Genomic DNA, 111,679 nt, shown 5'->3' on the forward strand with positions numbered 1-111,679 from the left:
TCCCGTAATGTTTGGCGATCAGGTCGGAATAGACGAACTCGTCACCCTTCTCGCCATTGGCCTCTTCGAAACCGACCGAGAAGGTCATCAGGTCCTTTTGACCCAGTTCGGCCAGCAGACCGACGATCAGACTGGAGTCCACTCCGCCCGACAGCAGTACGCCCACCGGCACGTCGGCGACCATGCGGCGCTTCACGGCTTCGCGCAGACTGTCCAGGACCCGGTCGCGCCAATCCTCGGCCGTCAGGACCGCGTCCTCAGCATGGCGGGTCATGTCGGGCTGCCAGTAGAGCCGGTCCTTGGCCCGCCCATCCGCCTCGATCACGCGGATGGTGGCCGGCGGGAACTTCTTGACGCCCGTCAGGATGGTGTGCGGCGGCGGCACCACCGCATGGAAGGTCATGTAGTGGTGCAGGCCGACGGGATCGATGGTCTTGTCCACGTCGCCCGCCGCCAGCAGGGCCGGCAGGGTCGAGGCGAAGCGCAGACGCTTGCTCTGTTCGGCCAAATACAGCGGCTTGATGCCGAAGCGGTCGCGGGCGATCACGGTGCGGCCGGTGTCGCGCTCATGCAGCACGAAGGCGAACATGCCCTTGAACCGCTCGACGCAGGCTTCCCCCCACGCCTTCCAGGCCTTGATGATGACCTCGGTGTCGCCGTGCGAGAAGAAGCGGAACCCCATCCCCTGCAGCTCTTCGCGCAGTTCGGGATAGTTGTAGATGCAGCCGTTGAACGCCAGGGTCACGCCCAGGTCGGGGTCCACCATCGGCTGCTGAGCTTTCTCACTCAGGTCGATGATCTTTAATCGGCGGTGACCCAGCCCCACCGAGCCGCGCATAACAATGCCGGAGCCATCCGGTCCACGGGGCGAGAGCGCATCGGTCATGCGTTGAACGGCGCCGGCATCGGCCGGTCGTCCGTCGAAATTGATCTCGCCGCTAAGACCGCACATGGGTCCTCCTTGAATTGTGGAAGCAGCGGGTACAAATGGTTAGGGCACGAAAGAGTTCAACCCGAATGGCCGATATTTCCCTTGAGCCAAGCCCTGAAGCGGCGGTTGACGCCACCGCATCCCTTGTCCGATCGGTCCGTCGCATCGCCCAGGCGATCGATGTTCGGTCTCGAGAGGTTTCACGACTGACCGGTCTGACGCTGCCGCAGCTCCTTGTGCTGCAATCCATCCGCGCATTGGGTGAAGTCAGCACCAGCGCGATATCGCGGGACGTTTCCATGTCGGCGCCGACCGTCGTCGCCGTGCTGGACAAGCTCGAAGCCAAGGGCATGGCCGCCCGCTATCGCTCCACCGTGGATCGCCGCGTCGTCCATGTGCGTTTGACCGACGCGGGGCGGCAGGCATTGCAGACGTCCCCGGGCCTGCTTGGCGACGGCTTTCTCGCCGCCTTGGCTGAACTTCCACACAGCGAACGACTGGCGATGGCTGAAGCTGTCGAACGCCTCGCAGTTTTGATGCAGCCTCGCGACACTTCGGCCTCTTCGAAGCCGCGCTATGAGGCTGGCAGGCCCTCATGAGCGGCTCGGGATATCGAGCCGGCGAACAGCCGGAAGCTATAATCCTGACCTATCTGTTCAACGCTATCTCATGGCCTCGAGCCAATCAAAGAGGCCAAAACAGCAAGATGAGCGAGGGCCCCGTGACCAGAACGAGCGCGCTCAAAGGCGCGCCCAGTCTGGGATAATCAGAAAACTTATAGCCGCCAGGTCCCATAACCAGCGTGTTGCACTGGTGACCGATGGGCGTCAGGAAGTCGCACGCGGCGCCCACCGCGACCGCCATCAGGAACGGGTCTGGATTGTAGCCAAGCTGCTTGGCCAGCGTCGCACCGATCGGGGCGACGATCAGAACGGTCGCCGCATTGTTCAGGAAGGGCGTAACCGCCATTGAGGCGAGCATCACTCCGGTGATCGCGACAACGCCCGGCAAGCCTGTGAACACGTGGCGAAGCAGTCCCGCGATCAGGTCGGACCCTCCCGTGGATTGGATCGCGTCCGAGACGGGAATGAGGGCTGCGATCAGAACAAGCAGGGGTCCATCGAGGGCGGCATAGGCCTCACGCATCTTCAGGCCGCCCAATGCGACGATGACGACGGCGGCGCCGAAGAAGGCGACGGCGACTGGAACCAAGCCAAGGCCAACGAGGGTCATGGCGCACGCAAGAACAACAGCCGGCATGAACCGCCTGCGCACGCTTCCGAGTTGAACCTGACGCTCCGCCAGTGGCAGTAAATCCAGCGCCCTCAGCGCGACCGGCAGCGCCTGTTCGGCGCCTTGGAGCAGGATGATATCGCCGGGCGCCAGTTTTGCCGTCCGCAGATGCTGGGTGAGTTGAAAGCCGCTTCGCGACACGCCCAGCAGATTGATCCCGTGCTGGCCGTATAGATCCGAGCTTCGAACAGACTGCCCTTGTAGCGGGGAGTTTCGGCCTATGACCGCCTCTACGATCGCAATCTCCTCCGATGCGGTCGCTATGGGAACCGGGCGGTCATCGCGGATGAGATTCATCTGAGCCCGACTGACGAAGCCCTCCAGCGCCTGCTGCTCGCCCTCGATCAGCAGCGCGTCACCCGCTTTGACGACGACATTGCCTCTGGGACTCAGCCGCCGTTTCCCTGAACGGATCAGCGCCATGATCTTGACCTCGCCGTCGCCGAGGGCGCCGAGAGCGGACACGGTCATAGATCCCGGAGCCCAGCCTTCAGGCGCCCTGACTTCCGTGGCATAGGCATTGGCGGCCAAGGCCGCGCTCATCGACGTTGCGCCCTGTCGATCGCGGGGCAACAGGCGATAGCCGAACGCCAAAAACGCCAAGGCGATCAGTGTGAGCGCTAAGCCCACTGGTGCGTAGTCAAACATGGCGAAGGGTTCGCCAACGATGCCTTGGCGCACTTCGGCGACGATGATGTTCGGAGCGGTCCCGACCAGGGTGACCATGCCGCCCGCCATGGCGCCGAAAGCCATCGGCATCAGGAGCCGTGAGGGAGACGACTTCGTCTGGCGCGCCACCTGAAGCGCCACCGGCATCATGATCGCCAGTGCGCCGACATTCTTCGTCGCCATGGAAAGCAACGTCACAGCGCCGGTCAGAACCGGGACCTGAGAGCGCTCAGTCTTTAGCAGCGGTATCACCCGCCGCATCGCGAGTTCAATGACCCCCGATCGGGCGAACGCCGCCGACACGATCAGCGCGCAAGCGATGATGACTGTGACGTCGTTCTTGAAACCGTCAAACGCAGCCTCGGCGGGGATGATGCCGATCACCAATCCCGCAACCAGCGCCACGACCGCGACCAGGTCATACCGAAACCGACCCCAGATGAAGGCGCCGATTGTCAGCCCGACAAGGCCGAAGGCCAGTCCCTGTTGAAGCGTCACTCGCCTAGCGCCCTTGCATTATGAGCAGAGAGCGTAGGCTCAATGTTGATAGGCAGCCAGCTCTTCGTAATGGCGAACGATGGACCATAGCGAGCCGTAATCTTCCCCTCGCCTGCCGTCAGGCTGAGGTCGAAACGATACTCGGGCGCCGGGAAGGCCGACATCTAAGCTCGCCAACGTCGTACATTTTCGCGCATGGTGCATGGCACTGTCATTAGTCGTGTTGGCGGCAGCGCGCCATGTATAGGGCCCTGTCGCCATCGGTGTCCTTGGTCTGGTCGTGCACAAGCATGACGGACGTTGGGACGGGAGATAAAGAGCGTGGGCCTTGGCTTGTCTTGTACAAGGCGATGATCACGCTGGGGCGCACATGGACCATTTGCGCCCGTAGGGATTGGATCCATCAACGCACCCTCAGGCTGACGTAACTGTCATCCAGCAACTACGGCAACACCTCAGGCGCCGGGTGTCACTGAACTCCAGCGAGCGACGGTTTTCCCAAGCCGGCGGCGCTGATCCGCCGCAGTGAGGCATCAGGATCGACGTCGTCCAATCCCCCGGCGTAAGACCAATCCCGATCGTCTTCTGATAAGGCGCTGATAAGCAAGCAATCTATTGGCTACACCACTTTGATTATACAACGGCCGCCCAAGTCGTCCATCTTCGAAGTCAGGTCGCTGAATCTTAGCTCAGATTAGTCCTCAGCTTGATTTCACGAGGACGCCGTCCGTGGGCTGAAGCACGCCGTTGGCGGCTTGTGTTTCACGTCCGGTCAAGTGGGCAACGGCTCCATCTGGCGCGGTGACCAGGATTTTGTCTCCATCGCGGCTGAAGGTCAGCAGAGTGTCCGCCATCGTGCGCATCTGGATGCCATCGTCGCCGCCGCGCTGAATCGCTGCAAGGATATCTGCGCGCGTCAGTGCCCCAGGCACAATGTGGGCGCGCAGAAGCGCCGCGCTTTGCGCCTTTTGCGCGTCACCAGTCAGGGACCCGCTCAATCCACTGAGTGACGCGTTCGAGGGCGCGAAGACGGTGTATGGGCCTTTGCTCGCGAGCACCTCTGGCAGACCCGCAGCCTTGATCACGCCATCCAGCGTGTCCAAGTCGGCGTTATCACGGATTTCCGCGTCCAGCGTCTTCGTTGAGGGCGCAGCCGCAAGCACGGCCCCGGACTTCGAGGTCGCCGAACCTTCGTTGTCACCGCAAGCAGCCAGGGCGAGCGCCATCATCGGCGCCAACGCCCACACATTGGTGTTACGCATTAGGCCCTCGCTCACGTCAGCAGCTGAATGATGGCCTGCACCACCTGAGTGGTGGGGTCGACCTGATACACATAGCCGTCATTGTAGCGATACAGGCTCTGTGGGCTGTCGACGTACCGGTCGCGATAGGCGTAGGGCACATTGTAGACGTCGTAACCCGCCGGCATGCGCTGGCCGACGTTGAACTGTTGCCCGGTCAGGAGCGCCGCGATCTGGCCGATCCCTTGGGTCTGTGGATCCACACCGTAGAGCACGCCATCAGCATAGCGGTACTGGTACCGGTCATTCAGCCCGTAATAGTCAGAGAAGTACTGAGGGGCCGGCTGATATTCGTATCGCGTCGGCCAGACATTGCCCTGTGAAAGAACGCCGCCGAGAACTGGCAGGTAACCGAGCAGGCCGCCTTGGGTGTTGTATCGATACATGTATCCGTCGCGGTACATGTAGTTCGCTTCATCTGCGCGAGTGCGCCACAAATAGTTGTAGCGGGCATAATCCTCTCTCGCGTCGACAATCTTGCGCGCTTGGCCGGGCGGGAGACAGCCGTTGTTCTTTCGGGCAAGCCCGGGAGGGCAACCGTCGATCACGGCGCGATCAAAACCCCGTCCATAGACTAGGCGATCACGCTCACGGTCGATGCGGCGATCCAACTCTCGCCGAGCATCCCTTGGGCTGCCTGCCATGACATCCGCACGACGCTCGATCTCGCGACGGAGGTCGCGCTCGGACATCCGGTTCTTTCCGTTCGTGCGCTCACCAACAAATGCTGGCTGACGAACATCGACGTGGGCTGCCGGCCCGCCCCTTCCACCTGGCCCATCATCACGACCTTCACGCGCCTCCTGATCGCCGCGCCCAGGACCATCCCGGCCAGGTCCGCCTTCGCGATGGTCGCCCCTGCCCTTCCCGTTGCCGTGCCCGCCGCCCTGTCCGGGCTGAGCTAGGGCGATGCTGGAGGAACCAAGAACGAGAGCTAAGGCCGCGGCAAGTGGGATGGATCGCTTCATCGTGAACTCCTTGTCGGCAGCCAAAACGTGTGCAGAGTACCGATGTTCCATCGTCGGCATGCCCTCCGCTCAGCCCACCCGTCAGGGGCTGGCTACCTTCAACTCTGTCTTGGCTTTGCTGGGCAGCCGCTTCGCAGATGGTCGTGTTAGTCCAGCGCCGAACTCCGCATCTCTGATAAAACCCTGGGCAAACAGTCCGGCAGGTCATCCGAAGTCAGTCCGGGACCGAACGTGTGCGCCGCATCCGAATGAAGCCACACGGCGGCGCAGGCCGCGTCGAAGCTCTCCATCCGCTGGGCCGCCAATCCGCCGATCATGCCGGCGAGCACATCCCCGGTTCCCGCTGTCGCCAGCCACGGCGAGCCGTTTTCGTTTCGGCGTACTCGCCCGTCCGGGGACGCGATCAGGGTCTGCGCGCCTTTCAGAACGATCGTCGCCTGAGCCAATCGCGCGGCCTCCTGAACGGCGACTTCGCGGCCCTGAGTGAGCAAACCTGGGAAAAGCCTCTCGAACTCGCCTTCATGTGGCGTCAGGATATCGTCGCGATCTAAAACCGCGAACAGTTCGGCTGTTCGCCCCTTGAAGACCGACAGGCCATCGGCGTCGATCACCAGAACGGCGCCGGTCGAGCCCAGCGCCTGAATGTTCGCGATCGTCGCATCGTCCAGGCCTGCGGCCGGCCCGATCACCACGGCGTCGCTGCCGGCGGCTTCTCGGCCTAAGTTCTCGGGTGAAGAAAAGGGCGTCAACATCACCGCCCGCACAGCCGGTGCGATCACTGACGCCGCATCTGGCGGACAAAGGATTCGCACGACCCCAGCGCCCATCCTGAGACCGGCATGGGCTGCAAGCCGCGCAGCGCCTGTCTGATGCGCCTTTCCTGAAACGACGGCCAAACGTCCACGCGCATGCTTGTGCGTTTCCGCGCTCGGCCAAGGCAGAAAATTGCGCCAGATCGCCGGGTCGTTGGTTTCTATCATCCGCGTTCCGATTATCCTTCGCCAGTCTGCGAAAATCGCTTGCTTTGAGCGGTCCTGCTGTGTCCCATTCGCGCCCGAGCGCCGCTGCATTCCGTGCGCCGCTCCGGGGTCGCCATGAAGAAAATCGAAGCCATCATCAAGCCCTTCAAGCTGGATGACGTCAAAGAGGCGCTCCAGGACGTGGGCGTGCAAGGCATGACCGTGCTGGAGGCCAAGGGATATGGCCGCCAGAAGGGTCATTCCGAACTGTATCGCGGCGCGGAATACGTCATCGACTTCCTGCCCAAGATTAAGATCGAGGTGGTTGTCGCCGACGACCTCGCGCCCGCAGTTGTCGAGGCCATTCAGACCTCGGCTCGCACAGGCAAGATCGGCGACGGCAAGATCTTCGTGTCCGACGTCGCCGAGGTGATCCGCATCCGCACCGGCGAAACCGGAGCCCAAGCCGTCTGACCTGACTACCCTCCCCGGCCCTCGGCCCTCGGGTCGCTGTCCGGTCTCCTCCCCAAACGACAAGAACAGGACTTTTCGAGAATGAGCGCCAGCAAGATCCTTAAAGAGATCAAGGATGAGGAGGTCCAATATGTGGACGTCCGCTTCACCGACACGCGCGGCCGTCTGCAGCACGTCACCTTCGACGTCGATCTGGTCGACGAGGACTTCCTGAACGAAGGCACGATGTTCGACGGCTCGTCGATCGCCGGCTGGAAGGCCATCAACGAGTCCGACATGCTGCTGAAGCCGGACCTGACCACGGCCTATATCGATCCCTTCTATCAACAGAAGACGATGTTCCTGTTCTGCGACGTGCTGAACCCGGACACCGGCGAGCCCTACAACCGCGACAGCCGCTCGATGGCCAAGAAGGCGCTGTCCTACGTCCAGTCGTCGGGCGTGGGCGACCAGGTCTTCTTCGGACCGGAGGCCGAGTTCTTCATCTTCGACGACGTACGCTGGTCCACCCAGCCGCACGACACCGGCTACAGCTACGATTCGACCGAGTTGCCCGCCAACACCGGCGCTGAGTATTCCGAAGGCAACATGGGCCATCGCCCTGGGCCCAAGGGCGGCTATTTCCCCGTCAATCCGGTCGATTCCGGACAGGACCTGCGCGGCGAAATGCTGGGCGTCATGCGCGATCTGGGCCTTCAGCCCGAGAAGCACCACCACGAGGTGGCTCCGGCTCAGCACGAACTGGGCCTGAAGTTCTCGGACCTGCTGACCATGGCCGACCGCCTGCAACTCTATAAGTACGTGATCCACAATGTGGCCCACGCATACGGCAAGTCGGCGACCTTCATGGCCAAGCCGATGTTTGCGGACAACGGTTCGGGCATGCACGTTCACATGTCGATCTGGAAGGACGGCAAGCCCCAGTTCGCCGGCGACCAGTACGCTGGTCTGTCGCAGGAATGTCTGTGGTACATCGGCGGCATCATCAAACACGCCAAGGCCATCAACGCCTTCGCTAACTCGACCACCAACAGTTACAAGCGTCTGGTCCCCGGCTATGAAGCCCCGGTGAAGCTGGCTTATTCGGCCCGTAACCGTTCGGCCTCGATCCGTATCCCGCACGTCTCCTCGCCCAAGGCCAAGCGTCTGGAAGCCCGCTTCCCCGATCCGATGGGCAACCCCTATCTGACCTTCGTCGCCCTGCTGATGGCCGGTCTGGACGGGATCGAGAACCGTATTGATCCGGGCGCGCCCGCCGACAAGAACCTCTACGACCTGCCGCCGGAAGAGCGCGGCTCGATCCCCGAGGTCTGCGGCTCGCTGCGTGAAGCGCTGGAGAACCTGGACAAGGACCGCGCCTTCCTCAAGAAGGGCGGCGTCATGGATGACGACTTCATCGACAGCTACATCGAACTGAAGATGGAAGAGGTGATGCGTCTGCAACTGCACCCGCATCCGGTCGAGTTCGACATGTACTACAGCTGCTGATCACCTGATCGCAGTCAAGACAAAGGGCCGGGGATCGCTCCCCGGCCCTTTTTTTGCGTGGCTTGACTGCTTCGAGCAGCGATCGACACGCCGCCGTGGCGCTAAGCCATCTCGGCTTCCAGATCGTCCGCCTTCTTGCGGCGCAGCTCGATCAGCCGCACGCACCAGATTGAAATTTCGTAGAGAATGACCAGCGGCACAGCCAGCATCAGTTGGCTGATCGGATCGGGCGGCGTGACGACCGCCGCGACCACGACGACCGCCACGATGGCGTAGCGACGACCGGCCGCCATGACCTTGGAGCTAATCAGACCGGCGAGGCCCAGCAGAGTCGTCACCACAGGAAGCTGGAAGCAAAGACCGAAGGCGAGCAGCAGGGAGGTGACCAAGCTGAGGTAGTCGGAAATCTTTGTGGTTTGCGCCACGGATATGCCGTCGGTCGCCACCTGCTGGCTCAACGAGAACAGCATCACGAACGGCAGCATGACGTAATAGACCAACGCCCCGCCGAGGCAGAACATCACGGGCGCGGCGATCAGGAACGGCAGAAACGCCCCGCGCTCGTTGCGATAGAGGCCCGGCGCCACGAACCGGTACATCTGCCACGCCATGACCGGGAAGGTCAGGACCGCCGCACCAAAGGCTGCGATTTTCATCTTGGTGAAGAGCTGTTCCAGCGGCGCCGTGGCGATCAGTTGGACAACGGCGGCGCTCCCTGGCGGATAGGGTCTGATTCCCGTCATCACCGCGATCAGTTCGATGGGATTGGCGTGCCCGCCCGTCGCCAAAGCTGCGGCATGGATCGCCACGGCGGCCTGATACGGCTTGATCAGCGCAATCTGGATCTGATTGGCGAAGGCGAAGCAAAGGACGAAAGCCAGGAAGAAAGCCACCACACAGATGAGCAGCCGCCCGCGCAGCTCGATCAGGTGATCCATCAGGGGCGCGCGCGACGCCTCGATCTCGGCCTCGTCACGATCGGAAGGCGTCACAGGTCAACGGCTTTCTTGCGCGAGGTCTTGGACTTGGTGGCTGCAGGCTTGGTCTTGGCGGCAGGCGCGGCGGTCTTCGGTTTGGCGACTGTGCGAGGTTTGTCCGTCGCCGATCCCGAAACACCCGTCCCCGCCTTGGCCCTTGGGGGCGTTCGCTTCGGTTTCGTCGTCGTGACCGGCTCAAAAGCCGCCGGCGTATCCGGCCATTCGTCAACCGCAGGCGTCATGATCGGCGCCTCCGGCTCGGGCGCAGGCAGAACAGCCGCCGCAGTCGGCCCGGTCAATCCGGCGTTGATGTCCTTGAACGCGGCGTCCGCCTCGGCGCCCAGGGGATACATCGCCCCCTGCCCCGTCCGCAGCGCCTCGACCTCCTTGCGCAGGTCGTCCAGTTCGGACTGACGCGCCATCTCGTCGAAACTGGATCGGAACTCGTTGGCCATGGCGCGCGCCTTGGCCACCATCTGACCGACGCGACGCATCAGGACAGGCAGGTCCTTTGGCCCCACGACAAGCAGGGCCACCAGACCGATCACCACTAATTCGAAACCCCCGATACCGGGGCCAAGCCCGCCCATGCGTCAGCCCTTACAGACGACGACTAGCGCTTCAGCTCTTCCTTTTCCGCCTCGGTGCGCGGCAGCGAGCTGACGCCCTCGTGTGGGCCGTCCTTCTTGTCTTCGTCTTTCAGGCCGTCCTTGAAGGCGCGGATGCCTTTGGCGGCGTCGCCCATGATGCCCGACAGCTTGCCCCGGCCGCCAAACAGCAGCGCGATGACGACGATGACGATGGCCCAATGCCAGATGCTCATGGAGCCCATGGCTAATCTCCTCGCGGGGATCGGTCATCCGATCCCATCCACTCTTATTCGACCCGCATATAGGCGCAGTGATGGCCCCGCGCCAAGGGAGGCTGTAGGTCTGCGCGACCATGAGTCCCTCCGATCACGTCATCATCCACACCGACGGCGCCTGCAAGGGCAATCCGGGCCCCGGAGGCTGGGGCGCCGTGCTTCAAGCCGGCGGCGGTCACGAAAAGGAGTTGTGGGGCGGCGAGCCCAACACGACCAACAACCGGATGGAGCTGATGGCCGCCATCATGGCGCTGGAAGCCCTGAAACGGCCCTGCAAGGTCGAACTGCATACCGACAGCAAATACGTCATGCAGGGGATCACCGAATGGATGCGCGGCTGGAAGGCGCGCGGTTGGCTGACCTCGGATAAAAAACCGGTCAAGAACGCCGACCTGTGGCAGCGGCTGGATGCAGCGCGCCTGCGTCACGACGTGAAATGGCGATGGGTGAAGGGGCATGCCGGGCATGAACTGAACGAGCGCGCCGACCAGCTGGCGAATCGCGGCGTCGCGGAACTGCCTCGGCGCTGAGACGCGACATTTGGCTAAAGGCGCCGCGACAACCGTTGCGGCTCAGACCGGCGACTGGACCGTCAACAAAGAGCCGTTCACCCGCATCACGACCACGTCTTGGCCCTCAAGCGGCGCCTCGCCCACGATCTCGGCCGGCCATTCGGCGCCGGAGATGAAGACGCGACCGCGGCCCGAGACGAACGTCTCGACCACCCGTGCCCGCTGGCCAACCAGACGGCTGTCGCGGTCATTGATGTCGGGGCCGTCGGGATTGGCTTTGGAGATCAGGCGGCGGGACAGCAATGTGGCGATGACGGTCAGAACCGCGAAGACGGCCACCTCGCCCGGCAGCCCCAACCGCACGCCCGCCGCCGTCATGACCGCGACAACGCCGGCCGAAACAGCGGGCCAAAGCAGCCATTCGGTCGAGAACATCGCCTCGACCGCCAGCAGCAGAACCCCGATCGCCAACCAGATCCAGAACGGCTGGGCGACATAGAGATCAGCAAGCGACATCATCGGTCAGCCTCCTTCGATCAGGCCGAGGGTGGAACGGAGCCCCCGGCGGGGCGGCGGGGCGGCGCCGGCCGCACGGGCGGCGTCGCAGCCGAGTTCTGATCCTTGGCCAGGCTGACCATCTCGCCGATGCCGGCGATCGTGCCGACCAGGGCGCCCATTTCGGCGGGCACGATGACGGTGCGCTGCTGCGGGCTGCGCGCCAGTTCGGCGAAGGCCTCGACGTATTTCTGGGCCACGAAATAGTTGATGGCGTTGACGTCCCCGCGGGCGATGGCTTCCGACACCATAGCCGTGGCGCGAGCCTCGGCCTCGGCCTCACGTTCCCGCGCCTCGGCGTCGCGGAAGGCGGCTTCCTTGCGACCCTCGGCCTGAAGGATGGCGGCCTGTTTGGCGCCCTCGGCGCGGGCGATGGCGGCGGATTTCTCGCCGTCGGCCTCTGTGATGACGGCGCGACGTTCGCGCTCGGCCTTCATCTGACGGGCCATGGCGTTGGTGATGTCTGTCGGCGGGGTCAGATCCTTGATCTCGATCCGATTGACCTTGACGCCCCACGGTTCGGTCGCTGCGTCAATGACATGCAGCAGGCGCGTATTGATGCTGTCGCGCTGGCTCAGCACCTCATCCAGTTCCATCGAACCGACCACGGTCCGCAGGTTGGTCATGCACAGCTGCGAAATCGCATAAGGCAGATCATCAACGCGATAGGCGGCGCGGGCGGAGTCCATTACCTGGATGAAGACGATGCCGTCCACCTTCACCATGGCGTTGTCCTTGGTGATGACTTCCTGGGTCGGCACGTCCAACACCTGTTCCATCATGTTCATGCGGCGGCCGACGCGTTCCACGAACGGCGTCAAAAAGCCGATGCCCGGGCTCAGCGTCTTCGTGTATTTGCCGAAGCGTTCGACTGTAAATTCACGGCCTTGCGGCACGATCTTGATCACGCTGATCAACAGCACGATGGCCAGCAGCAGCACGACGCCGGCGAAGATGGTGGTCACGTCCATTCAGATCCCTCCCTGACGCGGCAAGCCTACCCGCTGTGCGCGAGCGGCGCCAGACAAACCGAGAGGATGGCCGCCTTAAAGGTCGTGCTTGGCCCGCCAGGCTGCGAGACGCACGCTGACGTCACGTTCAATGTCGCCGTAAAACAGGTTGTAGGGGACGATCTTGCGCCGATCCGCCCAACTTCCGCCAGCAGTCAAAAAGTCGGCGTCCGGCGCGCTATGCCACAATAGGCCGCCACGGCATTCCGTGGAGATCAACCGACCAGTGAGAGCCGGTCGGGCGCCCCATTCCAAGCCGGTCGCATTGGTCGCGCCGCTGTGCTGACGCGCCGCGGCGCGCGGCTGGCTCGCAGCGCCCGTGACCGGATTCACGCAGATTGGGTCAGTGGACAGGTTCACCAGATCGCCGCGATCATCCCATTCCAGAGCGCGTCTCAGCTTGCGCCGCGCGCCCGTTTCGTCGCCGTCCTGCACCGACGCCCAGGCCACGATACATCCCGTTTGATCGGCGGCATCGCAGGGCGAGATCGCCTGCCGGAACATCTCGCGCCCGACCAAGGTCTCAATCAGATAGGCGGCGACAAGCCTGTCCTTCAGCGCCGGATTGGCGCGGAGTTGGTCGCGAACCAGACGCGCCGTCAGCTCTCCGCCCTGTTCCACGCCGGCGATAACAACGGGGCCGGCGGGATGCTGTTGCAGCCACAGTTCGAAGGCGGCCTTCACGTCCCCATAGGCGAAGGCGCGCGCCTCGCGCGCGTCATCACGCAAGGTCAGCCGGGTATAAAGGCTGGCTTGGCGATAGAGGGGCACGCTGACCCTGCCTTCTCGGGCGAAGGGCGACGCATAGTTCGGCAGCACGACGCGCCGCATATAGGCGTTGGCCCGCGCATCGTCGATCGGCCCATTCCACTCGGCGCCACCATCGAAGGTGGTCGGCATGACGAAGAAGATCGCCGCCTGGTTGGGCGCGCCCTGGTCGATCAGCGCCCAGGAGGATGTCTTTCGATAGTCGGGCGCGGGCGGTGGCTTGTAGGTCTGGAAGGGCACCTGAGGGTCCAACCCTGCCCTCAGAATGTCGCCGCTCCACACCGCAACGGCGGCCGTCAGCACGAAGACGGCGACGAAGCCTGCATATCCGACCCATTGCCTGAAGGTCAGCCGACGCATCAGCGGTACGGATCGGCCGTGGCGAGGAAGTCCTGCACGTAGCGCCGCACGCCCTCTTCCAACGGCGTGGACTGCCCCTCGAAGCCTGCGGCGCGTATGCGATCCATGCGGGCTTCGGTGAAATATTGGTAGCGGTCGCGGATCGACAGGGGCGTATCGACATAGTCGATGGACGGCGTCTTGCCGGCGGCCTCGAAGGTGGCGCGCGCAAGATCGGCGAACGACCGCGCCTGACCCGATCCTGCATTGAAGATGCCCGAGACCTGCGGCGACTGGAGCAGAAACTCGATGATATCAACCACATCGTCGACATAAACGAAGTCGCGCATCTGGCCGCCGTCCGCATAGTTCGGATTGTGCGACCGAAACAGGGTCACGGTCTCGCCCGCCGCGACCTTGGGCCAGATTTGCGCCACGACCGATTTCATTCCGCCCTTGTGACCTTCGTTCGGGCCATAGACGTTGAAGAACTTCAGTCCCGCCCACTGGCGCGGCGCCTGACCCCGATCCGCCTGCCGAACTGCATGCTGATCGAACAGCATTTTCGAGTAGCCGTAGGCGTTTAGCGGACGAAGCTGAGATAATGAATCTGCATCGTCATCATCGTTGAAGCCCGTCTCGCCGTCGCCATAGGTCGCAGCGGAAGACGCGTAGATCATCCGCGAGCCTCGAATTGCGCACCAGTCCCATAGGTCGCGCGACAGGGTGAAGTTGGTCCGCAGAATCAGGTCGGCGTCAGGCTCGGTCGTCGAAGAGATCGCGCCCATATGCACCACGGCCTCAATCCGCTCGGCGTGGCGCTCCAACTGCTCGAACAGTTCTTCGGGCGACCAGAAGTCAGCGATCGCGTGCTTGGCCAGGTTCTTCCACTTGGCCAGGTCGGCCGTCTCCAACCGATCGCAGACGACCACATCATAGGCGGTCTCGGCTGTCAGCCGCGCAACGACGTTTGAACCGATGAAACCGGCGCCGCCGGTCACGACGATCATTCTCGGCGTCACAGCGCGCTCCCTGTCATCTTCTCGATCGTTCGCGTGGTCGAATAACCATCCTTGAAATCCGCCAGCTTGACCTCCCCGCCCCAGCTTTCGACCAGATCGCCGCCCACGACGCCCTCGCGCGTATAGTCTGAGCCCTTGATCAAAACATCAGGACGCAACCGTTCGATCAGGGCGATCGGCGTCGGCTCATCGAAGCTGGTGACGCGGTCGACGCTGGCCAGCCCGCCAATAACGACGGCGCGACTGTCCAGATCATTTACTGGTCGCCCCTCGCCCTTCAGTCGCTTGACCGATGCGTCGGTATTCAGCGCCACGACCAGACGGTCGCACCAGCTGCGCGCCTGCGCCAGATAGGCCACATGGCCGCGGTGCAGAATGTCAAAACAGCCGTTGGTGAAACCGACCTTCAGGCCCTGACGTCGCCAGCCCTCGACCTCAACCGCCAGCTCGTCGAACGGCGTCACCTTGGATACCGCAGCGGTGGCGTGCTGGCTCAGTTCGGCTTCGATCAGCTCAGCGGGTGTAACCACGGCTGTGCCGGCCTTCCCGACGACCACGCCCGAGGCCAGGATAGCGAACTCGACCGCCATCTCCAGCGACGCGCCGGCGCCCAGCGCCAACCCGATCGCGGCCAAGCCTGTATCGCCCGCGCCAGACACGTCGAAGACCTCGCGCGCCCGGCCGGGGAAGTGCTTCACGGGTTCGCCGCGCTGCGCCAGGGTCATGCCCTTGCCCGCACGGGTGACGATGATCGCCTTGGCGGTCGTGGCGGCCAGCAAGGCGGCCAGCGCCGTTTCGACCTCGGCGTCCGTCCCGACTGGCAGGCCGGTAGCGCCGGCCAGTTCCGAAGCATTGGGCTTTATGACATCGACGGCGCCGTAGCGAGCGAAATCCCTCCCCTTTGGATCGACGACAACTGGCGCCCCGGATGTCTGCGCCGCGTTCAGCGCGGAAGCCACAAGCGCGTCGCTGACGACACCCTTGGCGTAATCTGAGAGCAAATAGACCGAGGCATCTGTAAACGCGTCCGAATCCTGAATCCCGGTCGGCGCAGCCTCGTCATCCAACCGCAAGAGCTGTTGGCCGCCCGAAACGAAGCGTGTCTTTACGATTGTGGACGCGCCTGCCGGCCTCGCCACGACGTCCTCGATGTGCGGCTCGGCGGCGATCAGAGCGGTCAGTTCCACCCCAGCCGCGTCGCCGCCGATCACGGCGCCCAGCCGCGCCACCCCACCCAGGGCCGCGATATTGCGCGCGACGTTGCCGACGCCGCCCGGCATGGCGACGGTGCGGCTGGTGCGGAGCACAGGGATCGGCGCCTCGGGCGAGATTCGGCTGACCTCGCCATAGACGTAGCGATCCAGCATCAGGTCGCCGACGCAGGCGACCTTCAGGCCGCGCACGCGCTCCAACAGGCTTTGCAGGGCGCCCAGGTCAAAGGTGTCAGACATGGGCCCGACCTAGAGGATTCAGGCGGCCTGCGCCACCGGCGCCTTGGCCCCGATCTTGATGGCCAGGTCGTCGAAGGCGATCAGTTCGGCGGCCAGAGCCTCGAACTGGCTCAGCGGCACCATGTTGGGCCCGTCCGAAGGTGCATTATCCGGGTCCTGGTGCGTTTCCATGAAGACCGCATCAACGCCGACGGCCACCGCCGCCCGCCCTAGCACCGGCACGAACTCGCGCTGGCCGCCCGACGACGCGCCCTGCCCGCCCGGCTGCTGAACGCTGTGTGTCGCATCGAACACGACAGGGCAGCCGATCTCGCGCAGCACCGGAAGCGCCCGCATATCGCTGACCAGAGTATTGTAGCCAAAGCTGGCGCCGCGTTCACAGGCCATGACGTTGGGATTGCCGGCGCCGACCACCTTGGCGATGACGTTCTTCATGTCCCAGGGGGCCAGGAACTGACCCTTCTTGATGTTTATCGCCTTGCCGGTGGCGGCGGCCGCCAGCAGCAGGTCGGTCTGACGGCTGAGGAAGGCCGGAATCTGCAGCACATCGACGACCTCGCCGACCGGACCACACTGAACCTCGGAGTGAACGTCTGTCAGGGTCGGCAGGCCGGTCGCCTCGCGAATCTCGGCGAAGATCGGCATGGCGTCGTTCAGACCGATTCCCCGCGCGGCGCTGGCGCTGGTCCGGTTCGCCTTGTCGAAACTGGTCTTGTAGATGATGCCGACGTTCAACCGCTCGCCGATTTCCTTCAGGGCATGGGCCGTCTCCAGCGCGTGCTGGCGGCTCTCCATCTGGCAAGGACCGGCGATGAAAGCGATTCTTGCGCCGCCGCCGATGACGACAGGCGTCCGAAGACCTTCGGACAACGTAATGACAGCGTTGGGTCGGCTCACGAGGCGGCTCTTTCGACGTTCGGTGTTGTGGAGGCGGCTGTTGCCGCAGCTATTGGGCCATCAGGTGGCGCTCTGAAGGGATGAGCGCAAGTTATCACGGAGTTCGCCCGCGTGGCCACCAAACCTGTCATCCTGTGGTTCCGCCGCGATCTGCGACTGCATGACAATCCCGCCCTGAACCACGCGGCGGAGACCGGGCGACCAATCCTGCCCGTCTATATTCTGGACGAGCATGGCGAACGGCCGATGGGCGCCGCGTCGCGCTGGTGGCTCGACAAGTCTTTAAGGGCGCTGGATGCGGCGCTTCAAGAGCGCGGTTCGCGCCTGATCCTGCGCAAGGGCAATGCTCCGACCCAGCTCCAGGCGCTGATCGCCGAAACCGGCGCCGACGTCGTCTTCATGAACCGCCTGTTCGAACCCGAGACGTTTGAGTACGACGCTGAGATCGCCCATACGCTCAAGGCGGACGGCGTCGAATGCCGGGGCTTCAATGGCGCCCTCCTCTGCCGCCCTGGCGAGGTGCTGAACGGTTCGGGCCAACCGTACAAGGTCTTCACTCCGTTCTTGAGGGCCCTGCTGGCCACGGCCGAGGCGCCGGCTCACACAACCGGACCCCGCCAGATACAGACGCCCAAAACGGTTCAATCCCACGACCTCGACAGTTGGAAGCTGCACCCCCGCCGACCGGATTGGTCCAAGGGCTTCGACTGGACGCCGGGGGAGGATGGGGCCTCGCAGGCCTTATCCAGGTTCATACCTTCCGGCCTGAAGACCTATGCCAAGGATCGCGACTTTCCCGACCGGCAAGGCGCCAACAGCCGCCTGTCGCCGCATCTTCACTGGGGCGAGATCAGCCCTTGGCGTGCGATAGACCGAGCCCGACAGGCAGCCAAAGATGGCAAGGTGTCGTCGGCGGAGTCCGACAAATTTATTGCTGAGATCGGCTGGCGCGAGTTCTCCGCGCACCTGCTGCACCATTTTCCCTACATCGCCGAGCGCGCGTTCCGTCCCGAATATGACGCCATGCCCTGGCGTAAGGACGACGCGAGCCTTAAGGCGTGGCGACAGGGGCGGACCGGATACCCGTTGGTGGACGCCGGGATGCGTCAGCTCTGGACGACGGGGTGGATGCACAATCGGGTGCGAATGGTCGTCGCCTCCTTCCTGATCAAACATCTGCTGATCGACTGGCGCGAAGGCGAAGCCTGGTTCTGGGACACGCTGGTGGACGCCGACCGGGCCAGCAATGTGCAGAACTGGCAGTGGGTCGCAGGGTCGGGCGCAGACGCCTCCCCCTTCTTCCGCATTTTCAATCCCATCACGCAGGGCGAAAAGTTTGATCCCGACGGCGGCTATGTCCGTCGGTGGGTGCCGGAACTTCGCCACCTGCCGGACCGCTGGCTACAGTCGCCCTGGACCGCACCCGCTGAAGTGCTGCGTGACGCCGGGATCGTTTTAGGGCGCGATTACCCCAAGCCGATCGTCGAACACGAGAAGGGCCGCGCCCGGGCGCTTGCTGCCCTGAAGACCGTTTCCGGTCGCGGCGACGACCACAGCGACCGTGATTGACCCCCCTTGTATTCCGCGTTGAAAGTCAAAAAATGAGCGTCGCACACGCCGATATCGAAGCTGTCGCCAGCCGAACACCGCGCGTGTTCGCTATGATGCTGCGGCTTCTAGCCGCAAACTGGACCTTCGGCCGCTTGACGGTGAAACTGCCCAATGGCGAGACCCATGTGCTTCAAGGCAAGCAGCCGGGCCCCAGCGGCATAATGACCGTGCGCGACTATCGGTTCGCACGCCGCGTCCTTGCGGCCGGCGATATCGGGTTCGCCGAAGGCTATATCGCGGGCGAGTGGGACAGTCCGCACCTGGCCGGTCTGCTCGAAACCCTGGTGGACAACTACGATCACATCCGGCGCCTGTTCGACGGCAACCTGATCATGTGGGTGGTCAACTGGCTGAGCCACCGCACCAATCGTAACAGCAAGACCGGATCGAAGAAAAACATCCACGCCCATTACGATCTGGGCAATGCCTTCTATTCCCAGTGGCTGGACGGCACGATGACCTATTCATCGGCCCGCTTCAGCCGCGATGGCGAAGCGCTGGAGGCGGCGCAACGTGAGAAATACGCCGCCTTGGCCCGAATGATGGATCTTCGGCCGGGCATGTCGGTGCTGGAAATCGGCTGCGGCTGGGGCGGCTTCGCCGAGTTTGCGGCGCGCGAGATCGGCGCCAACGTCCTTGGGATTACGATTTCCAAAGAGCAGCACGATTTCGCTCGCCAGCGCATGTTCAACGCGGGGCTGAGCGATCGCGCCGATATTCAGCTCATCGACTACCGCGATGTGCAGGGTCGATTTGATCGGGTGGCGTCCATCGAGATGTTCGAGGCTGTGGGCATGGAGTATTGGCCCGCTTACTTCGGTAAGGTCCACGACGTCCTTCAACCTGGCGGCAAGGCCGGACTGCAGATCATCACGATCCAGGACGACCTGTTCGACGAATACAATGCCCGGACGGATTTTATCCAGAAGTACGTCTTCCCCGGCGGAATGCTGCCCTCCGAAGAACGGCTGGCGCCGGTCGTGTCGAAAGCTGGTCTGTCCTGGCAGTCGGTGGAACGGTTCGGCCTTGACTACGCTGCGACGCTCAAGCTTTGGGATGAGCGTTTCCAGGCCTCCTGGGGCGAGATCAGCAAGCTTTCCGGCTTTGACGAAAGATTCCGCCGGCTCTGGCACTTCTATCTGGCCTATTGCGAGGCTGGTTTCCGCTCTCGCCGCACCGACGTCATCCAACTGAGCCTGTCTCGCCCATGAGCCCGCTGATTTCGACGACAGACCTTGCCGCGCGATTGGGCGCGCCTGATTTGCGAATCGTTGACGGCAGTTGGCATCTGGACGGCCGCGACGCGCGCGCCGACTTCGAACAGACCCATATCCCTGGCGCAGTCTTCTTCGATCTGGACGCGATATCGGATCGCGACAGCGCTTTGCCCCACATGATGCCGACGCCAGAGGCCTTTGGGGCGGCGGTCGGGACCCTGGGCCTCTCCGTCGATGACCAGATCGTCGTCTATGATACAGCCGGATTGTTCTCGGCGGCGCGCGTCTGGTGGATGCTGAAGACGATGGGCGCGACGAGGGTTCAGGTGCTCGACGGCGGCCTGCCGCGCTGGCGTGACGACGGCCTGCCAACCGTCTCCGGGCCTTCAGTCGCAGATGCCAAAGACTTCCATGCCAAGATGGCGCCCGATGCTGTCGCCTCGTTGGATAACGTGCGCGCGGCCTTGGCCCAGGACGCCCAGGTCGTGGATGCGCGAGGCGCACCACGATTCAACGGCGCGGCGCCCGAACCTCGCGCCGGTGTTCGGAGCGGCCACATGCCCGGCGCGCTCAACCTCCCCTACGGCCGATTGCTAAACGACGACGGCACGATGAAGCGTGGCTCAGCTTTGGTGCAGGCCTTTGCGGACGCCGGTGTGGATATCAGCCGACCCGTGATCACGACCTGCGGATCCGGAGTGACCGCAGCAATACTGACCCTGGGCTTAGCCGAACTCGGTCGTCCGTCGCGGCTTTATGACGGTTCCTGGGCTGAATGGGGCGCCCGAACGGACACCCCCGTGGAAACCGGCTGAGATCAGGCCGGCGGCGCCACGGGGACGACATCGTCGGCGTCGATCGGTTCGTCTTCCTCGCCGCGCGAAACGACAGTCGCCAGAACCAGGTCGCCCGTGACGTTCAGCGTCGTGCGGCACATGTCCAGGAAGCGGTCGACGCCCAGGATCAGGCCGATGCCCTCCGGCGGCACCTTCACCATCACCAGGATCATCGCCACGACCGGCAGCGAACCGGCCGGCACGCCCGCCGTACCGATGCCCCCAAGGATGCAGACCAGCATGACGATGATCTGCTGCGTGATCGTCAGGTCGATGCCGAAGAACTGGGCCAGAAACAGCACCGTCACGCCTTCAAACAGGGCCGTGCCGTTCTGATTGGCGGTGGCGCCGACCGTAAGGACGAAGCGGGCGATCTTGCGCGGCAGCTTCAGCTCCTGCTCGGCCGCCTTCAGCGACACCGGCAGAGACGCGTTGGATGAAGCGGTCGAGAAGGCCACGACCATCGGCTCGCGCACGCCTTTGAAGAAGGCGATCGGCGACCGGCCGCCAAGAAGCCAGATCACCAGCGGATAGACGACGAACATGTGGATCGCCATCGCGCCCACCGCGACGCCGACATAGGCTGCCAGACGCACCAAAAGGTCCCAGCCGAACAGGGCGGCCAGATTGAACATCAGGCAGGCGATGGCGATGGGGGCCAGTTTGATGAAGAGGTTGATCAGCTTCATCGTGACTTCGAACATGCCCTCGATGACCTGCTGCAAGCGGTCGGTCGCAGGCGACTTGGCCATCACCAGGCCGATGCCGAAGAACAGAGCGAACACCATCACCGGCAGGATCTGGTTCTCTGATGCAGCGGTGAAGACGTTCGATGGGATCAGATCCAGGAAGAAATCACCCAACTGGATGGTTTCGGGCGCGCCGCTGACGATGCCGGCGGCGCCGTCACGTCCCTGGTCCAGCAGTTGCTGCGCGAGGACCGGATCCACGCCTCGCCCAGGCTGGAACACATTGACCATCACCAGGCCGATCACCACGGCGATGCTGGACACAAGGATCGTCAGCAGCAGGGTCTTGATACCCGCGCGACCCAGCGAGCTGAGATCGCCCATCTCGGCCACCCCGACCACCAGGGCCGAGAACAGCAGCGGGATCACCATCATGAACAGCAGGCGCAGGAAGATCTGGCCCAGTGGGCCGGTGACGTTGTCCGTCAGCCAGACCACCCAGGCCGTATCCGCTCCCAGCGTCAGATTGACCAGCAATCCCCCGATCAGACCGACCGCGAAACCGATCAACATCAGCCAGTGCAGCGCAAGGCCGCCGCGTTTCGTCTCGGTCATCTGTCCCCCAGGAAGCGATGCAAGCGTCGGCGCTTATCGGATCGGCAGGCCATAGATCAAGCCGGCCGGGCGCGCGTTCCATTGTGCGTTCAAACCGCGCGCCAGGTCGAGCGCCGATTGCGATCCCAGATTTCGTTCGAAGATCTCGCCATAGTTCCCTGCGGCTTCGACCGCGTCCTTGGCCCAATCGTCGGACAGCCCAAGCATGGGGCCGAACTCGCCCTCGGCGCCCAAAAGACGTCGCACGCGTGGGTCCGTCGTGGTCTTGAACTGATCTTCGGCATTGGCCTTGGTGACCCCGAGTTCTTCGGCCAGCATCAGGGCGTTCAGGGTCCAGCGGACGGTCGAGGCCCAGCGTTCGTCGCCCGACTTGACCACCGGTCCCAGCGGCTCCTTGGACGCGACATCGGACAGGATCACATGTTCGTTGGGATTGGTCAGCACAGTCCGCGCGGCGGCTAGCGCAGAGATGTCGGCGCTGAACGCGTCGCAATCTTCACGGCCATAGGCGTCGCGCGCCGCTTCCTCCGTTTCGAACACGACGGGCCTATAGTCGATGCCGCGAGACCGGAAATAGTCGGCGGCGTTGGCCTGGGATGTCGAACCCGACTGAACGCAAACCCGCGCGCCCGTCAGTTCTGTAGCGCTGTTCAGATTCAGCGAACGCCGGACCAGAAAGCCCTGGCCGTCGTAGTAGTTGATTCCGGCGAAAACGAACCCCTCGCCCGCGTCGCGGCTCATGGTCCAGGACGAGTTGCGCCAAAGCACATCGATGCGGCCGTCGTTCAGCGCCCTGAATCGATCAGACGCCGACAGAGGCACGAACCGCACCGCATCGGCATCGCCCAGCACCGCCGCCGCCGTCGCGCGACAGAAGTCCACGTCGAAGCCGCGCCACTGGCCGCGATTGTCGGTGTAGGCGAAGCCGACCAATCCCTGATGCACGCCGCAGTTCAGGCGACCGCGGCGTTTGATGGCGGCCAGCGTCGGACTTTTTGCGACCGCAGTCGAGGACGCTTGCGCGGGCGTGGCAGGGCTGGTTTCCGGCGCAGGGCTGGCGTCCTTGCGCCCGCAAGCCGTCGTCATCAGCACGACGGTCATCGCTCCGATCGTCCAGCACCGCATCGCGTTCCTATCCCTCGCCGCTTGCGCCCCGCTGGCTTTAGAGGCCTTTAGGGACCAATCCGCAACCCATCGGAGGGGCCATGTCGCCGCTTTCGGACCGCACCCGCCTGATCGCCGCCGCCACGCGACGCGGCCAGGGTCGGCGCGGCGTCAATCCCCCGATCGAACGCGCCTCGACGATGTTGAGCGATAGCGCGGCCGTCATGGGCGACGAGACCGACGGGCCGACCTATGGGCTCAGCGGCGCCAGCGCAGCACGCGATCTTCGCCGCGCCCTGGCCGATCTGGAGGGGGCAAAGGACGCCTTTCTCGTTCCGTCGGGTCTTGCGGCCGTCACGGTTCCGCTGCTGGCGCTTTTGAGGCCTGGCGACGAGGTGATCACGACGGACGCCGTCTATGGTCCGACGCGCCGGTTCCTGAGTCGGTATCAATCGGCCCGCGGCGTCACGACCCGCTTTTTGCCCGCAGACGCAGACGCGCAGGCTGTTCTGGCCGCCATCGGCGAACGCACGCGGTTGGTGCTGATGGAGTCGCCGGTCTCTCTCACATTCGAAATGGTCGATGTTGCCGCCGTGGCACGGGCCTGCCGCGCGCGAGGCGTCCTGACGGTGGTCGATAATACCTGGGCCGCCGGCCTGGCCTATCGTCCGCTGGCCCATGGCGTGGATGTCAGTGTTCAGGCCGTCACCAAATATGTCGGCGGTCATTCGGACGTGCTGATGGGCAGTATCGCTTCGAACAATCCCGCCTGCCTGCGCGCCATCGGCGACGCCATCGAAGATCTCGGCTGGCATGTGTCGCCCGACGACGCCTGGCTGGCGCTGCGCGGCCTGCGGACTTTGCCGCTGCGGTATGCCGAACAGGCGCGGTCGGCCTTGATCGTCGCGGAGTGGCTGCACGCTCGACCCGAGGTGTCCCGCGTCCTCTACCCGCCCCTGCCCGGCTCGATCGGTCATGATCTGTGGCGGCGAGATTTCACCGGCGCGGCGTCTCTGATGGGCATAGTCATGAAGGGCGGCGACAAGGCGGCGGGCGAGGCCTTCCTGAACGCCCTGACCTTGTTCGGCCTGGGTTATTCTTGGGGCGGGTTCGAAAGCCTGATCACCCACGAGACGCATCAGATGGCCTACCGCCATCATCCGCCTGTGCTTGAGGGCGAACTGATCCGACTGCATGTCGGTCTTGAAGATCCTGCGGACCTTGTCGCCGATCTAGAGCAGGGCCTCGCCGCCTTCACCGCCGCGCTCACGGTTCCTTAAGCGCCGCAAAGGACTGTGCGCCCGTGCGCGAACCGCCCGTTCAGACCCCGGATGATTCGCCGCCGCTGTGGGAACAGTGGGCGGCCGGCTTCGTCGTCTTCATGCTGACCGGCGCCCTGATCGCGCCCGTGATCGCGCCGACCCAGGTCGAAACGCCGATCCTGCGGTTCATCTGGTTGCCGGTCTATGCCGTCATCGTCGGCCTGATCGTCTTTCGCTTCGACAAGGTCATCCGCGCCTGGCCGGCATGGCTGATGATGTTCGCCCTGGTCGCCCTGTGTTTCGCCTCGAAATACTGGTCCATCGACCCCGAGGTCACTGAGCGCCGCGTCATCGCCATGGCGATCAACAGCGCCTTCGCCATCTATCTGGGCACCCGCTTCCGTGACGACGCCCTGCCGCGCGTCCTGATGTACACCTGTCTGGTGATGGCGGTCGGCAGCCTGATCATGGTGTTCGGCTACCCGAAGGTCGGGGTGCACCAGTTCGACAACGCCGGCCTTTGGCGCGGCCTCTGGTACGAAAAAAACCAGATGGGGCTGGTCATGGTGGTGGGCGCCGTCTCCGCCGCAGCGACCCTGGCCGCCGATCATATCGCGGGCCGCAGCCACCGGTTCTGGATCTGCCTTCTGACATTGGGCCTGACCACGCTCCTGGTGCTCGCCACCCAATCCAAGACATCGCTGCTATGCTGGGGCCTGGGCTTGGGCATGATCGGCGGATGGTGGGCGTTGAAACAGGGCGGCGCCGTCATCACCGTCATCGGCATTTGGCTTGCCGTCATCCTTGCGGCGGGCGCGACCTGGCTCTGGAACTCCGACTCCGCCGCAATCCTCGAGGCGCTGGGCAAGGACCCGTCGCTGACCGGCCGCACTCTGATCTGGGAAGCCTTGATGCGAAAGGTCGCCGAGCGCCCCTGGACGGGATACGGCTTCAGCGCCTTCTGGGGCGTGGACTCGATCCCCGCGCGCGAAATCCGCATCGAGACCCAATGGCCCGTCCCCTCCGCTCACAACGGCTGGATCGACCTTCTCGTGCAGCTGGGCTGGCCCGGTGCGGTGGCTGTGGGCGCCATCATGGCGATCTCTGCGATCTTCGTCATCGCGCGCACGAACGGGCTCGGTGCGCGCGAAGGCTATTGGAGCATCGCCTATCTGTCCGCCTTCACCGCCTTGAGCCTTTCAGAGAGCGTTCTGCTGACCCACGCGAACCTGCCGTGGATACTGATGCTCGCGATTATGGCCCGCGCCGTGACCTTCGATCCGGCCCCGTTTCGCGCGCCGCTTGCCCGACCGGCCTCACGGGCCTACCAGACCCGGTCCCGAATCGCCTCAGACTATGTGAATGGCCGCCGACCTCTTCGCTTTTGACGACGAACCCGAAGCTCGCAAGCCCGAGCCGCCCAAGCCTGTTGTGGTGACCCCAGCTGCGGCTGCGCCCATTGCTATCTCAACGCCTGCGCCGCCGCCTGTTCAGGCTACGGCCACGACGGCGGCCGCAAGCGGCTATTCGGCCTCCTCCATCGAGGTGCTGGAAGGCCTGGAGCCCGTTCGCAAACGCCCCGGCATGTATATCGGCGGCACCGACGAGCGCGCCCTGCACCACCTGTTCGCCGAAGTCCTGGACAACGCCATGGACGAGGCGGTGGCCAAACACGCCAAGCTGATCACCGTCGATCTGGACGCCGACGGCTATCTTTCGGTGCGCGACGACGGACGCGGCATTCCGGTGGACCCCCACCCCAAACACCCCGGCAAGTCGGCGCTGGAAGTCGTCATGACCGTGCTGCACTCTGGCGGCAAGTTTTCCGGTAAAGCCTATGAAACCTCAGGCGGTTTGCACGGCGTCGGCGTCTCGGTCGTCAACGCCCTCAGCGAAAGCGTGGAGGTCACGGTCTGGCGCGACGGATTTGAGTGGAAACAAGCCTTCAGTCGCGGTCACGTCCTCGCTCCGATCCAGCAGATCGGCCCGTCCAAGAAGCGCGGCACGCTGATCCGCTTCAAGCCGGATGAAGAGATCTTCGGCATGGGCGCGGCCTTCAAGCCCGCCCGCCTGTTCCGCATGGCGCGGTCAAAGGCCTACCTGTTCCGCGGCGTTGAGATCCGCTGGACCTGCGCGCCGGAGCGGATCACCGACGCCACGCCCGCCCAAGCCAGTCTGCATTTCCCCGGCGGCCTGGCCGACGCTCTGATCGACCGTATCGGTCAGCTCGAGACCGTCACCCCGACTTTCGCCGGCCGCGCCGAGCGTCAAGGCGAAGCGGGCGCTTTCGAATGGGCCGTCACCTGGTCGCCGATCGGCTTCGGCGAGTCGGACGGCTTCATCCAGTCCTACTGCAACACCGTCTCCACCCCCGACGGCGGCACCCACGAGGCCGGCTTCCGCGCCGCCCTGGTCAAGGGGCTGAAATCCTACGGCGAACTGACCAACGAGAAGCGCGCCGCGATCATCACGGCCGAGGACGTCATCGCCAATGCCGGCGCCCTGATCAGCGTCTTCATCCGCAATCCCGAATTCCAGGGCCAAACCAAGGACCGTCTGTCCTCGCCCGAGGGCGCGCGCATTGTGGAGCAACTGCTCCGCGACCCGCTGGATCACTGGCTGACCGAGAGCCCCAAACAGGCCAACGCCCTGTTGGGCTTCGTCATCGATCGCGCCGAGGACCGTCTGCGCCGCCGTAAAGACAAAGAGGTTCAGCGCGCCGCCGCCACCCGCAAGCTGCGTCTGCCGGGCAAGCTGTCGGACTGCAGCCGTCAGTCGGCCCAGGGCACCGAACTCTTCATCGTCGAAGGCGATTCGGCGGGCGGCTCGGCCAAACAGGCGCGCGACCGCACGACCCAGGCCATCCTGCCCCTGCGCGGCAAGATTCTGAACGTCGCGTCCGCCACCGCCGATAAGCTGCGCGCCAACGTCGAGCTGTCCGACTTGGCCCTGGCCTTGGGCGTCCAGCCCGGCAACCGGTTCAACATCGACGACCTGCGCTACGAGCGCATCGTCATCATGACCGACGCCGACGTGGACGGCGCCCACATTGCGGCGCTGCTGATCACCTTCTTCTACCGCGTCATGCCCGAGACGATCCGTCAAGGCCGGGTCTTCATGGCCCTGCCGCCGCTCTATCGCATCAGCGCCGGACCCTTGAGCGAATATGCCCGTGACGACGCCCATCGCGACGAGTTGCTGGCGACCGTCTTCAAAGGCAAGAAGACCGAGATCGGCCGGTTCAAGGGTCTGGGCGAAATGATGGCCTCCCAGCTCAAGGAGACCACCATGGATCCCAAGAAGCGCACCCTGGCGCGCATTACGGTGCCCGACGCCGAGGCCAGCATCGAAGACCTGGTCGAGCGCCTGATGGGCAAGCGCGCCGACGCCCGCTTCCAGTTCATTCAGGAAAACGCCCAGTTCGTGAAAGAAGAACTCGACGTCTAAGGGCCTAGCGGCCCTTCCAACGCACGGCGACGCCTGACAAAAGGGAGGCATGCAGACGCCCGCCCCCTCCGCCGCCGTGCTTGACCAACTGAAAGCCGCGCTCGGTTCGGGCGGCTGGACCCAGGATCCCGAGGTCATCGCGCCGTCGCTGACCGAATGGCGCAATCGCTGGACGGGCGACACGCCGATTCTGCTGACCCCACGTTCGACGGAAGAGGTCGCGCGCGCCGTGACGATCTGCGCGCGCGAGGGCGTCGCAATTACGCCTCAAGGCGGCGGCACGGGACTGGTCGGCGGCCAAATCCCCTTTGGCGAGGTCCTGCTGTCGACCCGCAAGCTGCGCGCCGTACGCGATGTGACACCGCTTGACGACGCCATGACGCTCGAGACCGGCCTGACCCTGCTGGAAGCACAGCAGGCGGCGACGGCGGCCGGCCGCTACTTTCCGCTCAGCCTGGCGGCTGAAGGCTCGGCCACCATCGGCGGCGTCATCTCCACCAACGCTGGCGGCACCCAGGTCCTGCGTTACGGCATGATGCGCGACCTGGTGCTGGGCCTTGAGGCGGTCATGCCCAACGGCGAAATCTACCGGGGGCTGAAGCGGCTGCGTAAGGACAACACCGGCTACGATCTGAAACAGCTGCTGATCGGCGCCGAGGGGACACTGGGCGTCGTGACCGCCGCCACGCTGAAGCTGTTCCCCATCATGCGTTCGCGCGCCGTCGCGGTGGTCGGGCTGGAAACCGCCGCCGCCTCCGTCAAACTGCTCGCCCGCGCCAAGGCCGAGACGGGCGGCGGGGTGGAGGCCTTCGAACTGATGAAGCGCCTCGGGATGGAACTGGTCCTCAAGAACATCCCCGACACCCGCGAGCCGCTGGACTCGACGCCCGAGTGGTATGTCCTGATCGAGATCGCCTCCGGTACGCCCGGCGGCGCCGAGGCCCAGATGGAGGCATTGCTGGAGGTCGCTTTCGAGCAAGGCCTTATCACTGACGCCGCCATCGCTCAGAACGACGCCCAGCGCGCCGCCTTCTGGCGTCTGCGCGAAGAACATTCGGCGGCGCTCAAGCCCGAGGGCGGCGGCTGGAAACACGACGTCTCCGTCCCGATCAGCCGCATCGCCGATTTCATCGACGAGGCCTCGGCCGCCGTGGAACGCTTCCATCCCGGCGCCCGCATCTCGGTCTTCGGCCATGTCGGCGACGGCAATCTGCACTACGACATCCTGCCGGGCGTCGGTCAGGACATCCCCGCCTTCATCGCCCGCTGGAAGGAAGGCTCGCAAGTGGTTCACGACGTTGTCGGAACCTACGACGGCTCCATCTCCGCCGAACACGGTCTGGGCCGGCTGAAAACCGAAGAGGTCAAGCGCTACAAGTCTCGGCTCGAGATCGAAACCATGGCCGCCATCCGCAGAGCCATCGATCCCAAGCGGATCATGAACCCGTCGGTCCTGTTCTAGAACCGACGGGCGGGCCGCCTATCTGAACTTCCGCAGGCCTCTTGGTCCCTGGCGACCGGCGCCGGCGCGTTTGCCAAGCCAGTCTTTCCAATCGGGCCAGTTGCGACGACGTCCGCCGCCATCGGCCCATTCCGGCCCGTTCTCGGCGTTGAAGACGGTGATGTCGGCGAGGCCGCCCTGTTTGAAGCTTTGCAGCTTTACGCCCTTGCCACGTCCCATTTCTGGCAATTCGGCGAGAGGGAAGATCAGCGTCTTGATGTTCTCGCCGATCGTCGCGACGTGATCACCGGTCACTCGCAGCACCGCCAGCATTTCGCCGTTCAGCACCTGTTTGCCGCCGCGCTTTTGCGCCAGGGTGTCGTCTTCTGGCGCGATGAAGCCGTATCCGGCCTTGGATGCGATCAGCAGCTTGCCGCCCGGCTGATGCGCCAGGACGTTGATGATCTCTGCTTTCTCGTCCAGATCGATCATCAGGCGCAGCGGCTCGCCATGGCCGCGTCCGGACGCCAGCTTGTCCGCGCCGATGGTGAAGATGCGTCCGTCCGACGCCGCCACCAGCAGCTTGTCGGTCGTATAAGCCGGGACGAGGTAGGCGAGTTGATCGCCTTCCTTGAACTTCAGCTCCGACGGATCCTCGACCTTGCCCTTGGCGGCGCGGATCCAGCCGCGTTCCGACAGTATGGCGGTGATCGCCTCGCGCGGAATGAAGGCCTCGGGTGCGACGAAGGCGGACGTATCCACCGCCTCGGCGATCGTGGTCCGTCGCGGAGAGATCAGCGCCTTGCGCACGGCCTCCAGTTCTTTGGAGATCGCCTTCCACTGCTTGCCTTCAGACGACGTCAGCGCCTTCAGGTTGGCAAGTTCTTCGGACAGGGCGTTGAATTCCTTCTCGATCGTCATCTCTTCCAGACGCGCCAACTGACGCAGTCGGGTGTCGAGGATGAAGTCGGCCTGAACCTCCGTCAGGCCGAAGCGCGCGATCAGGACAGCCTTGGGCTGCTCCTCTTCACGGACGATGCGGATCACTTCGTCCAGGTTGAGGAAGACGATGCGCAGGCCTTCCAGCAGATGCAGACGCTTCTCGACCCGCTCGATCCGCCATTGGGAACGGCGGTTCAGCACCTCGCGCCGATGATCCAGGAAGGCGCGCAGGCAGTCTTTCAGACCCATGACGCGCGGCGTGCCGCTGGCGTCCAGCACATTCATGTTGATCGGGAAGCGGACCTCCAGGTCGGACAGTTTAAACAGGCTTTCCATCAGCATTTCAGGCTCGATGGTGCGGTTCTTGGGCTCCAGGATCAGGCGGATGTCCTCGGCCGACTCGTCGCGTACATCGCCCAGCAGAGGCGCCTTCTTGTGCTCGATCAGGTCTGCCAGCGCCTCGATCAGTCGCGACTTCTGCACCTGATAGGGCATTTCGGTGACGATGATCCGCCACACGCCGCGCCCCAGATCCTCGGTTTCCCAGCGCGCGCGCAGGCGCACCCCGCCCCGCCCCGTTTCATATGCGTCCAGGATGGAGGCATGGCCTTCAACCGCAACGCCCCCGGTCGGGAAGTCGGGACCCGGCACATGCTGGACCAGGTCTTCGGTCGTCGTGTCCGGCCGTTCCAGCAGCAGCTGGCAGGCGTCGATCAGTTCGCCGACATTGTGCGGCGGGATCGAGGTGGCCATGCCGACTGCGATGCCGGACGAACCATTGGCCAGCAGATTCGGGAAGCCGGCGGGCAGGACGATCGGCTCTTCGTCCTGATCATCGTAGGTGGGCCGGAAATCAACAGCGTCCTGATCGATGCCGTCCAGCAGCAGAACCGCGGCCGGCGTCAGCTTGCACTCGGTATAGCGCATGGCCGCCGCGCTATCGCCGTCGATATTGCCGAAATTCCCCTGACCATCGACCAGCGGATAACGCTGGGCGAAATCCTGGGCCAGGCGCACCAGGGCCTCATAGATCGAGGCATCGCCGTGAGGGTGATATCCGCCCATCACCTCGCCGACAACCTTGGCGCATTTGCGCGCCGCAGCCTGCGGGTTCAGCCGCATCTGATGCATGGCGTAGAGGATGCGCCGGTGCACGGGCTTGAACCCGTCACGCACGTCCGGCAGCGCGCGGTTGGTGATGGTCGACAGGGCGTAGGCCAGATAGCGGCGGCTGAGCGCCGTCTCCATCGGCTCGTCGATGATGCGGCCGCCTTCCGGCGGCGGGGCGTGGATCGTCATGGCTCTGCGAATCGGGGATCGGAAGCGGGAAGTCTAGCCCGTGCCGCCGCAGATTGGGGGATAAGCGTGTTGCGGAGTCACCAAACCGCTCTGCCGTGCGTATGTGAGAGACACATCCTCGTCAGGCCGCGCCATGATCCTGTTCCTGCTGTCCTATCTCGCCGGCGTTCTGACTATCGTCAGTCCCTGCATCCTGCCGGTTCTGCCCTTCGTCTTCGCGCGGGCGGATCGGCCTTTCATCCGCAACGGTCTGCCGTTGTTGGTCGGGATGGCCGTGACCTTCGCGGGCGTGGCGACGCTGGCGGCGCTGGGCGGCGGCTGGGCGGTTCGAGCCAATGAGGTCGGGCGCTGGATCGCCCTGGCTGTGATGGCGGTGCTGGGCGTCAGCCTGCTGTTTCCGGCCATGGGCGATCGCCTGATGCGGCCTTTCGTGGCGGCGGGGTCTTGGCTGACCGATCGCGCCGAGCGTCAAGGGGGAGATCAGGGCGACGTGCGCTCATCCCTGCTGCTCGGCGTCGCGACAGGGCTGCTTTGGGCCCCGTGCGCCGGACCCATTCTGGGCGTGATCCTGACGGGCGCAGCGCTTCAGGGCGCAGGCGTCGGAACGACGGTTTTGCTGCTGGCTTATGCAGCGGGCGCAGCGACATCGCTGGGTCTGGCCCTGTTGGTCGGCGGTCGCGTGTTCAAGGCTATGAAGGGCGCGCTAGGCGTCGGCGAATGGGTAAGGCGCGGCCTGGGCGTTCTGGTGCTGATCGGCGTGGTCATCATCGGCCTGGGGGCGGATACAGGACTGCTGACCCGGATTTCGGCCGCCAGCACGGGCCGGATCGAACAGGCGCTGCTGGGCGGGATCGGGCGCGGCATGCCGACGAACCAGGCCCCGGCCGATCTGGCCAATCTGCCGGTCGAAGGGATGATGCCGCCGCTGATGGGCGCGACGACCTGGATCAACACCCCACCGCTCACGACCGAGCAGCTGAAGGGCAAGGTTGTGGTGGTCGATTTCTGGACCTACTCCTGCATCAACTGCATCCGCTCCATCCCCTACGTCCGCGCTTGGGCCGAGAAGTACAAGGACCAGGGTCTGGTGGTGATCGGCGTGCATACGCCCGAGTTCGCCTTCGAGAAATCCGAGGCCAACGTCCGCCAGAACGTCCAGCGCCTTGGCATCACCTATCCGGTCGCCATGGACAATGAGTTCGCCATCTGGCGGGCGTTCAAGAACCAGTACTGGCCCGCCCATTACTTCATCGACGCCAAGGGCCAGATCCGTCACCACCACTTCGGCGAAGGGGACTATGCGGGCTCCGAACGCGTGATCCAGCAACTTCTGAAGGAAGCGGGCGCCGCGAACGTCGCCAGCAGCGTCGTTACGGTCCAGGCGCAGGGCGCAGAGGCCGCCGCCGACATGGCCCAGGTCGCATCGCCGGAGACCTACGTCGGCTATGGCCGCGCCGAGAACTTCCGCTCGCCCGGCGGCTTGGCCAACGACGTAATCAAGGACTATGTCGCCGCGCCGCTGAAACTGAACGATTGGAGCCTGTCGGGCCGCTGGCGTGTGACGCGTGAGCATGCCGACCTGCAGACGGCCGGCGGCCGTATCGCCTTCCGCTTCAAGGCGCGCGATCTCCATCTGGTCATAGGCCCCAGTAAGCCGGGCGTCTCGGTTCGCTTCCGCGTCCGGATCGATGGCGCGGCGCCGGGCGCGAACGCCGGCAGCGACATCAACGCCCAGGGCCTCGGCCGGGTCGACGGCGAGCGACTGTACCAATTGGTGCGTCAGACGGGCGCGGTGCGCGAACGGACGTTCGAGATCGAGTTCCTGGATCCCGGCATTCAGGTCTTCGCCTTCACTTTCGGCTAGAGCCGACCGGCGTCGCCCAGCTTGTCCAGCATCCACACGCGTGCAGGCGGCAGGGGCTTGTTCTGCGGGTGGAAGACGAACTGCTCCAGGAAATGCCCCGTCAGGTCGAACCCGGCCCGGACGTCGCCCTCGATCAGACCGGATTGGGCGCCCAGCATGAAGGGCGGAAGGGGCAGCATCTTGTCTGCATAAGGAGCGCCGGCGTCACGACTGACCGCCCGGCCGGTGCGCGGGCTGACGTAGATCAAGTCGTCGGCCGTGCCAGTGGCGGCGCATTTCGACAGGTCCAGTCCAAAGCCCAGATCTTCCAAGAGGCCCGCCTCAAACCGCACGAAGATCGCAGGCCAGACCGCAGGCATTTCGAATGCCGCCATCAGCGCCTCGAACGCCAGAAAGACGCCAGGATGCGGTTCACGCTCCGGCAACGCGCCTTGGGTCACGCCTGCCGCCGCCGCCAGCCCTGTCAGCGCCAGTGCGTCGTCGAACAGGGCGCTGGGCCCCTCGCCTACCGGCTCCAGCCGCACCGCGCCGAGGTGATCCGAGGTGCGGGCGCGGTAATCGGCCACGACTCGCGCGCCCGCCTGCAGGAACGGCTTCATCTTGCGTGACGCTCCGCCCGCCACATAGGCAGAGCGCCTGCCGTGGTTCTCGGTCAGCAGATCAACCACGGCGCCCGTGTCGCCGTGGCTCCGCGCCGACAGGACGAACGCCTCTTCGTGGAAATCCATGGCCACGGCTTAGCGCGGCCCCACGAGGTTGGCCATACGTTCCGCCTCAATGCGCGGGCACCGCCTCACCTTTGATCAGGGCGACGACCGCATCGGCCTTCTCGTTCGGCACCGCGAGGCTCAGCACATACTGCTCGATTTTCCAGCCGTCATCGGTCAGGCGCATGACGCCCGAGCCGCGCGTCTCGCCGTAGGACGGGCTGGCTAGCTTCTCTTCGAACCAGGCGATGCAGCGGCAGTCGATCGGGGCGATGGTGATGGTTCGGGACGTCGCGGGAAACGACCAGGCGCTGTCGTGTTTGAACCACGGCTCGGCGAAGGCGCGGAACTGGGCCATCGTCCAGTGCTCGTTTGCGTCCGTACCGACGAAGCGCGCATCGGGGGCGAACAGGCTGAAATAGGCCGCTTCGTCGGCGGTGGATGAGGCCTGATTGAGGCGATCCAACACCGACGCCACCTGCGCCTCAGCGGTCGGGGCCGGCGTCGCGGCTTGCGACAGTGCCAGGGCGGCTATCAAGGCGGTGAACATGGCGATCTCCCTTCATCAGTCAGGAAGGTGCAGCTCCCACCGTCCCGCCGCAAGCGGCAATCGGGCGCCTAGTCTCCGCCTTTTAGAACGGCATAGGTTTCCGGCTTCAGCGGTCCCGGCCCGAGTTCCCAATAGACCCAGCTTTGCGCCGGCATGATAAGGGCTTCCATCGGCGGACCTTTTCGCAGGCTTCCCGCTGACAGATGCTCGCATCCTGCGTTCCCGCCTTGATCAAGATCATGGACGGCGTGCATGGCCTCGACCAAGGTCGAATGGATCACCGTCGTCGCCCGGCCTAGCCCGGACCGGAAGTCGCGTCGCCCGAAGGCCCTCCCCGGCCGCAGCCCACAGTCACCATGTCATCGCGCATTCGCAGCCAAGCCCTGAAATCCAAGGTCATGTCGGCCCACGACGCCGCCGCTTTGATCCCCCCCGGCTCGACCGTCGGCATGAGCGGCTTCACTGGATCGGGCTATCCCAAGGCTGTGCCGCCCCAGCTGGCCCAGCGGATCGAGGACGCCCACGCCGCCGGGGACGCCTTTCGCCTAAATCTGTGGACCGGCGCCTCGACAGGGCCGGAGCTGGACGGCGCCTTGGCCAAGGCCGACGGAATCGAACTGCGTCTGCCCTACAACTCCGACCCCATCGCGCGCGACAAGATCAACTCGGGCCAGATGGACTACCTCGACATGCACCTCAGCCAGCTGGCGCCCGCTGTCTGGCAGGGCGTGCTGGGGCCGCTGGATACGGCGGTGATCGAAGTGTCGGCGGTCAATGACGACGGTTCGCTGGTGCCATCATCGTCCATCGGCAACAACAAGACTTGGCTCGACCGCGCCGACCGCGTGATCTTGGAGGTCAACCGCTGGCAGAACGCTGCGCTGGAGGGCATGCACGACATCTACTATGGCACCGCCCTGCCGCCCGATCGCGTGCCCATTCCTCTGACCCGGCCCGACCAGCTGATCGGCCAGCCCAGCCTGCGTTGCGACCCCGACAAGATCGTCGCCATCGTCGAGACGGATGCACCGGACCGCAACCTGCCCTTCGCCGCGCCGGACGCCACCGCGCGCGCCATCGCCGCCCATCTGATCGAATTCCTGAAGCACGAGGTGAAGGTCGAACGCCTGCCCGCCGCCCTGTTGCCGCTGCAATCCGGTGTCGGCAATGTCGCCAATGCCGTGCTGGCCGGCCTGATGGACAGTCCGTTCGAACGGATGGCCGCCTACACCGAAGTCATCCAGGACGGGATGTTGGACCTGCTGGACGCGGGCAAACTGACGGTCGCCTCGGCCACCGCCTTTTCACTCAGCCCCGAGGCGGCGGCGGATCTCAATGGGCGAATGGCCGAGTTCCAGGGCAAGATCATCCTGCGCCCGCAGGAAATCTCGAACCACCCGGAGCTGATCCGTCGCCTGGGCTGCATCGCCATGAACGGACTGATCGAGGCCGACATCTATGGCAACGTCAACTCGACCCAGGTCATGGGATCGCGCATCCAGAACGGCATCGGAGGATCGGGCGACTTCGCGCGCAACGCCTTCATTTCCTGCTTCGTTACGCCCTCGACGGCCAAGGGCGGCAAGATTTCCGCGATCGTGCCCATGGCCAGCCATGTCGATCACATCACACAGGACGTGCAGGTGCTGGTCACCGAACAGGGTCTGGCCGATCTGCGCGGCCTTTCGCCCAAGCAGCGCGCCAGGGTCATCATCGCCAACTGCGCCCATCCCGACTATCGCGATGCCCTAGTCGATTACTATGCACGGGCGCTGAAGGGATCGTACGGCTTGCAGTCCCCGCACCTGCTGGACGAGGCCCTGTCCTGGCACCAACGCTTCATCGAGACGGGCTCGATGAAGCCGATCTAGCGCGCCAGCGTCGTCGGAAACTCGTGGCCCAAGGCCTCGGCCATCGCCTGCTGACTGATCAGGAAGACCTGATCACGCAGGTGATAGTTGTTGGACAGGACGATAACCGTCACGTCGGCGTCCGGCTGATAGAGCATCAGATTGCGGAACCCGCCCCAACTGCCCGTATGATAGATCTGGCGGTCCTGGAAGCTGGGTCGCACCTGATCGCCCAGGCGATTGGCGAAGATGCCGAAACCCCAATCCCGACGCGGATGGCTGCGCTCGTTCGGCTTGGTGTCGGCCGGCGCGTGGTCAGCCAGCATCTGCTGATAGCTGGCGGGGGTCAGCAGGCCGCCGCGGTGCAGCGCCCTTTGCCAGACCAGCAGATCGTCCAGTGTCGAATAGACCGCGCCGGCGCCCGCCACGATAGAGGTGTTGGCGTTCGGCTGGGCCGCCAGACCGCCGGGGAAGTTGGCGTAGCCCATGATGACGCCGTGATCGCCGCCATCGAGATCAAGACCGCTATCCTTCATGCCGAGAGGCTTGAAGAAGGTCTCGCGCATATAGGTCTGGAAGGGCTTGCCGCTGGCCTTTTCGACGATGGCGGCGGCCAGATTGAAACCGGCGTTGTCGTACCGGACTTTGGCGCCCGGCTCGAACTGAAGACCGAAGCGCTTTGAATCTTCGGTCAGTTCGTCCAGCGTCGCCGGGGTCGTGCGGCGCATGCCCCAGCCGGGCCGCGCCATCAGGTCGGGAATGCCCGAGGTGTGCGAGAGCAGATGGCTGATGCGCATCGGCGCCCAGGCCTGCGGACAGGGCTGTATCCATTTGCAGACCGGATCGGAGACGTTCAGCTTGCCCTCGTCCTGAAGCTTCAGGATCGCCGTCGCCGTGAACTGTTTGGAGATCGAGGCCAGGCGAAAGCGCGAGCCCAGCGCCAGCGGCTGATTCTGCTCGTAGTTGGCCTTGCCATAGACCTGGCGGAACAGGACCTTGTCGCCCTTGGCCACCAAAACCGCGCCCATGAAACGTCCTGACGCGGCTTCGCGATCCAGGCGCGCGGCCAGTTGCGGCAGGTCCTGAACCACGACCACGGGTGGTCGCGGCGGCGCATCTGCGCGCTCGGTCGCCAGTTCCACATCGGTCTTGGGCGCCACGGCCGTGGCGATCCCGCCCCAGACCGCGCCGCCGAGGATCAGCGCCCCAAGGACGCCCAGAACGAGCCGGGGATGCCCCCCGGCGGTACGCGGCACATCAAACACAGGAACTCAGACGTCGAAATCCAGACCGAACTGGGCATAGAGGGCGCGGCTGTCCTGCCACTTCGGATCGACCTTGACGGTCAGGAAGAGGTGGACCTGGCGGCCCAGGATTTCGTTCAGCTCCTCGCGCGCCTTCTGGCCGATCCATTTCAGGGTCTGGCCGCCCTTCCCGAGAACGATGGGCCGCTGGCTCTCGCGCTCGACATAGATGGTCTGTTCGATCCGGGCCGAGCCGTCGGGGCGATCCTCGAAACTGGTGGTCTCCACCGCCGCCGAATAGGGCAACTCCTCGTGGACGCGCAGATAGACCTTCTCGCGCGTGATTTCGGCGGCCAGAACCCGGACCGGCACGTCGGCCGCCTGGTCCTCGGGATACAGCCACGGCCCCTTGGGCATGGACAGGGCCAGACGCTGCTTCAAGTCCTCGACGCCGTCGCCATTGGCCGCCGAGATCATATAGACCTCGGAATAGACGCCGCTTTCGAACAGCGTCTGCGACAGCGCCAGCAGGGTATCGCGGCGCATGCCGTCGATCTTGTTCAGCGCCAGAACAACCTTGGTCCCGGTGGCCTGCAGGTTGGCGATGATGGTCTCGGTGTCCTCGGCCGAGCGACGATCGGCCGCCGTGCCCTCCCGGCCATCGGCGTTGATGTGGGACTGGGCGTCGATCAGGTGAACGACGATGTCCGCATCTTCCGCGCCGCCCCAGGCTGAGGCGACCATGGCCCGGTCCAGACGACGGCGCGGGGTGAAGATGCCGGGCGTGTCGACCAGCACGATCTGGGCGTCGCCTTCCATAGCGATGCCGCGCACGGGGAAGCGCGTCGTCTGCACCTTTTGCGTAACGATCGAGACCTTGGACCCGGTCAGCCGGTTCACCAGCGTGGACTTGCCGGCGTTGGGTGCGCCGATGATGGCGGCAAAGCCTGCGCGCTGGTTTTCGATATCGGTCAAATGACGCCTTCACGTTTGAGGAGAGCCGTTGCGGCCGCCTTCTCCGCCTCCTGACGCGAACGCCCTTGTGCGGTCAAGGGCTGCACGTCCTGCACTGACACTTCGACGGTGAATGTCGGCGCATGATCCGAACCCGTTCGATCGGCGATGCGATAGGTCGGCAGCGGCCTGCCCTGGCCCTGCGCCCATTCCTGAAGCGCCGATTTGGGATTGGTCACTGTGCGGGACGGCGGCGCCGACAGTTCGTCGGACCAGGCCCGTTCGAACAGGGCCTTGGCGGCATCCAGCCCGCCGTCCAGATAGACGGCCGCCAATATGGCCTCGACCGCATCGGCGATGACGCCGGCCTTGCGGCGCCCGCCAGTCTTGGTCTCGCCGGGCGAGAGCCGCAGCGCAGGACCCACGCCAAGCGCCTCACCGACGCGGGCGCAGGCCCCCTTGTCAACCAGGGCATGCAGCCTCGACGACAGCTGGCCCTCGTCCGCCGTCGGAAACTGAGCCGACAGGCGCTCGGCGACCAGCAGACCCAGCACCCGGTCGCCCAGAAACTCCAGCCGCTCATTGTCGCGTGGACCGTGGATGCCGACCGGCGCCCCCTCGCCCACGCTGGCATGTGTCAGGGCGCGCTCCAGCAGGGCCTTGTCGTTGAACCTGTGTCCCAGGCGCGTTTCCAGCGCCACGACCGCTTCGGCTCTCAGATTGGCCATCAGTGCAGAACGTTGAAGAACCGGTCGAGCCGCACGTTGAACCAGCTGACCGGGTTCCACAGCGACGAACCGGGCTTCCACGAGAACAGGATGATCTGCGCCTTGCCGACCAGGTTCTCGGCCGGGACCATGCCCACGCCGCTGGACTGTTCGACGCGGCTGTCGATCGAGTTGTCGCGGTTGTCGCCCATCATGAAGTAGTGGCCGGCCGGGACTTCATAGACCGGGGTGTCGTCCAGGTCGTTTCCGGGACCGAAGTCCTGGGTCATGAAGCTCTTGCCTTCCGGCAGGGTCTCGCGGACCTCGGTCACCGGGCGTGGGCCGAAGATGTCGTTGATCTCCTGCTCGCTGACCACGACGTCCTGCACGGGCTTGTCGTTGATATACAGTTTGTTGGCGATCATCTGGATGCGGTCGCCGGGCAGGCCGATCACGCGCTTGATGAAGTCGGTCTTGTTGTCGCGCGGAAGCTTGAACACGACGATGTCGCCGCGCTTGGGCGCCGAACCCATGATCCGGCCGTCGAACAGCGGCGGGCTGAACGGGATCGAGTGCTTGGAGAAGCCATACGACCACTTGGAGACGACGATATAGTCGCCTTCGTAGAGGTTCGGCTCCATCGAGGCCGACGGGATGGTGAAGGGCTGGAACAGGAAGATGCGCAGCACCATCGCGATCAGCAGGGCGAAGACGATGGTCTTGAAGATTTCGCCGGTTTCGCTGGCCGCCGAGGTCGCCTTGTCACCGCCCTTGGGCGTCTTGGCATAGACCTTCTGGGTCGCCGTCGTCGGCTCCTGCACCGACTTGACCGGAGCGTCCGCCTCCGAGGCCGCAAATCGTTCTTCGGGGGTGGCGTCGCGATTGGCGTCGTCGGGCTTTTGGTCTTCGCTCATGCGATCAGGCATCCTCGCCGCGTCCGCGCGGTCATCGCGCACGCCTATAACCTGATTACGACTGCGGCAAGGCTTCGATCACCACGAAGGCGAGCGCATAGGGATGTTCGTCGCTCAGCGTCAGGTGGATTTTCGCCTCGTGTCCGGGCGGCGTCAGACGCGACAGATGCTCACCCGCGTGGCCGGTTAGCGTCATCGTCGGCTGACCCGTACGCAGGTTCACCACCCCCATGTCGCGCCAATAGACATCGGCCCGCATGCCTGTGCCCAAGGCCTTGGCGCAGGCCTCCTTGGCGGCGAACCGTTTGGCGTAGCTCCAGGCCGGGTCGGGCTTCCGGTCTGAGCGGGTGCGTTCCAACTCGGTGAAGCAGCGGGTCTTGAAACGATCGCCGAACCGATCCAGCGACGCCTGGATGCGTCGGATGTCAGACAAATCTGCGCCGACGCCGATGATCATTTCGCCGCATCCATCGCCGCTCGCATCCGGCGGATCGCCCCGTCCAGGCCGATGAAGATCGAGTCGCCGATCAGGAAATGGCCGATGTTCAGCTCGCGGATTTCCGGGATCGCCAGCATGCGCGGAGCCGTGTCGTAATCCAGCCCGTGGCCTGCATGGACCTCCAGCCCCAGGATGTCGGCCTGGGCTGCGGCTGCGGCGAGGCGTTCGAACTCGACCTCTCGCTCTGCCGGATCGGTCAGATGGCAGTAGCGGCCGGTGTGGAATTCGACCACTTGGGCGCCCACGGCGGCGGCGGCCTCGACCTGCGCTTCGGTCGGTTCGATGAAGAGCGAGACCCGGATGCCGGCGTCCGCCAGCGCCTTCACCACAGGCGTGATGCGCGCCTCCTGTCCGGCGACCGCCAGACCGCCTTCGGTCGTGACCTCCTCGCGCCGCTCGGGCACCAGACAGGCGGCGTGCGGCCGGTGGCGCAGGGCGATGGCCAGCATCTCGTCCGTCACCGCCATTTCCAGATTCAGCGGCTTGCCAGCGCGGGAGCAAAGAGCGCTAAGCACGTCGATATCGGCGTCGGTGATGTGGCGGCGATCTTCGCGCAGGTGAGCGGTGATTCCGTCAGCCCCGGCAGCCAGCGCCGCCTCGGCCGCGCGCGCAGGATCGGGATGCGTCCCTCCCCGCGCATTTCGCACCGTGGCGACATGGTCAATGTTGACGCCCAGCCTGACCTGTTCGCGCATGGCTCTACTTCGACAATCTGCGGCTGCCCGGATCTTCCACCGGAAGCGCGGCCAGTTCAGGCGGAAGAGCGTCGGCTGGGTAAGCGGGCACGTCCAGCGACGCCAAGGCGACCAGCGGCACGCCCACATCCGCCTTGCCGCCCGAGCGATCGACGATACAGGCGGCGGCGATCACCTCGCCCCCGGCGGCTTGGATGGCGGCGATGCATTCGCGCGACGACAGCCCGGTCGTGACGATATCCTCGACCATGACGACCTTTTCGCCCGGCTCGACCGAGAAGCCGCGACGCAGTTTGAAATCCCCGCCCTCGCGCTCGACATACATCGAACGGACCTTCAGGTGTTTGGCCGTCTCGTAACCGGGGATGATGCCGCCTACAGCCGGCGAGATGGCGACATCGACCGGGCCAACCGTGGCCGTGATCTTGTCCGCCAGCGCCTTGCACAGCCGCTCGCATCGCGCGCCGTCCATGAAGACCAGGTTTTTCTGCAGGAAGACCGAGCTGTGCAGACCCGACGACAGGACGAAATGGCCTTCGCGCAGGGCGCCGGCGTCGCGAAATTCGTTGAGGACGTCTTCAGTGTTCATGACAGGGTTCTAGACCCGGATCGCGCGCGGATGAACCCTGCGGCGACGCTTCATTCGATGTTTTCGTTCGGCCGCAGCCCGCGCGAGAGCAGTTCCGCCCAGACGCCCTCCGCGTCCTCGGCAAAACCGATCAGGTCCAAGTCGGAGGCCGCGATCATTCCATGTTCGACCAGAGCGTCGAAACCGATCACCGAGGTCCAGTAGGCCTTGTCCACCACAACGACCGGAACCGGCGGCGCCTTCTTCGTCTGGCGCAAGGTCAGCATCTCGAACATCTCGTCGAAGGTGCCGAAGCCGCCGGGAAACACCACCAGCGCATTGGCGCGCATCGCCAGATGCATCTTCCGCATCGCGAAATAGTGGAAGCGGAACGTCAGCTCCGGCGTCGAATAGGCGTTCGGCTCCTGCTCATGCGGCAGGGTGATGTTGAAACCGACGGACGGCGCGCCCGCGTCCATGGCCCCGCGGTTGGCCGCTTCCATGATGCCGGGGCCGCCGCCGGTGGCGATGACATTGTCGCGGGGTTCGCCGACGCGACCTCGCAGGGCTCCGCCCCGCTCGGACGCTAGTCGACCAAAGGCGCGCGCCTCGTCATACCAACGGTGGCCTTCACGGACGCGCGCGCTGCCGAAGACCACGAGGGTCGAGCGCACGCCCCAGGCCCTCAACGCCTCCTCAGGCTTGGCGTATTCCATCAAGAACCGCACGCCGCGCATCGAATCGCCCAGCAGGAAGTCCTGATCCATCGCCGCCATGCGATAGGACGGCGAGGCCATCTGCGCCGCGTTTGGCTTTATAGGGTCGCTCATTCCCCCCGCGCACGCTCGACGGAATCGACCGACGGATTGGCCCTCAGCGCCGCCATGATCATGGTGGCATGCTTGGCGTCTTCGACCTCGACATCCACGTCCACGTCGAAGAAGTCCTGCTGACGGTGCGCCATCGACAGGTTGATGATGTTGCCGCCGGCCTCGCCGATCAGGGTCGTGACCTGACCCAGTACGCCCGGCGCATTGCGGATCGTCGCGCGAATACGAGCGGCGGCGACCGCGTCCGTCTCGGCCTGAGGCGTCCATTGCAAGTCATGCCAGACCGAATCGTCATCGGCGAAGGCGGCCAGGGTCTGGCAATCGATGGTGTGGACGGTCAGGCCGGATTCGGGCTCCAGAATGCCGACGATCCGGTCGCCCGGAACGGGCGTGCAGCATTGACCGAAGTGTACCGACACGCCGGGAGTCAGCCCCCCGCCGCGCACGAACAGCCGCGCCTTCTCGCCCTCGATGCGCTGCTTCTCGGGCCCGGCCTTCAGCCGCCCCTTCAGCGCGGGGAACAGGATTTCGGCCGCCGTCGTCGGCGATAACCGCCCGCGACCCAGGCCTTCAAACAGATCGTCGTCACTCGCGACCGCCAGCAGTTCCAGAACTGGCTTCAGCGACACGTCGGTCAGGGCCTTGTCGACCCGGCCCAGGGTTTGATCCAGCGCGACGCGACCCAGCTTGATGAACTCTTCGCGCTCGGAGGTGCGGATATGACGGCGAATGGCGGAACGCGCGCGGCCCGTGACCGTCAGACTGCGCCAGTCGGCAGGCACTTCGCGCTTGGAGCCGCGGATGATCTCGACCACGTCGCCGTTCTGGAGCGGCGTGCGCATGGGCTTCAACTCCCCATTGACCTTGACGCCGACGGCCGTGTCGCCGACCTCGGTGTGGACGGCATAGGCGAAGTCCAGAGGCATTCCCCCGCGAGGCAGGGTGACCAGTTGCCCCTTCGGCGTGAAGACGAAAACCTGGTCCAGATACATTTCCAGCTTGGCGTGCTCGACCCAGTCCTCGCCGCCCTCGCCGTGCTCGATCACCTGAACCAAGTGTCGCAGGTTCTGAAGCGGGTCACGCCCGCCGCCCTGTTCCATCGCCTCGCGGTCGAAGCCGTAGGAATGGTTCTTGTAACGCCAGTGGGCGGCGACCCCGTCCTCGGCGATCCGGTCCATGTCCTCGGTGCGGATTTGCATCTCGATCCGCAGGCCCCGGGGGCCGACGACGGTCGTGTGCAACGAGCGATAGTTGTTCGACTTAGGCGTCGAGATGAAATCCTTGAACCGCTCGGGCACCATCGGCCATTCGCGGTGGATCACACCCAGCGCGCGATAGCAGTCGTCCTCCGCCTCGACGATAACGCGGAAGCCGTAAATGTCCGACAGGGACGAAAAGCCGACCGACTTGCGCTGAAGTTTGCGCCAGATCGAATAGGGCGTCTTCTGTCGGCCATAGACATTGGCCTTCAGACCCGCCTCGGACAGGACCCGCTCGACCTCGCTCGCCACGCCGTCGATGGCGCGGCCATGCTCCAGCTTCAACGCCTCCAGCCGCCGCTCGATGGCGGTCTTGGCCGTTGGATTCAGATGGGTGAAAGCCAGTTCTTCCAGCTCGGACGCGATCGAGTGGATGCCAATCGACCGGCCCAGGGGCGCATAGACTTCCAACGTTTCGCGGCTGATCCGCTCGCGCTTCTCAGGCTTCACGAACTGGAGCGTGCGCATATTGTGCAGACGGTCGGCCAGCTTGACCAGCAGCACGCGCACGTCCCGGCTGATGGCCAGAATGAACTTGCGCAGGTTCTCGGCCTGGCGCGTGTGTTCGGCCTGAAGCTCCAGCCGCGACAGCTTGGTCACGCCCTCGACCAGGACCGCGACCTCTTCACCGAACATGCCGGCGATGTCGTCGCGCGTCGCCGAAGTGTCCTCGACCACGTCATGCAACAGGGCGGTGACGATGGTGGCAGTGTCGAGCTTGTAGTCGGTCAGTATGCCCGCGACCTGAATCGGGTGGGCGAAATAGGGATCGCCCGAGGCTCGCAACTGCGAACCGTGCATCTTCATCGCATAGACGTAGGCGCGGTTGAGAAGCGCTTCGTCGGCGGTAGGGTCGTAGGCCTTGACCGCCTCGATCAGCTCGAACTGGCGCAGGATCGGCGCGCGCTTGGGCTTCGGCGCCGGATCGACGAGCGCCGTCTGAGGGTCGTTTTTGTTTGCAGCTTGGGGCGCCGGCGGAACCGTCTCGGTCCGCGCCGGCAGGATAGTGACGCCAGGGGCTCCCTCGGGCGTCAGTACCGCTCCTCCTGACCGCCGTCGCGGTCGCTTTGCAGGGCGCGGATCAGTTCCGCCTCGGCCATGTTCATGTGCTGCGGCGAGGCCAGCAGGGCGACCGTTTCGGCCTCATCCTCGGCTTCCGTCCGCTCATCGACGCGTTGCAGCGTGGTGATGATGGTTTCGCGCAGTTCGTCCGGCACGACGGTGTCGTCGGCGATTTCGCGCAAGGCGACGACAGGATTCTTGTCGTTGTCGCGGTCGATCGTCAGGGCGGCGCCGTTGGCGATGCTGCGGGCGCGGTGGCCAGCCATCAGCACCAGACCAAAGCGGTTCGGAACCTTCTCGATGCAGTCTTCGACGGTGACGCGGGCCATGAAATTCCTCGAACGCGGGGGAGAACCGCGTCAAATACAGATGAGGACGGCTTTTTGCAACGCCACAGGGGCGGAAGTTAGGCGTCAGGTCGGGCGGGCGTCGGCGCCGACGGTAGCCAAAGCGGCCAGGTCGCTCGCTGCCCCGCCATGCGGATGCACCCAACTTGGCGCGATCTCGGCGATGGGGCCCATGACAAACCGCCGCTCGGCCGCGCGGGGATGGGGCAGGATCAGCCCTTCCAGATCACCGCTCAATCGTCCGTAGGCGATTAAGTCTAGATCCAGCGTCCGCGGCGCATTGCGAACCGACCGCTCGCGGCCGAAGGCATCCTCGATCCGGCCGAGCGCCGCCATCAGGGCATGGGGATCGTGTTCAGTGCGGACGATGACCACGCCATTCAGGAAAGCCGGATCGTGCGGATCGGGCCAGGCCATTGACGACCACCACGACGAGCGTGCGACGACATCAATCCCTTCGCTGCGAAAACGCGCGAGCGCCGCCTCCAGCGCTTCGGTGCAGGACGACCATGCCCCCTTGTCATTGCAGCCCAGGGCCACGATGACTGCGTCATTCAGGTCGAACCCGTCATCGATTCCGAGGGCGACCGCGCGATCCGATTTTTCATCTCTTTCGACGGCTTCGACCATGTTTCATCCCACCGACCGGCTGGCGATCTTCATCGACGGCTCGAACCTCTACTCCGCCGCCCGCGCCTTGCAGCACGACATGGACTTCCGGCGGATGCTGGACTGGTTCCGCGAGAGGTCCATCCTGACCCGCGCATACTACTATACGGCCGTGGTCGAGGGCGAAGAATTCTCGCCGGTAAAGCCGCTGGTCGACTGGCTCGACTACAACGGCTTTTCGGTCGTCACCAAGCCGGTGAAGCGGTTCACGGACAATAGCGGCCACAGCCGGATCAAAGGCAATATGGACATCGAGATCGCGGTGGACATGCTGGAGCTGGTGCCGCACATCGATCATGCGGTGCTGTTCTCAGGCGACGGCGACTTCCGGCGGGTGGTTCAGGCGGTCCAGGCCAGGGGCGTACGGGTCACGGTCATCTCGACCCAGAAGACCCAGCCGCCGCATATTGCCGACGAACTGCGCCGTCAGGCCGACGCCTTCCTGGACCTGAACGATCTGATGGCCGACTTCGGCCGCCCGAAGGCCGCCCAATGACCCTGAAGCCCGAACCGCCCCGCGACTGCCCCCTATGTCCTCGCCTGGTCGCCTATCGTCAGGAGAATGCGCGCCAGAATCCAGACTGGTGGAACGGGCCGGCCGCCTCGTTCGGCGATCCGAACGCCCGTCTGCTGATCGCCGGTCTCGCGCCCGGCCGGACCGGCGCCAACCGGACGGGGCGCCCCTTCACCGGCGATCACGCCGGCTGGCTGCTGTACGACACCCTCAAGAAGGCCGGCTTTGCGCAAGGCCATTACGATCCCAACGGCGACGATGACCTGACGCTGACGGACTGCATGATCACCAACGCGGTCCGGTGCGCCCCGCCCGGGAACAAGCCTCTGCCGATCGAGGAGACGACCTGCCGTCCCTTCCTGATCGACCGGCTCAAGCTGCTGCCGAATCTGAAGGTGATCGTGACCTTGGGCGACGTTTCGCGCCGCAATATCCTGAAAGCCTTCGGGCGGCCTGCGTCAGCGATGCCGGCGGGTCACGGGGCGCAGGGCCAAGCCGGCGGATACGTCATTCTGAACAGCTATCACTGCTCCCGATTGAACACGAACACCGGTCGCCTGACGCCGCAGATGTTCGAGGACATCTTCGCGCGCGCCCGAACCCTGATCGAGGGCTGAGCCTCAGCCCTTGTCGCGCATCAGACGGGCCTTGTCGCGCTGCCAGTCGCGTTCGGCCGAGGCCTCGCGCTTGTCGTGCAGCTTCTTGCCCTTGGCCAACGCGATCTCCAGCTTCGCCTTGCCCGCGTCGTTCAGATAGAGCTTCAGCGGAATGATGGTCTGGCCGTCGCGCTGGACCGCCCCCATCAGCTTGTCGATCTGCTTTCTGTGCAGCAGGAGCTTACGCGGTCGGCGCGGCTCGTGATTGAAGCGGTTCGCCTGTTTGTACGGCGGGATATCGGCGTTGATCAGCACGATCTCGCGTCCCTCCACCGCCGCATAGCTTTCGGCGATATTGGCCCGGCCGTCGCGCAGCGCCTTGATCTCGGTGCCCAGCAGTTGGATCCCGGCCTCGATATTGTCTTCTAGGAAATAGTCGAACCGCGCGCGGCGATTCTCGGCGATGACCTTGAATTTCGATTGCGGCTTGGGGGCCATCAGATGACGCCCGCCGCCGCCATGGCGCGGTCGATGAAAGGTTTGACCGCATCGGAGGTCGGCGACAGCGGCAGACGCGCCTCCTCATTGCACAAGCCAAGCTTGGCCAGGGCGTATTTTGTCGGCGCGGGCGAGTTGTCCAGGAACAGCGCCTTGCAAAGACTGATCAGTCGGTCCTGCCAGTCCCGTGCTGTGGCATAATCTCCGGCGGTCATCGCATTGTGCAAGGCGACCATGGCCTCGGGCGCGACATTGGACGCCACCGAGATCAGGCCGACGCCGCCATGGGCGTGGTAGCCGAGATAGCTGGGGTCATCGCCCGAGATCAGGTCGAACTGGCCATCGATGTTCGCTCGCATCCAGCTGACGCGGCTCATGTCGCCCGTGGCGTCTTTGATGCCGACGATGTTCGGGTGGGCCGCCAGCTGCGCCACTGTCTCATTGGACAGATCGGCCCCCGTCCGGCCCGGCACATTGTACAGCAGAATTGGAAGCTGCACGGCGTCGGCCACCGCTTCGAAATGGGCCGCCATGCCCGCCTGGGACGGGCGAATATAATACGGCGTCACGATCAAAGCCCCATCGGCGCCCACCGTCTTGGCGTGGCGGGTCAGGTCGATGGCTTCTTTGGTATAGGGCGATCCGGTGCCGGCGATGACGGCGACGCGCCCGGCCGTCAGACGCACGCACAGCTCGATGACATGCTTGTGCTCATCCAGATCCATGCTGGCGCCCTCGCCCGTCGTGCCCATCGGGACGACGCCGTGAACCCCTGCGGCGATCTGACGCTCAAGCAGTTTGGCGAATGCGGCTTCGTCCACGTTTCCGTCACGAAGTGGTGTGATCAGGGCGGTGATCACGCCCTTGAACAAGGGGGCGTTCATGAGACTAAGCTGGCCTGCGTGGGGAGTGACGATGGACGGATGTTCATCGCCTTTGCAATGAGCGCGGGACGTTAGGTCGCCAGCGGCTCCGCCGCAACCGGGATTGAATGGGAACAGGACAGATCATGATCGCGACCAGTCTGGCGGCGGCCCTCGCCGTCCTTGCGCCGAACCCGCAGGACGCCCTGCCCACCCAGCCCGTGCCCTATGCCTCGGCGTCTTCGTCCGTGCCCGGCTATTCGGCGACTTATCAGGGTCGTGTGCTGAATGATCAGGACACGGCGCTGTTTCGTCAGGGGCTGGCGGCGGCCCGTGCGCGCGATGTGTTCGGCGCCCAGTCCGCCATGTCGCAGATCAGGGACGCCTCGGCTCGCAAACTGGTCGAATGGGCGCTGATCGACACCTCGGGAGAGCAACTGTCCTACTCGGACCTCTCGCGCGGTCAGGCGGATCTGGCGGGATGGCCGCGCGGCGAATCGCGACGCGCCGCCGCCGAAAAGGTGCTGGACCGCTCCGGCATGGGCGCGGACGCGGCCCTGGCCCTGATGTCTGACGGCAAGCCGACGACGGTCGAGGGGGCCATCGCCTACGCCTCCGCGCTGCAGCAACGCGGCCGCCAGGATGAGGCCCGCGCCCTCGTCCGCGACTGGTGGCGCACCCGCTCGTTCGACGACGCGCCGCAGTCGCGTATCCTCAGCCAATGGGGCTCCTGGTTGACCCCCGCCGATCACGAGGCGCGGCTGAATATGCTGCTGCTAGGTCCGCACGGACCGGCGACGCGCAGCATGATCAATCTGGTTTCGCCTGATCGCGCTGCCATCGCCAACACGGTGATGACCCTTCGCTCGGCCTACAGCCCCGACGCCGTCATCGCCAATCTGACGCCGGCCCAGGCGGCCGATCCGGCGGTCGTGCTGGAGCGCGTGCGCCTGCTGCGTTCGCAAAATCGCCAGTCCGAAGGCTTTGCGCTGCTGGCCAATCTTCCGCCGGCGCCAGGCCATACTACCGGCGACAACACCCTGTGGAGCGAGCGCCGCAACTACTTCCTCGACGCCCTGCAACAGGGCAACTGGCGCGCAGCCTATGACGCCATGAACGGCCACGGCTTCACCTCGGGCGACCGGATGGTGGACGCCGAATTCTTCGCCGGCTGGGTCGCCCTGACCAAGCTGAACCAGCCCGAGGTCGCCGCCCGCCATTTCGAGGCTCTGCGCACCGCCTCATCCACGCCGATCACTCAGGGCCGCGCCTACTATTGGCTGGGTCGCGCCGCCGAGGCGCGCGGCGAACGCGACGCCGCCCTCGCCTACTATCGCAACGGCGCCCAGCATTGGCAGACCTTCTACGGTCAGCTAGCGGCCGAGAAGGTGGGCTTGACCACCCTTCAGCTGCCGGGGGAACCTGTGCCTTCACAGGCGGACATCGCCCGCTTCGAAGGCAATGAGATCGTCCGCGCCACGCGAATCTTGGGCGAGACGGGAGAGATGAGCTTGCTGCGCGTCTTCGCCTATCAGCTGGACAATGACCTGCCGACGATCAACGACCTGGCCCTGCTAATGGACCTGTCGCGCGGCTATGGCGAGGGTTTCACCGCCATGATGGTGGGGCGCGCCGCCAGCCAGCGGGGCTTCGTCATGCCCGAGCGGATGTATCCCGTCCGCGTCCCGCCCCAGGTCGCCGGCGCCGCACCGCTGGAGTTCACCCAGGCGATCACACGCCAGGAATCCAGCTTCGATCCCCGCGCCCGCTCCGGCGCCGACGCGCGCGGCATGATGCAGTTCCTGCCGTCCACCGCCTCCGGCGTCGCCCGCCGTCTGGGCATGAGCTATTCCGCCGAGCAGTTGTGGGATCCCGACTACAACATGACCCTGGGCAGCTATCACCTCGGCGAGCTGATGGCTGCGAACAACGGCTCCATGCTCCTGGCGACGGTTGGCTACAACGCTGGACCGGCACGCCCCAGCCAGTGGATCGCCCGATGCGGCGACCCGCGCGGCGATGCGATCAAGACCATCGACTTCATCGAGTGCGCGCCCTTCACCGAGACGCGCAACTATATGATGCGGGTGATGGAAAACATGGCGGTCTACAAGGCGCGCCTGAACGGCGGCACGGCGCCGCTGACGCCGTCGGCCGACATTTCGCGCGGATCGGCGGCGGGCGCGCGGCCGTATATCGCCTACTGAGCCCGGCGGGCCGCCAGCAGCGGCCCGTTCGGCCCCTCGATCCACGCCCCGTCCAGCCCAAAGACCTCGCGCAGGACGGCGGGCGACAGCGCCTGGATCGGTGGGGCGTCGGCGACCACCCGGCCCCGGTCCAGCACAACGATGCGATCCGCCACGGTTGCAGCCAAGGTCAGGTCGTGAAGGCTGACCAGCACCCCTGCCCCGTCGTCGGCGCGGGCCCTCAGGCGCTCCAGCACCAGACGCTGCGCATCCGGATCCAGCCCCGCGATCGGCTCGTCGGCCAGCAGCAGCGGCGCATCGATGACAAGGGCTCGCGCCAGCAGAACCCGGGCACGCTCGCCGCCTGACATCTCTGCAACGCCGCGGTCCGCCAGATGACCGGCGCCGACCTCACCCAGAGCGGCTCGCGCGCGCGAGAGCGCATCCGCGCCTGACAGAAACGGCGCACCAAGAGCCGCCACCTCTACCGCCGGCAGGTTCCAGGCGATGCGCCGTTCCTGCGGCAGATAGGCGACGCACTGCGCCCGCTGGCGAGGGGACAGATCAGTGATGTCCGCACCGCCCAGTCTGATTTGGCCGCCGGTCATCTCCAGCAGGCCCACCGCGGCGCGGATGGCGCTGCTCTTGCCCGCGCCGTTCGGACCGCACAGGGCCACGACCTCGCCCGCCTCGACCGACAGGCTTACCCCATCCAGCACGATGGCCCTGCCAAGCCGCGCCTGAACCGCCTCCAGCGACAACAGGCTCACAGCCGCCACTCCCGCGCCGCCCGCCAAGCGATCAGGGCGAACAGGGGCGCGCCGATCAGGGCGGTGAACACGCCAAGCTTCAGCTCCTGGTCCGTCGGCGTCAGTCGCGCCAGCAGGTCCGCCACGATCAGCATCAGCCCGCCGGCCAGCGCCGAGGGCGCCAGGATACGCTTCGCATCACCGCGCACCGCCGCGCGCACCAGATGCGGCGCGGCCAGGCCCACGAACCCGATGACGCCCGCCACCGCCACGGCCGCCCCGGTGGCCAAGGCCGCCGCGATCAGGGCGAAGGCTCGCAACCGTCCCATATTCAAGCCCGACGCCGCCGCCCCCTCGTCGCCGAGGGTCAGCATCCGCAGACCTGAGCCCGACAAGGCAGCGAAGACGCCCGCGACGATGACGGCCGGGGTCACCCAGGCCACATCGATCCAACTGCGGTTCTGCACCGATCCCAGCAGCCAAGACATGACCTCGGCCGAGGCGATAGGCGACGGCGAAAGGTTGAAGATCAAGGCCGTCGCTGCGCCTGCGAAACTGGACAGCGCCACGCCAAACAGGATCAGGGCCTCGGGCGCCCGCATGGCCCTGGACGCCGCGATCAACAGTCCACCCGCCAGCGCCGCGCCCGCCAAGGCCGAAAATTCGACCATTCCCGGCACGGCCGCAGCGCCAAGAACGATCGCCAGCGCCGCGCCCAGGGCCGCCGTCGCCGACACGCCCAGCACGCCGGGATCGGCTAGCGGATTACGCAACAGCCCCTGCATCACCGCGCCTGCCAGCCCCAGAGCCGCGCCGACGACCAGGGCGCAGACCGCGCGTGGCGCCCGCACCTGCCACAGCACCTCGGCCGGACCCGATGTCGGATCGCTGAAGGCAGCCGCATACTGATCGACACTGAACGCCGTCTCGCCCGCCAGCACCGCCAGAGCCAGCGCCGTGACGATCAAGCCGATCAGAACCAGGCACAGCCGAACCGTTCTGTTCACGGCCGCCCCTTGGCCATCATCTCGACCGCGTCGGCGGCGAACCATGCCGGGCAGGTCAAGGTCGCGGCGGGCAGGCGCGCCGCCGTTCGGCCCTCGGCCGCTCGCGCGACAACCGGATGCCGCCCTGGTCCGCGCAGGTCGGCGCGCAACTGATCGAAGAAGCCGAGCACAAATCGCACCGGCGGATTCATGGCGATCCGCTCGACGCTGAGTGCGCCAAAACCGGGAGCGGCCGTCAGATTGCGAAATCCGGCCGCCCGCATCATCGCATCTATCAGCGTGCCAGGCCCCGCAGTGAAGCCCCCCGACGTCAGATAGACGGCCCCAGACGCCTCAGCCGCGCGCTTCACCGGCGCCGCTTTGGCCAACTTCCCGTCCATCTGTCGCTCTAGCGCCCGTCCGCGCTGTATTTGATCCAGATCGCGCGCCACGGTTTGGATATTCCGGCGCACCCCATTTAGGTCCACCGCGTCCTCGATCGTGGCCACCTTGACCCCGCGCTGCGCCAGCGCCGTCAGCAGACGCGGTTCGCCGCCCCAGTAGCGCACCACGACGTCAGGCTGAAAACCCACGGCGGCTTCGAGTGTCGGACGCAAACGCCTGTGACCGACAGCCTGCTGACGCAGCCAGGCGTCCGGATCGTCGGCGCGCGGCGACAGCACGATGTCTGCGTCCGGCGCCAAGGCCAGCACATATTGGTCGGCGCACTGATCCAGCGCCATGATCCGCAAGGGCCGCGCCTCAGCCACGCTGCTGCTGAACGCCAGAGCCGCCAAGGCGACGCAGATACGCTTCATCCTTCGATCAGACCGACGAATAGGGCGTCCAAAGTCGTGCGAACCAGCGCCTGCCGATCGGACCACGGGAAGTAGGGCTTTGTGATCATGAGAGACACGATCCCATGCGCCGCAGCCCAGATCGCCTGGGCGATCGTGGCGGGATCGCCTTTCATGCGTCCAGCCGTCACGGCGTCGCCGACGGTCGCCTCCAATGTCGTGAACAGGCTGGAGCCCAGTTCGCGCGCCGCGTCCTGAGCGCCATCTCGCGCCTCCACCGGTCGCGTCAGATAGATCAGGCGATAGGCGTTGGGATGGGCGAAACCGAAGTCGATATAGCCCTCGATCATCCGCCGCAGCCGCTGCTCAGGCGGCGCGGCCTCATCGGCGACGGCGGCGTTTGATGCGATCAACCGGGCGAATGCGTCACGGCAGATTTCCTGCAGTATCGCGCCCTTGTCCGGGAAATGCATGTAGAGCGCCGTCGACGACAGCCCGACCTCGTCCGCGATCTTGCGAATCGTCGCGCCTTCATAGCCGTGCTCGACGAAGATGCGCTCGGCCGCCGCCAGGATTTCGCCCCTCCGCGAATGGCCTTCGCCCTTGGGCTTTCGGGTCGTGCGCGAGGCGTTCGAGGGTTCAGACAAGCCGCTGCTCCGGGTGAGGCGCCCTGAATAGCGACAATCCGTCCCGGACGCCAACCGACTTGCCGAACGCAGTTGTTTCAAATAGCGATTGCGGGTTGTGGTGCTTCGGGGGCGGTTGCGGTGAAGGATTGGGCGCATCCGGGGATCAGGCCCCGCCGAAACGGCGCCTCACGACGCACGCCGAGCGGTTTCCAGGTCACGACCTTGATCCTGCTTACGCTGACATCCGCCGTGGCGCTAATCCGCTGGCCCCAAACCGCTCTCCCCGTCGCCCTGGTGTTGTTCCAAGCCGCGTTCGTCGTGTGCGCCTTGTGGAAGGCCGTCATCGGTATCGCCAGCCTGCGACGCCCTGCGCCCGCTGCTCGTCCAATCGAATGGCCGCGCTACACCATTCTGGCGGCGCTTTATGACGAGGCGGCCGTGGCGCCGCAGTTGATCGCCAACCTCAGCCGGATCGACTATCCGGCGCACAGGCTGGAGGCGTTCATCGTGCTGGAGGCGCATGATGAGGCCACCCTGGCCGCAGCCCAGGCGACGCCCAAACCGCCGTGGCTGAAAATCCTGATCGCCCCTCCGGGCAGTCCTCAAACCAAGCCGCGCGCTTTGAACTACGCCCTGGGTCACGCGCGGGGCGATCTGGTCACCATCTATGACGCAGAGGACCGACCGCATCCGCAACAACTCCGTCAGGCGGCTGCGCGCTTCGTGGCCCAGCCCCGGTTGGGTTGTCTTCAGGCGCCGCTGCGCATCCGAGCATCCGGCAAGGCTGGCTCCTGGTTTCTGGATCGGCAGTTCGCCTTTGAGTATGCGGCCCTGTTCGAAGTGACTTTGCCGGGCATGGCGCGGCTGGGCCTGCCCTTTCCGCTTGGCGGCACAAGCAATCACATCCGCATGACGGCCCTGCGCGGGGCCGGCGGCTGGGACGCGCACAATGTCACTGAGGACGCCGACCTGGGCTTTCGCCTGTGGTCGCTCGGCTGGAAGCTCGGCGTCATCGACAGTCCGACGTGGGAGACGCCGCCGGGCGCGATGGACCGATGGCTGCCCCAGCGCACCCGGTGGCTGAAGGGTTATATGCAGACCTGGGGCGTACACACGCGGCGTCCCAACGCCTTAGGCCGGCGCGGAAGCTTGTCGCTGGTCATGACCTTGGGCGCGGCGATCCTCTCGGCGGCCGCCCATGCCCCGACGCTGGCCTGGCTGGTTCTGGCTATCGCCGTCTGGGCGCTTTCTGGCGTCTTGCCGCCCCTGCCCGGAGGCTCGCTAGGCGTGCTGGCGCTGGGCGTCATCGCCGCCTGGATGAGCTGTGCGGTGGGAGCACGGCGGGCAGGGCTCGATTATCGGCTGGGCGATGTGCTGGCTGCGCCGGCGTACTGGGCGCTGCTCAGCCTGGCCTTCGTCCATGCAGCCTGGCGGCTGGCGGTCGAACCGCACGTCTGGGACAAGACCCCGCACGATCGCGACGATCAGATGCCGGAATTGACCGTCGTGGCGCTGGACGCTGGACGCGAGGCGGCCTGAGCGCCTATCAGCCCGACGATGGCGCCCGTCCTTTCCAAAACTCCCGAAACGCTCGTGACCTCCGGCTGGTCCGACTATGCCCTGCTGGACAGCGGCGACGGCAAAAAGCTGGAGCGGTATGGCCGCTACACCGTCGTTCGGCCCGAACCGCAGTGTTTCTGGTCGCCCCGCGATCCGAAAGCCTTCGAAAAGGCCACTGCGACCTTCGATCCGCAGCAGGAAGAGGAAGACAGCGGTCGCTGGCGGTTCGACAAGCATGGATCCATCGACGCCTTCCCCCTGAAATGGCGCGACGTGCAGTTCACCGGCCGTTTCACCCCCTTCCGCCACCTCGCCTTCTTCCCTGAACAGGCGGCCAACTGGGAATGGCTGGACGGGCGGGTGCGCGCGTTCACGCGCTCGAACGGCCGCGCGCCGAAGATCCTAAACCTGTTCGGCTACACCGGCGTCGCCAGTCTGGCTGCGGCCGCGGCGGGTGCGGAGGTCACCCACGTCGACGCCTCCAAGAAGTCCGTCGCCTACGCGCGCGAGAACGCCGAACAATCGGGCCTGGCCCAACATCCAATCCGCTGGATCGTTGAGGACGCCCGCAAGTATGTGGCGCGCGAAGTTCGTCGAGGCTCGAAATACGATGGCGTCATTCTGGATCCGCCCAAATACGGGCGCGGCCCTACGGGTGAAGTCTGGCGCCTGTTCGAGGACATGCCGGGCCTGCTCAAGGACTGCGCCGCCCTATTGTCCGATGATGCCGACTTCCTGCTGCTGAACGCCTATGCGGCCCGTGTGTCCGGCCTGTCTCTGGCGCATCTTATGGCGGAGGCAACGCAGGATCGCGGCGGCCGGATCGACTGGGGCGAACTGGCCCTGTCCGAAGACGGCCCTGACGCCCGCGCCATCGGCCTGTCCTTCTTCGCGCGGTGGAGCCGATGAGCGAACGCGTCATCACGTCGCTGACCAACGACACGGTCAAGGGCGTCCGCGCCCTGCATATGCGCAAGGAACGCGACCTGACCGGCACCTTCCTGGCCGAAGGCCTGAAATTCATCGGCGAGGCGCTGGACCAGGGTCGTGCGCCCCGGATGCTGCTGGTCGGCGAGGACGCCCGCCCTCACCCGCTGCTGGACCGCGCCAAGGCTGCCACCCTCAAGGCCGGCGGCGACATCATCGTCGTCACCCACGCCATCCTCGAAAAGATCAGCCGCCGCGACAATCCGCAGACGGTCTTGGGCGTGTTCGAACAGGCCTATGCGGCTCTCGACAGCCTGAACCCAGCCTCGGCCCCCTGCTGGGTCGCTCTGGAGCAGGTGCGTGATCCCGGCAATCTGGGCACCATCATCCGCACGGCGGACGCGGCCGGTTGCGGCGGGGTCATCCTGATCGGCGATTGCGTCGATCCCTATTCGGTCGAGGCCGTGCGCGCGACCATGGGCTCGGTCTTCGCCGTCTCGATCACCAAGACGACGCCCGAGACTTTCCTGACCTGGCGCAAGCGCTGGCCTGGCAGCGTCGTCGGCACCCGACTGGACGCCAAGGTCAGTCACCGCTCGGCCGTCATGCAACGGCCGTCGCTGATCCTGATGGGCAATGAGCAGGCAGGCCTGACCGATGACCTGGCCTCCGCCTGCGACGTCAACGTCAAGATTCCGATGCGTGGCCGCGCCGACAGCCTGAATCTGGCCATCGCCACCGGCATCATGGTCTATGCCGCGACGGATGAAGCCTAGCGCTTCTCCTCCGGCGCAACCCGCCCCATACCCCAAAGAGCGGCGATGGTGACCAAGGCCGAAATCGCCAGATAGCCGCCGACGGCTCCCGGCCCGAATCGCTCGGCCAGCTTCAGCGCGACATAGGGCGCAAGCGATGCGCCCAGGATGCCCGCCAGATTGAAGGCCATCGACGCGCCGGTATAGCGCACCGCTGTCGGGAATGGCCGCGCCATGGCTGCGCCGATGGGGCCATACGTGCAGCCCATCAGCGCGAACCCCAGGGCAAAGAAGATCAGCAGGCCGCTGAGGCCGCCCCCGAACAGCGGCGCGAAAATGAAGCCGAACAGGCCGATCCCGACCGACGAGGCGATCAGCACCCTGACCTGCCCGTATCGATCCGCCAGCAACGCCGTCACCGGGATGAAGGCGGCGAAGAACAGCACGCCGATCAACTGGATGGGCAGCACATCGGCCCGCGCCAATCCCATCCCTGTCGTCGCCCAACCGAGGGCGAAGACGGTCATCAGATAGAACAGGGTGAAGGTCGTCACGCCGCTGAACGTCCCGAGAACCAGCGCCGCCTTGTGATGGGCGAACAGGGTCACGGCGGGCGCCTTGACCCGCTCGTCGCGGTCAACCGCCTTCTGAAACTCGGGCGTCTCGGTGATCTTCAGCCGCACCCACAGGCCGACAAACACCAGCACGGCGCTCGCCAGGAACGGAATGCGCCAGCCCCAGCCCTCGAACGCGGTCTCGCTCATCGTCGACGTCAGGACGATGAAGGATGTGGTGGACAGGATGAAGCCGATGGGCGCGCCCAGTTGGGGAAACATGCCGAACCAGGCCTTCTTTCCAGGCGGCGCATTCTCGGTCGCCAGCAACACCGCCCCGCCCCACTCGCCGCCCAGACCCAGCCCCTGACCGAACCGGCACAGGGCCAGCAGCAGGGGCGCAAGCAGGCCGACCTGCTGGTGCGTCGGCAACACACCGATGGCCACCGTCGACAGGCCCATCGTCATCAGCGCCGCGACCAGCGTCGCCTTGCGTCCCACCCGGTCCCCAAAATGCCCAAAGGCCAGGGCGCCGATGGGCCGCGCGAAGAAGGCGATGGAGAAGGTCGCGAACGACGACAGAAGCGCCGTCCCCGGATCCTCGCCCGGGAAGAACAGCGTCGGGAACACCAAAACGGCCGCCGTGGCGTAGATATAGAAGTCGAAGAACTCGATCGTCGTGCCGATCAGGCTGGCGAACAGCACGCGGCCGGTGGAGTTCTTCGGCAGGACGTCGGACATCTTCTTCTCCCGGTTGTCCCAGCGATGCCCGTTTCCCTCCCGCCGCGTCAAGGCGATCAGGCGCCGCGCGGCTTGACCCGGTTCGTCGCTTGCGCCTCGGCTGGGTTTTCTGGCCACGGATGACGGGGATAGCGGCCGCGCATCTCCGCACGCACCGCCGCCCACGAGCCCGACCAGAAGCGTGGCAAGTCCTTGGTGACTTGCACCGGACGTCGCGCCGGCGACAACAGGGCGAGAGTCAACGGCACGCCGCCGACGGTCGGATGCGTCGTCACGCCGAACAGTTCCTGCACCCGAATATCCACGCGCGGCCCGCCCTCGGCGGCATAGTCGATGGCCGCCGATCCCAGGGGCGTGACCAGACGCGCGGGCGCCAACTCGTCCAGACGGCGCTGTAGGTCCCAAGGGATAAGTCCGCGCAGGGCCTCAGCCAGATGGCCGTCGACTATCCCCTCCAGCGATTTCGCCCCATCCAGCAGGGGCCATAGCCAGTCCTCACGCGCCGCCAGCAGAGCCTCGTCGGACACATCGGGCCAGGCTGGATCGCGCGCTTGCAGGAAGGCCAGACGTGCGCGCAGTCCCGACGCCTGCTCGCCCCATTTCAGCGCGCCCAGCCCATCCGCCTCGATCTCGGCCCGAAGGGCGGCGGTCAAGGTCTTCGCATCCGGCGCGCCGACGATCTTTTCGTCCAGCACGATGGCCCCGATGCGCCGCGAGCGCCGGATCACCGACCGCCCCGACGGTTCGCGCGCCAGCCGGTCCTCCGTCGAGATCAGGCGCGCCAGATCGCTGTCGATCTGGTCCGCCTCCAGCGCCGCCGCCAGTCTCACCCGGTCGCGCGTGTCGCCGCCGCCGAGTTCGGCGATCGCCAACCAAGGCTCACGCGCCAGATGGTCGGTCGCCTCCAGCACGGCCCCTCGCCCACTAGCCAAAAGGAATTCACCCGCCTTGCCCCGCGCCTTTGCGATCCGCTCGGGAAAGGCCTCGGCCAACAGCAGTCCAGGATCGATCGTCCGTCCCGATCCGCCGCCCGCGGCGCGCGCCCAGCGCTCCGCCAGTTTGATCGAATCGCGCGCTCTCTGCGTCCGATCGCGCTCCAGCCCGATCAGGCGATCCGCCAGGTCAATGCTCGATCCGCCCAAACCCGGCTCGCTCAGCACCGCCGCGATCCGTGCGCCCGTCATCGCGTTGCCGGCGTCGGACGCCACAGCCACCATGTGGGCCAGCCGCGGCGACAGCGGGATCTTCGTCAGGCGCAGCCCGTGTTTCGACAGTCCGCCATCGGCATCCAGCGCCCCCAACCGTGTCAGCACCTTGCGCGCCTCGGCCAAGGCTCCAGCCGGCGGCGGGTCGAGCAGGGCAAGCTCCTCCGCCGAGCGTGCGCCCCACCGGGCCAGGTCCAGGGCCAGCCCGGTCAGGTCCGCCTCCTGGATTTCCGGCCGCTGATGCGGGATCAGCCCGCGCGTCTGTTCCTCATCCCACAGGCGGTAGCAGACACCCGGCTCGGTGCGCCCGGCCCGGCCGCGCCTCTGTTCCGCGGAGGATCGGCTGACCTTGACCGTCGCCAGCCGGGTCAGGCTGCTGGACGGTTCGAACCGTGGCACGCGCGACAGGCCCCCGTCGATCACCACCCGTACGCCTTCGATGGTCAGGCTAGTTTCCGCGACCGATGTCGCCAGCACCAGCTTGCGCCGCCCCAAAGCCGCCGGTTCGATGGCTCGGTCCTGTTCGGCCCGGTCCAGCCCGCCATACAGGGGCACGACATCGATGTTCGGTAGCCGCAGCCGCTCGTTCACCAGCCGAGCGACCCGATGGATTTCGCCCTGCCCTGGCAGGAAGACCAGCACCGACCCCGTCTCCTCGCCCAGCGCTGTCAGGCAGGCGCGCGCAACAGCCTCTTCGAACCGTTCGGACGGATTGCGGCCCAGATACCGGGTCTTGATCGGCCAGACCCTTCCCTCGGCCTCGATCACCGGCGCGCCGTCGAGCAGGTGCGAGACCCCGACGACATCCAGCGTCGCGGACATGACCAGCAGCCGCAGATCCTCGCGCAGCAGCCCTTGCGTGTCTCTCGCCAAAGCCAGCCCGAGATCGGCGTCCAGGCTGCGTTCGTGGAACTCGTCGAACAACACCGCGCCCACGCCCTCCAGACCCGGATCGTCCAGAATCATGCGCGTGAAGACGCCCTCGGTGATCACCTCGATCCGCGTGTTCGGCCCGATGCGGCTCTGGAGGCGGGTGCGATAGCCAACCGTCCCGCCCGGCTGTTCGCCCAGGGTCGCAGCCATCCGGTCGGCCGCCGCCCGTGCGGCCAGGCGTCGCGGCTCCAGCACCAGCACCTTGCCGTCCAGCCAGGGCTGATCCAGTAAGGCCAGCGGCACGACCGTCGTCTTGCCCGCCCCCGGCGGCGCCGCCAGCACGGCCTTATTGCCCGCGCTCAGAGCGGCTTTCAGCGGTTCAAGAACGGCGTGGATAGGCAGCATGCGTCGCCTCTAGCCTGCCGACAGGCGATCACGAAAGCGTCGTCGCGCCTTAACCACCCCGTCATGCGCGTTGCGCGCCGCCGCATCCGTCGCTAGCGTCCGCCCCAAGCAGCCGAGGGGCTGCATCAAAACGTGGGGGTATTTTATGTGGCGCGTTAAGTCGCTCGACGCGATCCTTGCCACGGCCGAGAAGAAGTCGCTTCACCGGTCGCTTGGTCCTATTCAACTAACGCTTCTGGGGATCGGGGCCATCATCGGCACCGGAATCTTCGTCCTGACCGCTTCGGCCGCCCAAAAGGCCGGACCGGGCATGATGATCAGCTTCGTCATCGCCGGCGCCGTCTGCGCGGTCGCAGCGCTCTGCTACTCCGAACTGGCGTCGATGGCCCCGGTTTCGGGCTCAGCCTACACCTACACCTACGCCGTTATGGGCGAACTGCTGGCCTGGACGGTCGGTTGGGCGCTGATCCTGGAATACGCCGTGGCGGCCTCGGCAGTGTCGGTCGGTTGGTCGGGTTATGTGCTGGGGCTGATAGAACAGGGGCTCGGATTCGATTTCCCCGACCTCCTATCCGCCGGGCCGACCTGGTCGATGAACGGTTTCATCCCCACGCCTGACTTCTCGGCCGGGATCGTCAACATCCCCGCCATCGTCGTGGCCCTGCTGGTGACGGCTCTGCTGATGGTCGGCACCACGGAATCGGCCCGGGTCAACGCAATCCTGGTTGCTATCAAGGTCGTCGCCCTGACGGTCTTCATCGTCATCACCCTGCCTGTCATCAAGTCGGCCAACCTGTCGCCGTTCGCCCCCAATGGCCTGTTCGGCCAATATTCGGGGATGGGCATCGTCGGCGCCGCGGCCTCGATCTTCTTCGCCTATGTCGGCTTCGACGCCGTTTCGACGGCGGCCGAGGAAACCAAGAACCCGCAACGTAACGTGCCCATCGGCCTGATCGGCTCGCTGGCCATCTGCACGATCTTCTATCTACTGGTCGCGCTCGGCGCCGCCGGCGCTATCGGCGCTCAGCCGGTTCTGGGCGCCGCCGGTGAAGCGGTACAGCCGGGCTCGCCCGCCTTCGTCGCCGCCTGCGCCCTGCCCGCCAACGCCGAAATGCTGGTCTGCTCTAACGAAGCCCTGGCTCACGTTCTGCGCGTCGTCGGCCACCCCCAGATCGGCAACGCCCTGGGCACCGCCGCCCTACTGGCCCTGCCGTCGGTCATCTTGATGATGATCTTCGGTCAGACCCGCATCTTCTTCGTGATGGCGCGCGACGGTCTGCTGCCGGAAGGCCTGACCAAGATCCACCCCAAGTGGAAAACGCCCTATATCGTGACCGCCGCCACCGGCATCGCGGTCGCCATCGCCGGCGCCCTGTTCCCGGTGGGCCAACTCGCCGACATCTCGAACTCGGGCACCCTGTTCGCCTTCTTCATGGTGTCGATCGCGGTGCTGGTGCTGCGGGTCAAGGATCCGAACCGTCGCCGTCCGTTCCGTACGCCGCTGATCTGGGTGTTCGCGCCCCTGTCGGCGTTCGGCTGCGCCTTCCTGTTCTGGAACCTGCCGCACGACGCCAAGATGGTGCTGCCGATCTGGGGCGGCATCGGCCTGGTGATCTACTTCCTGTATGGCTACCGCAAGAGCCACCTGGGTCGTGGTCTGGTCGAGGTTCACGAAACGGACCGCGACGTCCCGCCGCCACCCGTGCCGCCGATCAGCTAGGGCCAAACCGGGCCTGTCGCACCAATCGCGGCAGGCCCATCTATCGGCCTCAAGTAGCCGGCAAGGGCGATAGGCCAAGAATAAAGAAAGGCCCCGGATCGCTCCGGGGCCTTTTTTGTCTTGGTGCGGATGAGAGGACTCGAACCTCCACGCCTCTCGGCGCTGGAACCTAAATCCAGTGCGTCTACCAGTTCCGCCACATCCGCATCGGGTAGGCGGTCGCCTCTAGAGGGTGACGCCGCTTAGGGCAAGGCCTCAGCGACGCCCAGCGACCAGTTCGTTGCGAATGGAGCGTCCCAAGGGATCGCGGGCGCGCCAGGTGTCGCCGACATCGGCTTCGACCATCCGGCTGCAAAAGCGCGGCAGGATCTGACGCGGGCTGAAGCCGGACAAACAAATCTTGTCACCCTCAGCCGACCAGCGGGCCGCCACACGTCGCCCGTCCGAAAACTGTGAGGTGTAGCGTCCATCCGGCTCGAAATAGTGCCGGACCCACTGTCCATTCGGATAATGGGACACGATCGTATTGCCGAACGCCTTGGACATATCGGCTGAGGCGGGCGAGGCCGCCAGCACACCCACAATAGCCAAGCCGCAGATCACCGCACCCTGCTTCACACGCCTCTCCCGCGCCTTCCGTCATCGACTATCGACGATACATAGGACGGCGCAAGCGCTGCGGTTCCTCAGCCGTTGCCGCGACGACCCGATTCGAACAGGAACCAGACGCGCTTCTCGCTCTCGTCGATCCAGTTCTCCAGCAGGCTGGCGGTCGCGACGTCGTTATGCTCGTCGCAAAGGTCATGCACCTCGCGCATCCGCCCGATCAGTTCACCGTTGTCGTCGCGAAGCTCCGCCAGCATATCGAGCGGATCGACATAGTCGGCGTCGTTATCGGCGATGCGTGATTCCTTGGCGATCTGACCGATGGAACGCAGCGTGGTCCCGCCGATCTTGCGCGCCCGCTCGGCCATCGGATCGGTCATGGCCAGGATTTCCGCCGACTGCTCGTCCAGCATCAGATGATAGTCCCGGAAATGCGGACCCGAGACGTGCCAGTGGAAATTCTTCGTCTTGATGTAGAGAGCGAACGTATCGGCGAGAAGGCCGGTCAGAGCGGCGGAAATGCTCTGGGTCGCCTCCTCCGACAGGCTCGTCGGCGTCTTCAGGGGCGCCAGGCGCTTTTCTTTGGCGGTGGCCATCATCGTTCTCCTCAGCAGCAGTCTGCGGTCAAGCTAGGTAGCCGGGCATCCGGACGGAAGCCCTGGCGCAGATGATAATGCTGAAGCTGTGAAGTGGTTCGGCGGCGCCGACCTTTGTCGGCGGATGGCTGGGGAACTAGGACTCGAACCTAGAATGACGGTACCAAAAACCGTAGTGTTACCATTACACCATTCCCCAGCAGGACCGGCGTTTCCGAAGCACTCTGTGCGGCGGAGGCGGTCAGATACGCCAAGCTGTTTTGGGATGCAACACCCTCTTTCAGGACTATTTTCGCTTGCTGTGAAGATGGGTCGAAATGGGCGCTTGCGGCCTATCGAACCCATGGCTATAAGCCGCGTCCTCACTTCGGGGCGACGCCGCCAGGCCAGCCCCCACGGTCGGAGTGTGGCTCAGCCTGGTAGAGCACTGCGTTCGGGACGCAGGGGTCGGAGGTTCGAATCCTCTCACTCCGACCATCTTCTCCTCAGAATAATCGACGATGCGACAGCGGGTCTTCGCCCGCTGCCAGAGCCGCGTCAGTCGTCGTTCGCTGCGCTCTCCATCGCCTGGCGCGCCACCGCATTCAGATGCGCTCCGACCGACTCGATTGGCCTTAAGCCCAGCGCCTTTCGGCGCGCGGTCAGATCGGGCGAGCCCGCGTCATAATCGGCCATCAAACGCCGCACGAACGCCCCGCCCTGCACCTCGGCCAGCACCTGATCCATCGCCTGGCGAGATTCGGCTCCGATGACGCGCGGTCCGGTCAGATAGGCGCCGTATTCCGCCGTGTTCGAAATCTTGGCGAAGGCGCCCGCGATGCCGCGTTCGTACATCAAGTCGGTCACCAGCTTGGTCTCGTAAAAACATTCGAACCACGCCACCTCGGGCGGATAGCCGGCATGGACCAGTTTCATGAAGGCCGTGTCGATCAGTTCGGCGATGCCGCCGCACAGCACCACCTGTTCTCCGAACAGGTCGCTCTCGCACTCGTCGCGCATCGTCGTTTCCAGAATGCCCTTGCGCCCGCATCCCAGCGCCGCCGCATAGGACAGGCCTAGCGCATGCGCGCCGCCCGTTGCGTCCTGCTGCACGCCGAACAGGCAGAAAACCCCCTGCCCGGCCTCGTACAGGTCGCGGATGCGCGGCCCGATCCCCTTGGGCGAGGCCAGGATGACGTCCAGATCCGCGCGCGGTTCGACCAGGCCGAATCGCACCGACAGGCCGTGGGCGAAGATCAGGGCCGCGCCCGGCCGCACGTTCGGCTCCAGCTCGTCGCGCCACAGATCGCGATGCGCCTCGTCTGACGTCATGACGGCGACCACGTCGGCGCCCGACGCGGCCTGCGCGGCCGTCATCACCTCGAACCCGTCGGCGCGCGCCAGGTCTCGCGTCTTGGAGTCGGCCTTCAGACCCACCACGATGTCGGCCACGCCCGAATCGCGCAGGTTCAGCGCATGGGTGCGCCCCTGGCTGCCGTAACCGATCATGGCCACGCGCTTGCCGCGAATGATCGAAAGGTCGCAGTCGCGGTCGTGGAAGACAGGCAGCGGATTGGATAGGGTCTGGGTCATGACCGCCTTCATAACCCCATCCGATGTCGTCGCCTTCTGGAAAGAGGCCGGACCCGAAAAGTGGTTCGCCAAGGACGAGGCGTTCGACGCCGACTTCCGCGACCGAGGCCACGCCCTGCATTGGGCCGCCGCACGCCGCGAACGGGACGACTGGATAGACACGGCCGAGGGCGCCTTGGCGCTGTTGATCCTGCTGGACCAGTATCCCCGAAACAGTTTTCGCGGCACGGCGCATCAGTTCGCCACCGACCCGCTCGCCCTGATGTTTGCAAACCAAGCCGTGGCCCGCGATCTGCATCTGGCGGTCGAGCCGGCTTTGAAGAACTTCCTGCTGCTGCCGTTCGAGCATTCCGAAAGCATCGAGGATCAGGACCGCTACATGGCCTTGGTCGCCGGGGATGAAGAGCTGGAGAAATGGGGCAAGCTGCACCGGGACATCATCGTCCGCTTTGGCCGCTTCCCGCACCGCAACGCCGCGCTGGGCCGCCAGACGACGCCTGAAGAACAGGCCTTCCTCGACCAAGGCGGCTTCGGGGGCTAATTCGATCCACAACGATCCGATCGTGATCACCGACGGCTCATTGGCGATCGACTGATTCGGGTGGAAGCTGACGCCATGAACGCTCAGGTCGCCATCGCTGAACTTCAGGCTCGCATCGCCGCGGCGCCTGCCGATCATCCCGAGCGGCAGTATCTGAACCTCCTGCGCGAGATCCTCGACAATGGCGTCCGTCGCGACGACCGCACCGGCACGGGCACCCTGGGCGTCTTCGGCCGCCAGATGCGGTTCGATCTGTGCAAGGGTTTCCCGGTCCTGACGACCAAGAAGCTGCATCTCCGGTCGATCATCGTCGAACTGCTGTGGTTCCTACGTGGCGAGACCAACATCGCCTATCTGAAGGACAATGGCGTCCGCATCTGGGACGAATGGGCCGACGCCGACGGCGAGTTGGGTCCGGTCTATGGCAAGCAATGGCGGTCCTGGACCGCGCCGGACGGGCGCGTCATCGACCAGATCGAGAAACTGGTTCATGGGCTGAAGACCAACCCCAACAGCCGCCGCCACATCGTCACCGCCTGGAACCCGGCCGATGTCGACGACATGGCCCTGCCGCCCTGCCACTGCCTGTTCCAGTTCTTCGTCGCTGACGGAAAGCTGTCCTGCCAACTGTACCAGCGCAGCGCCGACGTGTTCCTGGGCGTGCCCTTCAACATCGCCTCCTATGCCCTGCTGACGATGATGCTGGCCCAGGTCGTGGGGCTGGAGCCGGGCGACTTCGTCCACACCTTCGGCGACGCCCACCTTTATCTGAACCACCTCGAACAGGCCGAGCTTCAGCTGACCCGCGAGCCCCTGCCCCTGCCCGTCATGCAGATCGCGCCCAAAACCGACCTGTTCGCCTTCGATCTCTCGGACTTCACCCTCGAGGGCTACGAAGCCTGGCCGCACATCAAGGCCGCCGTCGCGGTCTGATGAACCTCAAGGACCTGCAGGCCGACGTCCTGCGCAACTCCGACATCTACGCCGCCGAACACGACATCGACCGGGATCGGGATTGGGCGCTGCTGAAGCTGCAGGAAGAGCTGGGCGAACTGACCGCCGAGCACCTGCGTCTGACCGGCCGCGCGCGAGGCGCGCCTGACGCCCAGGCGCTGGGCGACGAGGCGGCGGATGTGCTGGGCATGCTGCTGATCTATTGCGCCCGAGCGGGCGTCGATCTTGATCAAGCCATGCAGCGCAAGTGGCTGAAGTCGCTGGAACCTCAGAGCGAGGACTAGGCTTCGGGCGCGATCATGATCATCGGCTTCAATCGCGCGACCAAGGCGTCGTCCGTTGCGATACGCTCGACAACGATCCGGTTCTTCATCATGCCCATCTGCATGGTGGCTCGAAACGCGATCACGTCGCCCGGCGCTGCGATGAAGCCTTCAAGCGTCGGCTTGCTCTGCTTACCCGCCAAACCCCCGAACGCCATCGACAGCTGGTGGCCGCCCGGCGCCACGGAAATGGCGGTGAAGCGGGGGCTCTTCAGCTGGGCCACGAACTTGTCGTCCACCGACAGGTCCATGCCGGCGGCCTTGCCCACGAAGCCTTCGCGATAGACGATCAGCAGAGCCTGATCGTGAAACTGGGGGCGAAAGGCCAGTGCGGCCTGCTTCTGCGCCGCCGTCGCCGACTTTCCCAGTTTTGTACCCGCCAGATTGGCCATGATGTAGGCGGTGAACACGCCCAAGAATGCGCCCACCATCATTGGCAGATAGCCGGCGTCGGCTCCGGCGGATGAGAACAAGAAGGCCAGCCCGCCGCTGATGACGAACGCGACCAGGAAACCGACCACGATGGCGGGGAGATACTTGCTCACAACGGGGCTCGCGTTCATTGGATGGGTCACTTCAACGCATCGATACGGTCAAGGTTCTTGCCCCAGCCCATCATTTCCTTGGTTTTTGCCCGCGGCCAAAACGGCGTCATCGGCCGCGACGGCGACCTGCCCTGGCGGCTCCGCAGCGACTTGCAGAGGTTCAAGGCCGTCACCGTGGGCAAGCCCTGCCTGATGGGCCGTAAGACCTGGGAGAGCCTGCCACTGAAGCCCTTGCCGGGGCGCCTCAATCTGGTGCTGACGCGCGACGAGTCGTACGAGGCCGATGGGATGGCAAAGGGCGCGCTGGTCTGCGCCACTCTGGACGAGGCCATCGAGATCGGGCGCGAAACAGCCGAGGACGATGGCTTCGATGAGATCTGCATCATCGGCGGCACCGCCCTGTTCGAGGCGTCCCTTCCCCGCGCCAGGCGCCTCTACATCACCGAGGTCGACGCCTCTCCCGAAGGCGACGCCGTCTTTCCTGCATTCGACGAAACCGCTTGGGTCGAGGTATCGTCAGAATCGCACCCGGCGGGTGAGAAGGACGATCACGCCTTCACCTTCCGAGTGCTGGAACGCCGCTAGGAGAAACAGATGTACGTCACCACGACCAACGACCTGCCCGGCTTTCGCGTCACCCGCCACATCGGACTGGTGCGCGGTGTCACGGTCCGCTCTCGCAACGCCATCTCCGACGCCATCGGCGGGGTCCAGTCCATGCTGGGCGGCCGCGTCGGCGCCTATGTGAAACTGGCTGAGGCGGGACGTCAGGAAGCCTATGACGAACTGGTCAAACACGCCCAGGCCCACGGCGCCAACGCCATCCTGGCCGTCCGCTATGACGCGACGGAGATCATGCCGGGCGTGACCGAGGTGCTATGCTACGGCACGGGCGTGATCGTCGAGCCGGCATAACCGGCTCGACGTTTCCCGATCAGGACAGGGTCATCAGGTCGGAACGCTCGAAGTTGCGCAGCTCGTCTTCACGACCGTCGCGGATCTTGGCGACCCACTGAGGATCGGCCAGCAGCGCGCGGCCGACGGCGACTAGGTCGAACTCCTCGTTCTCCAGACGGCGCAGGAGACCGTCCAGCGAGGCGGGCTTTGAACCTTCGCCGCCGAAGGCCGCGATGAACTCGCCGTCCAGGCCCACGGACCCGACGGTGATCGTGGGCTTGCCCATCAGCTTCTTAGTCCAGCCGGCGAAGTTCAGGTCCGAGCCTTCGAACTCCGGCTCCCAGAAGCGGCGCTGCGAGCAATGGAAGACATCGACGCCGGCGTCCGACAGCGGGGTCAGCCACTCGACCATCTGTTCCGGCGTCTCGGCGATGCGGGCCGTGTAATCCTGCAGCTTCCACTGCGACAGGCGCAGGATGACGGGGATGTCGTCGCCGACGCCTTCACGCACCGCCTTCACGACCTCGGCGCCGAATCGGGCGCGGTCGGCGATGGTCGGTCCGCCCCAGCGGTCCTCGCGCGCATTCAGGCCGCCCCAAAAGAACTGATCGATCAGATAGCCGTGGGCGCCGTGGATTTCGACGGCGTCGAAGCCGAGATCGCGAGCCGCGCGGGCCGATCGGCCGAAAGCGGCGATGGTGTCGGCGACATCTTCCTCCGTCATCGGCTCCAGCTTGGTCTTGCCCGGCATGGTCATGCCCGACGGGCTGTCCACCTTGCCCAGCGGCGCCCAGTCATCGCCGCGTCCCCGCGCCGAGCCTACGTGCCAGATCTGCGGCGCGATCAGACCGCCGGCGGCATGAACCTCTTCAACCACGGACTTCCACTCCGGCAGCGCTTCGCCGTGGAAGACCGGAACATTGGCGTCGTTGCGCGCCGCCGGCCGCTCGACGACCGTGCCCTCCGTCACGATCAGTCCCACCCCGCCCTCGGCGCGACGGCGATAATAGGCGGCGACGTCGGAGGTCGGGACGCCGTTCGGCGAGAAGGACCGGGTCATGGGCGCCATGACGATGCGGTTGGGCAGGGTCAGCCCCTTGATCGTGAAAGGGCTGAACAGGGCGTCGAGGCTCATCGTATCTCCTTGGGTATCTGTAGCACCGAAGGTGGCGAACAGGGTTGCGTTTGAAAACCCCCTGCCTCGGCTTTTTCTAAATCCCGAGCGCCGCAGAGACTCGCGCGGCTATTTCGGCGAAGCGGCGGGCGATATCGCCCTGCGGGTCGGTTGCGACAGGCGGTCGCCCGGCATCGCCGCCCTCCCGCAAGGCGGCGTCGAGCGGCAAGGCGCCCAAGAACGGGATGGATAGGCGCTCGGCCTCGGCCTTCCCCCCGCCTTCACCAAACACCGGACCGCTCATGTTCTCGATCAGGCCCAACGTCGAGACATTGACGCGTTGGAACAAGGTGTGGGCGCGTCGCGCATCGGCCAGAGCGACTTCCTGCGGCGTCGAAACGATCACCGCTCCATCCAGCGGCGTCTTCTGGATCAGGGTCAGCTGCACGTCGCCCGTGCCTGGCGGCAGATCGACCACCAGCACGTCCAGGGGCGCATCAGCTGTCCCCCAACGCGTCTGGGTCAGCATCTGCGTGATGGCCTGCGACGCCATGGGTCCACGCCAGATCATGGCGTCATCCATCTTGGTCAGAAGGCCGACCGACATGGCTTTCAGCCCGTGGGCGATGTGCGGCACGATGGCGCCGTCCTCGTAGGCGGGCTGACCGCTGATGCCCAGCATGGTCGGCAGCGACGGCCCATACACATCGGCGTCGAGAATGCCGACCGAAAGCCCGCGCGCCGAAAGTGCAGCGGCCAAATTTACGGCGACGGTGGACTTGCCGACCCCGCCCTTGCCGCTGGCGACGGCCAAGACGCGGCGAACATGGGCCGGACGATCGGTCGGGAGGGGCGCCTTGGCGCGGCCCTGATCGACCGCCGCCTTTGATAGGCTCGCCGTGCGCGGCGCAGCAACCGGCTTGGTCTCGGCGGTTAGAATGACCGAAACGCGCGCCATGCCGGGAATGGCCTTTAGCGCAGCCTCCGCCGCATCACGGACCGGGGCATATGCGGCGGCTTGGGTGCGATCGACTTCCAGAGCAAACCCCGCGCGATCCTCGGCCACGACCAGACCCTGAACCAGACCAGCGGCGACCAACCCCTGGCCGGAAACCGGATCGATGACGGCGTCGAGGGCAGCGATGACGGCGGTGCGTTCGACCAAGGCGGTCTCCAGAAGACTTGCAGGCGATGATGCGCGCGTTCTATCGCCCTCGAACCCGTCCCGCGAGCCACGATTTGTCCCAACCGCCCTCAATCACCCTGATCGCTGGCCCCACCGCCTCAGGCAAGTCCGCGCTGGCGCTGACGATGGCGCGCGAAACGGGCGCGGTGATCATCAATGCCGACAGCCAACAGCTCTACGCCGACCTGCGTATCCTGACGGCCCGCCCCTCGGCGGAGGATGAAGCCCAGGCCGACCATCGACTGTATGGCGTCGCGGACGCGGCCGACGCCTGGTCGGTCGGACGCTGGAGCCGCGCGGTGATGGCGTCGCTCGACGACCTTCGTGAACAGGGTCGCCCGGCCATTCTGGTGGGCGGGACAGGCCTTTACTTCATTAGCCTGACACGAGGCTTGGCCGACATTCCAGCGGTGCCGAGCGCGGTGCGCGATCAGGTGGAAGCCGACTATGCCGCGCTGGGCGAGCCGGGTTTCCGCCAGCGCCTGAGCCAGATCGATGCCGAGGCGGCGCAGGCCATCGAACACGGAGACCGCCAGCGACTGGTGCGGGCCATGAGCGTCTTCATCGCCAGCGGCCGCGCGTTGAGCGCCTGGAAGGCCGACACTCAACCCTTGTTGGCGCCGGGTTCATGGACCGGATGGGTCAGGGAGCCCGAGCGTCAGCAACTCTATGCAAACTGCGACCAGCGCGTGGACCTGATGATCTATCAGGGCGCCATAGCCGAAGTCCAAGCCCTAGTGGACCGCGGATTGAACCCCGCCCTGCCCGCCATGAAGGCGGTCGGGGTCAGAGAACTGGCCGCCTACCTGTCCGACGATCTGGCCCGCGACGACGCGATCGCCGCCCTTAAACAAGCTACCCGCAACTACGCCAAACGTCAGTTGACGTGGTTTCGAAACCAGACGCCGGACTGGCGCCGCGCCTGAGTGCAATCCGGCGCTTGGAATGCCTCACGGCTGCGCCTATATTCGTCTGGTCCGGCTTCGGCCGGACTATAGCGATAAACGCGCTTGTAATAAGCGGACCGGACCCGGGTGCGATTCCCGGCGGCTCCACCAACTTTCTCCCCGCGTTATCGGCGGAGGCAGCATGGGGCCGACTAGCATCGACGGACGTGTAAAGAGGATTGCTTTCGCTCGTCCTGGCCCACCGTATCGGGCCATTTTCTAACTGCGAACGATAACTTCGCTGGAGAAGTCGCTCTCGCCGCGTAATGCGGTTCGAGTGATTTCGAATCTTAAGTCCTAGGGGTTCAGATCCCTGGGCGGGGCCCGTCGGGGGGCCTGGCAACAGAACCCCCGGCACTTTCCAAAAGATGATCGGGAGCCTGGCGCCAGAATCCCGGCGCTTTACCTTCATGACACCTTTCGCCTACGGCCCTGCGCCGCTATCAGTCGCGCTCTGATGTGAGGTGACGATGAGCGACCAGGCCCCTCCGGTCGATGAGATGCGGTACGAACAGCTGGCGCAGGAAGCCCTGCGCGGCGTCATGCGCGCCGCGCTGGAACGCGTGCTGGCCGAGGGCCTGCCCGGCGCCCACCACTTCTACATCACCTTCAAGACACGGGCCGTCGGCGTCAGCGTGGCCCCTGACATTCTGGCGAAATATCCAGAAGAGATGACGGTCGTTCTGCAGCACCAGTATGACGATCTGCGCGTCGAGCCTGAGCGTTTCTCGGTCAAGTTGCGCTTCGGCGGCATGCCCAAGAGCCTGGTCATCCCCTATTCCGCGATCACGCGCTTCTACGATCCCAGCGTCCAATTCCTGCTGCAGTTCGAAGACCCGCAGCTTCTGGACGAGGTCGAAGACGAGCCGACCCCGCCCCAGGACATGCCGCCGATTTCGGACGGCCCCAAGGTCGTTTCGCTGGACCAGTTCCGCAAGAAATAGCCGCCGTCAGTCCTTGCGCGGATAGGAGCGGATCAGGATCCGCTCTCTTTCGCCTTCGCGTCTTTCGACCAGCAGCCGCGCGACCTGGGCGTCGTCGTGGAACAGATAACCCTTGATGGAGTCGAGCAAGGCCTTGGCCAGGTTGTCGAGGTCCATCCACGGCGGCTCGCCGACATGCTCCATGCGGATTTCGACGACATGGTCGCCCCATGATGGCCTGGCTCCGCGCCATTCCTTGCGCATGAACTCATAGACCAGCGGCTTGTAGTATTTGGCCTGGGTCGTGAGGCCGTCGATAACGATCTCGACCGCATCGCCATCCTCGCGCGCCCTGACCTTGCCGGTCCCGATCCAGCCGGCGGTCATGCGACGATTGCCGGTGTGAGGATATCCGCGCTCTTCTTGCCCTGCATGGCTCTCGTGCTACACCGCCGCGCAACCCATCGCCACGCCTGAGAGACGAGATTTACGCGCATGAGCAACGTCCGCACAGAGACCGACACCTTCGGCCCGATCGAAGTCGCCGCCGATCGCTACTGGGGCGCTCAGGCGCAGCGGTCGCTGGGCAACTTCAAGATCGGTTGGGAAAAGCAGCCCCTGCCTGTCGTGCGCGCCTTGGGCATCGTCAAGCGTGCGGCCGCCGAGACCAATCGTGACCTCGGCAAGCTGGACCCAGCCCTGGCCGACGCCATCATCAAAGCCGCCAACGAGGTCATCGACGGAAAGCTGAACGACCACTTCCCGCTCGTGGTTTGGCAGACGGGCTCCGGCACCCAGTCGAACATGAACGCCAATGAGGTGATCTCGAACCGCGCCATCGAGATTCTAGGCGGCGAGATGGGCTCCAAGAAGCCTGTCCACCCCAACGACCACGTCAACATGAGCCAGTCGTCCAACGACACCTATCCCACGGCCATGCACGTCGCCTGCGCCGAACAGGTGGTCAACGACCTGATCCCGGCCTTGAAACATCTGCACGCTGCGCTGGACGCCAAGGCCAAGGCCTGGGGCCACATCATCAAGATCGGCCGCACCCATACCCAAGACGCCACGCCTCTGACGCTGGGCCAGGAGTTCGGCGGCTATGCGCAACAGGTCGAGAACGGCATCAAGCGCATCGAGCAGACACTGCCGGCCCTGATGGAATTGGCGCAGGGCGGCACCGCCGTCGGCACCGGCCTGAACGCGCCCATCGGCTTCGCCGAAAAGGTTGCGGCCCAGATCGCTGAGATCACCGGTCTTCCCTTCACCACGGCCCCGAACAAGTTCGAGGCCCTGGCCGCCCACGACGCCATGGTCTTCAGCCACGGCGCCATCAATACGGTCGCCGCCAGCCTGTTCAAGATCGCCAACGACATCCGGTTCCTGGGGTCCGGTCCGCGTTCGGGTCTGGGCGAACTGGCGCTGCCGGAAAACGAGCCGGGCTCGTCGATCATGCCGGGCAAGGTCAATCCGACCCAATGCGAGGCCCTGACACAAGTCTGCGTCCAGGTGTTTGGCAACAACGCCGCCCTGACCTTCGCCGGGTCGCAAGGCCATTTCGAGCTGAACGTCTACAATCCCGTGATGGCCTACAACTTCCTGCAGTCGGTGCGCCTGGTCGCCGACGCGGCCATCAGCTTCACCGACAACTGCGTCGTCGGCATCGAGGCGCGCGAGGATAATATTGCGCGCGGCCTGAACAACTCGCTGATGCTAGTCACCGCTCTGAACGGCAAACTCGGCTATGACCTGTGCGCCAAGATCGCCAAGACCGCGCACAAGAACGGCACAACGTTGCGCGAAGAGGCTGTCGGCGGCGGCTATCTCACGGACGCGGAGTTCGATGAAGCCGTTCGGCCGGAGAAGATGATCTCGCCGGGCTAATCCCATCCAAGAACGAGATTTTGAAACGCCGACGTCGTCTGACATCGGCGTTTTCTATTAGGTCAGGCCTTCTCGCGAATGGTGCGTCCGACCGGCGCCAGCGCCAGCTTGGCCAATTCGAGGTCCTTCAGCGCGAACGGAATGCCGATGATGGAGACGAACTCCGCCACGGCGATGATCAAATGCGTCAGGGCGATGTACCAGCCGGCCACGACGAACCAGATCACGTTCAACACGACGCCGACACAGCCAGCGACGGGATGCGTGTCCTGCCACACGATCTCGCGGCCGAAGGGCCAGAACGAATAGCTGGCGATGCGCCACGCCGCGAACGTCCACGGCAGGCCGACGACGGTCAGCGCCAGAATCGCGCCGCCCAGCAGCCACACAAGGCCGGAAATCCAGCCGCCGAAGATGAGCCAGAGGATATTCAGGATCAGGCGCATCAAGACAGGCTCCGATGTCGCCCAATGCGACGTACCTCAGATAAGCAAAAGGCCCCGCTTGTGCAGCGGGGCCTTTATTAAATCGGCGTCAGATCGGCCTTAGTGCGGCTTCTCGGTCCAGCGCGCCTTGGCGTCGTCTTGCGTCAGGCTCAGATGGACGTGTTTGTCGTCAACCCGTTCGACCCAGCTCACCGGGATCATGTGGTGCTTGAAGCCGCCGGCGAAATCCAGCTTCGCCAGTTCGATCTGGTCGCCCAGGACGTGATCGACCCGGCCCACGTGACCGCCGTCCGAGCCTACGACTTCGAGGTGTTCCTTGATGAGCGAAACGTCGACCATGTGTATCTCCACGCGTTTGGTTTGTCTTGCCGATGAGAACACACCCAGCTTCTGACGGTTTCAAACGGCGACGCTTGTTCATGGCCTTGATGACAGGATTGGCCAGGACGCGGTAGAAGCCGGCGTTCACACGGAACCGGAACTCAAGATATGCGGCGGATTGGATCAGGTCTGTTCGGCGTCCTCATGGCCTTGGCCCTGTCGGCGTGTGGAACCCTGGATCGCCCGACTGGACCCCTGCGGATCACCGACGGCACGCTCGTCAAGGCCGAAGACCCTCGCATCCGCGCCAGCGACGGCGCGCGCCTGCAGGCCTTCACCCAGGAAATCGGTCAGCGGCTTCGACCCGACAAACCAACCTCGATCCTGGCGCTGTCCGGCGGCGGCGCAAACGGAGCCTACGGCGCCGGGCTGCTGGTCGGTTGGACCGAACAGGGCGATCGCCCTGCGTTCGACGTGGTCACCGGCGTCAGCACGGGGGCGCTTGCCGCTCCGTTCGCCTTTCTTGGATCGGATTGGGACGACGAACTTCAGCACGCCTACACCAGCGGCGCCGCCAGCAATCTGCTGAGCTGGCGCAGTTTCGCCGCCTTCCTGAACCCGAGCCTGTTCTCGTCGCAGGTCCTACGCAATCTGGTGGACGAGAACGTCACCCCTGAACTGATGCAGGCTGTCGCGCGCGAACACGCCAAGGGCCGACGCCTGCTGGTGGCGACGACCGATCTGGACAGCGAGGAAACCGTCATCTGGGACATGGGCCTTCTGGCGACCCAGGGCGACGACAATGCCCGCGAGCTGTTCAAGGAGGTGCTGGTCGCCTCAGCCAGCATTCCCGGCGTCTTTCCCCCGGTTCTGATCGCCGGGCTTCAGGACGACGATAAGGTGGTACTGGAAATGCACGTCGACGGCGGCGTCAACACGCCGTTCCTGGCCATCCCTGAGGACCTGATGCTCTGGACCCGCCCAAAGGACGAAGGCCGCGTCGGCGCCCTCTACGTGATCGTCAACGGTCAGGTCGGTCGCAACGACGGGGTCACGCCCGGCCGCCTGTCGGGGATCCTGGCGCGGACCTATGACAGCATGAGCAAAGCGTCGCTCCGCATCCATTTGGCGGTGACGGCGGCGTTCGCGCGGCGCAATGGGCTGAACATGGCGCTATCGGCCATTCCAGACAATGTCGCCGCCTCCAGCCTGAAGTTCGATCAAGAGACCATGACGGCCATGTTCGAACTGGGTCGCCAGCGCGGACGCGGCGCCGATGCCTGGACCCGGCTGGGCGAGCGCCCGGCGGACCAGCCCTTCATCCCCCAGACGACGATCTCGGAGTCTCAGGTGCCGGCTGTGCTGGCGCCCGAGCCCTCGGCCAAACCTCCGGCCGATGCGCCCCCCGCCGAAAAGCCCAAGGGGTAGTCATGGGCGAGATCATCAATCTGAACCGGGCGCGAAAGACCCGCGCCAGGGCCGACGACAAAGCGTTGGCCGCCGCCAACCGCTTGGCCCATGGACGCTCCAAGGCCGAGAAGACCCTGTCCGCTCTTGAGCGTCATCGCGCCGATAAGCAGTTGGACGGTCAGAAGCTGGAGCCGAAAAACGACGACTGACGGCTCAGGCCTTGGGCGCGCGGATGAGCATGACCTGCCCCGCCAGCACGAGCGCCAGTCCGATCAGGGCGCTCCAGCCGAAACGCGCCCCCTCGAAGAGCACAGACACCAGCATGGCGATGGGCGGCGTCAAAGCCGAGATGTAGCTGGCCAGGGCATAGCCGCGTTGGCGCGCGATGGTGAAGTACAAGCCGAACGCGATCACCGACCCGAACAGCGAGAGATAAAGCAGCGACAGGACATAGTCCGGCGTCGGCTCAATCCGCCACGTCACGCCGGTCGCCATGCCGTACAGCGCCAACATGGCTGTGCCATAAGCCATCGCCCAGGACGTGGCGGCCATCACCGGCGCGCCCGCCTGCTGTCCCTTCCAGGCGAACCAGTTGCCGAGCGCCGAAGCCAATACGGCGGTCAGGGCGAAGAGGACGCCCAGCCCCGGATTGAGGCCGGCGCCCGCCGCCGTGATCTGGCCGTAGGACAAGACCCCGACGCCCATGACGCCCAGTATTGCGCCGATCCACGCCGCTGGCGCCGCCTTCTGGCCGCCAAGCAGCCGAAACAGGATCAGGTTCACAAAGGCCAGGGCGGCGAAGATCACCGCGACCACAGCCGACGCCACCTGCCCTTCCGCGGCATAGACGAAGCCATAGCTGACCGCGAAGACGAAGGCGCCCTGTCCGATGGCGGCCAGATGCTGGCTGCGCGTCAGACGCAGCGGCCGTCGCGTCACGGCGCAGAAGGCGAACAGCACCGCCGACGCCAGACCAAACCGCCAGACGATGGAGACGATGGAATCAACCGGCCCCAGCTGCAGGGTGATCGCATACCAGGTCGTGCCCCAGATCAGGGCGCAGATGGCGATCGCGACGATCGCAGAGGGGCGGCTCAAGGGTTGATCTCCGGCGGTGGACGGCCCGCATAACACGCCCTAACGCCACGCGCCCTCACGTCTTGCGCCTGAGTGTGACACACTGGGCGCCTCGAAGGAGATCGCCATGCGAAACGCCCCCCTCATCCTGCCCGCCACTCTGGTTTTGGCTGCCTGCGCCGCCACGCCGGACATGACGACCGGAACGACAGTCGTAAACGTGACCGCCACCTATCGCGAACGGATCATGCTGCCGCCCGGCCATGTCCTGACCGTTAGGGTTGAGGACGTCAGTCTGGCCGACGCTCCCGCCAAGGTTCTCGCCGAGACGCGAGAGCCGCTGAGCGGCGCCCCGCCCTATCGCGTCACCCTTGGCTTTCCCACGTCTCAGATCGATCCGCGCCACAGCTATGCTGCGCGCGCCGAAATCCGAGACGCGGCCGGCGCTCTGGTCTTCGTCACAGACACCCGCCACGCGGTCCTGACGAACGGCGCGCCGGCCTCGACCGAGATCGTGCTGAAGTCGGCGCGTTGAGCAGCCTCAGCAAACGTTCGGTCGCGCTCGCCGGCCATGCAACGTCGGTGGCGCTGGAGCCCGAATTCTGGGCCGTGCTGGACCGGATCGCGGCTGCCCGCAGCCTCAGCAAGGCGCAGCTTCTGGCTGAAATCGACGCCGGTCGCGGCCGACGCCCCCTCGCCTCCGCCTGTCGCCTGCTGGCGCTGGACTGGGTGGCGGATCATGGAAGACCGGCGTAGCTTCGATCCAACGGAGACCTGATCATGTCCGACAATCGTCTGCTTCCAGCCGCCGTGGTCGGCGGTCTTCTGGCTGTCGGCTTCATCGGCGCCGGCGCCCTTATCGGTCAGGGCGTCATTCACGCGCGCGCCGGCGACCGCACCGTGACGGTGCGCGGCCTGTCCGAACGCAATGTAAAAGCGGACCTCGCCGTCCTGCCGCTACGCTTCACGGCCTCGGGCGATGTCCTTTCGGAAGTTCAAACCAAGATCGACAGCGATCTGGCGCTGGTCCGCCGCTTCCTCACCGCCCAGGGCTACCCTGCCCAGGCCATCGAATTGGGCCGGTTGGAGGTGGCCGACACCCGGTCGCGAGAATACGCCGCCCAGAACGGCGGTCCACGCTTCATCCTGGCTCAGACGGTGATCGTGCGGACCAACGATGTCGCCCGAGTTCAGGCAACGACGCGACTGCTCAACGATCTGGTGCGTCAGGACGTGGTGCTGCAGGACTTCCAGGGTCCGTCCTATATCTTCACCAATTTGAACGACGTGCGCCCGCAAATGATCGCCGAGGGCACAGCGGCGGCGCGCACCGGGGCGGAACAGTTCGCCAAGGACAGCGGAACGCCCTTGGGCTCGATCCGTCAGGCCACCCAGGGCTCGTTCGAAATCCTGCCGCGCGATGGCGCAGCCGGCGACGAAGCCGCCTCCATCGACAAGAAGATCCGGGTCGTTACGACCATCACCTATAGTCTGAAGTAGTCTTGGGCGGTCCGGCGTCGGAGGATTGCGGTTGCCCGATGAAATCGACGTCGGCGTGCGGATCTTGACCCATCTCGACCAACACGACCCAGACGGTCAGGATCACGAACATTCCGACCATGCCCAGAACGAAGGCCCACCACCCGGCCTTCTTGCCGCGTGGTTTGCGGTGTGACGCCGCGTCCCTTTTGTCAGTGTTCTGCTGCATCGCACCTAGGAACCGGCCGTCGATCCGCCGGGTTCCGAGGTATCATTGTGGCGGCGGCCCTGACATTGCCGTGCGGTCCCCTTATGTTCCGATTTCGAATCTGACTGACGGATGTTTCTGCGCCTGTGACCGACCTTCCCGCCCCCCGTATTTCCGACCTGGCGCGAGCCCGCGCGCCCGAGGGCGAGGCGTCGAATGACTATCTGAGAGGGCTGAACCCGGAGCAGCGCGAGGCGGTCGAGACGACCGAGGGGCCGGTTCTGGTTTTGGCGGGCGCGGGCACGGGCAAGACTCGCGTCCTGACGACACGGCTGGCGCACATCTTGGCGACGGGCCGGGCCAAGCCGTGGGAGATGCTGGCCGTCACCTTCACCAACAAGGCCGCGCGCGAAATGCGCGAACGGATCACCCATCTGATCGGCCCGTCCGCCGAAGGGCTGCGCTGGCTGGGCACCTTCCACTCCATCGCCGCCCAGATCTTGCGTCGCCACGCCGAACTTGTCGGCCTGAAATCCAGCTTCACCATCCTGGACACCGACGACCAAGAACGGGTGCTGAAACAGCTGCTGGAAGCGGCCAACATCGACACCAAACGCTGGACGCCCAAGTCGCTGTCTGGCCTGATCGACCACTGGAAGAACCGCGGCTGGACGCCGGACAAGCTGCCGCCCGGCGAGGACTTCGCCAACGGCAAGGGTCAGGGTCTGTACGCCGCCTATCAGGCGCGTTTGCGCAGCCTGAACGCCTGCGACTTCGGCGATCTGCTGCTGCACAACATCACCATCCTGTCGCAGCATGCGGACCTGGCTGAGGAATATCGCCGTCGGTTCCGATACATCCTGGTGGACGAATATCAGGACACCAACGTCGCCCAGTATCTGTGGCTTCGGCTCCTAACCGCCTCCACCGGCAACGTCTGCTGCGTCGGCGACGATGATCAGTCGATCTATGGCTGGCGCGGGGCCGAGGTGGACAACATCCTGCGGTTCGAGCGGGACTTTCCCGGCGCCAAGATCGTCAAGCTGGAGCGGAACTATCGCTCGACCAGTCATATCCTGGGCGCGGCGTCCGGCCTGATCGCGGCCAACCGCGACCGGCTGGGCAAGACCCTTTGGACTGAGGACGACAGCGGCGACAAGGTACGCGTACGCGGCGTCTGGGACGGCGAGGCCGAGGCCCGGCTGATCGCCGACGAGATCGAGACCGCCCGCCGTCCCCACGCCGGCGAACCGGGCCTGAAATACAAGGACATGGCCATTCTGGTCCGAGCCTCATTCCAGATGCGCGCCTTTGAAGAACGGCTCGTCATGCTGGCCATCCCCTACACCGTCATCGGCGGGCCGCGCTTCTTCGAGCGCGCCGAAATCCGCGACGCCCACGCCTATCTGCGCCTGATCCTGTCGGAAGATGACGACCTCGCCTTCGAGCGGATCGTCAATGTGCCCAAGCGCGGCATCGGCGACACCAGCGTGCAGAAAATCCTGCAACTGGCGCGCCAGCACGACCTGTCGGCCCTCACAGCCGTGCGGGGCCTGATCAATACCGACGAGCTTCAGGCCCGCACCCGCACCGCCCTGTCCAACTTCGTGCGCGATATCGACCGCTGGCGCCAACTGTCCGAGACCACGCCCCACTGGCAGGTCATGGAGACGGTGCTGGAGGAGAGCGGCTATACCGACATGCAGAAGGCCGACCGCACCAGCGGCCAAACCCGCCTGGAAAACCTGAAGGAACTGACCCAGTCGATGCAGCAGTTTGAGACGCTGCAAGCCTATCTGGAGCACGTCTCTCTGGTTATGGATCTAGAGCGCGCGACCAGCGATGATCCCAATGGCGATGGGGCGGTGCAGATCATGACCCTGCACGGCGCCAAGGGTCTGGAGTTTCCGCTGGTCTTCCTGCCCGGCTGGGAGGAAGGCGTTTTCCCCAGCCAGCGCAGCATCGACGAAAAGGGCGAGAAGGGTCTCGAGGAGGAACGCCGCCTGGCCTATGTCGGCGTCACCCGCGCCAAGCAGGACGCCCGCATCTCCTTCGCCGCCAACCGGTTGGTCTATGGCCGCTGGACCTCGCAACTGCCCAGTCGCTTCGTCGACGAACTGCCCATCGCCCACGTCGATCCCCAGTCCGACACCGGCTATTACGGCGCTTCGTCCGGCATGAAGGAGGCCAAGAGCCGCTGGGACGACGCGCCATCGTTCGGCAGCGGCTATTCCTCCCCCGGCTGGAAACGCGCCCAATCCTTCACCGCCGCTCAGACGCCAGCCAAGCTTCCGGCGCGCAAGGCCGTCATCGAAGGCGACGGCCGCCTGATCGCCACCGCCGACCCCAAATCCAGCTCAGGTTGGAAAAAGGGCGAACGCGTCTTCCACCAGAAGTTCGGCTACGGAAACGTGCGTGTCATCGAAGGTAACAAGCTGCTGGTCGAGTTCGAAAAGGCCGGGGAAAAGCGCGTGATCGACAGCTTTGTCGAGAAGGCCTAAGCCGGCGCTCTGACCCAATGAACGGAGCCAAAGATGGCGGGCCTCAAGGATAAGCGCGGCTTCATCGACAAGGATCGGATCGATCTGTCGGAACGTCAGTCGGTCGAATACTGGATGAAACGCTGGGGCGTGACCAAGGACCAGATCACCGCCGCGCACCGCAAGGTTGGGCGCATGACCAAGGATATCGCGGCGGAATTGGGCAAGAAGCGCTGACGCCGCCTGCCTGAAACGAGAAACGGCCCCGGAGCACTCCGGGGCCGTTTCGGTTTCTGGCTTAGATGTGGATCACACGCCCATAGGCGTCCAGCGCCGCTTCGTGCATGGCCTCCGACATGGTCGGATGCGGATAGACGATCCCGTGGATGTCTTCTTCCGTGGCCTCCATGGTGATGGCGGTGACATAGCCCTGGATCATTTCGGTGACCTCGTGGCCGATCATGTGGGCGCCGATCAGGGCGCCGGTCTTGGCGTCGAAGATCACCTTGACGAAGCCGTCGGTGTCGCCCGAGGCGATCGCCTTTCCGTTCACGCGGAACGGGAAGCGGCCGATCTTGACGTCGCGCTTCTCGGCGCGCGCAGCCTGTTCGGTGACACCGACCGAGGCGACCTGCGGCTGGGCATAGGTACAGCCGGCGATAGGTGAATGGACGTTGGGCGTCTTGTAGCCGGCGATATGTTCGGCGGCGTGGATGCCTTCGTGCGACGCCTTGTGCGCCAGCCAGGGCGCGCCAGCGCAGTCGCCAATGGCGTACAGGCCCTTGACGTTGGTCTGGCAGTGGCCGTCGATCTTGACGTGGCCGCGGTCCATTTCCAGACCCAGTTCTTCCAGGCCGATGCCGTCGGTATTGGCGGTGATGCCGACGGCCGAGATGCAGACCTCGGCCTCCAGGGTCTCCGCCTTGCCGCCGATCTCCACGGCGACCTTCACGCCCTTGGCGTCCTTGCTCACCTTGGTGACCTTGGCGCCCAGCTTGAACTTCATGCCGCGCTTTTCGAACGACTTCTGAGCGGCTTTGGAGACCTCTTCGTCCTCGACCGGCATGATGCGATCCACCGCCTCGACCACAGTCACGTCGCAGCCCAGAGCGCGGTAGAAGCTGCCGAATTCGATGCCTATGGCGCCCGAACCGATCACGACGATCGACTTGGGCATGAATTTCGGCGCCATGGCCTCGCGATAGGCCCAAATGCGATCGCCGTCGGCTTCCAGCCCGATCTGCGGCAGGGCGCGAGCGCGGGCGCCGACAGCCAGCATGACGGACTTAGCTTCCAAAACGCGCGAACCGCCTGCTTTCATAGCGACCACGACCTTTGGCGGGGCGGCGCCCTTCTCCAGCTTGGCCGAACCCTCGATAACCTCGATCTTGTTCTTCTTCATCAGGAAGCCGACGCCCTGATTCAGTTGTTTGGCCACGCCACGCGAGCGCTGGATGATGGCGTCGAAGTCGAACGACGCGCCGGACGCCGAAAGGCCGTACTCCTTCAGATGGCTCAGGCTCTCGAACTTTTCGCCCGACTTCAGCAGGGCCTTGGTCGGGATGCAGCCCCAGTTCAGGCAAATGCCGCCCAGGTTCTCGCGCTCGACGATGGCGACCTTCAAACCCAACTGGCTGGCGCGAATGGCCGCGACATAACCGCCGGGGCCCGAGCCGATGACGACGAGATCGAATTCAGCAGCCATTAGATCAACTTCTCGATGTCGGCCTTGATGGCCTCGGGTTCAGTCTGCGGGGCATAGCGGGCGACCACCCTGCCCTCGCGGTCGGTCAGGAACTTGGTGAAGTTCCACTTGATGGCTTTGGAGCCCAGGAAGCCGCGCTTCTGTTCGGTCAGCCAGGCGTAAAGCGGGTGTCGGTTCGGTCCATTGACCTCCACCTTGTCGAAGAGGGGAAAGGTCACGTCGAAACTGGTGGCGCAGAAGGCGGCGATTTCCGCCGCCTTGCCCGGTTCCTGCTCGCCGAACTGGTTGCAGGGAAAGCCCAACACCTCGAACGGCTGATCAGCGAACGCCCGGTGCAGCTTTTCCAGACCGTCGTATTGGCCGGTGAAGCCGCACTTGGACGCTGTGTTCACGATCAGCAACGCCTGACCGCGAAAGCGATCGAGCGAAACGTCCGTGCCGTCGATGGCGCGGGCGGAGAAGTCATAGACCGAGGTCATGACCTCACCCTCCCCTTACGCCAGCATCGCGACGGGATCTTCGATCAGCGGCTTGAACGCTTGCAGGAAGCGGGCGCCGGTCGCGCCGTCCACCACGCGGTGATCGCAGGTCAGGGTCACGGTCATGACCGTGGCCGGCACGACCTGGCCGTTCTTGACGACCGCGCGCTGCTCGCCTGCGCCCACGCTCATGATGCAGCCCTGCGGCTCATTGATGATCGAGGTGAACTGCTTGATGCCGAACATGCCCAGGTTGGACACCGAGAAGGTGCCGCCCTGGAACTCGTCCGGCTTCAGCTTGCGGTCGCGGGCGCGCTTGGCCAGGTCCTTGGACTCGGTCGCGATCTGCGCCAGACCCTTGGTTTCGGCCTTTTTGATGATCGGGGTGATCAGGCCGCCATCGATCGCCACCGCCATGGAGACATCGGCGTTGTGGTGCATGGCGATGCCTTCGGGCGTGTAGGAGGCGTTCGCCTCCGGCACCATCTTTAACGCCAGGGCGGCGGCCTTGATGACGAAGTCGTTGACCGAGACCTTGATCCCTTGCGGCTCCAGCATCTTGTTGACCTTGGCGCGCACGGCCATCAGCTGGTCGATCTCGCAGTCGATGAACAGCGGGAAGTGCGGCACATTCTGGACGCTGTCGACCATGCGGCGCGCGACGGCCTTCTTCATGCCGTCCAGCGGGATCAGGTCGTAGCTGCCGTCCGGAATGCCCATCTGCGCCAGCGACTGCGCTTTGCGCGGCTCGATGCCCGAAGTCGCGGCGGCGGTCGTTGCCGATGCGGCAGCCGGTTGAGTTGCGCCCTTCGCCACCCCTTCGACGTCGCGCTTGACGATGCGACCATGCGGACCGGTGCCCTTGATTGACTTCAGATCGACGCCGTTCTGGGCGGCGATTCGTCGAGCGAGCGGTGACGAGAAGATGCGATCTCCGCTGTCCGACTTCGGCGCGGCGGGCGCCGGAGCGGCAGGCGTAGCCGCCTTGGGCGCCTCGGCAGCAGCAGGAGCAGCCTCGGCCTTGGGGGCTTCCGTTTTTGCAGCCGACCTTTCAGCCGGCTTGGCTGCGGCCGCGCCGCCCTCGTCCTTCAGGCGGGCGATGGGCGTATTGACCTTCACGCCTTCCGTGCCTTCAGCGACCAGGATGTCGGTGACTTCGCCCTCGTCCACGGCCTCGACTTCCATCGTGGCCTTGTCGGTTTCGATCTCAGCGATCACGTCTCCGGCGGAGACGACGTCCCCGACCTTGACGTGCCACTTGGCCAGAACGCCCTCCTCCATCGTCGGAGACAGGGCCGGCATCAGGATGTCGGTCATCAGGCGTTCCCCCCGGTTGGCGTAATCGGTTCGGCGACAGTGCGGACGTCATTCGCCTTCACCACTTCGCTGAGACCTTCGAGGATGCGGTGGTAGGCCGCAGTTTCATCGTGTTGATGCCGCACGGCATAACCATGCGCCATATGTCGAGCCGCATAGGCCAGCAGCCGACCGAACTGTATGGGATCGTTGAAGGCCGGTTTGACGGACATCACCGGCTCGTCCTTCGACCACCACATCCGGAGGACTTCAATGGCTGCGGCGTCAGCAGCGACGCTGTCTGGCGTCGTCAGCATGAACTCCGATGCCTCGGTCATGCCATCACCTGTTTCACGGCGGCGATGATCTTGTCCACGCCCGGCAGCGACAACACCTCCAGGTTGGCGGCGTAGGGCAGCGGCACGTCTTCCTGGTGCACGCGCAGCGGCGGAGCATCCAGATAGTCAAAAGCATGTTCGATGACGCGAGCGACGACCTCGGCGCCGACGCCCATCGGACCCCAGCCCTCTTCGGCAGAGACCAGGCGGTTCGTCTTCTTGACGCTCTCGACGATGGTCTCGTGATCCAGGGGGCGCAGAGTGCGCAGGTCGATCACCTCAGCCTCGATACCCTCCTCGGCCAACTTCTCGGCGGCCTGCAGGGCGAAGCCGACCATGCGGCTGTGGGCGGTGATGGTGACGTCCTTGCCTTCGCGGCGGACCTTGGCCTTGCCGATCGGCAGGACATAGTCCTCGACCTCCGGCACATCGAACTCCAGGCCGTACATCATCTCGTGTTCGAGGAAGACGACCGGGTTCGGGTCGCGGATGGCGGCTTTCAGCAAGCCCTTGGCGTCGGCCGCGTCATAGGGTGCGATGACCTTCAGACCCGGCACTTGCGCATACCAGGCCGAATAGTCCTGGCTGTGCTGGGCGCCGACGCGCGAAGCGGCGCCGTTCGGACCGCGGAAGACGATGGGCGCGCGGATCTGACCGCCCGACATATAGAGCGTCTTGGCGGCTGAGTTGATGATGTGGTCGATCGCCTGCATGGCGAAGTTGAACGTCATGAACTCGACGATCGGCTTCAGGCCCGACATGGCCGCGCCGACGCCCAAACCGGCGAAGCCATGCTCGGTGATCGGAGTATCGACGACGCGCTGGTCGCCGAACTCCTGCAGCAGGTCGCGGCTGACCTTGTAAGCGCCCTGGTACTGGGCGACTTCCTCGCCGATCAGGAAGACGCGGTCATCGCGACGCATTTCTTCGGCCATGGCGTCACGCAGGGCGTCGCGCACGGTCGTCTTGACCAGTTTGGCGTCGGCCGGGATTTCCGGGTCACGCAGTTCGACCTTGGGCGTCGCGGTCTGGGCTGGCGCCTTTTCCGGATCGCCGGTCTTGCCTTCGGCCGCAGCCTTGGGAGCCTCAGCTTCGCCCTGCGCGGGGTCAGCCTTCGGCGCAGGCGCCGCTGCGCCATCTTCGCCGGCCAGACGCGCGATCGGCGTGTTGACCTTCACGTTCTCGGAGCCTTCGGCGACCAGGATTTCCAGCACTTCGCCTTCGTCCACGGCCTCGACTTCCATCGTCGCCTTGTCGGTTTCGATCTCGGCGATCACCTGGCCGGCCGACACGGTGTCGCCCGCCTTGATATGCCATTTGGTCAGCGTGCCCTCTTCCATCGTGGGGGACAGCGCCGGCATCAGAATGTCGGTCACGGATCAGGCCTCCACGTAGACGTCGGTATAGAGCTCGGACGGATCGGGTTCCGGGCTCTCTTGGGCGAATTGAACAGCTTCGGCGACGATCGCCTTGATTTCGGTATCGATGGCCTTGAGCTCGTCCTCGGTCGCATTGGCGGCCGACAGCAGCGTCTTCAGGTGATCGATCGGGTCGCGGGTCTTCTTGACCTCGTCGACCTCTTCCTTGGTCCGGTATTTGGCCGGGTCTGACATCGAGTGACCGCGATAGCGATAGGTCTTCACTTCCAGGATGAAGGGACCGCCGCCCTCGCGGGCGCGCTTCACCGCACGCGCCGTCGCGTCGCGCACGGCCAGCACGTCCATGCCGTCGACCTGCTCGCCCGGAATGCCGAAGCTGGCGCCGCGCTGATACAGTTCGGTCGTCGAGGACGAGCGTTCGATGCTCGTGCCCATGGCGTACTGGTTGTTCTCGATGATGTAGATGGCCGGCAGCTTCCACAGCTGCGCCATGTTGAAGCTCTCGTACACCTGCCCCTGGTTCGAGGCGCCGTCGCCGAAATAGACGAAGGCCACCGAATCGTCGCCGCGATACTTGCCGGCGAAGGCCAAGCCGGTGCCCAGCGCCACCTGGGCGCCGACGATGCCGTGACCGCCATAGAAGCCGGTCGGCACGTCGAACATGTGCATCGAGCCGCCCTTGCCCTTGGACGAACCGCCGCTGCGGCCGGTCAGCTCAGCCATGACTTCCTTGGGATCCATGCCGGCGGCCAGCATGTGGCCGTGGTCGCGGTATCCGGTGATAATCTTGTCGTGGCCTTGTTTGACGCTCTCCTGAACGCCGACCGCCACGGCCTCCTGGCCGATGTACAGGTGGCAGAAGCCGCCGATCAGACCCATGCCGTAGAGTTGGCCCGCACGCTCTTCGAAGCGGCGGATCAGAACCATCTCGCGATAGAAGCGCAGAAGGTCTTCCTTGGACGCCGTCGGCGTGTTGGGCAGTTTGTCAGGCGTGGTCGTCTGAGCGGATTTGGCTGGGGCTTTCGCCATCCGGTATCTCCCGGCTAGGCGCCGAGAACCGACGCCTTCTTATCGTTACGGAAAGGGGCTTTAGCAGCCTTCCTTCCGGTAACGCAAAGGGGTGCGGGTCGCCCTGTAACAATAGTTCAAGTGGTGAAGGCTGCTTAGCCTTGGGCGGCCGGGGCCGAGACGCGGATCACATAATCGCGTGGATCGGAGAAGCCGAGCACAGCGCGCGCGCGCTCTTCCAAAAGATCGCGAGACAGACTGTCGGTGCGCAGATAGCGAACCCGTGTCTCAAGGTCGCGGCGCTGCTCGGTCAGATGCGCCAGCTGGTCCTCGCGCTGCCCCAGCAAGGCGTCGCGAGATGATCCGCTCAGCAGTCCGCGCTCGCCCGTCAGCGCCTGCACCCCGAGATAGGCGAGAAGCAGCAACAGGGCGAGGGACAGGCGGTAAGGTTTCATCCGTTCGGGCACTTGAGACGCTCCTTCTGAGCGCGAAAACACAGTTCAGAAACCGTGCCCGAAAATGCCTAACGAAATGTAGCTTGACCGTAAGATTGTCGGCGGAAAACGCTGATTCTCCGCCGACAATTCCGTTTCCTATTTCAGCAGCATGCCATCGCCGAAATAGACGCCCTGATCGCCCAGCATTTCCTCGATGCGGAGCAACTGATTGTACTTCGCCACCCGGTCAGAGCGGGCCAGCGAGCCGGTCTTGATCTGCCCGCAGTTGGTCGCCACGGCTAGGTCGGCGATGGTGTAGTCCTCGGTCTCGCCCGACCGGTGGCTCATCACGGCGGTGTAGCCTGCGCGGTGGGCCATATCGACGGCGTCCAGCGTCTCGGACAGGGTGCCGATCTGGTTGACCTTGATCAGGATCGAGTTGGCCAGACCTTCGCCGATACCCGCAGCCAGACGCGCCGGATTGGTCACGAACAGATCGTCGCCGACCAGTTGGACGCGGTCGCCCAGGCGCTCGGTCAGCAGGCGCCAGCCGTCGAAGTCATCCTCGGCCATACCATCCTCGATCGACACGATCGGGAAGCGTTCGCACAAGTCGACCAAGTAGGCGGCCATGCCTTCGGAATCGACGGTCTTGCCCTCGCCCGCCATGACGTACTTGCCGTCCTTGAAGAACTCGGTCGAGGCGACGTCGAGGCCCAGGTGGAAATCCTCGCCCGCGAGGTAGCCCGCCGCCTGGCCCGCCTTGGTGATGAAGCTCAGCGCCTCGTCGGCCGACGCCAGATTGGGCGCAAAGCCGCCCTCGTCGCCAACGTTGGTGTTGTGACCGGCGTCCTTCAGTTGCTTCTTCAGGGCGTGGAAGATTTCGGCTCCCATACGCACGGCGTCCGAAAAGGTCTCGGCGCCGGTGGGCAGGATCATGAACTCCTGGATGTCGATCGGATTGTCGGCGTGGGCGCCGCCGTTGATGATGTTCATCATCGGGGTCGGCAGGACGCGGGCCGAGACTCCGCCCAGATAGCGATACAGTTCCTGATTGGCCGACAAGGCGCTGGCTTTGGCGACCGCCAGAGACACGCCCAGGATCGCGTTGGCGCCCAGACGGCCCTTGTTGGGCGTGCCGTCCAGTTCGATCATCGCCTCGTCGATCCGGCGCTGCTGCTCGGCGTCCATGCCGGACAGGGCGTCGAAGATTTCGCCGTTCACGGCGTCGACCGCCTTCTGGACGCCCTTGCCGCCCCACATGTCCTTGTCACCGTCACGCAGTTCGACCGCTTCGTGCGCGCCCGTAGACGCGCCGGACGGAACGGCGGCGCGGCCGAACGAACCGTCTTCCAGCGTGACATCGACCTCGACCGTCGGATTGCCCCGGCTGTCGAGGATCTGGCGGGCGACGATGTCGGCGATGTCGGTCATGGCTCGGCTCTTTGGCTCAAGGGGCAAGGGAGGTCAGACGGTTTAGCCGCCTCCCCGCCAAACGCCAATGCCGACATCGTCGCCGGGCGTCAGGAACAGCCTTCGACCAGTTGGATCGACGGATCGCCGGCGTGAATGGCGATGACCTTGCCGTCCGCGCCGACTTCATAGCGGACCCCACGGGCTGCCGAGTCGGTGACATAGGCGCTGGAACCGCCTTTTGACCAGGCATACAGGTCTTCAGCGGGCGCATCCTGATATTTGTGCGGTTGCGCGAATATCGATCCGCCGTACGCCTGTTTGATCGCCATGGCCGTGTCGCCAACCTTAAACCCGCGATCGGTCTCGATTGTCGCGCCACGAGACAGCGTGATTCGCGTCAGGACGCCTCTTTGGATCATCACGAGCACGTCGGCTGGCGCTTTGGTCGGATGGAACTGATCGCAGACCTCCGGCTCCGGGCCGCCAACAGCGTTCGGCTGGGAGTCCTCACCCCAAACCTTCACCAGGTCGGCCCGCGACATGCCGATTCGCACGGGGCCCAGCCCCTCGGCTGTAAGGATATTGGGATCGGCGGCAGGCGTGACAGGCGGGGTCGGAGCCGCCGGAGCCATGGCGACGGGCGCCGCCTCCTGAGGCGCTTCAGCGGTCGGGCGCTCGTCACGGCCGCAGGCGGCAAGAGTCAGAAGCGCGACGGCGCTGACGGCGGTGAGACGAATCATCATGCAGTATTCTCCAAATGAAGCTTCACCGCATTGAACGCACGAAAACGGCGCGCGGGTCACCGCGCGCCGTCAAAATCGTCATCCGACCGAAGTCGGGGTCGCCTGAAAGACTAGTCTTCCTTCGGCGTGATGACCTGACGACCGCGATAGGTGCCGGTCTTCAGGTCGATGTGGTGCGGGCGCTTCAGCTCGCCGGTGTCCTTGTCCTCGACGTAGACGTTCGAGGTCAGGGCGTCGTGGGCGCGGCGCATGTTGCGACGCGAGGGAGATACTTTGCGCTTCGGAACGGCCATGTCCGTCTCAATCTTCTAAGTCGGGCGCCGCCCAGAGCCGAGCTCCGTCTAGCGCGAAAACAATAGCGGCGGCCCTCAGGACCGCCACGCGAGGCGCGGCTTATGCATGAACCGCGCGACGATTTCAAGGCGTTTAAGCAGGCGTCAGACGCCGGACGATCTTCGCAGGATTGCCGACCACCACCACGTCGGACGGCACGTCCTTTGTCACGACCGATCCCGCGCCGATCACCGACCGATCGCCGATGGTGACGCCCGCCAGAACGATAGCGCCGCCGCCGATCCAGACGTCGTCCCCGATGACGATCGGCCGCGCCGTCTCCTTGCCCCGGCGGGCGACCGCGTCCAGCGGATGTTCCGGCGTCAGAAGCTGTACGCCCGGCCCGGCCTGGAAGTTGTCGCCGATGCGAATCTCGGCGCAGTCCAGAAACACGCAGTTGGCGTTCGCAAAGGCCCGCGCGCCCAAGTGGATGTTGACGCCGTAGTCGCAGAAGAAGCCCGGCATGATGATCGCCTTGCCGTCGGCCGCATTGACCAGTTCGTTGACCAGGGCGCCGCGCCGGTCGCGATCCGGCTCGGCGTTGATGGCGACGGTCAGGGCCACGGCGCGGGCCCGGCCGTCGCGCAGATCAGGATCGCCCGGATCGTAGGGCAAGCCCGCAAGCATCTTCTCGCGCTCGGTCATGCGGCCTCCGTCAGAGCGTCAGCCACCGCTTCACCGATGGCCAGCGAACTGGTCAGGCCCGGGCTTTCGATGCCGAACAGGGCCATCAGGCCATCGATGCCGTGATGTTCGCGGCCATGAAGCTGAAAGTCCGGTTGCGGCTCGCCCGGCCCATGCAGTTTGGGCCGAATGCCGGCGTAGTCCGGCGTCAGGGCGCCGTCGGGCAATCCCGGCCAGAAACGACGAATGTAGGTGGCGAACTCTTCGGCCTTGGCAGGATCGACCGAGTAATCCTCGGTATCGACATAGGCCAGATCGGGGCCGAACACGGCCTGACCGCCCAGATCCTTGCGATAGTGGGTGCCCAGCGCGCCGGGGATGGGCGGCGGATAGATTAAGCGGTCGAACGGCGCCTTGCCCGTCAGCCGGAAATAGATGCCCTTGCCAAAATGCCCGGCCGGAATATCGCCGGGTGGATAGCCTTCGATCAGCGCCGCCACCGCCTGAGCTGACAGTCCCGGCGCGGTTAGCAAAAGGCGGCTGGTGACCTGCATCGCCCCCTCCCCGCCGACACGGATCGTGAATCCGCCGCCTGCCAGCGGCTCTGCGCCCTCGAATGGCGCCGAGACCACGACCGACCCGCCCGCATCCTCGATCTCGCCCTGCAGGGCCAGCATATAGCCGTGACTGTCGAACAGGCCGCTCTCGGGCGACAGGATGGCGGCGTGGGCGTTCAGCTCCGGCTCCAGCGCCCGCGCCTGGGCGCCGGTCAGATGCGCCAGCCCCTCGACGCCATTCGCCGTCGCCTGTTCGAAGATCGCCTCGATCCGTTCGACCTCTGACTCCTGCGTCGCCACGACCAGCTTGCCGCATTTCCAGTGTTCGATCTTGCGGCTGGCGAGGAAGTCGTAAAGGGCGCGGCGTCCCTCGACGCAGAAGCGGGCCTTCAGCGATCCGGTCGGGTAATAGAGGCCGCCGTGAATGACCTCGGAGTTACGCGAGGAGACGCCCTGGCCGATGTGGGCTTCCTTCTCCAGCACCAACACCGTCAGCCCCCGTTTCGACAGCGCCCGACCGCAGGCCAGGCCCACAGCCCCGGCGCCCACGACGGTCGCGTCGAAATCGAAACTCATCGGACGCCGTATCTCCGTTTCGCCTCGGCCTCGAAACAGCCGATCAGCTTTTCCACCGCACGGTCGAAGTTCGCAGATAGCATCATGTCCAGCATCCGGGACTTGAAGGCGAAGTCGATCATAAACTCCAGCCGCGTGCCGTCCGGATGGGGAAAGAACTCCCAACGGTTCTTCAGGTGCTTGAAGGGCCCGCGCAGCAAGCCGACCTCGACCTTCGGCGCATTGCGATCATGCCGGACCCAGGTGGAGAATCGCTCTTGCAGGAAGGAAAAGCCCACGCTGGCCTCCGCATCCTGCAAGCCGACGCCCTCGCCTTCCTCGCGCGCGTTCCAGACGCGCATCGACGTCACCCACGGCACGAAGTCGGGATAGGCGCGCACGTCGGCGACCAGATCGGCAAGCTGTTCGGGCGCATAGGGAAGAATGCGCGTGACGCGGTGGACGGCCATGCGGGACTTAGCGGCGCAGCTGCGCCTCGCGCGCCGCCTTCAGCCGGGCGAAATCGTCGCCGGCATGGTGCGACGAACGCGTCAGCGGGCTGGACGACACCATCAGGAAGCCCTTCGCCCGGGCGATCGCCTCATAGGCCTTGAACTCTTCCGGCGTGACGAAGCGGTCGATCGCGGCATGTTTGCGCGTCGGCTGCAGGTACTGGCCGATTGTGATGAAATCGACGCCGGCGGACCGCATGTCGTCCATCACCTGCATGACCTCTTCCTTGGTTTCGCCCAGGCCGACCATGATGCCGGACTTGGTGAACTGGTTCGGGTCCCGCTCCTTGACCATCTGCAACAGGCGCAGGCTGTGGAAGTAGCGCGCGCCCGGCCGGATCTTCAGATACAGGCGCGGCACGGTCTCCAGGTTGTGATTGAAGACGTCGGGCCTGGCGTCGATCATCACGGCGGCCGCCCCGTCCTTTCGCAGGAAGTCGGGCGTCAGGATCTCGATCGTGGTGTCCGGCGCCTGGATGCGGATCTGGCGCACCACCTCGGCGAAGTGGGCCGCGCCGCCGTCGGCCACATCGTCGCGATCGACCGAGGTGATGACGACGTGGTTCAGACCCATCTGCTGTACGGCGAGGCCCACCTTGCCCGGCTCTTCCGGATCCAGCGGCTGAGGCAAGCCCGTCTTGACGTTGCAGAAGGCGCAGGCCCGCGTGCAGGTGTCGCCCATGATCATCAGGGTGGCGTGCTTCTGGCTCCAGCACTCTCCGATGTTCGGGCAGGCCGCCTCTTCACAGACCGTCACAAGCCCCTTGGAGCGAACGATCTCCTTGGTGGCGTTGTATTGACCAGAGCCCGGCGCCTTGACCCGCAGCCAGTCGGGCTTTTTCAGAACGACCGACTCGGGCCGGTTCTGCTTTTCGGGGTGACGCAGCTCGGACGGCTTGCGCTGAAGGGTGTCGATCAGGGTGACCATGGCCGGTATTTCGGACTTTGAGGCCGTTTAGGCAAGGCACACCGGGTAACAGACTTGCCGCAGGCGTGATCACGCATCGGAACTCACGCGACGTTACGCATCTTTTCAAGATGACGCGGCGTCATTAATGACAGTCGCCCGAACAACAGAGAGGGCCGCCCGCGTCCTCCGTAGGAGACGCGCTTGCGCCAGGCCCTGGATCCCTCGCTTTACGACTCGACCCTGATCGACGCCCTGATCGATGCGCGGTCGCGGTTCGGCGACAAGGAAATCCTGGAGGATCAGGACCGGCATCCGCTGAGCTATACCGGCCTGATCCGCGCCGCCTTCGTGCTAGGCCGCAAGATCGCCAACATGACCGACAAGGGCGAGCGGGTCGCGATCCTGCTGCCGTCGTCCATGGGCGTCGTCGTCACCTTCTTCGGTCTGCACGCCCACGGTCGTGTGCCGGTGATGCTGAACTTCACCGCCGGCGAAGCCAATCTGAAGGCGGCGATCAAGGCCTCGGGCGTCAAGAAGGTGCTGACCGCCAAACGCTTCATCGACCAGGCCAAGCTGGACGACTTGATCGTCGAACTGAAGACGGTGGCCGAGGTCGTCTGGCTGGACGACGTGCGCAAGACCATCGGCCTGGCCGACAAGCTCTACGGCCTCGCCGCCGGCGCGGCGCCCAAGCGGTTCCGCGTGAAGACGGACCCCGATGCGCCGGGGGTCGTCCTGTTCACCTCCGGCAGCTTCGGCACGCCCAAGGGCGTGGTGCTGAGCCAGAAAAACCTCGTCGCCAATGCGCGTCAGGTGGCGGCCCACATCGACCTGTTGCCGGAATGGGTGATGTTCAATCCCCTGCCGACCTTCCACTGTTTCGGCCTGACCGGCGGGGTCATCTTGCCGCTGCTGCAAGGGTTGAAGGCCTTCCAATATCCGTCGCCGCTGCACGCCAAACAGATCACCGACCTGCTGCCCCAGGTGAACGCCTCGATTCTGTTTGCGACCGACACCTTCCTGAACCAGTACGGTCGCGTCGCCGAAACGAACGACTTCTCGACGCTGAAGTTCGTGGTCGCCGGCGCCGAGAAGGTGCGCGAGGAGACCCGCACCCTGTTCAACACTAAGTTCGGCGGCGTCGAACTGCTGGAAGGTTACGGCGCGACCGAGGCCTCGCCCGTGATCGCCGTCAACCATCCTGACCGCAACACGCCCGGCACGGTCGGTCAGGTGCTGCCGGGCATCGACTGGAAGCTGGAGCCGGTCGACGGCATCGACGCGGGCGGTCGCCTGATGCTGCGCGGGCCCAATGTCATGAGCGGCTATGTCACCTCGGCCGAGCCCTTGCAGTGGGATCCGATCGGCGACGACTGGCTGGACACCGGCGACATCGTCGATGTGACCGACGACGGCTATGTCACCATCCGCGGCCGCGCCAAGCGCTTCGCCAAGATCGGCGGCGAGATGGTTTCACTGACCGCCGTCGAAGGGATCGCCGGCGCCGTCTGGCCGGATCAGCGCCACGCCGTCGTGTCGATACCGGACAGCCGTAAGGGCGAGAAGCTGGTGCTCGTCACTGACCACGCAGACGCTGAGGTCGCGCCCTTGGCTGAATGGGCGCGAACCAACGGCGCGCCCGAACTGATCGTGCCGAAAAAGATCGTCAAGGTCGCCGAGGTCCCCGTCCTGGGCACCGGCAAGACAGACTATGTGTCGATCCAGAAGATGGTCGAGGCCGAGAAGGCGGCCTGATCAGCCGATCCGGACGCCCGTCATAGAGATCGAGCCGCCGTCGATGCGGTCGTTGAAGAAGCTGACAGCCTCGCCCGGCTCCTGCTGGGCGGCGATATAAAGCACCGGCAGGAAATGTTCGTCGGTCGGCACGCTTAGTTGCGCGTCCTCGGCCAGACCCACCCAGTCGATCAGCGCTTCATGGTCGCCCCGTTCGAACGCCGTCTTCACCGCCTCGTTGAAGCCGGTCGCCCAGGCGTAGGGCTCTGCGCCGTCCTCTCGCTTCCAGGTCCGCAGATTGTGGACGAAGTCGCCCGAGCCGGAGATGACGATCCCTTCATCGCGCAGAGGCTTCAGCGCCTTGGCTAGATCGTAATGCTGACGCGCCGTCAGCTCGCGGTTCAGCGACAGTTGCACGACCGGCACGTCGGCCTCGGGCCACACATGGCACAGCACCGACCAGGTCCCGTGATCCAGGCCCCACGCTTGCGTCTGGACGGCCCCGGTCAGCGCCGACACCCGCGCCGCCAAGGCGGGCGACCCGGGTGCCGGATACTGCATCTGATGAAGTTCGCGCGGGAAGTTGCCGAAGTCATGGATGGTTTCGGGCTTCTCCTGCGCGGTCACGCCCAGCCCGCGCGTCTCCCAGTGGGCGGAGATCATCACCACACCCTTGGGCTTGCCGATCGCTTCGCCCAGCGCACGCCAAGCAGCCCCATAGGGACCGCCGAGCGCGTTCATGGGCGAACCGTGGCCGAAGAAGACGGCGGGCTGACGCATCGGATCAGCCGTGCAGCTTCTTGGCCAGCTCGGCGATATGCTTGCCCTGGAACCGGGCGCCGTCCAGCTCGACGTCGCTGGGCTGACGCGAGCCGTCGCCGCCCGTGATCGTCGATGCGCCATAGGGCGAGCCGCCGTGGATGGCGTCCAGCGTCATCTGCCCCTGGAAGGAATAGGGCAGACCCACGACCGGCATGCCCTGGTGCATGAAGAAGTTGTGCAGGCCCTGGAAGGTCGTCTCCTGACCGCCGTGCTGTGTCGCCGTCGCGGTGAACGCTCCGCCCACTTTGCCGATCAGGGCGCCCGAGAACCACAGGCCGCCGGCCTGATCCAGGAAAGCGCGCATCTGCGACGCGGCCGAACCAAAGCGAGTGCCGGCGCCGACGATGATGGCGTCGTAGTCCTTCAGATCGTCGATCTTGGCGATCGGCGCCTTCTGATCCAGCTTGTAGTGAGAAGCCTTGGCCAGCTCTTCCGGCACGGTTTCCGGCACGCGCTTGATGTCCACGACGGCGCCTTCGACCTCGCGCGCGCCTTCGGCGACCGCCTCGGCCATGGTTTCCAGGTGACCATAGGTCGAATGATAGAGGACGAGGACTTTCGGCATCGAGGAGGCTCCGTTGAATGACAAGGGTCGTCATTCGCAACAACGACCGTTGCTAACTTGGCGCGCTGTCGGTCCTTCCGCAAGTCCCCGACATCAAATCACGTCTCGAAGGGACAGACGGTGTCGTAAAAGGTCCTGTCGCCCGGCGTTGGGCGACCGCGGCGACAGTGGAAACGATGCTCCATCACCATCGCTTGCTGCTCGATGTTCAAGGCGTCCCACCGGCAGGTCGGTTCCACGCGGTAGGCGTAGGAGGCGGAGGTGTCCCCAGCTTTCAGCTTAGCAAACAGCAGATTGACGCCCTGCTGGGCCTGCCAGACGTGCGTCAGTTCATGGATCAGGACGCCCTGCATTCGCTCGGACGCCACCGTGAAGTCTGTGGCGAGCTGCGCTTGCGGCCAGACAATCCAGTCTCGCCCGAACCAGCGTCCAGCAACGAAGGCGCGGCGGAACGGCCAACCGATCAAACGGACGGGTGCGAGGTCGATTGCGGCCCCGAAGGCCTCTCGCGCGAGCGATTTCTCAGACTCGGTCAGGGCGCGAACGAAGGATCCCAAGGCTTCACATACTCCCAGTGCCACGGCTCATAGACATAGGGCACAAAGCCGAAACGCCCAGCGTTCGTCACCAGCCAGCGATAGGTCGCCGACCGCGCCATATATTCGCGGCTGGCCGGGGTGGTGGAATCAACACCCAGACCCGGCGCCTGGCCGACATACAGATCGACCGCCGTGCCGGTCCGATGCGGCGAGCAGACGGCACGACGCAGGCCGTCGCAGTTGCCCTGCTGCGCACAGCGCGCCGCGTCCGCCTCGGGATCGCGGAAGCCGGAGAAGATCTGCAGCAGTTCGGGATCGGCCTCCACCTCCGGAACCTCCGCCCGTGCGGCCGCGACCAGCCGGCGATAGGCGTCCAGCACGTCACGGCGCAGCAGACGTGTCAGACGGTCGGCATGTTCCTCGGCCTCTACTAGATAGCCGAGCTGATTGATCGGCGGCGGCTCGGGACAGGCTCCGCTGACGCGCGCCATCACGAACGGCCGCCGCTCCTGCCACAGGCCGCGAAACACCTGGAATGTCGCCGCATCGAACAGGCCGGTCGGCGTCAGGTTATGCGTCTGCTGAAACCCCGCCAGTTGCGATGCAAAGATCGGCGTGCCGGGTCCGCAGGCCGTGTGTAGTTCGCGCTGGATCAGCGGCAGATAGGCCTGCCACCCCCACTCCGCCGCCCCGAACGGCGCCCATTCCATGCCGTAGGCCGATGCAGCGTTCGCCAGCCCCTGCGCCTGCCAACCGTCGGCGTTGGTGTGGCATGGCCCGGCCGCACGCGCGTCGCCGGCGAACGTCAGAACGAAGCAAACGGACAGGAACGCAAAAAGGCTTCGCCACATGTCCTACAGGAAGCCCCAAGCCGGTCGATCTCACAAGTGCATGCGTCACCGATCGCTGGCATGGTGGCGCGCGGCCGACTCGCGCCGCGCCTTTCGGACCGACGCATGTTCACCGCCGCGCCGACCGCGCCCCGCCGGTCCAACGCCGTGCTCGCGGCCTTTTCCGGCCCGTGCCTGCCGCTGGCGGCCTTTGGCGTCGCCCTGCCCGTCACCCTGCCAGAGTTCTACGCCACCTATGTAGGCCTGGAGCTGGGAGTCGTGGCGGCCGTCTTCATGGCCGTGCGCCTGATCGACATCGTCTTCGACCCCTTCATCGGCTGGGGCATGGACAAGACCAAGACGCGGTTCGGCCGCTATCGCCCGTGGATGGCGATCTCTACGCCGATCCTGATGCTGTCGGCCTTCATGATGTTCGTCGTGGTCCAGCCCGGCGCCGGACCGGCCTATCTGTTCGGCTGGCTGCTGGTCCTCTACCTTGGCTTCTCGATCGGCACCCTGGGCCAACTCGGCTGGGCCGCCGTGCTCGCGCCTCAGTATGATCAGCGCAGCCGCGTCTATGGCTGGTGGCAGGTGTTCAACATCATCGGCGTGATCCTGATCCTGGTGCTGCCGACCGTGGTGGTTCAGACGGGCATCGGGAACTATGCCGACGGCGTGCGGATCATGGGCTGGGCCATCCTGATCGCCCTGCCCGTCACCATCGGTCTCGCCATGGTCGCCGTACCCGAACCCGTGAACGCGGGCGACCAGCCGCATGGCGGCGCCAGCGCCTATCTGGCCCTGCTGAAGATGCCCACGGTCCGGAAGCTCTTGATCGCCGACCTGCTGCTGGGCGTCGCGCCGGGCATCACGGGTTCGCTGTTGTTCTTCTTCTTTGGGCAGATCAAGGGCTATGACCACAGCCAGGCCGGCCTGTTCATGCTGTTCTATTTCGTCGCCGGTCTGTGCGGCGCGCCGATCTGGGCCTGGCTGGCCACGCGGATCGGCAAGGACAAGGCCCTGGCGGTCGCCAGCCTGATCTTCGCGGCCCTTTACATCGCCGCCACCCTGGTTCCCGGCGGCAACTTCATGTTGACGGCAGGCGCCATGTTCATCGCCGGCCTGCCCTATGCGGCCGGCCTGTTCCTGTTGCGCGCCATGATGGCGGACGCCGGCGACGAAGTGCGACTGGAGACCGGTGTGGATCGCACCGGATTGATGTTCTCCATCCTGTCCGCGACGACCAAGATCGGCCACGTGGTCGCGCTGATCCCCTACCTGATCCTCCAAGGTGTGGGCTTCAAGGCGGTGCCGGGGCCGATGGGCAACAGCGACTTTTCCCTGCTGACGCTCCAGATTCTGTTCATTCTGGTCCCGGGCCTGCTGCTGGCCGCCGCCGCCTGGGTGCTGAAGGGCTATCCTTTGACGCCGAAGCGGCACGATGAAATCCGCCTCGCCCTCGAAGCTCGTGATGGAGCCCGCCGTTGAGACCGATCGACCGCCTGCTCGGCGTCATGGAGCGGTTGCGCGATCCTCACTGCGGCTGCCCTTGGGACGTGGAGCAGACCTTCGCCACCATCGCCCCCTACACGATCGAGGAGGCCTATGAGGTCGCCGACGCCATCGAGCGCAACGATCTGGTCGAGCTTAAGGGCGAGCTGGGCGACCTGCTGTTTCAGGTGGTCTTCCACGCCCGCATGGCCGAGGAACAGGGGCTGTTCGCCTTCGACGACGTGGTCACGGCCATCGCCGACAAGCTGGAACGCCGCCACCCGCACGTTTTCGGTGACGAGGCCCAGCGCTCTTCGAAGGAACAGACCGTCGCCTGGGAAGCCATCAAGGCCGCCGAGCGCAAGGACCGCAAGAAGCCGGGTGTTCTGGACGATGTGCCGGTCGGCCTGCCCGCCCTGACCCGCGCCGCCAAGCTGACCAAGCGCGCCGGTCGTGTCGGCTTCGACTGGCCTTCTACCGATGAGGTGTTCGACAAGCTGGCCGAAGAGGTCGAGGAGCTGCGCGTCGAGATCGCCGCCGGCGACAAGGCCAAGGCGCGCGAAGAGCTGGGCGATCTTCTGTTCGTCGTCGCCAACCTGGCGCGCAAGCTGGACGTCGAGCCCGAAGACGCCCTGCGCGCCGCCAACACGAAGTTCGTGCGTCGCTTCGGCTTCATCGAGGCGGCGCTGGCCAAGGACGGCCGTACGCCGGACCAATCGGACCTGGCCGAGATGGACCGCCTCTGGGACGCCGCAAAGGTCGCAGAAAAGGCTGCGCCTGAAGCTTGAGCGAGCCCGTGACCTACGACCTGATCATCTTCGACTACGACGGCGTCGTCGCCGACAGCGAGGTGCTGAACAGCACCGTCATGGCCGAGCAGCTGACCGCCATCGGCCTGCCGACCACGCTAGACGATGTGCTGGCCGCCTATACGGGCAAGCGCTGGCGCGACAACCGGCCGGTCGTCGAGGCGGCCTTGGGTCGTGCCTGCCCCGACGACTTCCACAACAAATGGTTTGCGACCTGTCGCCAGCGCGCGCCGCAGCAACTTGAACCCGTGCCCGGTCTGCTGGACTTCGTCGTCGCCCGACCCGAGCCCCGCTGCATCGCCTCATCCAGCGGCCCCGACTGGATCGGCGTCGGCCTGGACCTGTTCGGCCTGACGGATCATTTCAACGGCGCGGTCTTCACCGGCCTGGTGGTCGAACGGGGCAAGCCCCACCCCGACATCTTCCTGCACGCCGCCGACGCGATGGGCATCGATCCGGCCCGCGTCCTGGTGATCGAAGACAGCGAGGCGGGCGTCACCGCAGGGGTCGCGGCCGGTATGACGGTCGTGGGACTGACGGCGGGCGGGCATGTTCGCGACGGCCATGCCGAGCGCCTGACGGCCCGCGGCGCCCACTGCATCGCCGACAGCTATGCGGCCGTCTCCGCTTTCATGGATCGTCAGAGGTAGCGCAGTTCCTGAAGATCGACGTCACGGAACAGCTTCTTGGCCGTCACCTCATCCAGCTGACGCGCCCTAAGCAGCCGTCGCAGTTCCTCGCGCTCGGCGGCCAAGCCGGCCAGCCAGAGACGACGCTCGATATCGTCCATCTTGCGCGTCAGGGCGGCGTCTTCCTCGTCCGTGCGGGTGTGGGTCTCGATCCGCTGGCGATAGGTCTCCATGATCCGACCGGCGATTTCGGAATAGAGGTCGGGGTCGGGTTTGCCCTCCGCCATAGCGTACGAGGCGTCCTCAATGGCGCGCAAGGCGGCCGAAGCGGCCGCGACCCGGCCGCGATCCTCTTCCTGCTCGTGCGACGGCTCCGGCGGCAGTTCGACGTTCTTCAGGAGTCTAGGCAAGGCGAAGGTCGCCACCACCAGCGAAACCACGATCACGCCCGCCGCCAGGAAGATCGCCAGGTTCCGCGACGGCATCGGCGATCCGTCGCCCAAGGCGAATGGAAGGGTCAGGATACCCGCCAGAGTGATCGCGCCCCGCACGCCCGCCAGAGACATCACCATGGTCAGCCGCAGACCGACCTTGGCCGGCGGCCCACGATGGCGGCGGCGAAACAGGGTCAGCTTCAGCGAGGTCCAGACCCAGACAAACCGCAACGCCGCCAAGGTGGCGACGATGCCGAACACATAGACCGCCAACCACCAGACCTCAGGCCGGCTGGTGCCCGCCACCACCTCGGCCGCGCGCGACATGATCGAGGGCATCTGTTCGCCCAGGATCACGAAGATGATGCCGTTGGCCACGAACTGAACCGTGTCCCATACGACGCTGCGCCGGATCCGCGTCATCGCCATCGACTGGCCGGCGATGCCTCCGCGTTCGGTGAAACTCATCGTCACCCCGGCCGCCACCGCCGCCAGAATGCCGGACGCGTGCAGTTCTTCCGCGACCAGATAGGCCGCGAACGGGATCAGCAGGCTGACCAGAATCTGCGCGCCCACGTCCTCGCCCCAGCGTCGGCTGACAAAGCTCTTGGCGTAGCTGATGGCCATGGTGACCAGAACGCCGACGGCGACCCCGACCAGAGCCAGCCAGGCGAACGTCCCGACCGCATGGCCGATCGAAAACGCTCCCGTCGTCGCGGCGGCGACCGCGATGCGCATGCAGGTCAGACCTGTCGCATCGTTCAACAGCGACTCGCCTTCCAGAATGTGCATCAGGCGCTTGGGGATGGGCGCCCGCGCCGCGATGGCCTGAACTGCGATGGGATCGGTCGGCGACAGGATGGCGGCCAAGGCGAAAGCGACCGGCAGCGGCATCTCCGGGATCATCCACCAGATCAGGAAGCCCAGACCGACGACGGTGAACAGCACCAACCCCAGCGCCAGCTCAAGGACCACCGCCCGGTCGCGAAACAGGTCTTCCTTGGGAATTCGCCAGCCGTCCAGAAACAGCAGCGGCGGCAGGAACAGCAGAAAGAAGATGTCCGGCTCAAGATCGACCGTTTTGCCCGTAATCAGCACGATGGCGGCGCCCAGCCCGATCTGAACCAACGGCAAGGCGATGCGCGTGATCCGCGCGATCGAACCCGACACCACCACGGCCAACAGCAGAAGCAGGACGGTTTCGATCAGATGCATGAAAACTCAGTCGGCCAGGTCGGGATACAGGCGCTCGAATCGCCCGAGCGCCGCAGGGTGCAGCCGCACCGTGACGTGAGTACGGCCAAGCTCGTCCGCATCGCGCGACATGACCCTTCCATGTTCATAAAGCCAGGCCAGGGCCTCGCCCTGATGAGGCTCGAGCGTCAGCTGCGTCTCGGGATCGTCGTCGATCAGGCCGGCGATGATCTGGCGCAGAGGCTCGATCCCTTCGCCCGTCCACGCTGAGACGGCGACCGCCTCACCGTCCTTCGCCAACCGTTCGGCTTGACCCAGCACAGTCTCGCGCGCCTCGTCATCCAGCAGGTCGATCTTGTTCCAGACTTCCAGCACCCGGCGCGTCTTGCCCTCTGGCGTCTCGATCTGTTTCAGCACGGCCTCGACGTCCTTGGCCTGAGCGGCGCTGTCGGGCGAGGCGATGTCGCGGACGTGCAGGATCAGATCGGCCTCGCCGACTTCTTCCAGCGTGGCGCGAAAGCTCTCGACCAGTTCGTGCGGCAGGTCAGAGATGAAGCCGACCGTATCCGCCACGATGGCCGGCCGCCCTTGCGGCAGCCGGATGGTGCGCTGGGTCGTGTCGAGGGTGGCGAACAGCAGGTCCTTGGCGAAGACCTCCGATCCCGTCAGCCGATTGAACAGCGTCGACTTGCCGGCGTTGGTGTAGCCGACCAGGGCGATCGTCGGGAACGGCGCCTTCTGACGCTGCTTGCGGTGCAGGCCGCGCGTGCGTCGCACCTCTTCCAACTCGGACTTCAGCCTGACGATCCGGTCGGCGATCAGACGGCGGTCCAGCTCGATCTGGGTTTCGCCGGGCCCGCCGGTCGAACCGGTGCCGCCACGTTGCCGCTCAAGGTGGGTCCAGGTCCGCACCAGTCGCGACCGTTCGTAATCCAGCCGCGCCAGCTCGACCTGAAGCCGCCCCTCCTTGGTCCGCGCGCGACGGCCGAAGATCTCCAGGATCAGGCCGGTGCGGTCGATGACCTTCACCTCCCACGCCTTTTCCAGGTTGCGTTGCTGCACCGGCGTCAGGGCGTCGTCGATGATGACGGCCTCGGCGTCTGCGGCGCGCACGAGCGCGGCCAATTCTTCGACCTTGCCCGTGCCGAACAAGGTCGCAGGCGTTGTGCTGCGCAGCCGCACGATCTCTTCGGCGCGCACGTCGAGGTCGAGCGCGCGAGCAAGGCCCGCCGCCTCCTCAAGCCGTTCGCTCGCCAGCCGGGGACTGTCCGAGCGTCGGTCGGGGTGAATGACGACCGCCCGGATCAGCGGGACGGTGTGGTCGATCAGTTTTTGGGTCAATCAGTCTTCTTCGGCGTCGGGCTCGTACAGCTGCACGGGCGCGGACGGCATGATGGTTGAGATGGCGTGCTTGTACACCAGCTGGGACTGGCCATCGCGGCGCAGCAGGACACAGAAGTTGTCGAACCAGGTCACGATGCCCTGCAATTTGACCCCATTGACCAGGAAGATGGTCAGCGGCGTCTTGGTCTTGCGGACCGAGTTGAGGAAGGTGTCCTGAAGGTTCTGACGTTTGTCTTGCGACATGGCAGGTTTTTCCTGTTCTTCGTTGTTTGTCGCCGTGGGAGCGGCGGGGCCGATGCAGCCGACCGCGACCTTAACCGCCGCCCGGCCGCTCGGGCAACGCCCTAAATGGCCCCTCGACGCGCCTGTTCAAGATAGAGTTCTCGCAGGCGGGTCGCGACGGGGCCGGGCTTGCCGTCGCCGATCTTCACGCCGTCCAGCGAAACCAGCGGCATGACGAAGGCGCTGGCGGCGGTCACGAACACCTCGCGCGCCCGTTTCGCTTCATCGACCGAGAAGGCGCGTTCTTCCAGTTCGACACCCTCGGCGGCAGCGAGCTCTAGGACCGCCGCTCGCGTGACGCCCCGCAGGATATTGGCCTGGATGTCCCGCGTTCTCAGCCTGCCGTGCTCATCCACGATCCACGCATTGGTCGATGCGCCTTCGGTGATCAGCCCCATGTCGTCGTACATCAGGCACTCATAGGCGCCGCGCTCGCGCGCCGCCTGTTTGGCCAGCACATTCGGCAGCAGGCCGACCGTCTTGATGTCGCAACGCCCCCAGCGAATATCGGGTTGGGTGACGCCGGCCGCGCCGTTCTGCGCCAGACGCTGATTTCGCGCCGGATCAATCGGCTTGGCCGTCACGACGACACTGGGCGCGACATCGATCGGAAAGCCATGATCGCGCGGCGCCGTGCCGCGCGTGACCTGCAGATAGACCATCCCGTTGCGCACACGATTGCGCCGCACGGTCTCGCGCAGAACGACGCCTAAGGCGCCGGCGCTCATCGGAATGCCGATCTTCAGTTCGTTCAGACTGCGGTGAAGGCGGCTCATATGACCTTCGAAATCGGCCAGCCTCCCATCGAAGACCGACCAGACCTCATAGACGCCGTCTGCAAACTGGAAACCGCGATCCTCGATATGGACCACGGCCTCGCCATGCGCGCTATACGCGCCATTCACATAGGCGACGCGTGACATCAGGCCGGCTCTTCTTCATCGCCGCCGCGTGCAGGCGAGACGCCCAGCGACTTCAGCTTTCTATGTAGGGCGGATCGCTCCATGCCGATGAAGGCGGCGGTGCGCGAGATATTGCCGCCGAACCGCATGATCTGGGCCGCCAGATACTCCCGCTCGAAGACCTCGCGCGCCTCGCGCAGCGGCAGGGCGATGGTGCGCTCGCCGCCCAGGTTCGCCGTCCCGCCGTTAGAGGTCGCCACCTCTTGTGGCAGCATATCGGCGGTGATCGTTTCGGCCGGATCGCCGGTCGCCAGGATCAGCAATCGCTCGATATTGTTGCGCAGCTGGCGGATGTTGCCGGGCCACGGGTGGACTTGCAGCACCGCCACCGCATCATCGCCGACGATGCGTTTGGGCAGACCTTGCGAGGCGCTGATCGTGTCCACGAAATATTCGACCAGTTCGGCGATGTCCTCCCGCCGTTCCGACAGCGGCGGGACACGAATCGGCACCACATTCAGACGGTGGAACAGATCTTCGCGGAAACGTCCCTCTGCGATCTCGGCCTTCAGATCGCGCGAGGTCGAGGTCACGACGCGAACGTCGACCTGAACGTCCTGTTCTCCACCGACACGCCGGAACCGCTGGTCCACCAGAACGCGCAGGATGCGGCTTTGGCTCTCACGCGGCATGTCGCTGATTTCGTCCAGGTACAGCGTGCCATTGTGGGCGCGTTCGAACACGCCGATCTTGCGCGGACGGCCGTCCTGGCCCTCCTCGCCGAACAGTTCGACATCCAGACGTTCCGGCGTCATGCCGGCGGCCGAAATCGCGACGAACTCGGCGCGAGCGCGCGGGCTGGCTTCGTGGATTTGACGCGCCACCAGTTCTTTGCCGGAGCCGGCCGGTCCGGCGATCAGCACCCGACTGTTGGCCTGCGCCACCTTGGCGATGGTGCTGCGCAAGGCCTGCGCGGCCTGCGACCGGCCGATCAGACCCGACGGCGTCATGGTCGCTGCGCGCAGGCGGCGATTCTCGCGCCTCAGCGTCGCCGCCTCGATGGCGCGTTCGACCACGACGACGAGCCGATCTGACTTGAACGGCTTTTCGATGAAGTCATAGGCGCCGCGCTTCAGCGCCGTCACCGCCGTCTCGATATTGCCGTGACCGGAAATCATCACCACCGGCAGATCAGGATCCAGTTCCTTGACGACCTCCAGCAGCTCCAGCCCGTCCAGCCCCCCGCCCTGCATCCAGATGTCCAGGATCGCCAGCGATGGCTTCCTGGCCCGGATCGCGGCCAGGGCCTCGTCGGAGTTGGCGGCGACGCGCACGGCATGGCCCTCGTCCTCCAGCAGGCCGGACACCAGGTCGCGGATGTCGGCCTCGTCGTCGACAACGAGAATGTCGGAACCTGTTGGTCGCATCTTGCCTCGCTATTCGGCGGCCAGGGTCTGGAGCTTGCGCTCCGCGCCCTCGCCGTCTTTGCCGTGGGGTTTCAGGGGGAAGATCATGCACACGCGTGCGCCGCGCAGGGTGTCGGCGTCGGCCAGCTTCAGCTCGCCGCCGTGGTCCTCGCAAATGCGTTTGACGATGGCCAGGCCCAGGCCCGTGCCCTTCTCGCGCGTTGTCACATAGGGTTCGGTCAGGCGATCGCGGTCGCGCGCCGGCAGACCCACGCCGTCGTCCTCGATCACGAAGGTGGCCAAGCCATCCTTGATCGTCAGTGACGCGATCACGCCCGCGCGTTCTGACGCGGCTGCCTCACCTGCCGCAAGCCGTTGCGCGGCAACGGATTCGCCCGCGTTCTTGAGGATGTTGATCAACGCCTGCCCGACCATGCGGCCGTCGGCCTGCATTGTCGCCTTGGGCAGGGGCTCGGTGATGTCGACCACGATGTCCGGCACGGCGACCCGCTGAGCGAACACCGCCTCGCGCAGCATTTCGCCCGGGTTTTCGGGCGCAAAACGCGGAGCCGGCATGCGGGCGAAGGACGAGAACTCATCGACCATGCGGCCGATGTCTCCGACCTGGCGGATGATGGTGTCGGTGCACCGGTCGAAGATCTCGACATCCTCGCCGATCCGCGCGCGATATTTCCGTTTCAGTCGCTCTGCCGACAACTGGATCGGCGTCAGCGGGTTCTTGATCTCATGGGCGATGCGGCGCGCCACGTCGCGCCAGGCGGCGTTTCGCTGGGCCGTCACCAGACGAGTGATGTCGTCGAAGGTCAGGACCATCTCGCCACCGAAGCCGCCCTCGATCCGAACGCGCAGCCGTCGCGTGTCCCCGCCCCGGCTGACGTCGATGTCCTCCTCGATATGGGCCTCGGCGCGCCGCACCAGATCGCTGAGCTCTGGCGACAGGGCTGCGAGTTCATGGCCCAAAACCTCGGTGTCTTCGATATGAAGCAGTTGCAGGGCGCTGTCGTTGATGGCCGACACTCGCCCGCGCTTGTCCAGGCCGATGACCCCGGCGCTGACGCCCGACAGAACGGTCTCGATGAAGCGGCTGCGATCATGCGCCTCGTCGCTCGCGGCCTTGAGCGCCGCCTGCTGGGCCTGCAGATCGCCGGTCATACGGTTGAAGGCGTCCGACAGGGTGGCGATCTCGGCCGGGGCGCCGTCGCTGTCGACCCGTGCGGTGAAGTCGCCGCCCGCGACCTGTCCGGCCGCCTTCACCAACCGACCGATCGGCGCGGAGATGCTGCTTGCCGCCGACATCCCTAGCCACACCGCCCCCACCAGCACCAGCAGCGCCGTCTCCAGATAGCTGAGGATGAAGGCCGATTGGATGCGTGCCCGGCTTTCTTCCGCCTCGCGATAGGCTTGGATTGATTGAACGGCCGAACGCATCTGTGCGACGAGTCCTGGCGCCAGCGGACGCACGACATAGAGGTAGGCGTCACCATATCCCGGCAGCGGATAGAGGGCGCGAACGGTATCGGGATTTTCAGTGACCTTGACGGGAATATCCTGGCCCTCGGAGGCGATTTCCAGTTCGGATACAGGAGGCGCGAGATAAGGCGGTGCGCCGGGAAGTTTCCCGGTCGCCAGAACCTCACCCTTGCCGTTCAGAACATAGACGGCCGGATAGCCGAAAAACTCGGCGATCTGCTTCAATGCGCCGGTGAACTGAATGCGATTGTCGAAGACTTGTCGGGCTCCGCCCAACTCTGTGCTCATGGTGCGCAGGTCGCGTGTCATGTCGGAACTGACGTCGGCGATATAGGCTTTGCCGATCGAGGCGCCGTTGTCGACCGAGGTGCTCACATTGGCGCTGAACCACTGGTCCACGCCCCGATTGACCAGAACGCCGAACACCAGGGCGATCAGCACTGACGGCACCAGCGCCACCATCGAGAACAGGGCCACAAATCTCAGATGAAGGCGCGATCCGGCTTCATCGGTGCTGTGCACGAGGGTCAGCACGCGTCGGCCGACAATGATGGCCAAGCCGGAAATCAGGAGCAGATTGGCGGCCAGCACGATCAGCGCAATCTGGCTGCTCGATCCGCGCGCCGGCCCCGATGTGGCGCCCGGCGCGACCGCCACCAGCCAGATGGCCGCCGCCGTGATCGCGACAGCCAGAAAGAACGCCAGTCCGAAGCCAGTCCGCCCCCGTTCGCTATCCACCCACCCCCAGAACGACCCGTCGTCCGACGCAAGGTCGGGCGAAGCGGTGCGTGCTGAAGGCGTATCCGTCATGCCACAGCAGTCTCCAACACCTGTGGCCCATTTTCAACAGCAGACTTGCCAGCCCGAGGCAAATCCGGCCGCCACAGTTCGTGCATGGCGGCCTCGACGGCCGTCGGATCATCCAGACGGCAAATTCTTGCCTTGGCCTCACGACGGTGTTGCGGATCGGCCGGCCAAGGTGCCTGTTCGATGTACCAGCCCAGATGTTTGCGGAACATCTTCAGACCCAGCGGCAGGCCGTAGAACTCGGCCGACGCCCGCAAGTGCTCGATCACGATCGCCAGACGCTCTTCCGGTTCAGGTTCCTCCAGCGCCACGCCGTCGATCAGCGCTCGCTCCAGGTGCGCCGCCAGCCACGGCCGGCCATAGACGCCACGTCCCAGCATCAAGCCGTCCGCGCCGGACTGCGCAAGGGCCTGGCGCGCCTCATCGGCGGTGATGATGTCGCCATTGACAATGACGGGAATGCCGACCGCCGCCTTCACCGTCCCAACCGCGTCCCAATCCGCTTGACCGGTATAGAACTGCTTTCGCGTGCGGCCATGCACCGTGACGGCCTTGACGCCGATCTCTTCCGCGCGGCGGGCCAGTTCGGCGGCGTTCCGGCTCTCGTCGTCCCAGCCCAGTCGCATCTTGACCGTGACTGGCCGATCGGTCGCCTTGACCGCCGCCTCCATGATCCGACAGGCCAGATCGGGCGTCCGCATCAGGGCCGAACCGGCGGCCGAGCCTGTGACCTCCTTGGCCGGACAGCCGAAGTTCAGATCCACGATGTCCGCCCCGGCCTTTTCCGCCATACGCGCCCCCTCGCCCATCTGCTCGGGATCACGCCCGACAAGCTGGATGACGGTCAGCGGCAGACCTGCCCCCACGGCGGCGCGCCGCACGACGTCCGGCCGCGCCCGCGCCAGTTCCTTGGCGGCCACCATCTCCGTGGCGACATAGGCGGCGCCCAGTCTGGAGGCCAGAATGCGGAACGGCAGGTCGGTCACGCCGGTCATCGGCGCCATCAGCACCTGGCCGGGCACGGTCACATCGCCGATTTGCAAGGTCTTGGGCATTTCCGTCTTTCGCCGCATCGCAGCCGCCCTCGTCAAGCACGACCGCGGCGCTTTGATGGTTTCGCCCCGTCGCCGCCCGCACTATCAAGGCCGCCATGACATTCTCGGGCATCATCGTCGCGGCCGGTTCCGGCTCGCGCGCCGGCGGCGACAAACAGTGGCGGGACCTGGGAGGAAAGCCCGTGCTGCGCTGGTCTGCCGAGGCCTTGCTGAACGCCGGCGCTGACGAACTGATCGTCGTGATCGCCCCTGACGCCGTTGACCGTGTGGCGGAGGTGCTGTCCGGTTTGCCGCGTTGGAAAGCCGTCGTCGGTGGAGCCGCCCGCGCCGATTCGGTCCGCGCCGGGCTTGCGGCCCTGACCTGTCCGGCAGATCAGCCGGTGTTGATCCATGACGCCGCCCGCCCCCTGCTGGATCGCGTCGTCGTTGATCGTCTTCTGTCGGCTCTTGAAACTTCAGACGGCGCCCTGCCCGTCCTGCCCGTCGCCGACAGCCTTCGGCGTGGCGAGGCGGGCATCATGACCGATGTTGTCGAGCGCGACGGTCTGTGGCGCGCCCAGACGCCTCAAGCCTTCCGCCGGGGCGTGATCGAGACCGCCTATGCCGCCTGGTCGGACGCCGAGGTTCCGACCGACGAAGCCGTGGTCGTCCAGCGCAACGGCGGCGCGGTGGCCCTAGTTCAGGGCGATGCGCGTCTGATGAAACTGACCTATCCCGAGGATTTCGCCATGGCCGAAGCTCTGCTGCCCCAAGCGCAACGTTATCAGACCCGCATCGGCTCCGGCTATGACGTGCATCGCTGGGGGCCGGGCGGGTCCGTCTGG

The 111,679-nt window shown here is 65.2% G+C and carries 114 protein-coding genes, 3 tRNA genes and 1 other RNA gene (2 of these 118 running past the window's edge); 42 read left to right on the forward strand and 76 right to left on the reverse strand.

Features of this window, described 5'->3' with window-relative positions; translation table 11 throughout:
* Window positions 1-952, reverse strand: the 5' portion of a protein-coding gene (locus JX001_RS10215) for an N-acetylglutaminylglutamine amidotransferase (protein WP_205680987.1). It extends 824 nt beyond the left edge of the window; the window shows 952 of its 1,776 coding nt (coding positions 1-952); the start codon lies at window positions 950-952; its stop codon lies off the left edge, out of view.
* Window positions 953-1,017: 65 nt separating this feature from the next.
* Between JX001_RS10215 and JX001_RS10220 the strand changes: the two genes are divergently transcribed.
* The gene (locus JX001_RS10220; RefSeq protein ID WP_205680988.1) at window positions 1,018-1,530 is read left to right on the forward strand and encodes a MarR family winged helix-turn-helix transcriptional regulator; all 513 of its coding nucleotides are present in this window, start codon (window positions 1,018-1,020) and stop codon (window positions 1,528-1,530) included.
* Window positions 1,531-1,615: 85 nt separating this feature from the next.
* Here the strand turns inward: JX001_RS10220 and JX001_RS10225 are convergent, their stop codons facing one another.
* The 4 genes from JX001_RS10225 to JX001_RS10240 form a co-directional block, all read right to left on the reverse strand.
* Window positions 1,616-3,391, reverse strand: coding sequence for an SLC13 family permease (locus tag JX001_RS10225; RefSeq protein ID WP_205680989.1), 1,776 nt, complete (start codon window positions 3,389-3,391; stop codon window positions 1,616-1,618).
* A gap of 701 nt (window positions 3,392-4,092) precedes the next feature.
* The gene (locus JX001_RS10230; RefSeq protein ID WP_205680990.1) at window positions 4,093-4,653 is read right to left on the reverse strand and encodes a fasciclin domain-containing protein; all 561 of its coding nucleotides are present in this window, start codon (window positions 4,651-4,653) and stop codon (window positions 4,093-4,095) included.
* Between the two features lie 11 nt (window positions 4,654-4,664).
* Window positions 4,665-5,660, reverse strand: a complete 996-nt coding sequence (locus tag JX001_RS10235; protein WP_205680991.1) for a hypothetical protein — start codon at window positions 5,658-5,660, stop codon at window positions 4,665-4,667.
* A 146-nt stretch (window positions 5,661-5,806) separates the two neighbouring features.
* On the reverse strand, window positions 5,807-6,832 hold the full coding sequence (locus JX001_RS10240; RefSeq protein WP_241004607.1) for an NAD(P)H-hydrate dehydratase: 1,026 nt from the start codon (window positions 6,830-6,832) through the stop codon (window positions 5,807-5,809).
* Here JX001_RS10240 and JX001_RS10245 point away from each other — a divergent pair.
* Window positions 6,755-7,093, forward strand: a complete 339-nt coding sequence (locus JX001_RS10245) for a P-II family nitrogen regulator (protein ID WP_008261682.1) — start codon at window positions 6,755-6,757, stop codon at window positions 7,091-7,093. The two genes, JX001_RS10240 and JX001_RS10245, sit on opposite strands and share 78 nt — an antisense overlap.
* A gap of 81 nt (window positions 7,094-7,174) precedes the next feature.
* Window positions 7,175-8,581 carry a type I glutamate--ammonia ligase gene (glnA, locus tag JX001_RS10250; protein WP_066551526.1) on the forward strand — a complete coding sequence of 469 codons (1,407 nt, stop codon included), beginning with the start codon at window positions 7,175-7,177 and terminating at the stop codon, window positions 8,579-8,581.
* Between the two features lie 101 nt (window positions 8,582-8,682).
* Here glnA and tatC read toward each other — a convergent pair whose 3' ends face one another.
* From tatC to JX001_RS10265, 3 genes are read right to left on the reverse strand one after another with little or no spacing between them, the layout of a single operon-like run.
* A complete protein-coding gene (gene tatC / locus JX001_RS10255; RefSeq protein ID WP_205680992.1) occupies window positions 8,683-9,573 on the reverse strand; it encodes a twin-arginine translocase subunit TatC in 891 nt (296 codons plus the stop codon).
* Entirely contained in the window at window positions 9,570-10,148 is a 579-nt protein-coding gene (gene tatB, locus JX001_RS10260; protein WP_205680993.1) for a Sec-independent protein translocase protein TatB, read from the reverse strand. Before tatB ends, tatC begins: the two co-directional genes overlap by 4 nt.
* Before the next feature lie 23 nt (window positions 10,149-10,171).
* Entirely contained in the window at window positions 10,172-10,390 is a 219-nt protein-coding gene (locus tag JX001_RS10265) for a twin-arginine translocase TatA/TatE family subunit (protein ID WP_017503863.1), read from the reverse strand.
* A gap of 110 nt (window positions 10,391-10,500) precedes the next feature.
* Between JX001_RS10265 and rnhA the strand changes: the two genes are divergently transcribed.
* A complete protein-coding gene (gene rnhA / locus JX001_RS10270) occupies window positions 10,501-10,953 on the forward strand; it encodes a ribonuclease HI (protein ID WP_205680994.1) in 453 nt (150 codons plus the stop codon).
* Between the two features lie 42 nt (window positions 10,954-10,995).
* Here the strand turns inward: rnhA and JX001_RS10275 are convergent, their stop codons facing one another.
* From JX001_RS10275 to kdsA, 6 genes are all read right to left on the reverse strand, one after another.
* Complete coding sequence (locus JX001_RS10275; RefSeq protein WP_205680995.1) at window positions 10,996-11,454, reverse strand: NfeD family protein; 459 nt, start codon at window positions 11,452-11,454, stop codon at window positions 10,996-10,998.
* Between the two features lie 17 nt (window positions 11,455-11,471).
* Window positions 11,472-12,461: an SPFH domain-containing protein gene (locus JX001_RS10280; RefSeq protein WP_066551520.1), complete on the reverse strand. Its 990-nt coding sequence runs from the start codon at window positions 12,459-12,461 to the stop codon at window positions 11,472-11,474.
* Between the two features lie 75 nt (window positions 12,462-12,536).
* The gene (locus tag JX001_RS10285) at window positions 12,537-13,628 is read right to left on the reverse strand and encodes a DUF3089 domain-containing protein (protein ID WP_205680996.1); all 1,092 of its coding nucleotides are present in this window, start codon (window positions 13,626-13,628) and stop codon (window positions 12,537-12,539) included.
* On the reverse strand, window positions 13,628-14,617 hold the full coding sequence (gene rfaD / locus JX001_RS10290) for an ADP-glyceromanno-heptose 6-epimerase (protein WP_205683152.1): 990 nt from the start codon (window positions 14,615-14,617) through the stop codon (window positions 13,628-13,630). Before rfaD ends, JX001_RS10285 begins: the two co-directional genes overlap by 1 nt.
* Before the next feature lie 8 nt (window positions 14,618-14,625).
* Window positions 14,626-16,080, reverse strand: a complete 1,455-nt coding sequence (gene rfaE2, locus JX001_RS10295; protein ID WP_205680997.1) for a D-glycero-beta-D-manno-heptose 1-phosphate adenylyltransferase — start codon at window positions 16,078-16,080, stop codon at window positions 14,626-14,628.
* Between the two features lie 18 nt (window positions 16,081-16,098).
* The gene (gene kdsA, locus JX001_RS10300) at window positions 16,099-16,977 is read right to left on the reverse strand and encodes a 3-deoxy-8-phosphooctulonate synthase (protein WP_205680998.1); all 879 of its coding nucleotides are present in this window, start codon (window positions 16,975-16,977) and stop codon (window positions 16,099-16,101) included.
* 111 nt (window positions 16,978-17,088) lie between these two features.
* Between kdsA and JX001_RS10305 the strand changes: the two genes are divergently transcribed.
* The 3 genes from JX001_RS10305 to sseA are packed head-to-tail and all read left to right on the forward strand — an operon-like array spanning window position 17,089 to window position 20,620.
* The gene (locus tag JX001_RS10305) at window positions 17,089-18,546 is read left to right on the forward strand and encodes a cryptochrome/photolyase family protein (RefSeq protein ID WP_241004608.1); all 1,458 of its coding nucleotides are present in this window, start codon (window positions 17,089-17,091) and stop codon (window positions 18,544-18,546) included.
* A 32-nt stretch (window positions 18,547-18,578) separates the two neighbouring features.
* The gene (locus tag JX001_RS10310; protein ID WP_205680999.1) at window positions 18,579-19,799 is read left to right on the forward strand and encodes an SAM-dependent methyltransferase; all 1,221 of its coding nucleotides are present in this window, start codon (window positions 18,579-18,581) and stop codon (window positions 19,797-19,799) included.
* Complete coding sequence (gene sseA, locus JX001_RS10315) at window positions 19,796-20,620, forward strand: 3-mercaptopyruvate sulfurtransferase (RefSeq protein ID WP_205681000.1); 825 nt, start codon at window positions 19,796-19,798, stop codon at window positions 20,618-20,620. The genes JX001_RS10310 and sseA overlap by 4 nt, the downstream gene beginning before the upstream one ends.
* A gap of 2 nt (window positions 20,621-20,622) precedes the next feature.
* Here sseA and JX001_RS10320 read toward each other — a convergent pair whose 3' ends face one another.
* Together JX001_RS10320 and JX001_RS10325 are read right to left on the reverse strand one after the other, a co-directional pair.
* Window positions 20,623-21,945: a dicarboxylate/amino acid:cation symporter gene (locus JX001_RS10320; RefSeq protein ID WP_205681001.1), complete on the reverse strand. Its 1,323-nt coding sequence runs from the start codon at window positions 21,943-21,945 to the stop codon at window positions 20,623-20,625.
* A 33-nt stretch (window positions 21,946-21,978) separates the two neighbouring features.
* Window positions 21,979-23,046, reverse strand: a complete 1,068-nt coding sequence (locus JX001_RS10325; protein WP_205681002.1) for an amino acid ABC transporter substrate-binding protein — start codon at window positions 23,044-23,046, stop codon at window positions 21,979-21,981.
* 104 nt (window positions 23,047-23,150) lie between these two features.
* Between JX001_RS10325 and metC the strand changes: the two genes are divergently transcribed.
* From metC to JX001_RS10345, 4 genes are read left to right on the forward strand one after another with little or no spacing between them, the layout of a single operon-like run.
* Window positions 23,151-24,329 carry a cystathionine beta-lyase gene (gene metC, locus JX001_RS10330; RefSeq protein ID WP_205681003.1) on the forward strand — a complete coding sequence of 393 codons (1,179 nt, stop codon included), beginning with the start codon at window positions 23,151-23,153 and terminating at the stop codon, window positions 24,327-24,329.
* A 23-nt stretch (window positions 24,330-24,352) separates the two neighbouring features.
* On the forward strand, window positions 24,353-25,699 hold the full coding sequence (locus JX001_RS10335) for an O-antigen ligase family protein (RefSeq protein WP_205681004.1): 1,347 nt from the start codon (window positions 24,353-24,355) through the stop codon (window positions 25,697-25,699).
* On the forward strand, window positions 25,674-27,758 hold the full coding sequence (locus JX001_RS10340) for a DNA topoisomerase IV subunit B (RefSeq protein WP_205681005.1): 2,085 nt from the start codon (window positions 25,674-25,676) through the stop codon (window positions 27,756-27,758). Before JX001_RS10335 ends, JX001_RS10340 begins: the two co-directional genes overlap by 26 nt.
* Before the next feature lie 49 nt (window positions 27,759-27,807).
* On the forward strand, window positions 27,808-29,220 hold the full coding sequence (locus JX001_RS10345; RefSeq protein ID WP_205681006.1) for an FAD-binding oxidoreductase: 1,413 nt from the start codon (window positions 27,808-27,810) through the stop codon (window positions 29,218-29,220).
* 18 nt (window positions 29,221-29,238) lie between these two features.
* Here the strand turns inward: JX001_RS10345 and parC are convergent, their stop codons facing one another.
* Complete coding sequence (parC, locus tag JX001_RS10350; protein ID WP_205681007.1) at window positions 29,239-31,440, reverse strand: DNA topoisomerase IV subunit A; 2,202 nt, start codon at window positions 31,438-31,440, stop codon at window positions 29,239-29,241.
* A 133-nt stretch (window positions 31,441-31,573) separates the two neighbouring features.
* Between parC and JX001_RS10355 the strand changes: the two genes are divergently transcribed.
* Window positions 31,574-33,304 (forward strand): cytochrome c biogenesis protein DipZ, encoded by a 1,731-nt coding sequence (locus JX001_RS10355; protein ID WP_205681008.1) that lies wholly within the window; start codon window positions 31,574-31,576, stop codon window positions 33,302-33,304.
* Here JX001_RS10355 and recO read toward each other — a convergent pair.
* Window positions 33,301-34,032 (reverse strand): DNA repair protein RecO, encoded by a 732-nt coding sequence (gene recO / locus JX001_RS10360; protein WP_205681009.1) that lies wholly within the window; start codon window positions 34,030-34,032, stop codon window positions 33,301-33,303. The genes JX001_RS10355 and recO overlap by 4 nt on opposite strands.
* Window positions 34,033-34,078: 46 nt before the next feature.
* Complete coding sequence (locus tag JX001_RS10365) at window positions 34,079-34,561, reverse strand: nuclear transport factor 2 family protein (protein WP_205681010.1); 483 nt, start codon at window positions 34,559-34,561, stop codon at window positions 34,079-34,081.
* Window positions 34,562-34,917: 356 nt separating this feature from the next.
* On the opposite strand from JX001_RS10365, the gene scpC reads away from it, so the two are divergent.
* Entirely contained in the window at window positions 34,918-36,432 is a 1,515-nt protein-coding gene (scpC, locus tag JX001_RS10370) for a succinyl-CoA:acetate CoA-transferase ScpC (protein WP_205681011.1), read from the forward strand.
* Here the strand turns inward: scpC and JX001_RS10375 are convergent.
* From JX001_RS10375 to folK, 11 genes are all read right to left on the reverse strand, one after another.
* Window positions 36,429-37,667: a serine hydrolase domain-containing protein gene (locus JX001_RS10375; protein ID WP_241004609.1), complete on the reverse strand. Its 1,239-nt coding sequence runs from the start codon at window positions 37,665-37,667 to the stop codon at window positions 36,429-36,431. The genes scpC and JX001_RS10375 overlap by 4 nt on opposite strands.
* A 15-nt stretch (window positions 37,668-37,682) precedes the next feature.
* Entirely contained in the window at window positions 37,683-38,630 is a 948-nt protein-coding gene (era, locus tag JX001_RS10380; protein ID WP_205681013.1) for a GTPase Era, read from the reverse strand.
* Window positions 38,627-39,337 (reverse strand): ribonuclease III, encoded by a 711-nt coding sequence (gene rnc, locus JX001_RS10385; RefSeq protein ID WP_205681014.1) that lies wholly within the window; start codon window positions 39,335-39,337, stop codon window positions 38,627-38,629. Before rnc ends, era begins: the two co-directional genes overlap by 4 nt.
* Entirely contained in the window at window positions 39,337-40,230 is an 894-nt protein-coding gene (gene lepB, locus JX001_RS10390; RefSeq protein WP_091746762.1) for a signal peptidase I, read from the reverse strand. Before lepB ends, rnc begins: the two co-directional genes overlap by 1 nt.
* A 55-nt stretch (window positions 40,231-40,285) precedes the next feature.
* Window positions 40,286-40,687 (reverse strand): holo-ACP synthase, encoded by a 402-nt coding sequence (gene acpS, locus JX001_RS10395; RefSeq protein ID WP_205681016.1) that lies wholly within the window; start codon window positions 40,685-40,687, stop codon window positions 40,286-40,288.
* Window positions 40,684-41,424 carry a pyridoxine 5'-phosphate synthase gene (locus JX001_RS10400; protein ID WP_205681017.1) on the reverse strand — a complete coding sequence of 247 codons (741 nt, stop codon included), beginning with the start codon at window positions 41,422-41,424 and terminating at the stop codon, window positions 40,684-40,686. Before JX001_RS10400 ends, acpS begins: the two co-directional genes overlap by 4 nt.
* Before the next feature lie 4 nt (window positions 41,425-41,428).
* Complete coding sequence (gene pyrE / locus JX001_RS10405) at window positions 41,429-42,013, reverse strand: orotate phosphoribosyltransferase (protein WP_205681018.1); 585 nt, start codon at window positions 42,011-42,013, stop codon at window positions 41,429-41,431.
* Between the two features lie 50 nt (window positions 42,014-42,063).
* Window positions 42,064-42,822: an LOG family protein gene (locus JX001_RS10410; protein WP_241004610.1), complete on the reverse strand. Its 759-nt coding sequence runs from the start codon at window positions 42,820-42,822 to the stop codon at window positions 42,064-42,066.
* On the reverse strand, window positions 42,819-44,888 hold the full coding sequence (locus JX001_RS10415; protein ID WP_066551498.1) for a RelA/SpoT family protein: 2,070 nt from the start codon (window positions 44,886-44,888) through the stop codon (window positions 42,819-42,821). Before JX001_RS10415 ends, JX001_RS10410 begins: the two co-directional genes overlap by 4 nt.
* A 224-nt stretch (window positions 44,889-45,112) precedes the next feature.
* Entirely contained in the window at window positions 45,113-45,472 is a 360-nt protein-coding gene (gene rpoZ / locus JX001_RS10420) for a DNA-directed RNA polymerase subunit omega (RefSeq protein WP_017504892.1), read from the reverse strand.
* Window positions 45,473-45,556: 84 nt separating this feature from the next.
* Window positions 45,557-46,120: a 2-amino-4-hydroxy-6-hydroxymethyldihydropteridine diphosphokinase gene (gene folK, locus JX001_RS10425; protein WP_205681019.1), complete on the reverse strand. Its 564-nt coding sequence runs from the start codon at window positions 46,118-46,120 to the stop codon at window positions 45,557-45,559.
* Here folK and JX001_RS10430 point away from each other — a divergent pair.
* Window positions 46,119-46,655 (forward strand): LabA-like NYN domain-containing protein, encoded by a 537-nt coding sequence (locus tag JX001_RS10430; RefSeq protein ID WP_205681020.1) that lies wholly within the window; start codon window positions 46,119-46,121, stop codon window positions 46,653-46,655. The two genes, folK and JX001_RS10430, sit on opposite strands and share 2 nt — an antisense overlap.
* Window positions 46,652-47,290: a uracil-DNA glycosylase gene (locus JX001_RS10435; RefSeq protein ID WP_199059638.1), complete on the forward strand. Its 639-nt coding sequence runs from the start codon at window positions 46,652-46,654 to the stop codon at window positions 47,288-47,290. The genes JX001_RS10430 and JX001_RS10435 overlap by 4 nt, the downstream gene beginning before the upstream one ends.
* A 3-nt stretch (window positions 47,291-47,293) precedes the next feature.
* On the opposite strand, the gene smpB is transcribed toward JX001_RS10435, so the two are convergent.
* Together smpB and dapA are read right to left on the reverse strand one after the other, a co-directional pair.
* Window positions 47,294-47,767 (reverse strand): SsrA-binding protein SmpB, encoded by a 474-nt coding sequence (smpB, locus tag JX001_RS10440; RefSeq protein ID WP_199059639.1) that lies wholly within the window; start codon window positions 47,765-47,767, stop codon window positions 47,294-47,296.
* Window positions 47,767-48,651, reverse strand: coding sequence for a 4-hydroxy-tetrahydrodipicolinate synthase (gene dapA / locus JX001_RS10445; protein WP_205681021.1), 885 nt, complete (start codon window positions 48,649-48,651; stop codon window positions 47,767-47,769). The genes smpB and dapA overlap by 1 nt, the downstream gene beginning before the upstream one ends.
* Before the next feature lie 125 nt (window positions 48,652-48,776).
* Between dapA and JX001_RS10450 the strand changes: the two genes are divergently transcribed.
* Complete coding sequence (locus tag JX001_RS10450; protein ID WP_205681022.1) at window positions 48,777-50,837, forward strand: lytic transglycosylase domain-containing protein; 2,061 nt, start codon at window positions 48,777-48,779, stop codon at window positions 50,835-50,837.
* Here the strand turns inward: JX001_RS10450 and JX001_RS10455 are convergent.
* Genes JX001_RS10455 through JX001_RS10470 form a run of 4 tightly spaced genes read right to left on the reverse strand, consistent with a single transcriptional unit; the run spans window position 50,831 to window position 53,995 of the window.
* On the reverse strand, window positions 50,831-51,586 hold the full coding sequence (locus JX001_RS10455) for an ABC transporter ATP-binding protein (protein ID WP_205681023.1): 756 nt from the start codon (window positions 51,584-51,586) through the stop codon (window positions 50,831-50,833). The genes JX001_RS10450 and JX001_RS10455 overlap by 7 nt on opposite strands.
* Window positions 51,583-52,572, reverse strand: a complete 990-nt coding sequence (locus tag JX001_RS10460; RefSeq protein WP_241004611.1) for a FecCD family ABC transporter permease — start codon at window positions 52,570-52,572, stop codon at window positions 51,583-51,585. Before JX001_RS10460 ends, JX001_RS10455 begins: the two co-directional genes overlap by 4 nt.
* Window positions 52,569-53,369, reverse strand: coding sequence for an ABC transporter substrate-binding protein (locus JX001_RS10465; RefSeq protein ID WP_205681025.1), 801 nt, complete (start codon window positions 53,367-53,369; stop codon window positions 52,569-52,571). Before JX001_RS10465 ends, JX001_RS10460 begins: the two co-directional genes overlap by 4 nt.
* Complete coding sequence (locus JX001_RS10470; protein WP_241004612.1) at window positions 53,366-53,995, reverse strand: TetR/AcrR family transcriptional regulator; 630 nt, start codon at window positions 53,993-53,995, stop codon at window positions 53,366-53,368. Before JX001_RS10470 ends, JX001_RS10465 begins: the two co-directional genes overlap by 4 nt.
* Before the next feature lie 204 nt (window positions 53,996-54,199).
* Here JX001_RS10470 and JX001_RS10475 point away from each other — a divergent pair, with 204 nt between their 5' ends.
* Genes JX001_RS10475 through JX001_RS10485 form a run of 3 tightly spaced genes read left to right on the forward strand, consistent with a single transcriptional unit; the run spans window position 54,200 to window position 57,240 of the window.
* Window positions 54,200-55,516, forward strand: a complete 1,317-nt coding sequence (locus tag JX001_RS10475) for a glycosyltransferase family 2 protein (RefSeq protein WP_241004613.1) — start codon at window positions 54,200-54,202, stop codon at window positions 55,514-55,516.
* A gap of 18 nt (window positions 55,517-55,534) precedes the next feature.
* Complete coding sequence (locus JX001_RS10480; protein ID WP_205681027.1) at window positions 55,535-56,446, forward strand: RsmD family RNA methyltransferase; 912 nt, start codon at window positions 55,535-55,537, stop codon at window positions 56,444-56,446.
* The gene (locus JX001_RS10485) at window positions 56,443-57,240 is read left to right on the forward strand and encodes a TrmH family RNA methyltransferase (protein ID WP_205681028.1); all 798 of its coding nucleotides are present in this window, start codon (window positions 56,443-56,445) and stop codon (window positions 57,238-57,240) included. Before JX001_RS10480 ends, JX001_RS10485 begins: the two co-directional genes overlap by 4 nt.
* Here JX001_RS10485 and JX001_RS10490 read toward each other — a convergent pair.
* Window positions 57,237-58,514 carry an MFS transporter gene (locus JX001_RS10490; protein ID WP_205681029.1) on the reverse strand — a complete coding sequence of 426 codons (1,278 nt, stop codon included), beginning with the start codon at window positions 58,512-58,514 and terminating at the stop codon, window positions 57,237-57,239. The two genes, JX001_RS10485 and JX001_RS10490, sit on opposite strands and share 4 nt — an antisense overlap.
* 56 nt (window positions 58,515-58,570) lie before the next feature.
* Entirely contained in the window at window positions 58,571-60,997 is a 2,427-nt protein-coding gene (gene hrpB / locus JX001_RS10495; RefSeq protein WP_205681030.1) for an ATP-dependent helicase HrpB, read from the reverse strand.
* Window positions 60,998-61,142: 145 nt separating this feature from the next.
* On the opposite strand from hrpB, the gene JX001_RS10500 reads away from it, so the two are divergent.
* Entirely contained in the window at window positions 61,143-62,717 is a 1,575-nt protein-coding gene (locus JX001_RS10500; protein ID WP_184278173.1) for an amino acid permease, read from the forward strand.
* 121 nt (window positions 62,718-62,838) lie between these two features.
* Here JX001_RS10500 and JX001_RS10505 read toward each other — a convergent pair.
* From JX001_RS10505 to JX001_RS10520, 4 genes are all read right to left on the reverse strand, one after another.
* A tRNA-Leu gene (locus JX001_RS10505) sits at window positions 62,839-62,923 on the reverse strand.
* 49 nt (window positions 62,924-62,972) lie between these two features.
* Window positions 62,973-63,335 carry a hypothetical protein gene (locus tag JX001_RS10510; RefSeq protein ID WP_105625214.1) on the reverse strand — a complete coding sequence of 121 codons (363 nt, stop codon included), beginning with the start codon at window positions 63,333-63,335 and terminating at the stop codon, window positions 62,973-62,975.
* 68 nt (window positions 63,336-63,403) lie between these two features.
* On the reverse strand, window positions 63,404-63,922 hold the full coding sequence (locus tag JX001_RS10515; protein ID WP_091746706.1) for a Dps family protein: 519 nt from the start codon (window positions 63,920-63,922) through the stop codon (window positions 63,404-63,406).
* Window positions 63,923-64,044: 122 nt separating this feature from the next.
* Window positions 64,045-64,118: transfer RNA gene (locus JX001_RS10520), tRNA-Gln, on the reverse strand.
* A 201-nt stretch (window positions 64,119-64,319) separates the two neighbouring features.
* On the opposite strand from JX001_RS10520, the gene JX001_RS10525 reads away from it, so the two are divergent.
* Window positions 64,320-64,396: transfer RNA gene (locus tag JX001_RS10525), tRNA-Pro, on the forward strand.
* Between the two features lie 60 nt (window positions 64,397-64,456).
* Here JX001_RS10525 and ilvC read toward each other — a convergent pair.
* Window positions 64,457-65,491: a ketol-acid reductoisomerase gene (gene ilvC / locus JX001_RS10530; RefSeq protein ID WP_205681031.1), complete on the reverse strand. Its 1,035-nt coding sequence runs from the start codon at window positions 65,489-65,491 to the stop codon at window positions 64,457-64,459.
* Here ilvC and JX001_RS10535 point away from each other — a divergent pair.
* The 3 genes from JX001_RS10535 (at window position 65,490) to JX001_RS10545 (ending at window position 67,270) form a co-directional block, all read left to right on the forward strand.
* Window positions 65,490-66,032 carry a DUF924 family protein gene (locus JX001_RS10535; protein ID WP_137721669.1) on the forward strand — a complete coding sequence of 181 codons (543 nt, stop codon included), beginning with the start codon at window positions 65,490-65,492 and terminating at the stop codon, window positions 66,030-66,032. The two genes, ilvC and JX001_RS10535, sit on opposite strands and share 2 nt — an antisense overlap.
* 75 nt (window positions 66,033-66,107) lie before the next feature.
* Window positions 66,108-66,965, forward strand: coding sequence for a thymidylate synthase (locus JX001_RS10540; protein ID WP_137721670.1), 858 nt, complete (start codon window positions 66,108-66,110; stop codon window positions 66,963-66,965).
* Entirely contained in the window at window positions 66,965-67,270 is a 306-nt protein-coding gene (locus tag JX001_RS10545) for a nucleoside triphosphate pyrophosphohydrolase family protein (RefSeq protein WP_205681032.1), read from the forward strand. The genes JX001_RS10540 and JX001_RS10545 overlap by 1 nt, the downstream gene beginning before the upstream one ends.
* Here the strand turns inward: JX001_RS10545 and JX001_RS10550 are convergent.
* A complete protein-coding gene (locus tag JX001_RS10550) occupies window positions 67,267-67,854 on the reverse strand; it encodes a hypothetical protein (protein WP_205681033.1) in 588 nt (195 codons plus the stop codon). The genes JX001_RS10545 and JX001_RS10550 overlap by 4 nt on opposite strands.
* A gap of 57 nt (window positions 67,855-67,911) precedes the next feature.
* Here JX001_RS10550 and JX001_RS10555 point away from each other — a divergent pair, with 57 nt between their 5' ends.
* Window positions 67,912-68,439 (forward strand): dihydrofolate reductase, encoded by a 528-nt coding sequence (locus tag JX001_RS10555; protein ID WP_205681034.1) that lies wholly within the window; start codon window positions 67,912-67,914, stop codon window positions 68,437-68,439.
* A gap of 9 nt (window positions 68,440-68,448) precedes the next feature.
* Window positions 68,449-68,769 carry a YbjQ family protein gene (locus JX001_RS10560; protein WP_039243695.1) on the forward strand — a complete coding sequence of 107 codons (321 nt, stop codon included), beginning with the start codon at window positions 68,449-68,451 and terminating at the stop codon, window positions 68,767-68,769.
* 19 nt (window positions 68,770-68,788) lie between these two features.
* Here the strand turns inward: JX001_RS10560 and JX001_RS10565 are convergent, their stop codons facing one another.
* Both JX001_RS10565 and JX001_RS10570 read right to left on the reverse strand, forming a co-directional pair.
* Window positions 68,789-69,886: an NADH:flavin oxidoreductase gene (locus tag JX001_RS10565; RefSeq protein ID WP_205681035.1), complete on the reverse strand. Its 1,098-nt coding sequence runs from the start codon at window positions 69,884-69,886 to the stop codon at window positions 68,789-68,791.
* Between the two features lie 76 nt (window positions 69,887-69,962).
* The gene (locus JX001_RS10570; protein WP_205681036.1) at window positions 69,963-71,030 is read right to left on the reverse strand and encodes an Mrp/NBP35 family ATP-binding protein; all 1,068 of its coding nucleotides are present in this window, start codon (window positions 71,028-71,030) and stop codon (window positions 69,963-69,965) included.
* Window positions 71,031-71,176: 146 nt separating this feature from the next.
* On the opposite strand from JX001_RS10570, the gene miaA reads away from it, so the two are divergent.
* The 3 genes from miaA (at window position 71,177) to JX001_RS10585 (ending at window position 72,942) form a co-directional block, all read left to right on the forward strand.
* A complete protein-coding gene (gene miaA / locus JX001_RS10575; RefSeq protein ID WP_241004837.1) occupies window positions 71,177-71,977 on the forward strand; it encodes a tRNA (adenosine(37)-N6)-dimethylallyltransferase MiaA in 801 nt (266 codons plus the stop codon).
* Window positions 71,978-71,987: 10 nt separating this feature from the next.
* Window positions 71,988-72,357, forward strand: a transfer-messenger RNA (tmRNA) gene (ssrA, locus tag JX001_RS10580).
* 111 nt (window positions 72,358-72,468) lie between these two features.
* Window positions 72,469-72,942: an SspB family protein gene (locus JX001_RS10585; protein WP_017504863.1), complete on the forward strand. Its 474-nt coding sequence runs from the start codon at window positions 72,469-72,471 to the stop codon at window positions 72,940-72,942.
* Window positions 72,943-72,948: 6 nt separating this feature from the next.
* Here JX001_RS10585 and JX001_RS10590 read toward each other — a convergent pair whose 3' ends face one another.
* A complete protein-coding gene (locus JX001_RS10590) occupies window positions 72,949-73,308 on the reverse strand; it encodes a RusA family crossover junction endodeoxyribonuclease (protein WP_066551435.1) in 360 nt (119 codons plus the stop codon).
* 108 nt (window positions 73,309-73,416) lie between these two features.
* On the opposite strand from JX001_RS10590, the gene fumC reads away from it, so the two are divergent.
* Entirely contained in the window at window positions 73,417-74,808 is a 1,392-nt protein-coding gene (gene fumC / locus JX001_RS10595) for a class II fumarate hydratase (RefSeq protein WP_205681037.1), read from the forward strand.
* Between the two features lie 62 nt (window positions 74,809-74,870).
* Here fumC and JX001_RS10600 read toward each other — a convergent pair whose 3' ends face one another.
* Window positions 74,871-75,257 carry a YccF domain-containing protein gene (locus JX001_RS10600; RefSeq protein ID WP_205681038.1) on the reverse strand — a complete coding sequence of 129 codons (387 nt, stop codon included), beginning with the start codon at window positions 75,255-75,257 and terminating at the stop codon, window positions 74,871-74,873.
* A 96-nt stretch (window positions 75,258-75,353) separates the two neighbouring features.
* Window positions 75,354-75,593: a DUF2171 domain-containing protein gene (locus JX001_RS10605; protein WP_039243689.1), complete on the reverse strand. Its 240-nt coding sequence runs from the start codon at window positions 75,591-75,593 to the stop codon at window positions 75,354-75,356.
* Window positions 75,594-75,743: 150 nt separating this feature from the next.
* Here JX001_RS10605 and JX001_RS10610 point away from each other — a divergent pair, with 150 nt between their 5' ends.
* Together JX001_RS10610 and JX001_RS10615 are read left to right on the forward strand one after the other, a co-directional pair.
* The gene (locus JX001_RS10610) at window positions 75,744-77,003 is read left to right on the forward strand and encodes a patatin-like phospholipase family protein (protein WP_205681039.1); all 1,260 of its coding nucleotides are present in this window, start codon (window positions 75,744-75,746) and stop codon (window positions 77,001-77,003) included.
* Window positions 77,004-77,005: 2 nt separating this feature from the next.
* A complete protein-coding gene (locus JX001_RS10615) occupies window positions 77,006-77,194 on the forward strand; it encodes a DUF4169 family protein (RefSeq protein ID WP_205681040.1) in 189 nt (62 codons plus the stop codon).
* 4 nt (window positions 77,195-77,198) lie between these two features.
* On the opposite strand, the gene JX001_RS10620 is transcribed toward JX001_RS10615, so the two are convergent.
* Window positions 77,199-78,083 carry a DMT family transporter gene (locus JX001_RS10620; protein WP_205681041.1) on the reverse strand — a complete coding sequence of 295 codons (885 nt, stop codon included), beginning with the start codon at window positions 78,081-78,083 and terminating at the stop codon, window positions 77,199-77,201.
* Window positions 78,084-78,189: 106 nt separating this feature from the next.
* On the opposite strand from JX001_RS10620, the gene JX001_RS10625 reads away from it, so the two are divergent.
* The 3 genes from JX001_RS10625 to JX001_RS10635 are packed head-to-tail and all read left to right on the forward strand — an operon-like array spanning window position 78,190 to window position 79,562.
* The gene (locus tag JX001_RS10625; protein ID WP_205681042.1) at window positions 78,190-78,597 is read left to right on the forward strand and encodes a YbaY family lipoprotein; all 408 of its coding nucleotides are present in this window, start codon (window positions 78,190-78,192) and stop codon (window positions 78,595-78,597) included.
* Window positions 78,594-78,818 carry a ribbon-helix-helix domain-containing protein gene (locus JX001_RS10630; protein ID WP_066624790.1) on the forward strand — a complete coding sequence of 75 codons (225 nt, stop codon included), beginning with the start codon at window positions 78,594-78,596 and terminating at the stop codon, window positions 78,816-78,818. The genes JX001_RS10625 and JX001_RS10630 overlap by 4 nt, the downstream gene beginning before the upstream one ends.
* 24 nt (window positions 78,819-78,842) lie before the next feature.
* Window positions 78,843-79,562, forward strand: coding sequence for an SIMPL domain-containing protein (locus tag JX001_RS10635; protein ID WP_205681043.1), 720 nt, complete (start codon window positions 78,843-78,845; stop codon window positions 79,560-79,562).
* On the opposite strand, the gene JX001_RS10640 is transcribed toward JX001_RS10635, so the two are convergent.
* Complete coding sequence (locus tag JX001_RS10640) at window positions 79,543-79,770, reverse strand: hypothetical protein (protein ID WP_205681044.1); 228 nt, start codon at window positions 79,768-79,770, stop codon at window positions 79,543-79,545. The two genes, JX001_RS10635 and JX001_RS10640, sit on opposite strands and share 20 nt — an antisense overlap.
* Window positions 79,771-79,895: 125 nt before the next feature.
* On the opposite strand from JX001_RS10640, the gene JX001_RS10645 reads away from it, so the two are divergent.
* Both JX001_RS10645 and JX001_RS10650 read left to right on the forward strand, forming a co-directional pair.
* Window positions 79,896-82,250 carry an ATP-dependent helicase gene (locus tag JX001_RS10645; protein ID WP_434082618.1) on the forward strand — a complete coding sequence of 785 codons (2,355 nt, stop codon included), beginning with the start codon at window positions 79,896-79,898 and terminating at the stop codon, window positions 82,248-82,250.
* 33 nt (window positions 82,251-82,283) lie between these two features.
* Window positions 82,284-82,466 (forward strand): DUF3606 domain-containing protein, encoded by a 183-nt coding sequence (locus JX001_RS10650; RefSeq protein WP_055753752.1) that lies wholly within the window; start codon window positions 82,284-82,286, stop codon window positions 82,464-82,466.
* 61 nt (window positions 82,467-82,527) lie between these two features.
* On the opposite strand, the gene lpdA is transcribed toward JX001_RS10650, so the two are convergent.
* The 14 genes from lpdA to lipA all read right to left on the reverse strand — a co-directional run bounded on the left by lpdA (window position 82,528) and on the right by lipA (window position 94,539).
* Complete coding sequence (gene lpdA, locus JX001_RS10655) at window positions 82,528-83,934, reverse strand: dihydrolipoyl dehydrogenase (protein ID WP_205681045.1); 1,407 nt, start codon at window positions 83,932-83,934, stop codon at window positions 82,528-82,530.
* The gene (locus tag JX001_RS10660) at window positions 83,934-84,413 is read right to left on the reverse strand and encodes a glutathione peroxidase (protein WP_066624773.1); all 480 of its coding nucleotides are present in this window, start codon (window positions 84,411-84,413) and stop codon (window positions 83,934-83,936) included. Before JX001_RS10660 ends, lpdA begins: the two co-directional genes overlap by 1 nt.
* A gap of 15 nt (window positions 84,414-84,428) precedes the next feature.
* Window positions 84,429-85,730 (reverse strand): pyruvate dehydrogenase complex dihydrolipoamide acetyltransferase, encoded by a 1,302-nt coding sequence (locus JX001_RS10665; RefSeq protein ID WP_205681046.1) that lies wholly within the window; start codon window positions 85,728-85,730, stop codon window positions 84,429-84,431.
* Window positions 85,730-86,047 carry a DUF5076 domain-containing protein gene (locus JX001_RS10670; protein WP_205681047.1) on the reverse strand — a complete coding sequence of 106 codons (318 nt, stop codon included), beginning with the start codon at window positions 86,045-86,047 and terminating at the stop codon, window positions 85,730-85,732. Before JX001_RS10670 ends, JX001_RS10665 begins: the two co-directional genes overlap by 1 nt.
* Window positions 86,044-87,423, reverse strand: coding sequence for a pyruvate dehydrogenase complex E1 component subunit beta (locus JX001_RS10675; RefSeq protein ID WP_205681048.1), 1,380 nt, complete (start codon window positions 87,421-87,423; stop codon window positions 86,044-86,046). The genes JX001_RS10670 and JX001_RS10675 overlap by 4 nt, the downstream gene beginning before the upstream one ends.
* 3 nt (window positions 87,424-87,426) lie before the next feature.
* Entirely contained in the window at window positions 87,427-88,455 is a 1,029-nt protein-coding gene (gene pdhA, locus JX001_RS10680) for a pyruvate dehydrogenase (acetyl-transferring) E1 component subunit alpha (protein WP_055753757.1), read from the reverse strand.
* 134 nt (window positions 88,456-88,589) lie between these two features.
* On the reverse strand, window positions 88,590-88,889 hold the full coding sequence (locus JX001_RS10685; RefSeq protein WP_017504845.1) for an FtsB family cell division protein: 300 nt from the start codon (window positions 88,887-88,889) through the stop codon (window positions 88,590-88,592).
* 138 nt (window positions 88,890-89,027) lie between these two features.
* On the reverse strand, window positions 89,028-90,305 hold the full coding sequence (gene eno, locus JX001_RS10690) for a phosphopyruvate hydratase (RefSeq protein WP_039243670.1): 1,278 nt from the start codon (window positions 90,303-90,305) through the stop codon (window positions 89,028-89,030).
* 89 nt (window positions 90,306-90,394) lie between these two features.
* Entirely contained in the window at window positions 90,395-91,030 is a 636-nt protein-coding gene (locus JX001_RS10695) for a hypothetical protein (protein ID WP_241004614.1), read from the reverse strand.
* Window positions 91,031-91,140: 110 nt separating this feature from the next.
* Complete coding sequence (rpmF, locus tag JX001_RS10700; protein ID WP_026108365.1) at window positions 91,141-91,323, reverse strand: 50S ribosomal protein L32; 183 nt, start codon at window positions 91,321-91,323, stop codon at window positions 91,141-91,143.
* Window positions 91,324-91,456: 133 nt separating this feature from the next.
* Entirely contained in the window at window positions 91,457-92,008 is a 552-nt protein-coding gene (locus tag JX001_RS16425; RefSeq protein ID WP_205681049.1) for a sugar O-acetyltransferase, read from the reverse strand.
* Window positions 92,005-93,120 carry an NAD(P)/FAD-dependent oxidoreductase gene (locus tag JX001_RS10710; protein ID WP_205681050.1) on the reverse strand — a complete coding sequence of 372 codons (1,116 nt, stop codon included), beginning with the start codon at window positions 93,118-93,120 and terminating at the stop codon, window positions 92,005-92,007. Before JX001_RS10710 ends, JX001_RS16425 begins: the two co-directional genes overlap by 4 nt.
* Entirely contained in the window at window positions 93,117-93,569 is a 453-nt protein-coding gene (locus JX001_RS10715) for a type II toxin-antitoxin system RatA family toxin (protein WP_091746630.1), read from the reverse strand. The genes JX001_RS10710 and JX001_RS10715 overlap by 4 nt, the downstream gene beginning before the upstream one ends.
* Before the next feature lie 7 nt (window positions 93,570-93,576).
* On the reverse strand, window positions 93,577-94,539 hold the full coding sequence (gene lipA / locus JX001_RS10720) for a lipoyl synthase (RefSeq protein ID WP_066551415.1): 963 nt from the start codon (window positions 94,537-94,539) through the stop codon (window positions 93,577-93,579).
* 183 nt (window positions 94,540-94,722) lie between these two features.
* Between lipA and JX001_RS10725 the strand changes: the two genes are divergently transcribed.
* Entirely contained in the window at window positions 94,723-96,276 is a 1,554-nt protein-coding gene (locus JX001_RS10725; protein ID WP_205681051.1) for an AMP-binding protein, read from the forward strand.
* On the opposite strand, the gene ygiD is transcribed toward JX001_RS10725, so the two are convergent.
* From ygiD to JX001_RS10745, 4 genes are all read right to left on the reverse strand, one after another.
* Window positions 96,277-97,035: a 4,5-DOPA-extradiol-dioxygenase gene (gene ygiD / locus JX001_RS10730; RefSeq protein WP_205681052.1), complete on the reverse strand. Its 759-nt coding sequence runs from the start codon at window positions 97,033-97,035 to the stop codon at window positions 96,277-96,279. It lies immediately after the preceding gene.
* A 4-nt stretch (window positions 97,036-97,039) separates the two neighbouring features.
* Window positions 97,040-97,642, reverse strand: coding sequence for an NAD(P)H:quinone oxidoreductase (wrbA, locus tag JX001_RS10735; protein WP_205681053.1), 603 nt, complete (start codon window positions 97,640-97,642; stop codon window positions 97,040-97,042).
* Between the two features lie 98 nt (window positions 97,643-97,740).
* Window positions 97,741-98,199: a hypothetical protein gene (locus tag JX001_RS10740; RefSeq protein WP_241004615.1), complete on the reverse strand. Its 459-nt coding sequence runs from the start codon at window positions 98,197-98,199 to the stop codon at window positions 97,741-97,743.
* The gene (locus JX001_RS10745; RefSeq protein ID WP_205681054.1) at window positions 98,175-99,032 is read right to left on the reverse strand and encodes a D-alanyl-D-alanine carboxypeptidase family protein; all 858 of its coding nucleotides are present in this window, start codon (window positions 99,030-99,032) and stop codon (window positions 98,175-98,177) included. Before JX001_RS10745 ends, JX001_RS10740 begins: the two co-directional genes overlap by 25 nt.
* Before the next feature lie 105 nt (window positions 99,033-99,137).
* Between JX001_RS10745 and JX001_RS10750 the strand changes: the two genes are divergently transcribed.
* From JX001_RS10750 to JX001_RS10760, 3 genes are read left to right on the forward strand one after another with little or no spacing between them, the layout of a single operon-like run.
* Entirely contained in the window at window positions 99,138-100,499 is a 1,362-nt protein-coding gene (locus tag JX001_RS10750; RefSeq protein ID WP_205681055.1) for an MFS transporter, read from the forward strand.
* A gap of 26 nt (window positions 100,500-100,525) precedes the next feature.
* The gene (gene mazG / locus JX001_RS10755; protein WP_241004838.1) at window positions 100,526-101,290 is read left to right on the forward strand and encodes a nucleoside triphosphate pyrophosphohydrolase; all 765 of its coding nucleotides are present in this window, start codon (window positions 100,526-100,528) and stop codon (window positions 101,288-101,290) included.
* 8 nt (window positions 101,291-101,298) lie between these two features.
* Window positions 101,299-101,961, forward strand: a complete 663-nt coding sequence (locus JX001_RS10760) for an HAD family hydrolase (RefSeq protein ID WP_205681057.1) — start codon at window positions 101,299-101,301, stop codon at window positions 101,959-101,961.
* On the opposite strand, the gene JX001_RS10765 is transcribed toward JX001_RS10760, so the two are convergent.
* The 7 genes from JX001_RS10765 to dusB form a co-directional block, all read right to left on the reverse strand.
* The gene (locus tag JX001_RS10765) at window positions 101,952-103,589 is read right to left on the reverse strand and encodes a Na+/H+ antiporter (protein ID WP_205681058.1); all 1,638 of its coding nucleotides are present in this window, start codon (window positions 103,587-103,589) and stop codon (window positions 101,952-101,954) included. The two genes, JX001_RS10760 and JX001_RS10765, sit on opposite strands and share 10 nt — an antisense overlap.
* A gap of 6 nt (window positions 103,590-103,595) precedes the next feature.
* On the reverse strand, window positions 103,596-104,909 hold the full coding sequence (gene hflX / locus JX001_RS10770; RefSeq protein WP_205681059.1) for a GTPase HflX: 1,314 nt from the start codon (window positions 104,907-104,909) through the stop codon (window positions 103,596-103,598).
* A complete protein-coding gene (gene hfq, locus JX001_RS10775) occupies window positions 104,910-105,155 on the reverse strand; it encodes an RNA chaperone Hfq (RefSeq protein WP_003164861.1) in 246 nt (81 codons plus the stop codon). It lies immediately after the preceding gene.
* Window positions 105,156-105,256: 101 nt separating this feature from the next.
* Window positions 105,257-106,117: a D-amino-acid transaminase gene (locus tag JX001_RS10780; RefSeq protein ID WP_205681060.1), complete on the reverse strand. Its 861-nt coding sequence runs from the start codon at window positions 106,115-106,117 to the stop codon at window positions 105,257-105,259.
* Complete coding sequence (gene ntrX, locus JX001_RS10785; RefSeq protein WP_066551406.1) at window positions 106,117-107,523, reverse strand: nitrogen assimilation response regulator NtrX; 1,407 nt, start codon at window positions 107,521-107,523, stop codon at window positions 106,117-106,119. The genes JX001_RS10780 and ntrX overlap by 1 nt, the downstream gene beginning before the upstream one ends.
* Before the next feature lie 9 nt (window positions 107,524-107,532).
* The gene (locus JX001_RS10790) at window positions 107,533-109,803 is read right to left on the reverse strand and encodes a sensor histidine kinase NtrY-like (RefSeq protein WP_205681061.1); all 2,271 of its coding nucleotides are present in this window, start codon (window positions 109,801-109,803) and stop codon (window positions 107,533-107,535) included.
* Window positions 109,800-110,855: a tRNA dihydrouridine synthase DusB gene (gene dusB / locus JX001_RS10795; protein ID WP_205681062.1), complete on the reverse strand. Its 1,056-nt coding sequence runs from the start codon at window positions 110,853-110,855 to the stop codon at window positions 109,800-109,802. Before dusB ends, JX001_RS10790 begins: the two co-directional genes overlap by 4 nt.
* A 95-nt stretch (window positions 110,856-110,950) precedes the next feature.
* Here dusB and JX001_RS10800 point away from each other — a divergent pair, with 95 nt between their 5' ends.
* Window positions 110,951-111,679 carry the 5' portion of a bifunctional 2-C-methyl-D-erythritol 4-phosphate cytidylyltransferase/2-C-methyl-D-erythritol 2,4-cyclodiphosphate synthase gene (locus tag JX001_RS10800; RefSeq protein ID WP_205681063.1) on the forward strand. It continues 423 nt past the right edge of the window, so only the first 729 of its 1,152 coding nucleotides appear in the window; it begins with the start codon at window positions 110,951-110,953; its stop codon lies beyond the right edge, outside the window.

This window comes from Brevundimonas fontaquae, assembly GCF_017086445.1.
GTDB classification, from domain to species: Bacteria; Pseudomonadota; Alphaproteobacteria; order Caulobacterales; family Caulobacteraceae; genus Brevundimonas; species Brevundimonas fontaquae.

Bases quoted from the DNA above. Each gene is read 5' to 3' on its own strand.
- JX001_RS10220 (WP_205680988.1), top strand. From the start codon at position 1,018: ATGGCCGATATTTCCCTTGAGCCAAGCCCTGAAGCGGCGGTTGACGCC.
- JX001_RS10230 (WP_205680990.1), bottom strand. From the start codon at position 4,653: ATGCGTAACACCAATGTGTGGGCGTTGGCGCCGATGATGGCGCTCGCC.
- JX001_RS10235 (WP_205680991.1), bottom strand. From the start codon at position 5,660: ATGAAGCGATCCATCCCACTTGCCGCGGCCTTAGCTCTCGTTCTTGGT.
- JX001_RS10245 (WP_008261682.1), top strand. From the start codon at position 6,755: ATGAAGAAAATCGAAGCCATCATCAAGCCCTTCAAGCTGGATGACGTC.
- glnA (WP_066551526.1), top strand. From the start codon at position 7,175: ATGAGCGCCAGCAAGATCCTTAAAGAGATCAAGGATGAGGAGGTCCAA.
- tatB (WP_205680993.1), bottom strand. From the start codon at position 10,148: ATGGGCGGGCTTGGCCCCGGTATCGGGGGTTTCGAATTAGTGGTGATC.
- JX001_RS10265 (WP_017503863.1), bottom strand. From the start codon at position 10,390: ATGGGCTCCATGAGCATCTGGCATTGGGCCATCGTCATCGTCGTCATC.
- rnhA (WP_205680994.1), top strand. From the start codon at position 10,501: ATGAGTCCCTCCGATCACGTCATCATCCACACCGACGGCGCCTGCAAG.
- JX001_RS10275 (WP_205680995.1), bottom strand. From the start codon at position 11,454: ATGATGTCGCTTGCTGATCTCTATGTCGCCCAGCCGTTCTGGATCTGG.
- JX001_RS10280 (WP_066551520.1), bottom strand. From the start codon at position 12,461: ATGGACGTGACCACCATCTTCGCCGGCGTCGTGCTGCTGCTGGCCATC.
- JX001_RS10285 (WP_205680996.1), bottom strand. From the start codon at position 13,628: ATGCGTCGGCTGACCTTCAGGCAATGGGTCGGATATGCAGGCTTCGTC.
- rfaD (WP_205683152.1), bottom strand. From the start codon at position 14,617: ATGATCGTCGTGACCGGCGGCGCCGGTTTCATCGGTTCAAACGTCGTT.
- rfaE2 (WP_205680997.1), bottom strand. From the start codon at position 16,080: ATGTCTGACACCTTTGACCTGGGCGCCCTGCAAAGCCTGTTGGAGCGC.
- JX001_RS10310 (WP_205680999.1), top strand. From the start codon at position 18,579: ATGAGCGTCGCACACGCCGATATCGAAGCTGTCGCCAGCCGAACACCG.
- sseA (WP_205681000.1), top strand. From the start codon at position 19,796: ATGAGCCCGCTGATTTCGACGACAGACCTTGCCGCGCGATTGGGCGCG.
- JX001_RS10320 (WP_205681001.1), bottom strand. From the start codon at position 21,945: ATGACCGAGACGAAACGCGGCGGCCTTGCGCTGCACTGGCTGATGTTG.
- JX001_RS10325 (WP_205681002.1), bottom strand. From the start codon at position 23,046: ATGACCGTCGTGCTGATGACGACGGCTTGCGGGCGCAAGGACGCCAGC.
- metC (WP_205681003.1), top strand. From the start codon at position 23,151: ATGTCGCCGCTTTCGGACCGCACCCGCCTGATCGCCGCCGCCACGCGA.
- JX001_RS10340 (WP_205681005.1), top strand. From the start codon at position 25,674: ATGGCCGCCGACCTCTTCGCTTTTGACGACGAACCCGAAGCTCGCAAG.
- JX001_RS10345 (WP_205681006.1), top strand. From the start codon at position 27,808: ATGCAGACGCCCGCCCCCTCCGCCGCCGTGCTTGACCAACTGAAAGCC.
- parC (WP_205681007.1), bottom strand. From the start codon at position 31,440: ATGACGATCCACGCCCCGCCGCCGGAAGGCGGCCGCATCATCGACGAG.
- JX001_RS10355 (WP_205681008.1), top strand. From the start codon at position 31,574: ATGATCCTGTTCCTGCTGTCCTATCTCGCCGGCGTTCTGACTATCGTC.
- recO (WP_205681009.1), bottom strand. From the start codon at position 34,032: ATGGATTTCCACGAAGAGGCGTTCGTCCTGTCGGCGCGGAGCCACGGC.
- JX001_RS10365 (WP_205681010.1), bottom strand. From the start codon at position 34,561: ATGTTCACCGCCTTGATAGCCGCCCTGGCACTGTCGCAAGCCGCGACG.
- scpC (WP_205681011.1), top strand. From the start codon at position 34,918: ATGTCATCGCGCATTCGCAGCCAAGCCCTGAAATCCAAGGTCATGTCG.
- rnc (WP_205681014.1), bottom strand. From the start codon at position 39,337: ATGGCCAATCTGAGAGCCGAAGCGGTCGTGGCGCTGGAAACGCGCCTG.
- lepB (WP_091746762.1), bottom strand. From the start codon at position 40,230: ATGAGCGAAGACCAAAAGCCCGACGACGCCAATCGCGACGCCACCCCC.
- acpS (WP_205681016.1), bottom strand. From the start codon at position 40,687: ATGATCATCGGCGTCGGCGCAGATTTGTCTGACATCCGACGCATCCAG.
- JX001_RS10400 (WP_205681017.1), bottom strand. From the start codon at position 41,424: ATGCGCGAACAGGTCAGGCTGGGCGTCAACATTGACCATGTCGCCACG.
- pyrE (WP_205681018.1), bottom strand. From the start codon at position 42,013: ATGAACACTGAAGACGTCCTCAACGAATTTCGCGACGCCGGCGCCCTG.
- JX001_RS10410 (WP_241004610.1), bottom strand. From the start codon at position 42,822: ATGAGCGACCCTATAAAGCCAAACGCGGCGCAGATGGCCTCGCCGTCC.
- JX001_RS10415 (WP_066551498.1), bottom strand. From the start codon at position 44,888: ATGAAGATGCACGGTTCGCAGTTGCGAGCCTCGGGCGATCCCTATTTC.
- rpoZ (WP_017504892.1), bottom strand. From the start codon at position 45,472: ATGGCCCGCGTCACCGTCGAAGACTGCATCGAGAAGGTTCCGAACCGC.
- JX001_RS10430 (WP_205681020.1), top strand. From the start codon at position 46,119: ATGTTTCATCCCACCGACCGGCTGGCGATCTTCATCGACGGCTCGAAC.
- folK (WP_205681019.1), bottom strand. From the start codon at position 46,120: ATGGTCGAAGCCGTCGAAAGAGATGAAAAATCGGATCGCGCGGTCGCC.
- JX001_RS10435 (WP_199059638.1), top strand. From the start codon at position 46,652: ATGACCCTGAAGCCCGAACCGCCCCGCGACTGCCCCCTATGTCCTCGC.
- smpB (WP_199059639.1), bottom strand. From the start codon at position 47,767: ATGGCCCCCAAGCCGCAATCGAAATTCAAGGTCATCGCCGAGAATCGC.
- dapA (WP_205681021.1), bottom strand. From the start codon at position 48,651: ATGAACGCCCCCTTGTTCAAGGGCGTGATCACCGCCCTGATCACACCA.
- JX001_RS10450 (WP_205681022.1), top strand. From the start codon at position 48,777: ATGATCGCGACCAGTCTGGCGGCGGCCCTCGCCGTCCTTGCGCCGAAC.
- JX001_RS10465 (WP_205681025.1), bottom strand. From the start codon at position 53,369: ATGAAGCGTATCTGCGTCGCCTTGGCGGCTCTGGCGTTCAGCAGCAGC.
- JX001_RS10480 (WP_205681027.1), top strand. From the start codon at position 55,535: ATGGCGCCCGTCCTTTCCAAAACTCCCGAAACGCTCGTGACCTCCGGC.
- JX001_RS10485 (WP_205681028.1), top strand. From the start codon at position 56,443: ATGAGCGAACGCGTCATCACGTCGCTGACCAACGACACGGTCAAGGGC.
- JX001_RS10490 (WP_205681029.1), bottom strand. From the start codon at position 58,514: ATGTCCGACGTCCTGCCGAAGAACTCCACCGGCCGCGTGCTGTTCGCC.
- hrpB (WP_205681030.1), bottom strand. From the start codon at position 60,997: ATGCTGCCTATCCACGCCGTTCTTGAACCGCTGAAAGCCGCTCTGAGC.
- JX001_RS10500 (WP_184278173.1), top strand. From the start codon at position 61,143: ATGTGGCGCGTTAAGTCGCTCGACGCGATCCTTGCCACGGCCGAGAAG.
- JX001_RS10515 (WP_091746706.1), bottom strand. From the start codon at position 63,922: ATGATGGCCACCGCCAAAGAAAAGCGCCTGGCGCCCCTGAAGACGCCG.
- JX001_RS10535 (WP_137721669.1), top strand. From the start codon at position 65,490: ATGACCGCCTTCATAACCCCATCCGATGTCGTCGCCTTCTGGAAAGAG.
- ilvC (WP_205681031.1), bottom strand. From the start codon at position 65,491: ATGACCCAGACCCTATCCAATCCGCTGCCTGTCTTCCACGACCGCGAC.
- JX001_RS10540 (WP_137721670.1), top strand. From the start codon at position 66,108: ATGAACGCTCAGGTCGCCATCGCTGAACTTCAGGCTCGCATCGCCGCG.
- JX001_RS10545 (WP_205681032.1), top strand. From the start codon at position 66,965: ATGAACCTCAAGGACCTGCAGGCCGACGTCCTGCGCAACTCCGACATC.
- JX001_RS10560 (WP_039243695.1), top strand. From the start codon at position 68,449: ATGTACGTCACCACGACCAACGACCTGCCCGGCTTTCGCGTCACCCGC.
- JX001_RS10565 (WP_205681035.1), bottom strand. From the start codon at position 69,886: ATGAGCCTCGACGCCCTGTTCAGCCCTTTCACGATCAAGGGGCTGACC.
- miaA (WP_241004837.1), top strand. From the start codon at position 71,177: ATGGCGCGCGAAACGGGCGCGGTGATCATCAATGCCGACAGCCAACAG.
- JX001_RS10585 (WP_017504863.1), top strand. From the start codon at position 72,469: ATGAGCGACCAGGCCCCTCCGGTCGATGAGATGCGGTACGAACAGCTG.
- JX001_RS10590 (WP_066551435.1), bottom strand. From the start codon at position 73,308: ATGACCGCCGGCTGGATCGGGACCGGCAAGGTCAGGGCGCGCGAGGAT.
- fumC (WP_205681037.1), top strand. From the start codon at position 73,417: ATGAGCAACGTCCGCACAGAGACCGACACCTTCGGCCCGATCGAAGTC.
- JX001_RS10605 (WP_039243689.1), bottom strand. From the start codon at position 75,593: ATGGTCGACGTTTCGCTCATCAAGGAACACCTCGAAGTCGTAGGCTCG.
- JX001_RS10610 (WP_205681039.1), top strand. From the start codon at position 75,744: ATGCGGCGGATTGGATCAGGTCTGTTCGGCGTCCTCATGGCCTTGGCC.
- JX001_RS10615 (WP_205681040.1), top strand. From the start codon at position 77,006: ATGGGCGAGATCATCAATCTGAACCGGGCGCGAAAGACCCGCGCCAGG.
- JX001_RS10625 (WP_205681042.1), top strand. From the start codon at position 78,190: ATGCGAAACGCCCCCCTCATCCTGCCCGCCACTCTGGTTTTGGCTGCC.
- JX001_RS10635 (WP_205681043.1), top strand. From the start codon at position 78,843: ATGTCCGACAATCGTCTGCTTCCAGCCGCCGTGGTCGGCGGTCTTCTG.
- JX001_RS10640 (WP_205681044.1), bottom strand. From the start codon at position 79,770: ATGCAGCAGAACACTGACAAAAGGGACGCGGCGTCACACCGCAAACCA.
- JX001_RS10650 (WP_055753752.1), top strand. From the start codon at position 82,284: ATGGCGGGCCTCAAGGATAAGCGCGGCTTCATCGACAAGGATCGGATC.
- lpdA (WP_205681045.1), bottom strand. From the start codon at position 83,934: ATGGCTGCTGAATTCGATCTCGTCGTCATCGGCTCGGGCCCCGGCGGT.
- JX001_RS10660 (WP_066624773.1), bottom strand. From the start codon at position 84,413: ATGACCTCGGTCTATGACTTCTCCGCCCGCGCCATCGACGGCACGGAC.
- JX001_RS10665 (WP_205681046.1), bottom strand. From the start codon at position 85,730: ATGACCGACATCCTGATGCCGGCCCTGTCTCCGACGATGGAGGAGGGC.
- JX001_RS10670 (WP_205681047.1), bottom strand. From the start codon at position 86,047: ATGACCGAGGCATCGGAGTTCATGCTGACGACGCCAGACAGCGTCGCT.
- pdhA (WP_055753757.1), bottom strand. From the start codon at position 88,455: ATGGCGAAAGCCCCAGCCAAATCCGCTCAGACGACCACGCCTGACAAA.
- JX001_RS10685 (WP_017504845.1), bottom strand. From the start codon at position 88,889: ATGAAACCTTACCGCCTGTCCCTCGCCCTGTTGCTGCTTCTCGCCTAT.
- eno (WP_039243670.1), bottom strand. From the start codon at position 90,305: ATGACCGACATCGCCGACATCGTCGCCCGCCAGATCCTCGACAGCCGG.
- JX001_RS10695 (WP_241004614.1), bottom strand. From the start codon at position 91,030: ATGATGATTCGTCTCACCGCCGTCAGCGCCGTCGCGCTTCTGACTCTT.
- rpmF (WP_026108365.1), bottom strand. From the start codon at position 91,323: ATGGCCGTTCCGAAGCGCAAAGTATCTCCCTCGCGTCGCAACATGCGC.
- JX001_RS16425 (WP_205681049.1), bottom strand. From the start codon at position 92,008: ATGACCGAGCGCGAGAAGATGCTTGCGGGCTTGCCCTACGATCCGGGC.
- JX001_RS10710 (WP_205681050.1), bottom strand. From the start codon at position 93,120: ATGAGTTTCGATTTCGACGCGACCGTCGTGGGCGCCGGGGCTGTGGGC.
- JX001_RS10715 (WP_091746630.1), bottom strand. From the start codon at position 93,569: ATGGCCGTCCACCGCGTCACGCGCATTCTTCCCTATGCGCCCGAACAG.
- lipA (WP_066551415.1), bottom strand. From the start codon at position 94,539: ATGGTCACCCTGATCGACACCCTTCAGCGCAAGCCGTCCGAGCTGCGT.
- ygiD (WP_205681052.1), bottom strand. From the start codon at position 97,035: ATGCGTCAGCCCGCCGTCTTCTTCGGCCACGGTTCGCCCATGAACGCG.
- wrbA (WP_205681053.1), bottom strand. From the start codon at position 97,642: ATGCCGAAAGTCCTCGTCCTCTATCATTCGACCTATGGTCACCTGGAA.
- JX001_RS10745 (WP_205681054.1), bottom strand. From the start codon at position 99,032: ATGTGGCGAAGCCTTTTTGCGTTCCTGTCCGTTTGCTTCGTTCTGACG.
- JX001_RS10750 (WP_205681055.1), top strand. From the start codon at position 99,138: ATGTTCACCGCCGCGCCGACCGCGCCCCGCCGGTCCAACGCCGTGCTC.
- mazG (WP_241004838.1), top strand. From the start codon at position 100,526: ATGGAGCGGTTGCGCGATCCTCACTGCGGCTGCCCTTGGGACGTGGAG.
- JX001_RS10765 (WP_205681058.1), bottom strand. From the start codon at position 103,589: ATGCATCTGATCGAAACCGTCCTGCTTCTGCTGTTGGCCGTGGTGGTG.
- hfq (WP_003164861.1), bottom strand. From the start codon at position 105,155: ATGTCGCAAGACAAACGTCAGAACCTTCAGGACACCTTCCTCAACTCG.
- JX001_RS10780 (WP_205681060.1), bottom strand. From the start codon at position 106,117: ATGTCACGCGTCGCCTATGTGAATGGCGCGTATAGCGCGCATGGCGAG.
- ntrX (WP_066551406.1), bottom strand. From the start codon at position 107,523: ATGCGACCAACAGGTTCCGACATTCTCGTTGTCGACGACGAGGCCGAC.
- JX001_RS10790 (WP_205681061.1), bottom strand. From the start codon at position 109,803: ATGACGGATACGCCTTCAGCACGCACCGCTTCGCCCGACCTTGCGTCG.
- dusB (WP_205681062.1), bottom strand. From the start codon at position 110,855: ATGCCCAAGACCTTGCAAATCGGCGATGTGACCGTGCCCGGCCAGGTG.